The 115,343-nt window shown below is 49.1% G+C and carries 101 protein-coding genes, 6 tRNA genes, 3 rRNA genes, 5 pseudogenes and 1 riboswitch (1 of these 116 running past the window's edge); of the genes and pseudogenes, 82 read left to right on the top strand and 33 right to left on the bottom strand.

Going from position 1 to position 115,343, the window contains the following annotated elements; genetic code table 11:
- From C7W93_RS13595 to C7W93_RS13550, 10 genes are all read left to right on the top strand, one after another.
- A protein-coding gene (locus tag C7W93_RS13595) for an ABC transporter ATP-binding protein (protein ID WP_108440749.1) crosses the window boundary here: on the top strand, window positions 1–1,682 show its 3' portion. Its footprint begins 175 nt before the window's first position; only the last 1,682 of its 1,857 coding nucleotides appear in the window; its start codon lies beyond the left edge, outside the window; its stop codon occupies window positions 1,680–1,682.
- 485 nt (window positions 1,683–2,167) lie between these two features.
- Window positions 2,168–2,473: a YqjD family protein gene (locus tag C7W93_RS13590; RefSeq protein WP_108440748.1), complete on the top strand. Its 306-nt coding sequence runs from the start codon at window positions 2,168–2,170 to the stop codon at window positions 2,471–2,473.
- Between the two features lie 106 nt (window positions 2,474–2,579).
- Complete coding sequence (locus C7W93_RS13585) at window positions 2,580–3,140, top strand: ferritin-like domain-containing protein (RefSeq protein ID WP_108440747.1); 561 nt, start codon at window positions 2,580–2,582, stop codon at window positions 3,138–3,140.
- Window positions 3,141–3,195: 55 nt separating this feature from the next.
- Complete coding sequence (locus C7W93_RS13580) at window positions 3,196–3,408, top strand: CsbD family protein (protein ID WP_108440746.1); 213 nt, start codon at window positions 3,196–3,198, stop codon at window positions 3,406–3,408.
- A 109-nt stretch (window positions 3,409–3,517) separates the two neighbouring features.
- Window positions 3,518–4,069 (top strand): hypothetical protein, encoded by a 552-nt coding sequence (locus C7W93_RS13575; RefSeq protein ID WP_225869884.1) that lies wholly within the window; start codon window positions 3,518–3,520, stop codon window positions 4,067–4,069.
- 128 nt (window positions 4,070–4,197) lie between these two features.
- Window positions 4,198–4,512, top strand: a complete 315-nt coding sequence (locus C7W93_RS13570; protein ID WP_108440745.1) for a BON domain-containing protein — start codon at window positions 4,198–4,200, stop codon at window positions 4,510–4,512.
- Window positions 4,513–4,821: 309 nt separating this feature from the next.
- Complete coding sequence (locus C7W93_RS13565) at window positions 4,822–5,454, top strand: response regulator transcription factor (RefSeq protein WP_108440744.1); 633 nt, start codon at window positions 4,822–4,824, stop codon at window positions 5,452–5,454.
- A 232-nt stretch (window positions 5,455–5,686) separates the two neighbouring features.
- Window positions 5,687–6,130, top strand: coding sequence for a response regulator (locus C7W93_RS13560; protein WP_108440743.1), 444 nt, complete (start codon window positions 5,687–5,689; stop codon window positions 6,128–6,130).
- Window positions 6,131–6,351: 221 nt separating this feature from the next.
- A complete protein-coding gene (locus C7W93_RS13555) occupies window positions 6,352–8,457 on the top strand; it encodes a PAS domain-containing protein (RefSeq protein ID WP_108440742.1) in 2,106 nt (701 codons plus the stop codon).
- A 284-nt stretch (window positions 8,458–8,741) separates the two neighbouring features.
- Entirely contained in the window at window positions 8,742–8,927 is a 186-nt protein-coding gene (locus C7W93_RS13550) for a CsbD family protein (protein WP_108440741.1), read from the top strand.
- 186 nt (window positions 8,928–9,113) lie between these two features.
- On the opposite strand, the gene C7W93_RS13545 is transcribed toward C7W93_RS13550, so the two are convergent.
- The gene (locus C7W93_RS13545; protein ID WP_108440740.1) at window positions 9,114–9,545 is read right to left on the bottom strand and encodes a universal stress protein; all 432 of its coding nucleotides are present in this window, start codon (window positions 9,543–9,545) and stop codon (window positions 9,114–9,116) included.
- A gap of 256 nt (window positions 9,546–9,801) precedes the next feature.
- Between C7W93_RS13545 and C7W93_RS13540 the strand changes: the two genes are divergently transcribed.
- Window positions 9,802–11,157, top strand: a complete 1,356-nt coding sequence (locus C7W93_RS13540; RefSeq protein WP_370446457.1) for an NAD(P)/FAD-dependent oxidoreductase — start codon at window positions 9,802–9,804, stop codon at window positions 11,155–11,157.
- Between the two features lie 119 nt (window positions 11,158–11,276).
- Here the strand turns inward: C7W93_RS13540 and C7W93_RS13535 are convergent, their stop codons facing one another.
- Window positions 11,277–11,492: a glycine zipper 2TM domain-containing protein gene (locus C7W93_RS13535; RefSeq protein ID WP_108440739.1), complete on the bottom strand. Its 216-nt coding sequence runs from the start codon at window positions 11,490–11,492 to the stop codon at window positions 11,277–11,279.
- 340 nt (window positions 11,493–11,832) lie between these two features.
- Between C7W93_RS13535 and C7W93_RS13530 the strand changes: the two genes are divergently transcribed.
- From C7W93_RS13530 to C7W93_RS13505, 5 genes are all read left to right on the top strand, one after another.
- Window positions 11,833–12,426, top strand: a complete 594-nt coding sequence (locus C7W93_RS13530) for a DUF4142 domain-containing protein (protein WP_108440738.1) — start codon at window positions 11,833–11,835, stop codon at window positions 12,424–12,426.
- A gap of 260 nt (window positions 12,427–12,686) precedes the next feature.
- Entirely contained in the window at window positions 12,687–13,112 is a 426-nt protein-coding gene (locus C7W93_RS13525; protein WP_108440737.1) for a hypothetical protein, read from the top strand.
- Between the two features lie 236 nt (window positions 13,113–13,348).
- A complete protein-coding gene (locus C7W93_RS13520) occupies window positions 13,349–13,576 on the top strand; it encodes a hypothetical protein (RefSeq protein ID WP_108440736.1) in 228 nt (75 codons plus the stop codon).
- Between the two features lie 520 nt (window positions 13,577–14,096).
- Entirely contained in the window at window positions 14,097–14,768 is a 672-nt protein-coding gene (locus C7W93_RS13510; protein WP_225869958.1) for a c-type cytochrome, read from the top strand.
- Between the two features lie 12 nt (window positions 14,769–14,780).
- Window positions 14,781–16,097, top strand: coding sequence for a cytochrome c (locus tag C7W93_RS13505; RefSeq protein WP_108440734.1), 1,317 nt, complete (start codon window positions 14,781–14,783; stop codon window positions 16,095–16,097).
- A 70-nt stretch (window positions 16,098–16,167) separates the two neighbouring features.
- Here C7W93_RS13505 and C7W93_RS13500 read toward each other — a convergent pair whose 3' ends face one another.
- Window positions 16,168–17,166 carry an NAD(P)H-quinone oxidoreductase gene (locus tag C7W93_RS13500; RefSeq protein ID WP_108440733.1) on the bottom strand — a complete coding sequence of 333 codons (999 nt, stop codon included), beginning with the start codon at window positions 17,164–17,166 and terminating at the stop codon, window positions 16,168–16,170.
- Between the two features lie 207 nt (window positions 17,167–17,373).
- Between C7W93_RS13500 and C7W93_RS13495 the strand changes: the two genes are divergently transcribed.
- From C7W93_RS13495 to C7W93_RS13475, 5 genes are all read left to right on the top strand, one after another.
- Window positions 17,374–17,934, top strand: coding sequence for a cytochrome b (locus tag C7W93_RS13495; RefSeq protein ID WP_108440732.1), 561 nt, complete (start codon window positions 17,374–17,376; stop codon window positions 17,932–17,934).
- A 156-nt stretch (window positions 17,935–18,090) separates the two neighbouring features.
- Window positions 18,091–18,600: a YceI family protein gene (locus C7W93_RS13490; RefSeq protein WP_108442111.1), complete on the top strand. Its 510-nt coding sequence runs from the start codon at window positions 18,091–18,093 to the stop codon at window positions 18,598–18,600.
- A gap of 149 nt (window positions 18,601–18,749) precedes the next feature.
- Window positions 18,750–19,328: a YceI family protein gene (locus C7W93_RS13485; RefSeq protein ID WP_108440731.1), complete on the top strand. Its 579-nt coding sequence runs from the start codon at window positions 18,750–18,752 to the stop codon at window positions 19,326–19,328.
- A gap of 319 nt (window positions 19,329–19,647) precedes the next feature.
- The gene (locus C7W93_RS13480; protein ID WP_108440730.1) at window positions 19,648–20,223 is read left to right on the top strand and encodes a chromate transporter; all 576 of its coding nucleotides are present in this window, start codon (window positions 19,648–19,650) and stop codon (window positions 20,221–20,223) included.
- The gene (locus C7W93_RS13475) at window positions 20,220–20,747 is read left to right on the top strand and encodes a chromate transporter (RefSeq protein ID WP_108440729.1); all 528 of its coding nucleotides are present in this window, start codon (window positions 20,220–20,222) and stop codon (window positions 20,745–20,747) included. Before C7W93_RS13480 ends, C7W93_RS13475 begins: the two co-directional genes overlap by 4 nt.
- Window positions 20,748–20,976: 229 nt before the next feature.
- Here C7W93_RS13475 and C7W93_RS13470 read toward each other — a convergent pair.
- From C7W93_RS13470 to ybgC, 9 genes are all read right to left on the bottom strand, one after another.
- Window positions 20,977–21,052 (bottom strand) — tRNA-Lys (locus C7W93_RS13470).
- 119 nt (window positions 21,053–21,171) lie between these two features.
- Window positions 21,172–21,247 (bottom strand) — tRNA-Lys (locus C7W93_RS13465).
- An 85-nt stretch (window positions 21,248–21,332) separates the two neighbouring features.
- A complete protein-coding gene (ybgF, locus tag C7W93_RS13460; RefSeq protein WP_225869883.1) occupies window positions 21,333–22,079 on the bottom strand; it encodes a tol-pal system protein YbgF in 747 nt (248 codons plus the stop codon).
- A 14-nt stretch (window positions 22,080–22,093) separates the two neighbouring features.
- Complete coding sequence (gene pal / locus C7W93_RS13455) at window positions 22,094–22,615, bottom strand: peptidoglycan-associated lipoprotein Pal (RefSeq protein ID WP_108440727.1); 522 nt, start codon at window positions 22,613–22,615, stop codon at window positions 22,094–22,096.
- Between the two features lie 221 nt (window positions 22,616–22,836).
- Window positions 22,837–24,159: a Tol-Pal system beta propeller repeat protein TolB gene (gene tolB / locus C7W93_RS13450; protein WP_108440726.1), complete on the bottom strand. Its 1,323-nt coding sequence runs from the start codon at window positions 24,157–24,159 to the stop codon at window positions 22,837–22,839.
- 3 nt (window positions 24,160–24,162) lie between these two features.
- Complete coding sequence (tolA, locus tag C7W93_RS13445) at window positions 24,163–25,185, bottom strand: cell envelope integrity protein TolA (protein ID WP_108440725.1); 1,023 nt, start codon at window positions 25,183–25,185, stop codon at window positions 24,163–24,165.
- A 28-nt stretch (window positions 25,186–25,213) separates the two neighbouring features.
- Window positions 25,214–25,648 (bottom strand): ExbD/TolR family protein, encoded by a 435-nt coding sequence (locus tag C7W93_RS13440; protein WP_108440724.1) that lies wholly within the window; start codon window positions 25,646–25,648, stop codon window positions 25,214–25,216.
- On the bottom strand, window positions 25,648–26,349 hold the full coding sequence (gene tolQ / locus C7W93_RS13435; protein WP_108440723.1) for a protein TolQ: 702 nt from the start codon (window positions 26,347–26,349) through the stop codon (window positions 25,648–25,650). Before tolQ ends, C7W93_RS13440 begins: the two co-directional genes overlap by 1 nt.
- A 221-nt stretch (window positions 26,350–26,570) precedes the next feature.
- The gene (gene ybgC / locus C7W93_RS13430) at window positions 26,571–27,044 is read right to left on the bottom strand and encodes a tol-pal system-associated acyl-CoA thioesterase (RefSeq protein WP_108440722.1); all 474 of its coding nucleotides are present in this window, start codon (window positions 27,042–27,044) and stop codon (window positions 26,571–26,573) included.
- A 344-nt stretch (window positions 27,045–27,388) separates the two neighbouring features.
- Window positions 27,389–27,503, top strand: a riboswitch (ZMP/ZTP riboswitch).
- Between the two features lie 98 nt (window positions 27,504–27,601).
- Here ybgC and glyA point away from each other — a divergent pair.
- The 9 genes from glyA (at window position 27,602) to C7W93_RS13385 (ending at window position 34,604) form a co-directional block, all read left to right on the top strand.
- Window positions 27,602–28,846, top strand: coding sequence for a serine hydroxymethyltransferase (gene glyA, locus C7W93_RS13425; protein ID WP_108440721.1), 1,245 nt, complete (start codon window positions 27,602–27,604; stop codon window positions 28,844–28,846).
- Window positions 28,847–29,051: 205 nt separating this feature from the next.
- On the top strand, window positions 29,052–29,516 hold the full coding sequence (nrdR, locus tag C7W93_RS13420; protein ID WP_108440720.1) for a transcriptional regulator NrdR: 465 nt from the start codon (window positions 29,052–29,054) through the stop codon (window positions 29,514–29,516).
- Between the two features lie 111 nt (window positions 29,517–29,627).
- The gene (locus C7W93_RS13415) at window positions 29,628–30,215 is read left to right on the top strand and encodes a GspH/FimT family pseudopilin (RefSeq protein WP_108440719.1); all 588 of its coding nucleotides are present in this window, start codon (window positions 29,628–29,630) and stop codon (window positions 30,213–30,215) included.
- The gene (locus C7W93_RS13410; RefSeq protein WP_108440718.1) at window positions 30,209–31,138 is read left to right on the top strand and encodes a PilW family protein; all 930 of its coding nucleotides are present in this window, start codon (window positions 30,209–30,211) and stop codon (window positions 31,136–31,138) included. The genes C7W93_RS13415 and C7W93_RS13410 overlap by 7 nt, the downstream gene beginning before the upstream one ends.
- A 120-nt stretch (window positions 31,139–31,258) precedes the next feature.
- Window positions 31,259–32,344, top strand: a complete 1,086-nt coding sequence (ribD, locus tag C7W93_RS13405; protein WP_225869882.1) for a bifunctional diaminohydroxyphosphoribosylaminopyrimidine deaminase/5-amino-6-(5-phosphoribosylamino)uracil reductase RibD — start codon at window positions 31,259–31,261, stop codon at window positions 32,342–32,344.
- Window positions 32,345–32,362: 18 nt separating this feature from the next.
- The gene (locus C7W93_RS13400; protein WP_108440717.1) at window positions 32,363–32,977 is read left to right on the top strand and encodes a riboflavin synthase; all 615 of its coding nucleotides are present in this window, start codon (window positions 32,363–32,365) and stop codon (window positions 32,975–32,977) included.
- A gap of 451 nt (window positions 32,978–33,428) precedes the next feature.
- Window positions 33,429–33,773, top strand: a complete 345-nt coding sequence (locus C7W93_RS13395; protein WP_108440716.1) for a hypothetical protein — start codon at window positions 33,429–33,431, stop codon at window positions 33,771–33,773.
- Between the two features lie 152 nt (window positions 33,774–33,925).
- Window positions 33,926–34,150, top strand: coding sequence for a hypothetical protein (locus tag C7W93_RS25100; RefSeq protein ID WP_108440715.1), 225 nt, complete (start codon window positions 33,926–33,928; stop codon window positions 34,148–34,150).
- 223 nt (window positions 34,151–34,373) lie between these two features.
- Entirely contained in the window at window positions 34,374–34,604 is a 231-nt protein-coding gene (locus C7W93_RS13385) for a hypothetical protein (RefSeq protein WP_108440714.1), read from the top strand.
- A gap of 114 nt (window positions 34,605–34,718) precedes the next feature.
- On the opposite strand, the gene C7W93_RS13380 is transcribed toward C7W93_RS13385, so the two are convergent.
- From C7W93_RS13380 to C7W93_RS13365, 4 genes and pseudogenes are all read right to left on the bottom strand, one after another.
- A complete protein-coding gene (locus C7W93_RS13380; RefSeq protein ID WP_108440713.1) occupies window positions 34,719–35,504 on the bottom strand; it encodes an EAL domain-containing protein in 786 nt (261 codons plus the stop codon).
- A 242-nt stretch (window positions 35,505–35,746) separates the two neighbouring features.
- Window positions 35,747–36,442, bottom strand: a complete 696-nt coding sequence (locus tag C7W93_RS13375; RefSeq protein ID WP_108440712.1) for an SDR family NAD(P)-dependent oxidoreductase — start codon at window positions 36,440–36,442, stop codon at window positions 35,747–35,749.
- Window positions 36,443–36,635: 193 nt separating this feature from the next.
- A pseudogene (locus C7W93_RS25485) lies at window positions 36,636–36,850 on the bottom strand (DUF4142 domain-containing protein).
- 135 nt (window positions 36,851–36,985) lie between these two features.
- Window positions 36,986–37,228: a hypothetical protein gene (locus C7W93_RS13365; RefSeq protein ID WP_108440710.1), complete on the bottom strand. Its 243-nt coding sequence runs from the start codon at window positions 37,226–37,228 to the stop codon at window positions 36,986–36,988.
- A gap of 541 nt (window positions 37,229–37,769) precedes the next feature.
- Between C7W93_RS13365 and C7W93_RS13360 the strand changes: the two genes are divergently transcribed.
- On the top strand, window positions 37,770–38,390 hold the full coding sequence (locus C7W93_RS13360; RefSeq protein ID WP_108442109.1) for a type 1 glutamine amidotransferase domain-containing protein: 621 nt from the start codon (window positions 37,770–37,772) through the stop codon (window positions 38,388–38,390).
- A gap of 25 nt (window positions 38,391–38,415) precedes the next feature.
- Window positions 38,416–38,595, top strand: a complete 180-nt coding sequence (locus C7W93_RS13355) for a hypothetical protein (protein WP_108440709.1) — start codon at window positions 38,416–38,418, stop codon at window positions 38,593–38,595.
- A 197-nt stretch (window positions 38,596–38,792) separates the two neighbouring features.
- Here C7W93_RS13355 and C7W93_RS13350 read toward each other — a convergent pair.
- The 4 genes from C7W93_RS13350 to C7W93_RS13335 form a co-directional block, all read right to left on the bottom strand.
- Window positions 38,793–38,868 (bottom strand) — tRNA-His (locus C7W93_RS13350).
- A gap of 122 nt (window positions 38,869–38,990) precedes the next feature.
- Window positions 38,991–39,830, bottom strand: a complete 840-nt coding sequence (gene murI, locus C7W93_RS13345; protein WP_225869881.1) for a glutamate racemase — start codon at window positions 39,828–39,830, stop codon at window positions 38,991–38,993.
- Window positions 39,831–39,931: 101 nt separating this feature from the next.
- Window positions 39,932–41,470, bottom strand: coding sequence for a fumarate hydratase (locus tag C7W93_RS13340; protein ID WP_108442108.1), 1,539 nt, complete (start codon window positions 41,468–41,470; stop codon window positions 39,932–39,934).
- A gap of 103 nt (window positions 41,471–41,573) precedes the next feature.
- Window positions 41,574–42,134: a YqhA family protein gene (locus tag C7W93_RS13335; RefSeq protein WP_370446455.1), complete on the bottom strand. Its 561-nt coding sequence runs from the start codon at window positions 42,132–42,134 to the stop codon at window positions 41,574–41,576.
- A 411-nt stretch (window positions 42,135–42,545) separates the two neighbouring features.
- Here C7W93_RS13335 and acs point away from each other — a divergent pair, with 411 nt between their 5' ends.
- Together acs and C7W93_RS13325 are read left to right on the top strand one after the other, a co-directional pair.
- Window positions 42,546–44,528 (top strand): acetate--CoA ligase, encoded by a 1,983-nt coding sequence (gene acs / locus C7W93_RS13330; protein ID WP_108440706.1) that lies wholly within the window; start codon window positions 42,546–42,548, stop codon window positions 44,526–44,528.
- A 249-nt stretch (window positions 44,529–44,777) separates the two neighbouring features.
- Window positions 44,778–44,868 (top strand) — tRNA-Ser (locus C7W93_RS13325).
- Between the two features lie 671 nt (window positions 44,869–45,539).
- On the opposite strand, the gene C7W93_RS13315 is transcribed toward C7W93_RS13325, so the two are convergent.
- Entirely contained in the window at window positions 45,540–46,415 is an 876-nt protein-coding gene (locus C7W93_RS13315) for a LysR substrate-binding domain-containing protein (RefSeq protein ID WP_108440705.1), read from the bottom strand.
- 391 nt (window positions 46,416–46,806) lie between these two features.
- Between C7W93_RS13315 and C7W93_RS13310 the strand changes: the two genes are divergently transcribed.
- The 4 genes from C7W93_RS13310 to C7W93_RS13295 all read left to right on the top strand — a co-directional run bounded on the left by C7W93_RS13310 (window position 46,807) and on the right by C7W93_RS13295 (window position 50,658).
- Window positions 46,807–47,559, top strand: coding sequence for an Asp/Glu racemase (locus C7W93_RS13310; protein ID WP_108440704.1), 753 nt, complete (start codon window positions 46,807–46,809; stop codon window positions 47,557–47,559).
- A 45-nt stretch (window positions 47,560–47,604) separates the two neighbouring features.
- Window positions 47,605–48,636, top strand: a complete 1,032-nt coding sequence (gene dctP / locus C7W93_RS13305) for a TRAP transporter substrate-binding protein DctP (RefSeq protein WP_108440703.1) — start codon at window positions 47,605–47,607, stop codon at window positions 48,634–48,636.
- 130 nt (window positions 48,637–48,766) lie between these two features.
- Window positions 48,767–49,312, top strand: coding sequence for a TRAP transporter small permease (locus tag C7W93_RS13300; protein WP_108440702.1), 546 nt, complete (start codon window positions 48,767–48,769; stop codon window positions 49,310–49,312).
- Entirely contained in the window at window positions 49,309–50,658 is a 1,350-nt protein-coding gene (locus tag C7W93_RS13295; RefSeq protein ID WP_108440701.1) for a TRAP transporter large permease, read from the top strand. Before C7W93_RS13300 ends, C7W93_RS13295 begins: the two co-directional genes overlap by 4 nt.
- 871 nt (window positions 50,659–51,529) lie before the next feature.
- Here C7W93_RS13295 and C7W93_RS13290 read toward each other — a convergent pair.
- Window positions 51,530–52,450 carry a LysR family transcriptional regulator gene (locus tag C7W93_RS13290; RefSeq protein ID WP_108440700.1) on the bottom strand — a complete coding sequence of 307 codons (921 nt, stop codon included), beginning with the start codon at window positions 52,448–52,450 and terminating at the stop codon, window positions 51,530–51,532.
- Between the two features lie 100 nt (window positions 52,451–52,550).
- Here C7W93_RS13290 and C7W93_RS13285 point away from each other — a divergent pair, with 100 nt between their 5' ends.
- Both C7W93_RS13285 and C7W93_RS13280 read left to right on the top strand, forming a co-directional pair.
- Window positions 52,551–53,051: a cyclophilin-like fold protein gene (locus C7W93_RS13285; protein WP_225869880.1), complete on the top strand. Its 501-nt coding sequence runs from the start codon at window positions 52,551–52,553 to the stop codon at window positions 53,049–53,051.
- 116 nt (window positions 53,052–53,167) lie between these two features.
- Window positions 53,168–54,394 (top strand): MFS transporter, encoded by a 1,227-nt coding sequence (locus C7W93_RS13280; protein ID WP_108440699.1) that lies wholly within the window; start codon window positions 53,168–53,170, stop codon window positions 54,392–54,394.
- Between the two features lie 190 nt (window positions 54,395–54,584).
- Here C7W93_RS13280 and C7W93_RS25090 read toward each other — a convergent pair.
- Window positions 54,585–55,199 (bottom strand): annotated as a pseudogene (locus C7W93_RS25090) (tyrosine-type recombinase/integrase).
- A gap of 326 nt (window positions 55,200–55,525) precedes the next feature.
- On the opposite strand from C7W93_RS25090, the gene C7W93_RS13270 reads away from it, so the two are divergent.
- The gene (locus C7W93_RS13270) at window positions 55,526–56,158 is read left to right on the top strand and encodes a carbonic anhydrase (protein ID WP_108440698.1); all 633 of its coding nucleotides are present in this window, start codon (window positions 55,526–55,528) and stop codon (window positions 56,156–56,158) included.
- Between the two features lie 803 nt (window positions 56,159–56,961).
- Here the strand turns inward: C7W93_RS13270 and C7W93_RS13255 are convergent.
- Window positions 56,962–57,801 (bottom strand): IclR family transcriptional regulator, encoded by an 840-nt coding sequence (locus tag C7W93_RS13255; RefSeq protein ID WP_108440696.1) that lies wholly within the window; start codon window positions 57,799–57,801, stop codon window positions 56,962–56,964.
- Between the two features lie 306 nt (window positions 57,802–58,107).
- On the opposite strand from C7W93_RS13255, the gene C7W93_RS13250 reads away from it, so the two are divergent.
- The 6 genes from C7W93_RS13250 to C7W93_RS13225 all read left to right on the top strand — a co-directional run bounded on the left by C7W93_RS13250 (window position 58,108) and on the right by C7W93_RS13225 (window position 62,881).
- Window positions 58,108–59,376, top strand: a complete 1,269-nt coding sequence (locus tag C7W93_RS13250) for an FAD-binding oxidoreductase (RefSeq protein WP_108440695.1) — start codon at window positions 58,108–58,110, stop codon at window positions 59,374–59,376.
- A 9-nt stretch (window positions 59,377–59,385) separates the two neighbouring features.
- Window positions 59,386–59,742, top strand: a complete 357-nt coding sequence (locus C7W93_RS13245) for a RidA family protein (protein ID WP_108440694.1) — start codon at window positions 59,386–59,388, stop codon at window positions 59,740–59,742.
- 43 nt (window positions 59,743–59,785) lie between these two features.
- On the top strand, window positions 59,786–60,544 hold the full coding sequence (locus tag C7W93_RS13240; protein WP_108440693.1) for an ABC transporter substrate-binding protein: 759 nt from the start codon (window positions 59,786–59,788) through the stop codon (window positions 60,542–60,544).
- A 74-nt stretch (window positions 60,545–60,618) separates the two neighbouring features.
- The gene (locus tag C7W93_RS13235; protein WP_108440692.1) at window positions 60,619–61,281 is read left to right on the top strand and encodes an amino acid ABC transporter permease; all 663 of its coding nucleotides are present in this window, start codon (window positions 60,619–60,621) and stop codon (window positions 61,279–61,281) included.
- Window positions 61,278–62,006: an amino acid ABC transporter ATP-binding protein gene (locus C7W93_RS13230; protein ID WP_108440691.1), complete on the top strand. Its 729-nt coding sequence runs from the start codon at window positions 61,278–61,280 to the stop codon at window positions 62,004–62,006. The genes C7W93_RS13235 and C7W93_RS13230 overlap by 4 nt, the downstream gene beginning before the upstream one ends.
- A 140-nt stretch (window positions 62,007–62,146) precedes the next feature.
- Complete coding sequence (locus C7W93_RS13225; RefSeq protein WP_108440690.1) at window positions 62,147–62,881, top strand: aspartate/glutamate racemase family protein; 735 nt, start codon at window positions 62,147–62,149, stop codon at window positions 62,879–62,881.
- A 584-nt stretch (window positions 62,882–63,465) separates the two neighbouring features.
- Here C7W93_RS13225 and C7W93_RS25080 read toward each other — a convergent pair.
- Window positions 63,466–64,002 (bottom strand): porin, encoded by a 537-nt coding sequence (locus C7W93_RS25080; protein ID WP_108440689.1) that lies wholly within the window; start codon window positions 64,000–64,002, stop codon window positions 63,466–63,468.
- Window positions 64,003–64,011: 9 nt separating this feature from the next.
- Here C7W93_RS25080 and C7W93_RS13215 point away from each other — a divergent pair.
- Window positions 64,012–64,407: pseudogene (locus tag C7W93_RS13215) on the top strand (enoyl-CoA hydratase-related protein); the annotation flags it as partial.
- Between the two features lie 515 nt (window positions 64,408–64,922).
- Entirely contained in the window at window positions 64,923–65,252 is a 330-nt protein-coding gene (locus C7W93_RS13210; protein ID WP_108440688.1) for a CzcE family metal-binding protein, read from the top strand.
- Between the two features lie 412 nt (window positions 65,253–65,664).
- Here the strand turns inward: C7W93_RS13210 and C7W93_RS13205 are convergent, their stop codons facing one another.
- Together C7W93_RS13205 and C7W93_RS13200 are read right to left on the bottom strand one after the other, a co-directional pair.
- A complete protein-coding gene (locus C7W93_RS13205) occupies window positions 65,665–67,290 on the bottom strand; it encodes an acyl-CoA synthetase (protein WP_108440687.1) in 1,626 nt (541 codons plus the stop codon).
- A 26-nt stretch (window positions 67,291–67,316) separates the two neighbouring features.
- The gene (locus C7W93_RS13200; protein ID WP_108440686.1) at window positions 67,317–68,042 is read right to left on the bottom strand and encodes a TetR/AcrR family transcriptional regulator; all 726 of its coding nucleotides are present in this window, start codon (window positions 68,040–68,042) and stop codon (window positions 67,317–67,319) included.
- A gap of 194 nt (window positions 68,043–68,236) precedes the next feature.
- Here C7W93_RS13200 and C7W93_RS13195 point away from each other — a divergent pair, with 194 nt between their 5' ends.
- From C7W93_RS13195 to C7W93_RS13185, 3 genes are all read left to right on the top strand, one after another.
- Complete coding sequence (locus tag C7W93_RS13195) at window positions 68,237–69,454, top strand: ABC transporter substrate-binding protein (protein WP_370446453.1); 1,218 nt, start codon at window positions 68,237–68,239, stop codon at window positions 69,452–69,454.
- A 196-nt stretch (window positions 69,455–69,650) separates the two neighbouring features.
- The gene (locus tag C7W93_RS13190) at window positions 69,651–70,325 is read left to right on the top strand and encodes a glutathione S-transferase family protein (RefSeq protein ID WP_108440685.1); all 675 of its coding nucleotides are present in this window, start codon (window positions 69,651–69,653) and stop codon (window positions 70,323–70,325) included.
- 444 nt (window positions 70,326–70,769) lie between these two features.
- Complete coding sequence (locus tag C7W93_RS13185) at window positions 70,770–73,319, top strand: TonB-dependent receptor (protein WP_108440684.1); 2,550 nt, start codon at window positions 70,770–70,772, stop codon at window positions 73,317–73,319.
- A gap of 146 nt (window positions 73,320–73,465) precedes the next feature.
- Here C7W93_RS13185 and C7W93_RS13180 read toward each other — a convergent pair whose 3' ends face one another.
- Window positions 73,466–74,707: a glutamate carboxypeptidase gene (locus C7W93_RS13180; protein WP_108440683.1), complete on the bottom strand. Its 1,242-nt coding sequence runs from the start codon at window positions 74,705–74,707 to the stop codon at window positions 73,466–73,468.
- Between the two features lie 176 nt (window positions 74,708–74,883).
- Between C7W93_RS13180 and C7W93_RS24625 the strand changes: the two genes are divergently transcribed.
- Complete coding sequence (locus C7W93_RS24625; RefSeq protein ID WP_161539932.1) at window positions 74,884–75,048, top strand: hypothetical protein; 165 nt, start codon at window positions 74,884–74,886, stop codon at window positions 75,046–75,048.
- A 33-nt stretch (window positions 75,049–75,081) separates the two neighbouring features.
- Here the strand turns inward: C7W93_RS24625 and C7W93_RS13175 are convergent, their stop codons facing one another.
- Window positions 75,082–75,339 carry a hypothetical protein gene (locus C7W93_RS13175; protein ID WP_108440682.1) on the bottom strand — a complete coding sequence of 86 codons (258 nt, stop codon included), beginning with the start codon at window positions 75,337–75,339 and terminating at the stop codon, window positions 75,082–75,084.
- A 606-nt stretch (window positions 75,340–75,945) separates the two neighbouring features.
- Complete coding sequence (locus C7W93_RS13170; protein ID WP_108440681.1) at window positions 75,946–76,389, bottom strand: nuclear transport factor 2 family protein; 444 nt, start codon at window positions 76,387–76,389, stop codon at window positions 75,946–75,948.
- A gap of 276 nt (window positions 76,390–76,665) precedes the next feature.
- Here C7W93_RS13170 and C7W93_RS13165 point away from each other — a divergent pair.
- Window positions 76,666–78,351: pseudogene (locus C7W93_RS13165) on the top strand (AMP-binding protein).
- A 75-nt stretch (window positions 78,352–78,426) separates the two neighbouring features.
- On the opposite strand, the gene C7W93_RS13160 reads toward C7W93_RS13165, so the two are convergent.
- Window positions 78,427–79,323 carry a LysR family transcriptional regulator gene (locus C7W93_RS13160; protein ID WP_108440680.1) on the bottom strand — a complete coding sequence of 299 codons (897 nt, stop codon included), beginning with the start codon at window positions 79,321–79,323 and terminating at the stop codon, window positions 78,427–78,429.
- 268 nt (window positions 79,324–79,591) lie between these two features.
- Between C7W93_RS13160 and C7W93_RS13155 the strand changes: the two genes are divergently transcribed.
- From C7W93_RS13155 to C7W93_RS13140, 4 genes are all read left to right on the top strand, one after another.
- Window positions 79,592–80,569 (top strand): DUF1338 domain-containing protein, encoded by a 978-nt coding sequence (locus C7W93_RS13155; protein WP_108442104.1) that lies wholly within the window; start codon window positions 79,592–79,594, stop codon window positions 80,567–80,569.
- Between the two features lie 9 nt (window positions 80,570–80,578).
- Complete coding sequence (locus C7W93_RS13150; RefSeq protein WP_108440679.1) at window positions 80,579–81,988, top strand: FAD-binding oxidoreductase; 1,410 nt, start codon at window positions 80,579–80,581, stop codon at window positions 81,986–81,988.
- A 13-nt stretch (window positions 81,989–82,001) separates the two neighbouring features.
- Window positions 82,002–83,180, top strand: coding sequence for an aspartate aminotransferase family protein (locus tag C7W93_RS13145; protein ID WP_108440678.1), 1,179 nt, complete (start codon window positions 82,002–82,004; stop codon window positions 83,178–83,180).
- A 130-nt stretch (window positions 83,181–83,310) separates the two neighbouring features.
- On the top strand, window positions 83,311–83,661 hold the full coding sequence (locus C7W93_RS13140; protein ID WP_108440677.1) for a hypothetical protein: 351 nt from the start codon (window positions 83,311–83,313) through the stop codon (window positions 83,659–83,661).
- 896 nt (window positions 83,662–84,557) lie between these two features.
- Here the strand turns inward: C7W93_RS13140 and C7W93_RS25270 are convergent.
- Window positions 84,558–84,689, bottom strand: coding sequence for a hypothetical protein (locus C7W93_RS25270; RefSeq protein WP_255419164.1), 132 nt, complete (start codon window positions 84,687–84,689; stop codon window positions 84,558–84,560).
- Here C7W93_RS25270 and C7W93_RS13130 point away from each other — a divergent pair.
- The 15 genes from C7W93_RS13130 to C7W93_RS13055 all read left to right on the top strand — a co-directional run bounded on the left by C7W93_RS13130 (window position 84,675) and on the right by C7W93_RS13055 (window position 105,734).
- Entirely contained in the window at window positions 84,675–85,700 is a 1,026-nt protein-coding gene (locus C7W93_RS13130) for a glycosyltransferase (protein WP_161539931.1), read from the top strand. The two genes, C7W93_RS25270 and C7W93_RS13130, sit on opposite strands and share 15 nt — an antisense overlap.
- 557 nt (window positions 85,701–86,257) lie before the next feature.
- Window positions 86,258–87,307 carry a polysaccharide biosynthesis/export family protein gene (locus C7W93_RS13125; RefSeq protein WP_108442103.1) on the top strand — a complete coding sequence of 350 codons (1,050 nt, stop codon included), beginning with the start codon at window positions 86,258–86,260 and terminating at the stop codon, window positions 87,305–87,307.
- Complete coding sequence (locus C7W93_RS13120) at window positions 87,304–87,777, top strand: low molecular weight protein-tyrosine-phosphatase (protein WP_108440674.1); 474 nt, start codon at window positions 87,304–87,306, stop codon at window positions 87,775–87,777. The genes C7W93_RS13125 and C7W93_RS13120 overlap by 4 nt, the downstream gene beginning before the upstream one ends.
- Before the next feature lie 192 nt (window positions 87,778–87,969).
- A complete protein-coding gene (locus C7W93_RS13115; RefSeq protein WP_108440673.1) occupies window positions 87,970–90,186 on the top strand; it encodes a polysaccharide biosynthesis tyrosine autokinase in 2,217 nt (738 codons plus the stop codon).
- A gap of 243 nt (window positions 90,187–90,429) precedes the next feature.
- Complete coding sequence (gene tviB / locus C7W93_RS13110; RefSeq protein WP_108440672.1) at window positions 90,430–91,707, top strand: Vi polysaccharide biosynthesis UDP-N-acetylglucosamine C-6 dehydrogenase TviB; 1,278 nt, start codon at window positions 90,430–90,432, stop codon at window positions 91,705–91,707.
- A 143-nt stretch (window positions 91,708–91,850) separates the two neighbouring features.
- On the top strand, window positions 91,851–92,879 hold the full coding sequence (locus C7W93_RS13105; protein ID WP_108440671.1) for an NAD-dependent epimerase/dehydratase family protein: 1,029 nt from the start codon (window positions 91,851–91,853) through the stop codon (window positions 92,877–92,879).
- Window positions 92,880–93,055: 176 nt separating this feature from the next.
- Window positions 93,056–94,201: a dTDP-4-amino-4,6-dideoxy-D-glucose aminotransferase VioA gene (gene vioA, locus C7W93_RS13100; RefSeq protein WP_108440670.1), complete on the top strand. Its 1,146-nt coding sequence runs from the start codon at window positions 93,056–93,058 to the stop codon at window positions 94,199–94,201.
- Window positions 94,202–94,203: 2 nt separating this feature from the next.
- Window positions 94,204–94,773 (top strand): acyltransferase, encoded by a 570-nt coding sequence (locus C7W93_RS13095; RefSeq protein WP_201747260.1) that lies wholly within the window; start codon window positions 94,204–94,206, stop codon window positions 94,771–94,773.
- A gap of 326 nt (window positions 94,774–95,099) precedes the next feature.
- A complete protein-coding gene (locus tag C7W93_RS13085; RefSeq protein WP_108440668.1) occupies window positions 95,100–96,548 on the top strand; it encodes a lipopolysaccharide biosynthesis protein in 1,449 nt (482 codons plus the stop codon).
- On the top strand, window positions 96,545–97,678 hold the full coding sequence (locus C7W93_RS13080) for a glycosyltransferase (RefSeq protein WP_108440667.1): 1,134 nt from the start codon (window positions 96,545–96,547) through the stop codon (window positions 97,676–97,678). Before C7W93_RS13085 ends, C7W93_RS13080 begins: the two co-directional genes overlap by 4 nt.
- Window positions 97,679–97,861: 183 nt before the next feature.
- Window positions 97,862–100,192, top strand: a complete 2,331-nt coding sequence (locus C7W93_RS13075; RefSeq protein ID WP_108440666.1) for a glycosyltransferase — start codon at window positions 97,862–97,864, stop codon at window positions 100,190–100,192.
- Entirely contained in the window at window positions 100,189–101,259 is a 1,071-nt protein-coding gene (locus C7W93_RS13070) for a glycosyltransferase family 4 protein (RefSeq protein ID WP_108440665.1), read from the top strand. The genes C7W93_RS13075 and C7W93_RS13070 overlap by 4 nt, the downstream gene beginning before the upstream one ends.
- Window positions 101,260–101,354: 95 nt before the next feature.
- A complete protein-coding gene (gene asnB / locus C7W93_RS13065; RefSeq protein ID WP_108440664.1) occupies window positions 101,355–103,343 on the top strand; it encodes an asparagine synthase (glutamine-hydrolyzing) in 1,989 nt (662 codons plus the stop codon).
- A complete protein-coding gene (locus C7W93_RS13060) occupies window positions 103,298–104,386 on the top strand; it encodes an EpsG family protein (RefSeq protein ID WP_146177555.1) in 1,089 nt (362 codons plus the stop codon). Before asnB ends, C7W93_RS13060 begins: the two co-directional genes overlap by 46 nt.
- A gap of 175 nt (window positions 104,387–104,561) precedes the next feature.
- Entirely contained in the window at window positions 104,562–105,734 is a 1,173-nt protein-coding gene (locus C7W93_RS13055) for a glycosyltransferase family 4 protein (protein WP_108440662.1), read from the top strand.
- 162 nt (window positions 105,735–105,896) lie between these two features.
- On the opposite strand, the gene C7W93_RS13050 is transcribed toward C7W93_RS13055, so the two are convergent.
- Window positions 105,897–106,409, bottom strand: coding sequence for a YdcF family protein (locus C7W93_RS13050; RefSeq protein ID WP_161539930.1), 513 nt, complete (start codon window positions 106,407–106,409; stop codon window positions 105,897–105,899).
- A gap of 455 nt (window positions 106,410–106,864) precedes the next feature.
- On the opposite strand from C7W93_RS13050, the gene C7W93_RS13045 reads away from it, so the two are divergent.
- The 9 genes and pseudogenes from C7W93_RS13045 to C7W93_RS13005 all read left to right on the top strand — a co-directional run.
- Window positions 106,865–107,947, top strand: coding sequence for a putative zinc-binding metallopeptidase (locus tag C7W93_RS13045; protein WP_108440660.1), 1,083 nt, complete (start codon window positions 106,865–106,867; stop codon window positions 107,945–107,947).
- A 709-nt stretch (window positions 107,948–108,656) separates the two neighbouring features.
- Window positions 108,657–110,189: ribosomal RNA gene (locus C7W93_RS13040) — 16S ribosomal RNA — on the top strand.
- Between the two features lie 131 nt (window positions 110,190–110,320).
- Window positions 110,321–110,397 (top strand) — tRNA-Ile (locus C7W93_RS13035).
- Between the two features lie 9 nt (window positions 110,398–110,406).
- Window positions 110,407–110,482: transfer RNA gene (locus tag C7W93_RS13030), tRNA-Ala, on the top strand.
- A gap of 355 nt (window positions 110,483–110,837) precedes the next feature.
- Window positions 110,838–113,713 (top strand): 23S ribosomal RNA (locus tag C7W93_RS13025).
- Window positions 113,714–113,890: 177 nt separating this feature from the next.
- Window positions 113,891–114,003: ribosomal RNA gene (gene rrf, locus C7W93_RS13020) — 5S ribosomal RNA — on the top strand.
- Together the 16S, 23S and 5S rRNA genes with 2 tRNA genes alongside form the textbook arrangement of a ribosomal RNA operon.
- A 320-nt stretch (window positions 114,004–114,323) precedes the next feature.
- Window positions 114,324–114,719 carry a transposase gene (locus tag C7W93_RS13015; protein ID WP_161539841.1) on the top strand — a complete coding sequence of 132 codons (396 nt, stop codon included), beginning with the start codon at window positions 114,324–114,326 and terminating at the stop codon, window positions 114,717–114,719.
- Window positions 114,716–115,062 (top strand): annotated as a pseudogene (gene tnpB, locus C7W93_RS13010) (IS66 family insertion sequence element accessory protein TnpB). The gene C7W93_RS13015 and the pseudogene tnpB overlap by 4 nt, the downstream one beginning before the upstream one ends.
- A gap of 29 nt (window positions 115,063–115,091) precedes the next feature.
- Window positions 115,092–115,343 (top strand): transposase (locus C7W93_RS13005; protein ID WP_201747259.1); only part of this gene is annotated, 252 nt, incomplete at its 3' end.

Here is a 115,343-nt window from a genome sequence, read left to right as displayed (position 1 = left end):
TGATGGGAAAAATCGTCGACTGGTTAAGCCACGTTGAGCCCGCACTTTTATGGACGCAGGAGCGCGGAAATTTGCTGTTGCTTGCAGGCGTATTAATCGCCAGCCCCATCGTTGTTGCCCTACAAACCTTATTCAAGCAACAGGCGTTGGCGGGAAATTTTCCGATGATGCTGCGCTGGAATTTTCACCGTCTGATGCTGAATCAAAGCATGGGGTTTTATCAGGATGAGTTCGCCGGACGGGTTGCCGCCAAGGTCATGCAAACTGCGCTGGCGGTGCGCGATATCTGTATGATTTTGGGCGATATTCTGGTGTTTGTGATGATCTACTTTGTCACATTGGTCGCGGTGGTTGGCAGCTTCGATATCTGGATGTTGGCACCGTTTCTGGGCTGGGTCGCGTTGTACGCCTGTGCGCTGCGTTATTTTGTGCCGCGCCTGAGTCGCGTGGCGCAATCGCAAGCCGATGCGCGGTCGCTGATGACTGGCCGTATCACGGATGCGTACACCAATATTGCTACTGTGAAATTGTTTTCACATGCTGGTCGCGAAGCCGGTTATGCACGCTCAGCAATGCAGGAATTTTTGCATACCGTACATCGCCAAATGCGTTTGGTAAGCGGCTTTGAGATAGTCAACCATATCCTCAGCATGTTATTGATCATCAGCACTGCTGGTGTTGTGTTGTGGCTGTGGACGCAAGGACAGGTCGGTATTGGCGCTGTCGCCGCCGCCACCGCGATGGCGTTACGCCTGAGCGGTATTTCGCACTGGGTCATGTGGGAAATGGCATCGCTGTTCGAGCAAGTCGGGACGGTTCAGGACGGTATCAATACCTTATCCCGGGTCCATACCATCAACGATCTTCCGGATGCGACACCGCTCCACGTACATCACGGTGAAGTCCGTTTTGAGAATGTTACTTTTGCCTACGGTGGACCGCGACCTGTCATTCAAGAACTGTCGTTGCATATTGCTCCGGGTGAGAAAATCGGTCTGGTAGGGCGCTCAGGTTCGGGCAAGTCCACCATTGTCAATTTGCTGCTGCGGTTTTACGATGTCGAGCAGGGGCGCGTGCTGATCGATGGTGTTGATATACATCACGTTACCCAAGATAGCTTGCGCGCCCAAGTCGGGATGGTGACGCAAGATACGTCGCTGTTGCACCGTTCGGTGCGCGACAACATTCTTTACGGACGTCCTGATGCGAACGACGCAGACATGATCGCCGCCGCCAAGCGGGCCGAGGCGCATGAGTTCATTCTTAATTTGGTTGATGCCAAAGGACGCACCGGTTACGACGCGCATGTGGGTGAACGCGGCGTCAAGTTGTCCGGCGGCCAGCGCCAGCGGATCGCGATTGCCCGTGTAATGTTGAAGGATGCGCCTATTTTATTGCTGGATGAGGCGACCAGTGCGCTCGACTCCGAGGTCGAAGCAGCGATCCAGGCCAGCTTGTATCGGTTGATGGAGGGCAAGACCGTGGTCGCGATTGCGCATAGATTGTCGACCATCGCAGCGATGGATCGCCTGATTGTTCTGGATAAGGGGCGCATCGTTGAGCAAGGAAGTCATCAGGAGTTACTGGCAAGCGGCGGCCTCTACGCGCGGCTATGGGCGCATCAAAGTGGTGGATTTTTGGGTGAAGAAGCGGAAGAGGGGATCGAAGAAGAAATCGCGTGAAATTAGAAATTTGTGTAGATAAATGATTGACGTTGCTTGCACATCGTAAGGCGTGGAATTAATCTTCATTGCTAGCGCCGTCTTTATCACACTGCCAAAGCAGCCACTCAAAGCCCGGAAATCCCGCGATTTCCGGGCTTATTAACATCCTCGTTATACTCATAAAAAAGGTTACGCGACATGCATTCATCATCTTTTGCGTATCCTTATCCCTCTTGCATTAAAGCAATAGAAAAGTACATTTAATACTTTTCTCCCTCCTTTTAGTCATTGTTCACAGTAAATCTTGCCGCTTGTCCTACAAAGTAATAAGCGCATGTCCTATATTGAGCGTTTGCCTCGGTTGCTAAGATTCTTACATCGGATTGATGTTCTTCAGCGATCTACGATTTCTAGTGCGCAGTCACTGGATTCTGCCAAATGCGGTCGAGATTTACAGAATTTGTAGACCGCGCAATCTAACCTGCTCCTACGAAAGAGGTCTAATGATGCGAAATACTGCTTTGAAAAATGCACGGCGCGATATGCAAGCTTTAGTACGAGAGGCCCAACTCACGTTTCGGGAGGCTTCTAATGAGACGGGTGAAAAAGCGAATGCATTGATCAGCAAAGGCATAGGATTATTAGACGACACCCTTACTAAAGCTCAGCAGGTGCAAAGCGCTGCGATTGATAGTGGCCGAGAAATGGTCACCACAACCGACGAGTTCGTTCACGAAAATCCTTGGCGTGCCATTGCCGTTTCGCTCGGTATAGGTCTGCTGGCTGGCATTTGTATTTCACGTAAGTAGAAAGCATGCATTGATATTCAGCGACGTAATCCAGGCGATCGTGATCCACAGATTTGTTTGATACCGCGCGCCTTTTGATCAAGCTAATAACGTAAGGAAACACATAATGAGCGCCAAACAAACTACTAAACCTGATGCTACATCAGCCAATAAATATCCCCCCATTGATGTAGATGCAATTCGCGCCGCTGCGCAAAATTTGGATGATGGTGCAGTCACGTCTGGGTATCAGGGCAATCGTGAAGAAGTGATTGCATTATTGAACAGCGCACTGGCGACGGAATTAGTATGTGTGATGCGATACAAGCGTCATTATTTCACTGCTAGCGGATTGGAAAATTCAGCTATTAAAGCAGAGTTTCTAACCCATGCTCAAGAGGAAGAAGGTCACGCTGACATGATCGCTGAACGTATTGTTCAGTTAAATGGTAAGCCGGACTTTAATCCAAAAGGTATCACTGAACGGAGTCATGCAGAGTATGACGATTCCAGCGATATCAAAAGTATGATCAAAGCAAATTTGATTGCGGAGCGCATCGCGATCGAAACCTACCGTCAGATGATAGAACGCATTGGCGATAGCGATCCTACTACCCGCCACATGCTAGTCAACATCATGGCGGTTGAAGAGGAACACGCCGACGATATGCGCGACTTACTCGGTTGAAGGCGGCGTTAAATTAACTGTTGAATATCTGAATAATCACCACCAGGAGAAGGCAATGAATTGGGACATTATTGAAGGTAACTGGAAACAGCTTAAAGGCAAAGTTAAAGCCCAATGGGGCAAATTGACAGATGATCATATCGATGTAATCGCCGGTAAACGGGATGACCTCAGCGGAAAAATCCAAGAAGCCTACGGCGTAAATAAAGACGAAGCCGAAAAGCAAATTAAAGCGTTTGAAGAGAGCAATAAAGATTATCGGCCATAACGTTTTATAACGAACGCCATTGCATCTGCGTCGCGAAATAATGCTATTGAGCGACGCGGTGCTCAGATAACTTTGTTTCGATCCTGAAAAATTGTAAAGGAAAAACACGATGACTCTGAATAAACTATTTGCTACCGTTTTAATCAGCGTAGCCACATTAAGTAGCGCCTCTTTCGTAATGGCGGCGGAAGGTTCAAAAGCCACCTATAAAGCGGCGGAGGATTCAGCCGATGCCACCTATAAAGCTGACAAGGCAAAATGCGATTCACTGAGCGGTAACGATAAGGATGTTTGTTCCAAGCAGGCTAAGGCCACTCGTGAGCATACTAAACAAGACGCAAAAGCCATGTATAAAAATACGCCTAAGGCCGCTGCCGATGCCCGCAAATCAGAAGCTGATGCGGACTATGCCGTTGCCCGGGAAAAATGTAACTCTCTGGCAGGAAATGCCAAAGATGTATGCGTAAAGGAAGCTAAGGCTGCTAAGACTGATGCTGTTGCTAATGCCAAGGCACGCAAGAATGTGACCGAAGCGCGCACGGATGCTAATAAGGACAAAAATGATGCAGCTTATGCTGTAGCCGCCGAAAAATGTAATAGCAAAGCGGGCCCTTCCAAAGATGCATGTATTAACGCCGCAAAACTGCAATTCAATCAGTAAAAATAAAGGCAAAAAGCGCAATTTGGTATGAACGATTGAGCAGTACGAAACAGCCATACTTCATGACTTTATAGAAATATCAGGGATATAACTTTACGCATTTCATGTAGGACTTATAGGAGAAACATATGACCACAATCACCAAACGTTTTGCCGGATTCTTTTTTGCGCTGTTTATGCTGTCACTAGCTGGTTGCGCCTCGACAACAACGCACGAAGGGACTGGCGCTTATGTTGATGATGCCGTCATTACTACCAAAGTGAAGGCTGCGATTTTTAACGAGCCAACATTGAAATCTGCAGAAATTAACGTTGAAACCTATAAGGGCGTGGTTCAGTTAAGCGGTTTTGTGGCGCAACGTCAAGATGCTGCTACCGCATCGAATGTTGCAGGCACCGTTAAAGGTGTGCAATCTGTAAAGAATGACATCCGACTGAAGTAAGTCAATGGATGATGGGCCAGCATAGCTGGCTCGGGAACAACGGTCCCGGAAGTTTTCATTAGAGGACTTCCGGAATTGTCGTTAGTAAGTGCTGACAGCGATATAGCGATATAAATAGCGTTGCGGTATTTACATTATTTCGAATTGGTCTCACACTAAAAATGGTTTTAATTGAGCATAGGCGTGTTCGAATTTCAGAGGGAGTTGACACGATGTATTTAGTTACGTGTAGCCAGCGATCTTTGAAAGCAAACCGTAAAACGTTAGTTTTACCACCGCCTCATTGTTTAAATACCGATTGTTAAATTTATGATAAAAATTTTAGTGGTTGACGACCATGCTGTAGTACGCGCAGGCGTCCATTACTTTATCGCTGATGTACCGAATATGGAAATCGGTGGCGAGGCAGCCAGTGCTGAAGAGGCGATCCGCATGGTGCGCGCTCAGGACTGGGATATTGTGTTGCTCGATATTGCTATGCCGGACAAAAGTGGCGTCGAGGTGTTGAAACAAATAAAACGCGAAAAGCCTAAATTGCCCGTTTTGATCCTGAGTATGCACCCCGAAAATCGCTATGCCGTGCAAGTTCTGCGCAGTGGGGCAAATGGCTATGTGCAGAAAGAAGCATTGGCGACCGAATTAGTGAAGGCAATCAACACGATTTTGGATGGACATAAATATATCAGTTACGGCGTTGCAGAATTATTAACCGCCGATCCGGGTACCGACGATCAAAAGCCTTTGCATGAATTGTTGTCTGACCGCGAATATGAGATTTTTTATAAATTGAGCCAAGGCGAAGGAGTGACGAAGATTGCCGATGAATTATGTCTTAGTGTGAAAACGGTGAGCACTTATCGCACGCGCGTATTGCAAAAAATGAGTATGACCAATAATGCCGACATTATTTACTATGCAATCAAAAATAACTTGATTGATTGAGGGCTATAAATTGGAGTAAATTGTTGGGAATTTGTAGGGCGCTACAGTAGGTGTGACTGCAAATACATAAATAACGAACGAACGTAGGCGTTGCTGGATCGGGAGTTTATCCACAGATGCAGCACTATTATTGTTTTATCATTCGTAAGGATGCTTTCCTTTTCTATGATGGGGCGTCAGCGTAACCGCTATATGTGTACTTACGGATGTTGTCGAATGTATCAAAACTTTCATGAAAAAAACTAACGCCTCGCTACCCGCAAAATCTCGCTCAGCGCCGCTGCGTATTTTCTTGGTGGAAGACTCGATTGATGTACGGGATTGGATTATTGAAACCGTAAAAGGTATTCAAGGCGTCACGTTGGCTGGTTTTTCTGAAGAGGAAAACGATGCTTTACAAAAAATTGATGCTGAGCCTTACGATATACTGATTCTTGATATCGAGCTTAAGCAGGGCAATGGCATGAGCTTGTTAAAAACGCTCTCTAAGTCGAATAAATATTTAGATAACCTAAAAATTATCTTCAGTAATAACGTTAGTCAGGTATATCGACGCGCAGGAGAGCAATACGGCGTCCGCTTCTTTTTCGATAAAACTTCTGAGTTCACCAAATTGCGTACTTTGCTTGAAGAACTCGGTGCGAGTGATCATGAATCCCTGCCTGAGCATAGGTAATGCGCTGATATGCGATAAAAATATGTGCAATGGTGGTCTGAAAAATCCACAAGACATCCTGTAATACCGTTGCCAATAACGCTTCCTCTGATCGAAAGAGGCCGATAACGGCGTTGCCATCTGTTCTAGTGTGAACAACCTGTTCTTTCCACGACTTTAACAATTAACGGGAGTGTTTCTCCTTTAATTGTGGCCCTAAGACGTAAAGCCGCGAGGAAAATTTGAATAAAAAGAACACGCATATTGTTCGTGAAGTGAGCGACGATCACCCCCATTATCAGTACCTACTGAAGAGTCGTGCACTAGAACGTTTTGCCTCCACTGAAATTTACGTCTCACGCACCGTTGCTAGTGCCGTCGCGTTGACTCTCGTTGTCATGGTCGTCGTCAGTCTGGCCCTGGCGTGTGCCTGGTTTGGTGTCGATAGCCGCGGCGCTCTGCGTGCATTGGGCACCTTACATCCCAATATCATCCTTGGATTCCTGACTGGCGGCGCTAGTCTTTTGTTGCAATGTACCGCTGTCGCGCAGCGTCGTCCCGTTAAATTAATGGCGCAAGCGCTGGCGCTTGTTACATTGTTGCCTGCGGCCATTTTTCTAGCGCAGCAAGTATTTGGTACTGCCGGAAAATTCGATCAGTTATTTGTCTTGGCGCTCCCCGGCACCATTCCAAATAAAATCATAATGCATCCCTTTGCCGCAATTGGCTTTTTCTTTATAGGCCTGTCGTTGCTGGCGCTTGATTACTGTACGCGGCATCAACATTACCCGGCTGAATACGTGGCCAGTGTATTGGTGTTCTTTAGCGCTATTCCCTTATTCGGATATTTATATAACGTCGAGATCATGACGCAGATGATCAACGGGACTGCTGTTCCGTTGATTGCTGCGTTGTGTTTTTTGTTGTTTGGGATTGCGCTATTGATGTCGCGTCCGCGTCATTTATTAATGGCGATAATTACGCGTAATGCTCCCGGCGGGCAAATGCTGCGTCGATCACTGCCGCAGATGTTAACCCTTTTAATAGTGCTGAATTGGCTGGCCGATTGGGGTGCACGTCAGGGTTTTTATGAGCATGATATGGTGCCGCCGCTGCTGACGCTCATCGGTGGCGGTTTGCTGTTATTTATTTTTTGGCGCATCGCGGGTAAAGTCGATCGGGAATATAGTGCTCGGCTGCAAAGTGCTGCTGAATTAGCTGAGGCGAGTGCTTTACTGATTGCCGTCAGTGACAATACCAATGATCCGATTTTTGTCAAAAATCGTACGGGAAATTTGATCTTTGCAAATCCTGCGTGTCTGCGCCAATTCGGTATGAGCTGGAGTGAAGCAAAGTTGCGGCGTAGTCGCGAACTGTTTCCGCGACAAGAAGACGCTGATCGAATAGATCATAACGATGTCGGCATCATGGAAGCGGGGACATCTCAAACGTTAGAGCAAACGGTTCTGCTGAAATCAGGAGTCATCACGTTCCAGGTCACCAAAGCACCATGGTCTGATTCGCAGGGCAAGATCATGGGCATTGTTGGTATCGCAACCGATATTACCGAGCGCAAGCATGCCGAGGATTCGCTCCGGCAACGGGAGTTGGAATTAGAGCGCACAATTTTCCAGCGTACCGCGTTACTACGCGATTTGACGAACCACATAGAGGATGTACGCGAAGAAGAAAAGCGCGCCATCGCCCGCGAGTTGCATGACAACATGGGCGCTGCACTTACCGCGCTAAGTATGCATTTGGAGGGCGTCTATAAAGTGTTGCCCGACGATTCATTATGGGAAGAACGGCGCATGCGGATTCAGGAATTATTGCGTTCATTGGTGGCTACTACGCGCCGGATTCAAACAGAACTGCGACCGAATATGCTTGATCTTTTTGGCCTGAAAGCGGCCATTACAGAGCAACTGGATGACTTCGGTCAACGCACTGAAATTCTTTGTCGCGCCAGTTTTCCCGATGAGAGCGTCACTATTGACCATAAAATCGAAATCGCTGTGTATCGGATGTTGCAGGAGATATTAAATAACGTTGCCAAGCATGCGCAAGCCACCAAGGTCAACGTCATACTCGATCTCGATGAAGATAGACTGGCTTTATCTGTCTGTGATAACGGCAAGGGGATTTCGCCAGAGCGACTGGAAAATGTGCACACGCATGGATTGCGCGGGCTAAAAGAACGCGCCAGCTTTCTGGGAGGTAAGGTTGTGTTTAAAGCTGCTCAGTTTGATGGCAAATCTGTGGGAACGATGGTCGTGATTGAGGTGCCGCTGACTTCTCCGACGCAGGGTTCGGTTGGTGAAACGCCAGCTCCTGCTCAGGTGCCGTAATAGCCATCGTACTCGCATCGTGCTGGCGTCAAACTGCAAATTGCGCCAATTCCTACATTGTTATCAGAAGATGTCTGATAGATAGCGATAACTTTCCCAGCTAAAGTGTAAACACATCCAAAAGCGCGGGTTCGGCAAATAGTCTTAATGTGCCCAAATTCTTTGTTTGTAGCGTCGCTAGCTGCATTTGTCCACGGTATTGGGTGCGGCAATATTTTGCGGTCTGCGTTGTTCGGTGTATTTCTTATTCACGTATTTATTCATTTACTCAGGAGTTTGAAAAAATGAACAAAGACCAAGTCAAAGGCAGCGTTAAAGAAGCTGCTGGCAAAATTCAAGAGAAAACCGGGAAATTGGTTGGCAGCAACAGTCAACAAGCCAAAGGGATGGAAAAGCAAATTTCGGGAAAAGTGCAAAAAGGTGTTGGAGATGTGAAAGAGTCCATCAAAGACGCGCAAAAAGGTCGCTGATTCAGACGCGATCGCAGTGCGCAATTTGGTGCGCACTGACCAGACGTTGGTACTAAATTGGTGCGTTTAATTCGCCATTTAGTATCGACGTTTTTTTGCCACAAGGATTGCGCTATATTGATACAAGGATTGCGCTATATTGATAAAAGTATGGAAAAGAGCCCTGTAATGGGCTCTTTTTTTGTTTTAGCAATCAGACGCCACCAGAATACTGCAAGAGATCTTTTCTACTAGCAAGCTGTCGGTGGAACCGCGCCACCAGCGTAATGCCATAGGCTTCTTGCGAGAATGCGCGATGATCACTAAATCGATCCCTAGCTGGGTCACCAGGTCGCCTATGACGTTGATCGGTTCGCCGCTCTCAAAGTGGGTAATGACCTTCAGCCCGACATCGCTTAGGAGCTTATGACCCTTAGTCAATTCCTGCTCTAACAGGGCTTTTTCCGAAGTAATCGCTGATTCAGCAACGAATTCACCGGCCATTAAATAAGTGGCGAGGTTTATAACGCCCAAAAGATGTACTTCGACTTCCGGGCCGGGCGCGAGGCGGATACAGGCATGCAGCGCGCAACGGCTTTCAGGTGTGCCATTGTAGGCGACAAGAATTTTTCGATACATATGCCCTCCGGAGGTGATGACTTCTTTTATCATAACGCAGACTGACTGTGCTCACCAGTTGTGTAAATGAGGTGAAAACGGCGTACTAGCCATGCTGCTATTGCATAGACCGCTTATCTCAACGTAGACTATTGGCTATATTTAAATAGTAGGGATAGTTTCTATTTGCGGTAGCCTTTTTTAAGCCAATCCGCATTAATAAAGGTCGTCGGTCCTACCTTGAGGCATCAAATAATAACGCATAAAGGGTCGCAGAATGTCGGACGAAAATGTGAATCAGATCATGATGCAGACTATTGCCAATCAGGGAATAGATGCCAATGAAATCGTCATCGTGGGCGGTGGTGCTGGCGGTCTCGAATTAGCCTGCAAGCTGGGTCGTAAACTTGGCCACGGTCATGTCACTCTGGTGGACCGCACTTTGTACCACATTTGGAAACCTTCCTTGCACGAAGTCGCAGCGGGAACCCGTGATATACATCAAGAGGGTTTATCGTACCAAATGCTGGCGCATGATAATAAATTTCGTTTCGTCTATGGCGCGATGAGCGCGCTGGATAGTGCGCACAATACCATTACAGTCGATGCGCTCAATGATGAGGTCGGAACTGAGATACTTCCACCGCGTCAGATTGCTTTCCGTAAGTTGGTCATTGCGGTTGGCAGCGTGTCCAATTACTTTGGACTGACTGGCGCAGAAGAAAATACCATTTCACTCAATTCCACAGAGGATGCAGAGTATTTTCGTCGACGCTTACTAAAATTGCTCGCCTTGGCCGACGTCAAAAAAGAATTTTCTCCAGATGCCGGTATCGATATCGTGATAGTTGGCGGCGGTGCAACCGGCGTTGAATTGGCAGCGGAATTACGCGAAGCCAGCGGTGTGTATACCGACTACGACTTTCCGCGGCTGCATCCTGATAAAGATGTACGTATTACTATTCTGGAAGGTGCGCCGCGCTTGCTGGCACCGTTGCCAGAGCGCGTGTCTAAAGCCGCCACCAAGCTGCTGCGCGAGCGGGATGTACGAGTGGTGACCGATTGTCGTGTAGCCAGTATTGCGGATAGGTTTGTCACGGATGCGAATGGCAACGATTACCCATCCGATTTGTGTGTTTGGTCGGCAGGGATCAAAGCGCCGGATTTGTTAAAGTCGCTCGGATTGCCTGTCACCAGATTAGGCCAGCTCGAAGTAGATGGGGCGTTGCAGGTAAAGGGGACTCAGAATATTTTTGCGCTGGGCGATTGCGCCGCTAGCATCGGTGCGGATGGCAGGCTGGTGCCGCCACGTGCACAGGCCGCGCATCAGCAGGCTGACTATTTACTGGGGAGGTTTGTCCGCGAACACAAAAAACAGGTCGTATCTGATGCGCCGTATGTGTACAAAGATTATGGTTCGCTAGTCTCATTTGGCAAAAGTACCTCGGTCGGTACTTTGATGGGATCGCTGACAAAGCTGGGATGGTTTGTCGACGGCTTCTTCGCCCGTATGATGTACACCAGTTTGCATTTGCTGCATTTGAATGCACTATTGGGGCCGATACGCACAGGCGTTACTGCGACGGCCAGTAGTTTGATGAAACATGCCAAACCTTCCGTAAAGTTACATTAACAAGAAGATGGGCGTTGAAAATGCGCGAGGTGTGCATTCAAGTTCTGATCTAAAAATGCTGCTGGCGGTTATTGGACAATTGTCCAATAACCGCCAGCAGCATTTTATATTGACCGGAATTATTTACCGATCTGGTTTCCGACTACGCCACCAACAGCTGCACCGCCGACAGTACCTAGTGCACTACCGCCAGTTAACACGGCGCCAGCTACTCCGCCTACGCCTGCACCGACTGCCGTATCTGCACCGCGGTGGGACATGCCGCCGCAACCAGCTAGCGAAACAAGCAGGGTTAAGGTGACGGCGCTGACAAGAATATTGTGTACGGTTTTCATAATGCTTTCCTTTTTGGAAGAGATATCGGGATATTTCCCCGATGGAGAAAAACTATTGCAGCCAATATCGTGATAACGGCTTGTAGTAGTATTCTTTGCCTCTACCGTAACTGTTGCTATCAGCCATACACTCATTACCCTGTAGGACTTTTCCTGCAAGCGGTGGTTTTGCGATGTTAGCGATAGCGACTATTTTCGTAATTTTTTTGATATGGATGATGTATGTAGCCGATTGGGGTGAATTTATGCCTCTCGTGTCAGCCCGGGATCAGGGAGCGACGTTATCTCTCTGGTGAAATTTCGTACCGAATCACTCTCTATATAGAAAGAGAAAGACCTTATGTCCCTATCCGTGGCACGCTCATCAAACATTCCGCTGGCCCGCGCCCAATTTATCGGTCGCCTTCTCTCCCTGATGCAGCTATGTTTTTTTATCGCTCTGGCTTCAGGATTCGGCAGTGCGCGCGCCGCGGATTTGTCGCGACATGAAACCCTGTTTTTGCAACACGTGGCGGAAGATGGCCTTGCAGAATTGGAGGCAAGTAAGTTGGCAGCAGTGCGTTCATCCAGCCCTGAGGTGCAAAAATTTGCCCAGGCGATGGCTGCGGATCAGCAAACCATCCTGGCTGAATTAAGGCTTTTAGCATTGGCTAAGGGAGTGTCACTGCCAGAGGTGTCCAGCAAGATGCAACAAGCGTCTATTTTCAGGTTGTCGAAGTTAGTTGGTGCAAGGTTTGACAGGGAGTACAGCCGCGAGATAGCAATATTGGCGCATAAGGATATGGTTGCTTTGTTTGACCAAGCGCAAAAGCGTGCCAAAGATGCCGACGTAAAAGCATTTGCCAAGAAATTTTTACCAATGCTGACCCAAAACCTGGAAACTGGACAGCGGCTGAAGGTGTTGGTGGATAAAAAGAAAAATGTCCGGAGTTAATCTCTGAATAGACGTCGGTTTTACAGTTTTTGTTATAAATAAAGCATTTTTGGCGTAACGCATCGGTGCAAAGTTATGTCAGACGTAACTACCGCATTGCAAGTGTAATAGTCTGTGTCGCGTCCTTTTTCTGCATGGTAACGCTGTTATATTCACTTCAACGCATCGCCAACCCAGCATTTATACATCGTGCTGGAATAGTTGGGAAGATGTGGGAATGACAATAATTGCACTGTATTCGACCCTTAAAGGAGTCCACCATGTTAGCTAAAAAAACCATCATCGCTACACTGCTCGTTGCTACAGCAGCCAGTTTTTCTGCTTCTGCGTTCGCTTATGACCAAGGCGCGAATGTCGTCATCGGTGGTCTGGCGGGTGCTGCTATCGGTGGCGCCGTTGGCGGTCGGAATGGCGCGATAGTTGGCAGTGTGCTCGGCCTTGCTGTGGGCGCAACAGCCCGCGGTGATGATCGGGGTTACAACGATCGCGGCTATGATCGTGGCGGTTACTACCGTCGCCCGACGGCTTATTACGGTCCGCCAGCAGCAGTTTATGTGCGCCCTGCGCCGGTCTATTACCAACCAGCGCCGCAAGTATATTACCCACCAGCACGCGCCTATCCACGCGGTGGCTATTATCAAGAAGGTTATTCACAGCGTTATGATGGCGGCTATTACGGTCGGTAAGCCAGAAGCAAACGCTATCGTCGTTTCTTCAAATGCCTGATGGAGTTAATTTTGATGCCTATGCGGGAAATTCCTGCATAGGCATTTTACATTTTGCTCGTATATGACCGGCGACATTCAACTGCTCTCATCATTCTTCTTTTCATCATTGGTAGAAGTCCTGCATTGCGAGTATTGTAGTGTTGTTCTTCTCACTAATCGTTGCATCAACCTCGTGATGACAGAAGGGAATTTTCATGCCTGATATCAAGCAAACGCCAGATAAAACCGACGCGCACACTGACAACAGTAAAGCGCCGACTAAGTCAAATAGTCCGCCGACTTCTCCTCCTCGGCAATCAGCATTCGGCCATGCGCTGGACGGAAGTCAGCAATTGGATATTTTGGAAGAGCAGGTGTATGCGAACACCGACGGGCCAGCCAAAGATCAGCCCATCGTTCCGCCAAAACATAGCACAAAGTAAGTCGGGAAACTGGTCGCAAGCCTAATAGCTGTCACTTATCGATTGGATTGGTGACAGTATTTTTTTGTCCGATGGTCCCATATTTGTCCATCCACACCTTTTTGTCGCTGCCCTCTATAAACCCTCGCAGAAGTTCTTGGCAGTGCATGGACATGGCGATGCAATTTATCCCTGCATGCATTTCATCATGCCGCGCACTGTCTTGGTGCTGAACATTGATATACTCCGGGACTGTTGCTGTTTCGCTGCACATAAAATTTACCCGTGTTTTGGCGAAAGCTTTACCGTTCGATAGTCGGCATGCTGTCATCTATTTAAAAGCGAAATTGTTTTCTTATCGCACAGCAGATGGTCATCGTCCCGCTTCACTGTGAGTGCTGAATGTCGCGCCCACTCATGCAAGGTCATAGCAAAAAAGATGATTAAATCCGTGTCAATTTCTTACGCCAAACGTGCCCCGCGTCGGTTATGGCCGATGGCCGCAAACTTCAATATAACTGCGGTTTTAATTGGCATTTTTATGCTTTGCAGCGGCCCAGCCTCGGCGGAAGATGTCGATAATCAGCCTGTCCCAGATACCATCGCGCAACGCCTTACCGCCTGCACCGCCTGTCACGGTAAACAAGGTCGTGCTGCCAGCGATGGTTATTATCCGCGGATCGCTGGCAAACCGGCTGGCTATCTGTACAACCAGCTTGTCAATTTTCGTAGCGGAAGACGGCAGTATCCGATGATGACCTATATGGTTGATCACATGTCTGACGCTTATCTTCATGAGATTGCAGAATATTTTGCGGATCAACATCCACCATATCCTGCACCGCAACCATTTAGCGTATCGAAAGCTAGTTTTGAGCGCGGGCAGACATTGGTGCAGCACGGCGACGCCAGCAAAAAAATCCCTGCCTGTATCGCTTGTCATGGCAACACAATGACCGGTGTTTTACCTGCAACGCCGGGTTTGCTGGGTTTGCCGCGTGACTATTTGGTGGCGCAGATCGGTGCCTGGCAGACGGGGGTACGTCACGCTGCCGCGCCGGATTGTATGGCGCAAGTAGCGAAGCGGCTGAGCGCTGAAGATATCGGCGCGGTCTCCGCCTGGCTGGCCGCCCAGCCGATTCCTGCGGGCGCGACTGCAGTCGCCGCCAGCCCAGTAAAACTTCCGCTTGCCTGTGGCAGCGTACCGAATTAAGCGGAGTCGAGAATGACAAGAAGTAGACGTATTTTGTTATGGAGCTTTGGCAGTTTGTTTGCGCTGATTCTGGTCATCGTTGGTGCGCTGGCTTACCTGAATGTGGATGATCCAGATCCGCGCGCGAAGCAGATCGCAGCACCGCTTGCGACGCATCAACTTGCTGATCAAATTGCGCGTGGTGCTTATCTGACCCGAGCTGGCGATTGCATGGCTTGTCATACCGTGCGGGGAGGCCAAAAATATGCCGGTGGGCGCGCAGTGCTGACGCCATTCGGCGCGATTTATGCGCCAAATTTAACGTCGGATCAGGAAACCGGTATCGGTAGTTGGAACCCCAACGATTTCTGGCGTGCCTTGCATAACGGTAAATCTAAAGATGGCACGCTGTTGTATCCGGCTTTCCCCTATACAAATTACACCAAGGTATCGCGCGCGGATTCAGACGCGATGTTTGCTTATTTGCGCAGCATCCCGGCGGTGAAGCAAAAGAATATTGCGCCGCAATTGCGTTTTCCGTACAACAATCGGGTTCTGTTATATGGCTGGCGTGCGTTGTATTTCCGACCGGGTGTATATCAACCTGAGAGCACGCAATCAGCCGAGTGGAATCGCGGCGCTTATCTAGTACAGGGCTTGGGCCATTGCAGTGCTTGTCATTCGACCCGTAATGCGCTGGGCGGATTGGACCTAAAAAGCGAATTGGGCGGTGGTTTTATTCCAGTAGTGAATTGGTACGCGCCTTCATTAACATCGGATGTTGAAATTGGCCTTGGGGATTGGGAGATCAAGCACATCGCAGAACTGTTGAAGACGGGTGTCTCCCCGCGCAGTGCGGTGTTTGGTCCGATGGCTGAGGTGGTTGCTGCCAGTTTGCAGCATTTGCACGACGACGATGTCACCGCGATGGCGGTTTATTTAAAGACTTTGCCACGTCCCGATCTGCGGCCGGTGGCTGAAAAAGAGTATGCGCGTCCGCAAGAGATCGATCAGGTCTTAGCCCTGGGCGCTGAGCTGTATAAGGATAATTGCGTTGCATGCCATCTCAGCACTGGTAAAGGTGTGCCCGTGGCCTATCCGCCGCTGGCCGGCAATCGTGCGATTACCATGCCTTCGCCCGTGAACGCTATACGGATAGTATTAAATGGCGGTTTTGCACCAACCACTGCTGGCAATCCGCGTCCTTATGGCATGCCGCCGTTTGCGCAGGATATGACGGATGCTGAGGTAGCGGCTGTCGTATCGTACATTCGTAACGCATGGGGAAACAGCGCCACGTTGGTATCGCCGTCGGAAGTGAATCGATATCGCAGCGTGCCTTTGGATTGATTTCTTCAGCGTAAAACCACAAAAAGCAGCCAATTGGCTGCTTTTTTTGTCTTTTACGCTGACCTGATAATTAAATATCCGTTTGGATTGCATCCATCGTCAGCATGATTTTCCCAATATGACTACTGCTTTCCATGAGTGCGTGGGCTTCTGCGGCCTGCTCGAAAGGGAAAGTCTTGAAGATGACGGGTTTGATCTTGCCAGCTTCAAGCAAAGGCCAGACACGGGCAAGCAACTGCTCGGCAATCGCTGCCTTGAACGCGATAGGGCGTGGCCGTAATGTCGAGCCGGTAATGGTCAAACGACGCATCATGATGGTCTGACAATCCAGGTTCGCGCTTTTGCCACCCAGCGTCGCAATGAAGACCAGACGGCCATCGTTGGCCAGACAATTGATTTCACGCGGCACATAATCGCCCGCGACCATATCCAGAATGACATCGACGCCTTTGCCGCCGGTCAGCGATTTCACGCGCTCGACAAAGTCTTCTGTGCGGTAATTGATCGCATGCGCCGCGCCTAACTCCAGACACGCACGGCACTTTTCATCCGATCCGGCTGTGACAAACACTTCATGACCGAGGGCCGTCGCAATTTGTATTGCTGCGGCGCCAATGCCGGAACTGCCACCTTGGATGAGCAAGGTTTCATTGCCAGTTAGTTGCGCGCGTCCAAAAACATTGCTCCATACGGTGAAAAAAGTCTCGGGGAGGGACGCGGCCTCAAGCGTGGACATACCCTTTGGGATCGGCAAGCATTGGACGCTAGGTGTGGTGCAATATTCAGCATAGCCACCGCCCGGCACCAATGCGCATACCAGGTCGCCTTTTTTAAAATGCGTATTGGCGAAATCGCCATCGACAATTTCTCCCGCTACTTCCAGACCGGGTAAATCCGAGGCTCCAGGTGGCGGCGCATAATTGCCCATACGCTGAAAGACATCCGGGCGATTGACACCTGCAGCATGGATTTTAATCAGTACTTCACCCGCTTTAAAAGCGGGGATTGGCCGCTCACGGACTTGTAAAACATCGGGTGCGCCGGGTTGGGTAATGTCGATTACGCGCATGGAGAATTCTCTTTTCTTTATAAATAAGATGATTGATATTGCATCAACGTATTGTAAGACGACTTATCTATTTGCGGTTTTTGCTAGCCGTAACGGATATTGGCGAAATCTCATTCAAGAAATTTGAATAAGTCTGCTTTGGACGATGCGGAACTTTGCGACTTACGGTACAGTCAATGGCTTGCTTCTGAAGCAACTTGTATAAATATGAAAAGTATGAAAAATTTAAATCCCCCGACACGTTACACCGCCACCGCTATTGGTATGCATTGGTTGGTTGCATTATTGATTTTTGCGGCATTTGGTATTGGTTGGTACATGACAGGAATTCATGGATTTACCCCGCAGAAATTAAAGTTATTTTCATGGCATAAATGGCTGGGCGTCACCATTTTTGGATTAGCCGTGATCCGCGTTGCATGGCGCTTATTAAATCCCGTGCCACCGTTACCGCAGGGTATGTCACGTTGGCAGCGTCAAGCGGCGCATCTGGTGCATCAGCTATTATATGCACTGATTATTGTGATACCGCTAACGGGTTATTTTTATAGCGCTGCATCCGGTATCGCCGTGCGGTATTTGGGACTGTTCGATATGCCGATGATCATTGAAAAAAATGATCAATTAAAAGCCATTTTAGGTCCGACGCATGTCTGGTTGAATTATTTGATGGCCGCGATTGTTATAGTCCATGTGCTGGCAGCATTAAAGCATCAGTTAATTGATCGCGACGGTACCTTGGGCCGGATGTTGCCATTTTTGAAGTAAGACCGACCATATTTCTCGACTATCTCTGCGTTGTTTTTATAAATATCGACAGCGTAAATTTGAGACGATCCAAAACATAATGCAGGAGTGTTCTAAGTGAAAAATTTGCGTGCAAAATCAGCGATAGTATTGGCTTTGATCGGTGCCGGTGCATGGATGGCGAATAGCGCTTGGGCGCAGTTGGATACAGGTAAAAGCACTATCACTATCGTCGCAAAGCAACTGGGCGTGGCGATGAATGGTAAGTTTAAAAAGTTCGATGCGACTATCAATTTTAATCCTGCGCAATTACCGCAATCCTCCGCCAAATTGGAGATCGATATGGCGACGTTTGATATCGGCGCAGAAGAATACAACAGCGAAGTGCGCGGTAAAGATTGGTTTGATACGACAAAATATCCAAAAGCGACGTTTGTTTCCAGCAGTATCAAGCAGGGCGCGGCGGGCAAATATGATGTCGCAGGCAAACTGACGATCAAAGGCAAGACACAAGATGTCGTCGTTGCTGCAACTTATAAGCAAGACGGTGCCAGCAACGTGTTTGATGGTGTTTTGCCGATCAAGCGCAACGCATTTAATGTCGGCGAGGGCGATTGGAAAGACACTTCAGTGGTTGCTGATGAGGTTGTGATTAAATTTCATATCGTCACCGTAGCAAAAAAATAAATCAGTCAGTGAGTGTGAGCCCGGTAATCGCGTTCCACGTACAGGTTTAGAAGTCGGCTAAGAAAACGGTTTTAAAACAGGTTAAGAATTTTTTGCGCACCACTAGGCTAGTGCTTTGCATAGCTTTTACTTTACGAAAAAGGAAAACAATGAAATTACGTATTTTGGTTGCCGCGCTCGCGGTGTTGTCGGCTGGTGCTGCGTTGGCTGTTCCTGCAACTTACAATCTGGATCCTACGCATACTTACCCAAGCTTTGCCGTTGACCACATGGGCGGCTTGTCCACTTGGCGCGGTAAGTTTACGAAGAATAGCGGTACTGTCGTACTGGATCGTGCAGCCAAAACCGGCACGATTGACATCAAAATTGATCCTGCTTCGATTGACTTCGGTTTCGCCAAGTTAAATGAGCATGTCAAGGGCCCAGACATGTTTGATGTGGTCAAATATCCTGAAGTTACTTATAAAGGCAAATTCACCAAGTTCGAAGGTGATGTACCGAAAGAAGTTACCGGTGAATTGACAATGCACGGCGTCACTAAACCAGTCAAACTCAAAATTGACGATTTCCTTTGCAAGATGCATCCGATGTTAAAACGCGAGGTATGTGGCGCTGAAGTTGACGGCAAATTTAGTCGTGACGATTTCGGTATTGATTACGGCAAGCAAATGGGTTTCAAGCAGGAAGTAAAGCTAGAGATTCAGGTCGAAGGTATCAAACTGGATTAATGTAGTCACGCAAAAAAAAAAACCGCTGCCAGTCTTCGCAGCGGTTTTTTTACGCCCTCTGTCTTGGCAGCCATTGTTCTGCTCTGTTATTTTGCAGATATGCGGTCGCGTTTATATCGATATAAAATACGTTTGCGTAAGCATTCTCATGAACTGATCGGGCGCGCAGCTTGGTGGTCAAGTCGGGCACAATTTTTTCATAGTACAAAATTAGAATTAATCATGCTTTACGTTGCGCAAACCATAGCTTGTTGCCGGTAGTCAGAAAACTATCTGGCAATAGAGACGATAAAAAAATTCGATAAAAAATGGTGTAAAGATGCAGCAAGAATCCTCACAACAGTTAGTGCAGGACAGTCCGCAGGAAGCCCCAACGGTGCGGGCTTTATTTTTGGGTTTTCTTGGTTTGGGATTGATTGGTTTCGGCGGCGTATTGCCGCTGGCGCGGCGAATGTTGGTGGAGCAGCGGCGATGGCTGAGTGATGCCGAATTCACAGACCTTCTCGGCCTTTGCCAGTTTCTGCCAGGGGGAAATATTATCAACCTGTCGGTTGCGATCGGCTTGCAGTTTCGCGGCCTGCGCGGCGCTTGTGCGGCATTGCTGGGCCTAATTGCTGCGCCAACGGCCATCGTCATCGGTCTTGGTGTCATTTACGAGCGTTACCAAAGCGATGTCCACATTGCGCATATGTTCGCAGGTCTTGCGGCAGCGGCAGCGGGGCTGCTTATCACGACAGCGATCAAGATGGCGACCCCGTTGCGACGTAGGCGACTGGCTATCCTGATTGCGTTAACATTCTTCGTAGCGATTGCGCTGTTGCGGCTGCCATTGTTGCCGACGATGCTGGTGCTGGTTCCGGTCAGTATATTGGTGACCTGGAGATGGGCATCATGACAGCAGTCCTTCTTTCTCTCGCCGCGATTTTCGCAGAACTATCATTGCTGGCGTTTGGCGGCGGTAATACCATCTTGCCCGAGATGCAGCGGCAGGTAGTCCATGTGCATCATTGGATGACCGCACAGGACTTCAGTGCCATGTTTGCGTTGGCGCAGGCAGCACCGGGACCCAATATGATGGTCGTGACGCTGGTGGGGTGGCACGTTGCCGGGTGGCCCGGTGTGCTGGTTACCTCACTGGCAAAATTTGGACCGTCATCTATTTTGACGGGCATTACGCTACATTTTTGGCGACGCTTTAAAGATGCGCCATGGCGAAAGACGATTCAAGCCGGACTTGTGCCTGTGACCGTCGGGCTGGTTGCCGCAAGCGCTGCGTTGATTACAGAGGCATCGGTGCACTCTTGGATATTAGGGGCGATTGCGTTGATGTGTGTGATTGGTACGACTACGACGCGCGTCCATCCGCTGTGGTTTCTGGCTGCTGGGGCGCTGATTGGATTGACTGGGATCGGTCAGTGAGTTGTGGCGAGTTGCAATGAGGTGGTCGATCTGATGGGTTTATTTGATGTTGATATTTGCTATGCAGTCGGATTGCCGGATTTTAGGTTTTGCTATTGCTCGATTTGATTGCGCAGACATTTGAGAGCGTTGCCTGAGTAATGCGTAATGCAAAAAATACCGCAGCAGAAAAATGCCGCAAAAAACACAAAAGGGTTCTAGATATAAAATCTAGAACCCTTCTTTATCCTGGTAGGCCGTGCGGGATTCGAACCTGCGACCAACGGATTAAAAGTCCGCTGCTCTACCAGCTGAGCTAACGACCCAAAATAGTGCTACTACAAAAACGTTACATCTAATTTCTACTAAAAGTAACCACAACATTTCTGGAAATACTAGAAACGATAAAGGGTTTTAGATTTTGTCTAAAACCCTTTTTTATTCGTGGTAGGCCGTGCGGGATTCGAACCTGCGACCAACGGATTAAAAGTCCGCTGCTCTACCAGCTGAGCTAACGACCCGAAAGATCGCTATTATAGAGAAGGTGTAGCCACTATGTCAAACGTCTGTTGGCTTTTATTTCAGTTACATGAAAAGTAGTGGTATTTACTTTGCACCGCCGAGGCGTTCTTTGGCTGTGACTGCTGCTGGCGTGTTCGGATATTGCGCCACGACTTGCTCCAGCGTTTTCCGCGCAGCGACTTTATCCTTCAGCTCGGTATAACTACTCGACATGTTCAACAGCGCGTCAGCAGCTTTCGGATTGTCAGGATATTTCTTGACGACCGCTTGTTGCGCTGTGATGGCGTTTTTATAGTCACGTTGCGCAAAATAAGAATTGCCCAACCAGTATTGTGCAGAAGGTGCGAAGCCCGATGACGGATAGCGTCTCAGATAATCAGAGAAGGCGGCGGTGGCGCCCTTGTAGTCGCCACCCTTAAAACTCGCCAGCGCTGCATCGTACGATTTCTGCTCGTTGGGATCGATGCTGACTTCTTGACCGTCAACGTTGACTTTTTGCGGCTCCAGTTTGCGCAGACGATTATCCAGATCGACGTAAAAATCTTTCTGACGTTGCTGCGTGTTGGCAACCTCGTTGGTCAATACTTCGATTTGTCCGCGCAGCTTTGCGATTTCCTGGTTTAATTGATCGTTTTGATCCGCCAGGCTCAGCGAGCTACTCTTATCCGCTTTGCTATCGACACGGGCATTGACCGCATCAATTCGGCTGCGAATATCGAGAATCGCCCGACGCGCTTCAGCATCGTCAAACAGACCGGCATGCGCCAGCGGGGCAAGGGAACCTGCGGCCAATATGGCCGCAGTCAGCGTTGATTTAGAAAAAATCCGCATGATCATCGCTGTGCTTATTGGTAAATGATATCTGCGCGACGGTTTTCAGCGTAGGACGCTTCATCAGTACCCAACGCTTTAGGCTTTTCTTTACCCAGCGAAACAGCTTCTACCTGCGTATCGGATACACCTAACAGTGCTAATGCTTTACGGACTGCTTCAGCACGTTTTTGGCCTAGTGCCAGATTGTATTCACGACCGCCGCGATCATCGGTATTACCTTGAATGATGATTTTGCGTACTTTGTGTGATGTCAGGTACTTAGCGTGTGCTTCAACGACTGAGCGGAATTCTTCTTTAACTGAATAGCTGTCGTAATCAAAATAAATGCTGCGCTTGGCCAGGATGCCTTGCGGGTCATTCAGCGGATCGCTAGAGCCAGTATCGACTGCATTGACTGAGCGACTATCGGCAGCGCCATTCATGCCGCTACGGTCTTCAATCTTAGCTTTGTCGTCTAATTTGACAGGTGATGAGCAGGCGGCCAGCAAAACGGCGCTTGAAATGATAAGGGCAAAACTACTGAGATTGCGCATTGTTATTCTCCAGAGAGTGAGTTGGCTACTTTAACTTTAAATCATAGTAAGTCCGCATAACTGCTTATACGTCGTTGCCGCTCCTTGCCGTACCTTCGTACTGCCTGCATCGGGGCGTCTAGTCTAAACAATTATGCGGCCTTACTTATTGCTACGGAATTACTACCAGTGTCTCGGATTGTTAATTCGTTAAAGAATTAACAATCCGAGACACGCGGTGACTACTTCATGAATGGGCCCCAAGTCGGTTCCCGGATATCGCCTGCCTGTACCGTCAAACGTTGCTTGACGCGCCCGTCGACCGAAACCACTGCCAGTGAACCGCGGCGTCCGCCGGACTCCGTGGCGTACATAATGTACTGGCCGTTCGGTGAAAAACTAGGCGATTCGTCTTTGACGGTATCGGACAAACGTTGCTCCTGGTTGTTACTCAGGTCCATTGCATAAAGTTGGAAGCCACCATTCCGACGAGCAATATACGCCAATGTTTTGCCATCTGGCGAAACCCGAGGACTGATATTGTAACTGCCGCTGAAAGTGACGCGCTGTGCATCGCCGCCATTGGCACTCATCTTATAAATTTGCGGGCCGCCGCTGCGGTCGCTGGTGAAGTAAATACTTTGTCCATTTGCTGAAAACTGCGGTTCAGTGTCGATGCCATTCGTATTTGTCAGACGGCGCAAACCGGAGCCATCGGCATTGACTACATATACCTGAGTCAGGCTATCGCGCGCCAGAGCAATCGCGATCTTAGTGCCATCGGGCGACCATGAAGGTGCCGAGTTACTGCCTTTGTAATTAGCAACGACGGTGCGTTGTTTTGTGATCAGATTTTGTACGTAGACCACGGGCTTTTTTTGCTCAAACGAGACATACGCAACCTTTGATCCATCCGGTGACCAGGCTGGCGAAATAATCGGCTCGTTAGAACGCAGTGCAACTTGTGTACCTTCGCCGTCGGCATCTGCAATTTCCAGTCGATATTCTTTGCCGGATTTGGTGACGTAAGCAATACGCGTTGCAAAGGCACCGCGGACACCGATCAACTTTTCATAAATATCATCGGCGATTTTATGTGCAGAAACGCGGGTGTATTGTGGCGATGAAGAGAGCGCCAATGCAGACAACTGAGATGACTTACCCGTATCGAGCAATTTATAGCGCACGTCATAGCGGCCATCCGCCAGCTTGGCGACGCTACCGACTACCAGCGCGTCAGCTCCCCGTGATTTCCAGTCGCCATAATTGATTTGCGCGGCATCGGAAAGCACATCGCCGGTTTCGATAATTTTGAACATGCCGCTGCGTGCCAAATCGGCTTTAATGATCGCCGTAATTTGTTGCGGTGCCAGGTTTTCATTGCTGAAACCTGCGATGGCGATTGGGATTTGGCTGGCTCCTACACCGGCGGTTTCAATGCGTAACTGTGCGTGCACGATAGGCGCTGAGATAAGCGCGCCAACAGTAATACCGATCACTGCGATGGATCTTGCCAATTTGCGTATCGACGTCGGTATTAACGCGTTGAGTGGATTCTTTTTCATAAGTTATTGATCTTTCGGTTTATGGATTCCGATAAAGCTAGAAGGAACAGAACCCGATTTATCTTTTGGATATGGTGCAGATTTTTCAATTGCACGCTTCACCGCTTCGTCAAAACCGGAAACTCCGGAGGATTTTCTTAATTGAATGCCAGCCACCGATCCATCCGGTAACAATTGGACTTCAAATTCTACCGCTGGATTTCCCGTCATGCCATCTGGGACACCAAAGTTAATGTTTCCTTTGATTCTGTTCCCGACCTTTTGCGCATAGCCAGGGTCGCCACGTGGACCTTGTGATTGCGCTGCGGTGCCAGTGCTGTTGGCTGCGCCAGTCCCGCTAGCTTGTCCCTGCAGGCGTTTCATGTCGTCATTATGCCGTTTGTCAGCGGCAGCAGCATCTGCCTGATGGGCTTTGTCAGCGGCAATCTTGTCTTTCTCTTTCTTTACGGCATCCTGTTTTGCTTTCAGTTTATCCGCAGCTTCGGCAGCTTTTTTCTCTTCAGCGTCTGCCTTTTTCTTCGCGTCTGCCAGCGCTTTTTGCTTTTCAGCGGTTTTTTCGGCTAACTTTTCAGCATCTTTTTTCTGCTGATCTTTACGCTCTTGTTCGTCGGCTTTGCGCTGACGTTCTTTATCTTCGCGGGCCTGCTCAGCGCGGTCTTGATCCTTCTGCTCCTGCGCCTTGCGTTTGCGCTCTTTTTCCAGGGCAATTTCTGGATCGGGCAGGATCGGCTCCACCACTTTAGGTGGTGGTGGGGCTTCTCGCACAACAGGTTTAGGTTCGGGTTGCGGGGTGGGCTTTTCTATCGGTTCCGGCGTTGGTGTCGGTTCGGGTGGCGGCGGTTTCGGCGCGGCCTCCCGCACATTCGGATTCCAGATTTCAGCCTCGACGGCAACCGGGACCTGGCTTTGCCAATGCACGCCGATCCACAGAAATGCTACTAATGCTGCATGCACGGCAGCCGCCAGTGTGATGGCGCGCCATCTACCTGGTTCTTTTGGTATTGAATAAGGGGTTCGATCTGTCATGAGCAGACTGTCACTTTGCGGCAGTTCGTCACTTGGTCGCCAATCCGACGCGGTTAATCCCCAGCGTCTTTGCTTCAGAAATCATTTTTATCACTTCGTCATACTTGATATCTTTATCTGCTGAAATCATGACCGGCATATCTGGGCTGTCCTCATGCAGGGATTGCAATCTGGCTTTGATATCGGATTTTTGTAAGGTTTCCGTTTTGCCGCTACCGCTTTTTTGACCATTGATACGCAAGCTGGCGTCGCCATTGGCTTTCAGCGCGATTTCAATGTATTCGGTCGGAGGTGCGACAGATTTTGCAGCGGTCGGCAAGTTGATGACGCTTGGATTGACCATCGGTGCAGACACCATAAAGATCACCAGCAGCACCATCATGACGTCAATGTAGGGCACCACATTGATTTCTGCCTTGAATTTGCGCGGACGGCCGCCGCGCATGGATGAGAAGCCCGTCATTAGCGTGCCTGCCGTTGCAAAATGTTAGAGAATTCTTCGATGAAGCTTTCGAACCGAATTGCCAGCCGATCGACGTCATGCGAGAAACGGTTATAGGCAACGACTGCCGGAATCGCGGCAAATAAACCAATCGCGGTCGCAATCAGCGCCTCAGCAATACCCGGCGCGACCGCTGCTAGTGTTGCTTGCTGCACATTTGCCAAACCGCGGAACGCATTCATGATGCCCCATACCGTACCGAACAAACCAACGTAAGGTGATACAGAACCAACCGACGCCAGAAATGCTAAGTGTGATTCAAGCGCATCCATTTCACGCTGATAGGCAGCGCGCATCGCACGGCGGGAGCCGTCCAATAACGCGGCAGAATCTGTGCTGGCTTTATGACCGACCGATGCTTTGATTTTGCTAAATTCATCCATGCCAGCGGCAAAAATACGCTCCATCGCGCCGGTTTGACCTGCGCCGCGCCGGCGATTCGAGGTCGTTCCTTGATATAACTCTGTCAGATTTCCGCCAGACCAGAAGGCGCGTTCGAATTCTTCGGTTTGCGCCCGAGCGCCCTTGATGGCGAACATCTTGCGGAAAATATACGTCCAGCTCATCACGGAGACTGCTAGCAATAGCAGCATAACCAGTTGGACGAGCACGGAGGCGTTGGTGATGAGGGTAAGAAACGAAAGATCTTGAGTGACGGTCATGGAGGCAGTCTGGATAAAATGGTCTGGGGTAACAGTCTTAACTAACGTGCTCTAGTAGTCAGTACAGCGTAGCTGACATTTTTTAGGGGCGCAGCTAAATGAATTTATAAGGCAGGAGGCGGGCGAAAAGGAACGATTGTAATCGCATCTAGTATTTTTCAGCTTCCCATCTACATGATGTTGAAAAGATAATGAAGACATTTTTGTTGGTTAGATTGCAATCAAATAGTGGCATTTGCCGAGGTAGCAATCGGTGCTGTCGCGGGTTGAATACGATCTAGCACCATTTGCGGAATAGCATGCGGCCGAAAAGTATGCGTATTCACGCAAACCACCTTAATTCGACCGGTTGCTAACAGCTTCATTTCCTCACCATCGCGGCGCCAAGCTTGTTGCACAAAGTCAACTGCCACGCGGCCAACGTTTTCGACAGTGACTGTCAATTTAAGTTCATCGTCTAAACGAGACGGCGCATGGTAATCAAGCGCAGTGCTTTTGACGACGAACATGACTTCGTGAGTTTCAACCAGTCGACTCTGTTCAATCCCTGCCGCCCGTAACCATTCGGTACGTGCGCGCTCAAAAAATTTTAGATAGTTTGCATAAAAAACAACGCCACCAGCATCGGTATCTTCGTAATACACACGGATGTTCCAGCTAAAATCTTCTTTTGGGACGGGTATTGCTGCGTTCATGAGGGAGTGTGCCGATGGGCTTTTCAGGTAATTAACTGTGACGCAGTGGTGTCTGGGAGCTGAGGAGGCTTTGTTTGCGTTGTCTTTGCGTAATATTTGCGGTGAAAATGTAAGACAACGCCCTATCTTTTAAAAAATGAAGCGGGCGAATCCGTACTAATCAGTACTATTAAAGCAATTTTTTTGGCGATTCTTGTTGCAATGCAAAATAATGAGAAATTGTAGCCCATACCGATGTCATTAAGCACTAGAAATCGACAAGATCAGAAGCGTATCTTGTTAGCAGGAAGCTGTTTGCGCAATCTTGCTCTATCCAAGCCCTTCACTTACAATACGTGCACCATTTCGTCTCACGTAACTGGCGCAAAACCGGATCAAAGCAGACTGCCTTGATTTCGGCAAAGGTGGGCATCCACCGGGAAGCGTGAGAGTTTTTCGCCGTGCGCCTGGGCAGCCCGAATGGAACGTACGACTGAGGCTGCCGCATTCCACACTCATTTTGGCCCTCATTCGATGTAGATCCTGAAAAGGTTAACCTCTATCGATTGGAATATCTCATGTTTGAAAAAAACCACACTATTGCCAGCGCGGATCCAGAATTATGGAGCGCGATTCAGAAAGAAAATCATCGTCAGCAAGAGCATATCGAGCTGATCGCGTCTGAAAACTATTGCTCGCCTGCCGTGATGGAAGCGCAAGGCACACAACTCACGAATAAATATGCCGAAGGTTATCCAGGCAAGCGTTATTACGGCGGTTGTGAGTTTGTCGATATCGTTGAGCAACTGGCAATTGACCGGGTTAAAGAGTTGTTTGGCGCTGAAGCTGCCAACGTGCAGCCTAACTCCGGTTCCCAAGCGAATCAGGGCGTTTTCTTCGCTGTATTGAAGCCCGGTGACACGATTATGGGTATGTCGCTGGCAGAAGGCGGTCACTTGACCCACGGTATGGCATTGAATATGTCAGGAAAGTGGTTCAATGTCGTTTCCTACGGTCTTAACGACAAAGAAGAAATCGATTACGATGAGTTGGAACGCCTGGCCCACGAAAAGAAGCCTAAGTTGATTATCGCTGGTGCTTCAGCCTACGCATTGCGCATCGATTTTGAGCGTATATCCAAAGTAGCTAAGGCGATCGGTGCCTACTTTATGGTCGACATGGCGCACTATGCCGGTTTGATCGCGGCTGGTGAGTATCCTAATCCTGTGCCTTACGCTGACTTCGTGACGTCGACCACGCACAAATCTTTGCGCGGTCCTCGCGGCGGTATTATTCTGATGAAAGCTGAGCACGAAAAAATCATCAACTCGGCAATTTTCCCAGGCATTCAAGGCGGTCCGCTGATGCACGTGATCGCTGGTAAAGCAGTGGCTTTCAAAGAAGCGCTGACACCGGAATTCAAGACGTATCAACAGCAAGTCGTGAAGAATGCCGATGCGTTGGCGAAAGCACTGATTGCACGCGGTTTGCGCATTGTTTCCGGTCGCACTGAGTCGCACGTGATGTTGGTTGATTTGCGCGCTAAGAACATTACCGGTAAAGAAGCGGAAGCGATTCTCGGTACAGCGCACATGACTTGCAACAAGAACGCTATTCCTAACGATCCTGAAAAGCCATTCGTCACTTCAGGTATTCGTGTCGGTAGCCCGGCATTGACTACGCGTGGTTTCAAGGAAGCGGAAGCGACTAAGATCGGTAATTTAATCGCCGATGTTCTGGATAATCCGCATGATGCTGCGACGATCGAGCGCGTCAAAGTTGAAGTCAAGAAATTAACCGATGCTTTCCCGGTGTATGGCTGATAGCCATTGCTAATGCCGCTTTATTCTGAATAGCCTGTTTTGCGATAGATATTTAGTTGCGCGGTATGGCTAAAGTAATAAACCACGGGCCCGTTCTGGTGTTTCACTAGAACGGGCCTATGTAATATGGTGATAGAAAAAAGTAGCTATGTAGTGTCAATAGCGCTTAGCGCGTCGATCCACCGGTATAAAGATTGCTGCCATCATGAAATGTCCGTTTTGCCACCATGAAGAAACCCAGGTTCTGGATACCCGCGTGTCGGAAGAGGGCGATGCGATTCGTCGTCGTCGTCGTTGCATAAAATGCGACAAGCGCTTTACAACGCACGAACGGATTGAATTGGTGATGCCTGTCATCGTCAAAAAAAATGGCAGTCGTACCGAATTCGATGGTGAAAAGTTACGCGCCAGTTTGATGCTGGCACTGCGTAAACGGCCGGTTTCCGCGGAATCGCTCGACGAAGCATTGCAAAAAATAAAAGAAAAATTACTCGCCAGCGGTGAACGCGAAGTCCTCTCTGGCCATGTCGGTGAATTGGTCATGCATGAACTAAAACGTCTGGACAAGATTGCTTATATTCGCTTTGCGTCGGTATATAAAAGTTTTGAAGATGTCGCCGAATTCCAAAATATGATCGAAGAATTTTCCAGCCCAGCGCGGAAAAAATAGCATTTATAAGCCTAGGCTTAACTTGCACCCGTTTTCTTTCTGAAAACGGGTCTGCTGCAATAAACAGCGCTAGTATTCAGCCCTCCTTCATTCGATGCGAGGCTGGCCTTCATGCTGCACTCTACCTTTTACATCAAGCGGCTTCCTGTTTTTACCGCGATTGTTCCGCGCACGGGTTTTACCCTGATCGAAATATTGATCACCATGTCGATCATGAGCATTCTGCTCGCAATTGGTTTGCCTTCCATGCGCGATTTCATCGTAAAAACACGCTTGAACGGTAACGTAAATCAATTTATTACCGCTGCAATGCTGGCACGTACTGAAGCGATTAAGCGCGGGCGTTCAGTAGTGCTGTGTCCTAGTGTCAATGCCGAGTTTGATCAAACTGCCGGATGCATCGCTACCGCTATGTCCACCGTGACAGGGGGTGGCCCATCGCGTGATGGCTATGAGTGGAGCAAAGGCTGGATCGTCGTCGTGCCTAAGGCCAAAGACGACAAACCCGTTTTATTGCGGCAAGCAGCACTGGGTCATAACACAATCGTGAATGGAGGAAGGCGAGAGATTAAATATGACGGTATGGGACGACCTGGCGCAAGTTTTACCAGTTTGCTGTTTCGTGATGGTGAATTTGATCGCACGGTGTGCATTAGCGCCAGCGGTCGCATGCGGATAACGAAAGGCACAGCATGCTAATGCAATCGCGCTGCTCGGATAAATTAACCGTACATGGGCATCTGCGGCAATCTGGTATCACGCTGATTGAATTGCTGGTGTCGCTGTTAATTAGCTTTGTATTAATAGCCGCAGTCGCAAGCTTGTATTTGAGTAGCAACGCGAGTTACCAATTAAACGAGGATCATTTACGCTTGCAGCAAGATGGACGTTATGCGATGGCGTTAATGGAGGGTGATTTACGGCAGGCGGGTTTCGGACATTTAACCGCTGCCGGTGTAAGTGCTGCCGAGATTGATAGAACAGACTTCGTTAGCGCAGGTGGTCAGGCGGGGCAGGGTTTGCGTAGTTGCGATTTCGGTTTTGTAAATCCCCTAAACAATAAGTTTAATTGCAAAACTGGCGATGGAATGGCAGGATTCGATGTTGCCTATCGCGTTGATAACCTCGCTGGCACCGATTGTGTGGGCGGCAAGGCCGGGATGATCGCATTGCCGCGTAGTCATCCAAGTTATGCTCTCAGTCGACAAGTCGCCGTTGTGAGCAATAGGTTTTTTGTAGCCACTCCCTCAGGCGCTAATACGACATCGCTGTATTGCAAAGGTAACAGTGGCAATGACCTCAGCGTTGGCCAGCCAATTCTGAGTAACATTGAAGATCTGCGTCTCACTTTTGGCGTTGCCGGAAATAACAGCTTTTCTGCGCAACGATTTCTCTCGGCAGCACAGGTAGATGCATTAACATCGGATCAGTACCAAAACTGGAAAAACGTCATCCGCGTCAAATTATGTTTGCAATTGCGCGGTAGTCATCGAGGGACCGCCGGACAACAACGTTACACAGACTGCAAGGGTCAGGAACAGGTCGCAGCCGATGGTTATTTGCACGCTGTAATGACCAGCGTTGTGACTTTGCGCAATAATGCTGGTGGTGGCACGTTCTAAATCCATAAGACGCACAAATTGTGGACCATGCCGACGTTGTGCCATTTTTTGCAATGATAAGTATGATTTATTTGGCAATCTCTTTGTTGTGCTTATTACCCTCTTTCCTCAGGTTTTTATATGATGCACGCTGACGTATTTATGGCCCACGCTTTGCGTTTGGCCGAACACGGACTTTTCAAAAGCGCCCCAAACCCCGCCATCGGCTGTGTGATTGTCAAGGAAGGTTTGATTATCGGCGAAGGATTTACACAACCGCCCGGTGATAATCATGCTGAAATTCAAGCGCTTCATGATGCGCGTGAAAAAGGTCATGACGTGCGCGGAGCTACTGCCTACGTCACGCTAGAGCCATGCAGTCATTTTGGTAGAACGCCGCCTTGTGTGGATGCGCTGATATTAGCGGGTCTGGCAAAAGTGGTGGCCGCGATGGAGGATCCCAACCCACAAGTTGCTGGCAAGGGATTTGAAAGGTTGCGGGCAGCAGGAATTATCGTGGAGTCAGGCGTGCTGGCCGAGCAGGCTAGAGAGCTTAACATCGGTTTTTTCTCCCGCATGCATTACGGAAAACCTTGGGTTCGCCTGAAAGTGGCAGCGAGTTTAGATGGGAAAACCGCGCTTTATAACGGACAAAGCCAATGGATTACCTCTGCAGAAGCGCGTGATGACGGCCACCTCTGGCGGGCGCGTGCCGGTGTGATTTTGACGGGAATCGGCACCGTCAAAGAAGACGATCCGCAGCTAACCGTGCGTGCCATCCCCGTTGCGCATCAGCCTTTGCGCGTCATTATCGACAGCAAACTAGGTATTGACCCGAAAGCGCGAATATTAAGCGGCGATCCAGTATTGATTTTTGCTGCGGTAGAAAATGCTGAAAAACAGGCGCTATTGCAAGAGCGTGGCGCCGAAGTTATCGTTGTCCCCAATGCACAGGGTAAAGTCGATTTGCCGCAAGTGATATTGGCGCTGGGAAAACGCCAGATCAACGAAGTGCATGTCGAAGCTGGCGCGAAGTTAAACGCGTCCTTGATACGCGAAGGATGCGTAGATGAGCTGCTAATCTATCTTGCACCAAGTATTTTGGGCGATGCGCGCGGCATGTTTGATCTACCTGGATTAGAAAACTTGCAAGACAAGTTTTCGCTGAAATTTCATCAGGTCAAGCAAATCGGTGAAGATTTGCGTATCCTTGCACGATTCAATTAACTTCGTATCTATACAAACATGTTCACAGGAATCGTCGCCGCAGTCGGCAAAATTACTGCAGTACAAACTCAAGGTGCAAACGCTGAAGACGGCGTTTTGCTGCAAATAGATGCAGGCGGTTTGCCGATGGCAGATGTGGCTCTTGGTGATTCGATTTCGCTCAACGGCGCATGTATGACCGTCACCAGTAAGACCGACCTGACTTTCACCGTTGATGTTTCTCGTGAAAGTTTGAATTGCACCGTTGGCCTGGATGCGGTCGGCGAGGTCAATTTAGAAAAAGCATTAACGCTGGCAGATCGGTTAGGCGGACATTTGGTATCGGGTCACGTTGATGGCTTAGGTGTGGTGAAGAAATTTGAGCCAGTCGGTGAGTCATGGGAACTGGTGATTCAGGCTTCGCGTGGGTTGGCAAAATACTTCGCCTACAAGGGTTCGATTGTAGTGAATGGCGTGTCTCTCACGGTCAATCGGGTTGAAGATACTGCGGATGCTTGTTTACTTTCAATCAACCTGATTCCTCACACGATACAAGTCACCACTTTGCGGCATCTTGCGGTTGGCAAGCAGGTAAATCTGGAAGTGGACTTAATTGCCCGGTATGTCGAACGTATGCTGTTCATCGACAAATAATACATTCCCAGATTGGTTTTTCGATATGCGGCGCTGCCGGTACCGCATATCGTCTACGAGCAAGTCAGTTTGCTAACGCCAGACCGGCAACATATTTTCAGGCGTTCAGGCAACAGGCATAACCGGATTGACTTCCGCATACAAGGTTATGTCGTCTTGCGCAATCACATAAACAAGCAGGCATTGGCTTGGCCCACTCTCATCCCCATTGAATTTCGGCAGATTATTCTTTCGCGTTTTGCGCGTCGCTAACCTGTGCTCTTTTTGAGTGACCGCTGTTAGCCGCCGTCATAGTGCTTGGTCGACGGTGTTTTCACGCCGTCTTATGAAAATTATGTTGCTACAATACGATACATATTGTTACAAGCCTTACGACTTGAGCATGGAACGTGGGGTAAATTTTGGGTTAAATGTGGACATGCACCACTCATTAAATTCATCAGGAACTTCCATGAAAAAAATCATGCGTATCGCACTAGTTGGTTTGCTGGCGACGGCAAGCATGCTCTGGTCGGCAACGTCCGCAAATGCTCGTACTCAGGTTGATTGGTCAGTCAACATCGGTGTTCCTGGGCCCGCATATTACCCACCTCCACCAGTTTATTACGCACCACCGCCACCGGTCTATTACGCACCTCCACCACCACCTCGCCCTGTATATGTGCAACCGCCTCCAGTTTATGTAGAGGCCTATCCGCAGCCTTACTATCGCTACCCTGATTACCATCGCAGAGGTCACGGCTGGCGCGAGCGGGAATGGCGGGAGAGAGATTGGCGTATGCGCCATGACCGTTAATCATGAGAAATCCGGGATGGATGGAGAACTCTGATGAGTTTAAATTTGTCCCGTAAATGTCACAGTCATGTCAGTTCGAGATGATTTAACTGTATTTATATACAGTACTTCTGTTACAGTATTAATTCCTTAAACGCGATGGGATTAATATAATGGCAAGCGAACACAGCAATGCGGGTTCCCGCTTCGGCTTGGAATCGACCCCTTCTTCGATGCTGTTGCGATTTGGCAAGCGCGAGTTGTTTCTATGTCGGGATTACTACAAGCGTTCTTATAGAAGTAATCCCCTCATTGAATGTTGCGCCGGAGTGCAACCCGGCCATCTCCAGATATTGTTATTTCGCCGCTGGTTAGTGGTCATGTCGAAATCACACTGAAAAATAGCGGGGATGTGCCGGATACTGATTGTGAGCGGATGAGCTGTGGCGTTCGCGACTTTTATTGCTCTGGCGTCTTAAAATATCGCTGCAAATTGGCTGGAATCGACTGCCTAAATGTCATGTGTGCGATGAACGCCATCTTCCTAAATATTTGAACTGCTTGTGCATGGCCGAGTCGCGTTATGATTCGTGATAAATCATTAAACGAGGCGGAACTGGCATGGCAAGAATTGACGATATTGTAAAAAGGCAAAAAGACGGTGCGAAATTTATTATCTCCGCACCAATGCTGGGTTTGGAGCCGGAAGAATTTGATACGGTAGCAAAGCTTTGGGCTGAAGAGTGTAATCACGGGTTTGTTGTGACTGGCGTGCCGCACAGAAAGTGCATCGACGGCGAGTTTTTTATTGACCGGATTACTGCCATAAAAGTTGAGTCGATAGCAGAGTAAGGGTAGTGAGAAGATTGATATTTTCCGGCAATCTGTTCTTGATTGCCCATTCCAAAAAAGGCTTGCATTACATAGTTCGTGCTATGACGAAGTATACAAATGCCTGATGTAGTTTTAAGCCCAGGATGTCGGATCAATGATGCCGAGTCCTTGGAATGTCGGTTTGCAAAAAAGATAGCCTTGCATCAAATTAATACCAGCGTTTCGCAAGAAATCGCGCTCAGCCGCAGTTTCAATTCCCTCCGCCAAAACACGTACATTCAACGCAGTACAGATTGATACGATGCCGTGAACGATGGCTTGCTTCGCCTTGTTGGTATCCACATCGCGAACCAGTGCCATGTCGATTTTGATGATATCTGGTTGATATTCCGCCAACAAACCTAAGCCAGCGTAGCCTGCGCCAAAGTCATCTATCGCGGTGTGAAAGCCAAAGCGTCGGTATTCCTGAAAGATATTTACCAGATGGGTGCGATCATGGATCTGTTCGCCTTCGGTCACTTCAAAGATAATTTGTTCGATCGGGAAGTTATAAAGTTTCGCTGCTGCGAAAGTGCTGCGGATGCAGGCTTCCGGGCGATATACCGCGTTAGGCAAAAAATTGATCGACAACATTTCAGTCATTCCGAGTTCGGATGCGCCACGAATTGCCCCCACCCGGCAGGCTTGATCGAATGAATAGCGGTTGGTATCCGTCACCTGAGAAAGGACTGAATAAGCAGACTCGCCGTTCGGTCCGCGCACCAGCGCTTCATGCGCATAAATCGATTGCGTGCTCATATCAACAATCGGCTGGTAGGCAAAAACGAAGCCGAAATCTAGGGCATTTTCGTTTTTGCATTGGACACATTTTTCAGGCAGAGGCGCTTTGCCAGCCTGAACTTCCTGAATTGATGTCATTTATTTTTTCTTATCGAAAGAGAGCCGACGGCTGCTATGTATCACTTGTAGCATGATTTTAGCGGAGCAGGTCTGTCTCAATTTGATTTGGGCGAATCATGCATAAAACCATGAAATGTTTGTCAACATTAGTTGTATTTAGCATGAATATTCCATAGTTTATGAAAATTTTACATGTAAATTGGCTGCAAATAACCAATCGAATTAGTCTTAATTGAAGTATTTCATCGGTAGCAAAGTCGTTACCAGGGAAGTTTCTCTCCGTTGTAGGAAAAAAACTGCCCGGTGTCGGCCGCAGTCAATTTGTCGATGACCCCAAGCATGTCCTTAACAGCTACCTCCGGCGCGCGACCGATTTGAGCACCCTTGAACGGTTCAGATAATTTGGAATTGACGGTGCCAGGATGCAGGGCAATCAATACCGCCTCGGGGTTACTTCTTTTGATTTCTATTGAGGCCGTTTTTATAAACATATTCAACGCGGCTTTTGATGCGCGGTAGCTGTACCAGCCACCCAGTCGGTTATCTTCTATGCTCCCCACTTTGGCGGAAAGGATCGCCATCACGCTTCTTTCGTTATCCAATATGCTTGAAAAATGTCTGATGATCATTGCAGGGCCAAATGCGTTAGCCTGGAATGTTTCTATCATCTGATCATAGTGCAAGTCGGCCATTTTTTTCTCCGGCATAAATCGTGGCGTATAAAGCAAACCAGCTGCATTAATAATTAAGTTGAAGGGACCTTTGTGGCTAATTTTCTGAGCAGCTTCGGCAATGCTGCTTTCATAATCAAAGTCGACCGATGGCTCGGAGTGACGATGAAGCGACTCGACCAGACCGCATCGCGGATGCAGTTTCAATACATCAACGAACGCTGAACCAATTGCGCCCGATGCCCCTATGACCAACACCTTAAAGTTCGGCGGAAAAGAAAGCATTTTTTACCTAGCGTTTGTGTGAGAAGGAAATTGCTATTACAGTCGTGACAGGAAAAAAATTGGGATGTCGATATGCCGGTATTGAATCGTAATCGTTAAATCGATTATCACGAAACAGACCGTAAAATGAAAAGGTCGCTAGCCGAAGCTGGCGACCTTCCATTTTCAATTGAGGGTGTAACGTATTTAAAAATTATTTCGTTACATCAATTGTAGATTTCAAGCTTTGCGCCATTTCTAAATGATGTCGTAGAGCAGGCAAATTAGTAGCAGAAAATTGCTTAATATCAGCATCCTTTGCGTTAGCGGCATTTTTTTGAATAGCGCAACGGTGTTTTTATGTGCTGAAACGCCAATCATGCTGACGTATTGCTTATCGAAAGTATGTCCTTCAAGCTTGGTCAACACCAATACTTTGCTTTATGCGACGCTTGGACCTTCTGGCACTGTCACACTTTTGCTGGCAGCCAGATTTTTCAAATCATCCCCGACATTGTGTGGTCATCAATCATCTTTTACGCAAAAGTTTTAATGTCCGGATCGCTACTTTTTTTGTAACGCTAACTGACTGGCATTAACTTCTGCGTTTCTGGATTCGGCGACGTTCGTCAGAAAGCTTTTATCGCTGTAGAGCAGGTTATCCGCAGCGTGCGCCTGCGCTGCGGTCAGTGCGATCGCAGCTAACGCACACACTGTCAGGCTTATTAGGATACGAAGTTTATTCGCGGTCTTTGCGTAAACTACGCGTTCGTCAGGGTGAGGACGGGGCATTAGCGGCTTGATCATGATTTCTCCTCGAAGATGGGAAACTGAATCTACTTTAACCATTTTCCATATTAAAACAATCAGGTAATGCCGCATTTCTTTCTAAGATCACCTTAAAAGCCTTTGTTTCTCGTTAAACGTAGATTTGAAATGACGTACGTATTTCATGAATTCCTACATCGTAAGTAGGTGCGCGCTTATAGAAAGCGTAGGTGATCGAATATAAGCTCGTCTTTAAGCTACTGGTGCTAATCAGCGAATAAGATTTAGCGAGAAGATTAACGAGAGTTACACACCGGATTTTTCAGGCTCTCATTTTAATTGCCGGTTCGGCTGCAGCTCTATTTGATTCCCCGACGCAGCGCTGTTTTGTGGTTTCCATCATGGTTCAATACAAGGAGTTAACATGACCGCCAAATCAAAAACTGAAACAAAAACGGATGCAATACCGCAGACCGATAGCCCATCAGAACAAGCGCTGGATAATGCAAATGAGATGTCTTTTCCGGCTAGCGATCCGGTGTCGTCTTCGAACATTACCCGCATAGAAAAAGCGCCCGAGATGGCGCCAGCTGCAGCAGATCATCAAAATAGTAATGGATTGAATGCAGGCGCGGAAGATATTCCGTTGCCGCAAAGCGCCGTTCTTGCTCACATCAAAATCGCCATTTTAGTCACCGATGGTTTTGAGCAGGCAGAATTACTTAAGCCTAAAGAAGCATTAGAGGCTGCTGGTGCCACAGTCCACGTCATTTCAGACAAAAAAGACAGCGTGCAAGGTTTTAAGCATACAGAAAAAGGCGTACGTATTGATGTTGATTGCGCGTTGGAAGAAGCGCCGCCTGATGATTACGAGGCGGTTCTTTTGCCCGGTGGCGTGGTTAATGGTGATGCTTTACGTATGTCGTCCAAAGCCCAGGCCTTTATTCAGGACATTAATCAAGCAAACAAACCAATCGCTTCCATTTGCCACGGCGGCTGGTTATTAATATCGACCGGCATTGTAAAAGGCAGGACATTGACCAGTTGGCCTAGCTTGCAAGATGATTTCAGAAACGCCAATGCAAAATGGCTGGACCAGGAAGTTGTCTGCGATAAGAATTTTGTATCGTCGCGCAAGCCTGATGATATTCCTGCTTTTAATGCAGCTTTTATTTCGCTCCTCCAAGAGCAAAATCGATAACCTATCCTTGCTACGAAAGTTGGCCATGAAAAACAAACCTGAAACAGATCAAATCAATACGGCAGCACCGGTTAAAAACGATGGGGTTTTACGTCAACCGAATGAGCGAGATGAAGCGCCAGATCAGAACCCCTCACAACCGCCCAATCCACGTTTGCAGCCGGAGCGAAATGCCAAAGAAAGTGGTAGCGATGATGCGAAGTAGAAGAAAAGTTGATTATTTTTTGATGGAATAGTGAATGCATTCGGATTCAATATAAATCCACCAAATCCACCATAACGCGGTTCAAGCGTGAAGCTTACCGTTTTGGTATTAAATTTCCAGCGCGATGCTAGTGCGCTAGAAAACAAAAAAGAGCTACAAGCCGAAGCGTGTAACTCTTTGATTTATTGCATATTCTGTGGGGTGGCTGATGGGGCTCGAACCCACGACAACAGGAATCACAATCCTGGACTCTACCAACTGAGCTACAGCCACCACTGAACTACTTTACGTTCCGTCTTGTGGACTAGAACAGCTGGCTATTATACAAACTAAAATTCGCACTGGCAATTCAAAAATACGGAAATGGCGTGATTAATCGCGTCATTTTTATGTTTTTACGTAGTTCCGGCTTTTAACACTGGCGGTTGTAAGCCAAGAAGGTTAAAAAAGGTCGTTTTTAGGGCCGGGAGATCGCCGGTAGTGAAGGCGGTTAATGTCCCTGGCGGCGTGTTTGTTTCTCGCAATTGATGTTCAATGAGTACCCGGACCAACTGTTTGGTGACCGCGTCGCCGGTATCGATAATCGTTATCGGATTGCTGGTGAGGCGTCTCACGATGTCTTCAATCAGCGGTCGAACAAACGGATAGTGCGTGCAGCCCAGCACCAGGGTATCCACATTTTGTTCTAGCAATGGCGTGAGATAGCGCTGAATCAATGCCTCTGTTGCCGGAGTGTTTAACTCACCTTTTTCAATTTGGTCAGCTAGTCCGACGCAGGCTTGCAGCACGAAATGCACTTCTGTTGTGGTAGTAATTTGTTGGGATAGTTGCTTGAAGCGGAGGCTGGATAACGTGCCCGATGTAGCTAAAACGCCGATCATTTTTGTACGCGTATGTTGCGCTGCTGGTTTGAGGCCGGGTTCAATGCCGACTACCACCAAAGCAGGATAGGCGTTCCGCACGGCTTTGATTGCTGCTGCCGTAGCAGTGTTGCAGGCCACGACCAGTGCTTTTGCATTTTTTTGCAGCAAAAAATCCGCAATTGCCAGTGTGCGATCAAGGATCGCTTGTTCGGTTTTATCGCCATAGGGAGCATGGGCCGAGTCAGCAAAATACAGCAGATTTTCGTTCGGCATCGCTTCACGGATATGTCGCAATACCGATAGGCCACCGACGCCAGAGTCAAAAATGCCGATGGGTGCATGTTTTTCCATCGGCATTAGTGAGAGGGCCATATTGGTGATGTCTAGATAAAATGTCGCAACGAATACAAGCGGTCGACCAGTTAATGACGTGCTGTCAGGTCAACCGCAAGTAATGTTGCAGATAATGTCGATTAGATAGTCGTAACAGGAATGTTCAACAGCGAAGCTGATTGAATTCGCGCTTGCCATTCTTGTGGACCAGTATTGTGGACCGAGATGCCATTTGAATCGACTGCGACAGTCACTGGCATATCTTTCACATCAAACTCGTAAATCGCTTCCATTCCCATATCTTCAAAAGCCAGCACGCGTGCTGATTTAATCGCCTTTGATACCAGATAAGCCGCACCACCCACCGCCATTAAATAGGCTGATTTGTGTTTTTTGATCGATTCAATCGTCGCCGGGCCGCGCTCAGCTTTACCGATCATCGAGATTAGACCAGTCTGCTCCAGCATCATGTCGGTGAATTTATCCATCCGCGTTGCAGTAGTCGGACCGGCCGGGCCGACGGCTTCATCACGCACCGGATCAACTGGGCCGACGTAATAGATAACGCGATTGGTGAAATCGACCGGCAATTTTTCGCCTCTGCCCAGCATTTCCTGAATTCGTTTGTGCGCAGCGTCGCGACCGGTCAGCATTTTGCCATTCAGCAACAGGGTTTGGCCTGGTTTCCAAGAGGCCACTTCTGCTTTGGTCAGCGTATCGAGATTGACTGAAGTAGATTTTTCAGTATCCGGCGTCCAATGCACTTCTGGCCAGTCTGACAGCGATGGTGGCTCCATAAATGCCGGTCCTGAACCGTTCAGCACAAAATGGCCGTGACGGGTAGCGGCGCAATTTGGAATCATCGCCACTGGTTTCGATGCGGCATGAGTTGGATGCATCATGATTTTGACATCGAGTACGGTTGTCAGGCCGCCCAAACCTTGCGCGCCGATTCCGAGAGCATTCACTTTTTGGAATAGTTCGATGCGTAACTCTTCAGTTTTGTTTTCTGGGCCGCGTTTGAGAAGGTCATACATGTTGATATCTTCCATCAACACTTGTTTTGCCATCAGCATTGCGCGCTCTGCTGTGCCGCCGATACCGATTCCCAGCATGCCTGGCGGACACCAGCCAGCGCCCATAGTTGGCACAGTTTTCATGACCCAGTCGACCAGCGAGTCGGATGGATTTAGCATGACAAACTTGGTCTTGTTTTCGGAACCGCCGCCTTTAGCCGCGATCTGGACATCAATGGTATTGCCCTGAACCAGTTCCATATGGACGACTGCAGGGGTATTGTCCTTGGTGTTCTTGCGCTCAAAATGTGGGTCCGCCACGATCGATGCGCGTAAGACGTTGTCTGGATGGAGATAGCCACGGCGTACGCCTTCGTTGACGGCGTCGGTGATTGTGCCTTTGAAGCCTTCAAAGCGCACATCCATCCCAATTTTTAGAAATACATTGACGATGCCAGTATCCTGGCAGATCGGACGCTTACCCTCAGCGCACATGCGGGAGTTCGTCAGAATCTGTGCAATTGCATCTTTAGCCGCAGGGCTTTGCTCTGCCTCGTAAGCGCGTGCCAAATGTTGGATGTAATCAGCAGGGTGGTAATAGCTGATGTATTGAAGGGCAGCAGCTACGGATTCAATGAGGTCTTCTTGCTTGATTGTCGTGATGGTAGTCATGGCGGATGGCTGTAAGATTTTCTGTAAAGAATAACAATAAAAATGCGTGAAAATTGTGAATAATTGCGCTACATTAAATACTACTGGCGTTACATTAATGTCCTTCGCTATGCTCGCGCTGGCTTTGCTGCGTGGCGGTCATTATGCGATCGCACCACGCGATAGCCAGAGCAGACAAGAGGAACGTAATATGAATTCCGGTCTGTGCAAGTAAAGTTTTCATATCATAGGCATGCGCGTTAATAAAAGTTTTCAGCAAATGAATCGACGATATACCAATAATCGCCATGGCTAACTTAACTTTCAATACCGATGCATTAACGTGCGATAGCCATTCCGGCTGATCCGGATGTGACTCCAGATTCATGCGGGAGACGAATGTTTCATAACCGCCAACAATCACCATAATGAGCAGATTCGAAATCATCACCACGTCAATCAAGCCGAGTGTGACGAGCATGATCGTTGACTCGCTTAATTTAGTGGGACGCAATGCACCATCAATTGCGACAGCATCTAGAATATGTTCCAGAGACGAAGCGTTACCAAAAATGGCACCGATAAGATCGCTTAACTCGACCCAAAAGTGAAATACATACACACATTGCGCCAAAATGAGGCCTAAATACAGCGGCAATTGGAGCCAGCGGCTCATAAAAATCAAATTCGGAAGGGTACCAATAGACTTTTTTGCTGCAGGATTTTTGACAATGCTCATAGATGCTTTGAAGTGGAGAAAGTGCGACCCGGCTATTTTACACTTCCTGCCCGTTCTAATTAAGACTACCGGGCCGCTTACTGGCATCATTCCAGATTAACGCACGTCACATCGTTGCATTTCAATCGCGAAGGTTTCTTAATGCGCTCTACCTTTTAAACCACCGGATATTCCCAAGATTGAGCAAGGCGCACATTTTTAACAGAAAATCATGTAATGAGAATTACTATCGCAAATGTCACGCAGCATTTTTATGCAAATTCCGCCAAAAAAATTAATGTAAGGCTTGAGTAAGTGTAAACGCCTACTTTCTGGCATCAATATTTTCTAATAGCAGGAGACACCACGATGGCTAATATCGAAACTTTTTCCCAGGAAAACCGCGTTTTTCCTCCGCCCGCAGAATTTGCCAGAACCGCTGCAATTTCTAGTATGGATGCGTATAACGCTCTATGCAATGAGGCGTCCATCGATTACGAAGGTTTTTGGGGCAGACTTGCACGTGAAAATTTGGCTTGGCATAAGCCATTCACCAAAGTCTTGGATGAATCGGATGCGCCGTTCTATAAATGGTTCGAAGATGGGCAATTGAATGTTTCTTACAATTGCCTGGACGTACATTTGCAAAATGGTAACGCTGATAAGGTCGCTATCATTTTTGAGGCGGACGGCGGCGATGTCGTTAAAGTAACTTATCAAGATTTATACGAAAAAGTTTGCAAATTTGCCAACGGCCTTAAATCGCTCGGCATCAAGAAAGGCGACCGCGTCGTCATTTACATGCCAATGTCGGTCGAAGGCGTGGTCGCGATGCAAGCTTGTGCGCGCATCGGCGCAACGCATTCGGTCGTGTTTGGTGGCTTTTCCGCCAAGTCGCTGCAAGAACGGATTATCGATGCTGGCGCAGTAGCAGTGTTGACGGCCGATGAGCAAGTACGTGGCGGTAAACGCTTGCCACTAAAGGCTATCGTAGACGAAGCGCTGGCCCTTGGCGGTTGCGAATGCATTAAAAATGTCATTGTGTACAAACGCACTGGCGGCAACGTTAAATTTAGCGCCGGGATTGATCTCTGGATGCATGAGTTGGTCGCCGATCAGGCTGCCCACTGCGAGCCTGAATGGGTCGATGCAGAACATCCGTTATTTATCTTGTACACATCCGGTTCGACCGGCACACCAAAAGGCGTCCAACATTCTTCTGGCGGCTATTTGTTGTGGGCCGCCCTGACCATGAAATGGACCTTCGATATCAAGCCGGATGACGTGTACTGGTGTACCGCCGACATCGGTTGGATTACTGGTCACACCTACATCGCTTACGGTCCAACCGTGGTCGGCGCGACGCAAATTATATTTGAGGGCATCCCGACATTCCCGAACGCTGGCCGTTTCTGGGACATGATTCAACGCCACAAAGCGACCATTTTTTACACCGCACCAACAGCAATTCGGTCACTCATTAAAGCGGCCGACGCTGACGCGAATATCCATCCTTCAAAATATGATTTAACCTCTCTGCGCTTGTTGGGTTCAGTTGGCGAGCCAATCAATCCTGAAGCCTGGATGTGGTATCACAAACATATCGGCGCAGAACGTTGCCCGATTGTCGACACGTTCTGGCAAACCGAAACCGGCGGTCATATGATCACGCCATTGCCAGGCGCAACGCCTTTAGTGCCGGGTTCATGCACGTTGCCATTGCCGGGTATTCAAGCGGCGATTGTTGATGAGGCTGGACAAGATTTGCCGAATGGGCAGGGCGGTATTCTGGTGGTGAAACGTCCGTGGCCTGCAATGGTGCGCACCATCTGGAATAATCCAGAGCGTTTTAAAAGCACCTATTTCCCGCCAGAGTTCGGTGGCAATTTATATCTGGCTGGCGACGGCGCAATCCGTAACAAAGAAACCGGCTATTTCACCATCACCGGCCGTATCGATGACGTATTAAACGTTTCAGGTCATCGCATGGGAACCATGGAAATCGAATCCGCATTGGTTGCGCATCCGATGGTGGCAGAAGCCGCAGTCGTAGGGCGGCCAGATGAGACCACTGGCGAAGCAATTTGCGCCTTCGTGGTACTCAAACGCAGCCGTCCAACGGGCGACGAAGCGAAGCAAATCGCCAAGGAATTGCGTGACTGGGTCGCGAAAGAAATCGGCCCGATCGCAAAGCCGAAAGAAATTCGCTTCGGTGACAATTTGCCAAAAACCCGCTCCGGCAAGATCATGCGCCGCTTATTGAGAATACTGGCCAAAGGCGAAGAGATCACGCAAGACGTTTCTACCTTGGAAAATCCGGCGATTTTGGACCAGTTGAAAGAAGCGCAATAGCAATGTAATAGCAGGCTAGGGCAGAGAGTGCGGTACTTTTTGCCCCGTTTGATTTATTGTTTTGGATGTGATGAGCGGAGTAAGTATTATCACTAGGGCCGAAATAATTGTCTTCTATGAAATAAATCTTAGAAAATAGGTTCGGCCACGATGGAAATTAGCCTAGCCGTTCAAAATATTGTTATAATCTGCGGCTTCGTGAAACTAGGCTCCTGAAAATCGGACTTGGCAAATGAAACGCAGTAAATAGGAGAGATGGATGAGTGGTTTAAGTCGCACGCCTGGAAAGCGTGTGTAGGTTCATAGCCTACCGGGGGTTCGAATCCCCCTTTCTCCGCCACAGATAAGTCGTTGATTTTAAACAGAAAAAGCTGACTTTCGAGTCAGCTTTTTTGTTATGTTGTACTATAAAATCCACTTGTACTATTCAAATCTAATATGTCACCGTAACGGCGCAACCAATTCAGGCTTCCTTCTGTATACCCTGTCCGTTAGTCGACTGTCTGCGTGGGCTAATAGTGACCGTGCGTGTTCTAATGTTTTTGCATCACTGGCGCACTTTGCTCTTAAGTCATGTTCCGTGAATTTTTCTACAACTTTAGTTTCAGCCAGCACCCGTCTGCTAAATCCGCGCCACATCGAGTCCCATCCGCCCGCCCGCCCAGTTGTTTCATCAAAATAACATTTGCCCATACGATTGCAAAAAAGATATGGTGACCGGCTCGCGGATCGCGCTGCCTTTGCCATGGCCACTGCGTGACGGACTTCTTCCGACCAGCTTATGATTAATCGTTTGCCGGTAGTAGTGGCTGTTTTGTTGGGCGTTATATGTATAGGCGATCCGCAATGACAGGCTCGAAATGGTTGATCTTCAGTTGCCCGCATTGGCTTGCCTGCGCGATGCAAACATCATTACCAACGACTGCGAAGCCTATCTAAATATTTTAATCATATTGGCGCAGTGATTCGCTGTGGCCAGAATCGGCAATGCCCTACGATGCGGTTTTTTCTTCAATGATGTGACGTGATGAAGCGAACGAAGGCGTTCGTTACATTGGCATTCTCTTCCGAATGCTGCACAACATACACCTCCGAATGCGGCTCGTCCGTTGCCAAAGGGATGACGGTAACCTTGTCAGCATAGATGTGCGACAGCGACTCCGGAATCAGCGCCACGCCCATACCTGCTGCGACAAGGCCGAGCACCGCGGCCACCTCTGAGACATGGTGGACGACGCGGGGCGCAAAGCCTGCCTGTACGCAGCAATCGCGAATATGTTGGGCATAGGCTGAAGTATCCAGTTTCAGCATGACGAAGGGCTCGTCGCGCAGGTCGCGCAGCGTGAGCCGTTTGCGTCGCCGAAGTCGGTGTCCCGGCGGCACTGCCGCCATCAGTGGATCAGCCCATAGCCGAATGCTTTTCAGCATCATGTCATTGACGGGCGTGCGGGAAATACTCAGATCGATACGTCTTTCGCGCAGCGCTTCGAGCTGGATGGCTGGCTTTAGCTCTTGAAGAGAAATGGTCACATCAGAATAGGCCTGTGAGTATCCGGCTATCAGCTTTGGCAAGCGACCAAAAAAATGCGAACCGGACAAGCCGAGCTCAATCCGTCCGGCTAAACCACTTTCAATTGCAGCCGCCCGGCTGATCGACGCATCGACACGTTCCAGTATTGCCCGGGTATCGATGAGAAACGCTTGCCCAGCCGGGGTCAGCTGGACCCGCCGACTGGTACGCCCGAACAGGCGAGCGCCGACTTCCTCCTCTAGTTGACGGATTTGCAGGCTGAACGGCGGCTGCGATACATGCAGTCGCTCGGCAGCCCGCGTGAAGTTTAGCTCTTCGGCCAGCGCTAGAAAATAACGTAGATGTCGTAGTTCCATGATGTTCTTTAACCGTCCATGCCTGTTTGATCGTGAATGCGTTTAGTAAATAAATAGAGCATCCGGCGTTGCTATTCCTCAAGCGCCTGCATGGGTGATTTGCGGACTTGCTGATGGATGTACGTTGCGCGTGTTGTCTAAAGTCTGATTGAATTGTTTTGAGGACATTTTTTTCGAGTGGGTACGCCAGAAATCAACTTGGTCAGTATTAGCATCTGGCGGAAATAAAAGCCTCCGACACCTAGCGAAATGGCCGTGCGAAACTAAATACTTAGTTCCTATTTATACTTTAAAAGTCTCAATTTGGACTAATAATATATTGGAAATCATATTTCGATCAACGTAATCTCTGTCTGGTCAACCATTACAAGCTGAGCCGAAAGAGATTGCTATGAATCGTATTTACCGCATCGGGCAAATCGTGCCTAGTTCCAATACAACGATGGAAACCGAGATTCCCGCGATTTTGCGTGCACGCGAAGGCATCGCGCCGGAGCGTTTCACTTTTCATTCAAGTCGCATGCGTATGCAGAAAGTGACTAAAGAAGAACTGGCTGCAATGGACAGTGATTCTGACCGTTGTGCCATCGAACTTGCCGATGCCCGCGTGGACGTTTTGGGGTACGCCTGCCTGGTTGCAATTATGAGCATGGGGAATGGCTATCATCGCGTCTCTGAAGAACGGCTTCAGCGGCGAACGGCTGAGGCTGGCGGCAAGGCTCCCGTGGTGACCAGCGCCGGTGCATTGGTCGATGGACTGAAGGTTCTTGGAGCAAAGAAAGTATCGATCCTGACTCCTTACATGAAGCCGCTGACCCAACTTGTCATTGATTATCTTGGGCACGAGGGCATCGAGGTGGTTGACAGTATTTCGCTTGAAATTGCCGACAACCTGGAAGTGGGTCTTCAAGATCCGATGGCACCGCTAGAAATCACAAAGCGCCTCAATACCGTAGGCGTCGATGCGGTGGTCGCGTCGGCTTGCGTCCAGATGCCTTCGCTGGCATCAATTCAGGGTATCGAGGACCGCGTCGGATTGCCGGTTGTTTCTTCGGCTGTCTGCACTACCTACTGGATGCTCAAGCGCTTAGGTCTTACGACCCACGCGCCGGGATATGGCGCGTTGTTGTCTGGGAAATATTAGTCGTAACTGCAGGCCCAATATCTTATTCTAAAAACGGAGACAAGCATGAATAGCAATCGACGCATTGTATTGGCGGGACTGGCTGCCGCACCGTTGTTGGCACTGCCAACGCGCTTCGCGTTCGGCGCGACGCCGACCATTCTAAAGATCGCGCATCAGTTCCCGGCAGGTTCGGGCAATGAAGGCGATTTCCGTGATCGCCTCTGTCGACACTTTGCCCAAGAACTGGACAAGCGCAGCAACGGCGCGCTAAAGGCAAATGTTTATCCGGGGGCTTCCTTGATGAAGGTAAATGCCCAATTTTCTTCCGTGCGTAAAGGCGCACTGGACATGACGCTAATACCGCTCTCGTACGTCGGTGGCGAAGTGGCGGAACTGAATATTTCCCTGATGCCCGGTTTGGTGACGTCGTATGAACAAGGTTACAACTGGAAGACCGCGCCCATCGGAAAGGCATTGGTCGACTTGCTAGCCGATAAGGGCGTTATTCTGGTGTCGTGGATCTGGCAGGCGGGTGGCGCGGCCAGCCGCAATACACCTATCGTTTTTCCGGAAGATGTCAAAGGATTGAAATTCCGCGGCGGCAGTCGCGAAATGGATCTTGTCGCTAAAGCGGCCGGCGCTGCAACTGTGTCTATGCCGTCGAACGAAACGTATGCGGCGATGCAGACCGGCGCTATCGACGTGGTGACGACCTCGGCGACTAGCCTGCTGTCGTTCCGTCTTCAAGAAGTATCAAAGCACCTGACAATCAACAAGCAGGGCAAATCCTATTGGTTCATGCTGGAACCCCTGTTGATGTCAAAAGCCGTGTTCGACAAACTGCCGAAGGATCAGCAAAGTCTGATCATGACGGTCGGCACGGAGATGGAAAAGGTCGCGCTGGCTGGCGCACGGGCTGACGATGTTCATGTCACCGAAGCGTACATCAAGAAGGGCGCGATAGTGCACGATCTGACCGAGGCCGCGCTCGCAAAATGGGTGGCGTTGGCACGTATTTCGGCATGGAAGGACTACGCTGAAAAGAGTCCTAACAATGCTCGCTTGCTGAAACTCGCGGAAGCTGTTTCAGCTTAATGCGGTAGATATCGGACTCTACGCGGCGTTTCTTCATCTTCTCGATATCCCGTTTATTTCCATAAAAAATCGCGTGCAGCGACGGCACGCGAAAGCACAATTTAGTCGTTACTATTTCTTAGGAGACAGCATGCACCCCAACCAGCAACTGAAGGGGCCGCTGATGCCGCCCCATCCTGGCGTGGCCGAAGTGGCCAGATGGTTCGATAGGGCCAATAGCATCTTGGTGGCAATATCGATGAGCGCGATGATACTGACGGCAATCGTCCTGACGTACTCAGTCGTGTCGCGCTATTTTTTCCATGTCGCAACCGACTGGCAGGATGAGGCGTCGGTATTTATGCTGGTTGGCGCCACTTTCTTTTGCGCTGCATATGTGCAGTCTTATCGCGGCCATATCGGCATCGAAACGCTTGAGTCGATACTGCCGCCATCGATCAATGCAGTGCGGCGGTTGTTGGTCGATGTGCTGTCTTTTCTGTTTTGCGCATTTTTTTCCTGGAAATCATGGACGCTGGTACATGAGGCCTTCGTCGAAGGACAGACTACTACCTCCACTTATGCGCCGCCGCTGTGGATTCCTTACGCGATGATGGCGTTCGGGATGACGTTGTTAGCTTGCCAAATATTCGTGCAGCTGATCGCCCGTATAAGCACGCCGCAGGTGGCGCGATGAGCGACCTGACCATGGGCGTCATGTACGGCGTTGCCACACTGTTGATTATGTTCTCGGGGATGCCGATTGCCTTTGCTTTGGGCACAGTCGCCGTTACCTTCATGTATTTTTTCATGCCAGCTTCATCGCTCGATACGGTGACACAGAACGTCTACGAAGAAATGGCATCGATTACACTGTTGTCGATCCCGTTATTCATCTTGAAGGGTGCAGCGATTGGAAAATCTCCCGCCGGTAAGGATTTGTATTCCGCGATCCACGCATGGCTGCACAAGGTTCCGGGGGGACTCGGCATAGCTAACGTATTTGCGAGTGCGCTGTTTGCTGCGATGGCCGGTTCTTCCCCGGCCACGTGTTCGGCTATCGGTGCGGCAGGTATTCCGGAAATGCGCCGGCGCGGTTACTCTCCTGGCTTTGCTGCTGGCATTATTGCTGCGGGCGGCACGTTGGGCATTTTGCTGCCGCCATCGATCACCATGATTTTGTATGCGGTCGCATCGGAGCAGTCTCTCGGCCGTCTGTTTCTGGCAGGCATTGGACCAGGCCTTCTCTTAGTTGGATTGTTTTCTGGCTATGCCGTGTACCGTGCTCGTAAGGAGTATCGGATGGCGCTCGCGCTCCATCAGGACGGTGGCGTTAAGTCGGCCTATCTGGATGATGAAAATTTCACCTTCGCGCAAAAGGTCGAAATGTTGCCCCGCGTGTTGCCGTTCCTTGTGCTCTTGACCGGCGTCATGATCGCACTGTACGGCGGCTTTGCAACACCGTCCGAAACAGCCGGTCTCGGCGCGCTGTTGGCGCTGGTGCTGATTGCTGTGGTGTACAAAGTATGGCGGCCGAAAGACCTGTCGCCGCTGCTGATGTCGACGATCCGGGAATCGACCATGCTGCTGATGATTATCGGCATGTCCCTGCTGTACTCCTACGTGATGAGCTATTTGCAGATTAGCCAGAACGCCGCAGCGTGGGTGGTTGGGCTGCATCTATCGAAATGGCTGTTGCTGCTTGTGATTTTGTTGATGGTGGTCGTGTTTGGATTCTTCTTGCCGCCGGTATCGATCATTCTGATGACTGCCCCAATTATCTTGCCGCCACTAAAGGCTGCTGGCTTCGATCTGATCTGGTTTGGCGTTGTGATGACTATCGTGATGGAAATGGGCTTGATTCATCCGCCAGTCGGGCTGAATATCTTTGTGATTAAAAACATCGCGCCTGATATTCCGCTAAAAGATGTCGTATGGGGTGTGATGCCTTTCCTTGGACTAATGTTCATCGCAGTACTGCTGCTATGCATTTTCCCCGGCATTGCCACCGGCTTACCTGACTTTAGTATGGGGAATAGGTAGGCGGCAATGACTTCCATGGAATATGTTTAACTTAAGTATTTGAAATATATAGCTATTTTTACTTCTGAGGACCATGGTGGAACATATGTTGTATGCCCCTTTCCCGCCAAAGAGTCAGTTGCTCAGATAGTTATCTGAGATAGCAAGAAAAAGCGCTTAATAATCAGATGGTTAGTTTGATTATTAAGCGCTTTTTTCTTTTGGTTGTTCGGATCTATGGGTGTTACTCATATAAATTTGATCTATTTTCTCTGGTTCACGATTTGGACGTCCGGTTCAAAATTTAATGTTTGATTCTTGATCAGTAGGTCACCGGTCGCAGGCGCCGCTGCGGATTGGTCGCCGCGCTAGCACAATCAGTGTTGACGGCGGTTATTTCCCTATTTAAGTCATCGCGATAGCGGTCATTGGTCACCGACTGCAGTTGGTCGATCTTAGCCTATTACCCACGATAGTTATGTATTCGACAATGGTCTGAAGTGGCTGGTCAAGCCTGATTCATTGAAGTCAGCAATGCAGCGGATGTAGTCGTTGGCTATCAATGAGGCGGTCATTGTCGCCTACTGTATTCGGCTTCCTTTGATAGGGTTTTGGGAGGCCGCTCAACGGCGCATTACAGCCATTCGCCAATTAAGAAGACGACTACCCACAAATGCTTTTTGAACGGCTGGTTTGCGCCCCCTGTAAGACCGCAGCCGACCCTGAGCCATCATCGACGAAAAACGAAAGCGGCCATTCACCACAAGGTGAAAAAATGGAAGCGGCCGTTCGTGATGCGGAGTAGATATTCCGAGCTGAACGACTGCTGCTGAAGTTTATTAGTCATCAGCTTTGATGACAATTTCTTGAATGCTTGCGAACTTGACTAAAGTTACCCACGTCCCAACTTTATGTTTTTCGCGCTGGTCATACGCAGCGCATCGACAACCAATGAGAAGGCCGGTGATGGTTGTCGCCGACTTGGATAATACAGTTGATATCCACCAAATGGCGCGCACCAGTCCGCTAATACTCGAATTAGCCGACCTGACTCTATGTGTGGCTCCAGCTCATCTTCAGGTAGCAGCGCAATGCCCAGCGCAGCTAATGCGGCATCCACCTGTGGTTGGGTGGTGTTGAAAATCAGTTGGCCGTCTACGCGTACGTTTACCTTACGTCCGCGGCGCTCAAAGTCCCACACATAAAGTCCGCCCGAGCTTTGCATACGTTGATTGATGCATTGGTGCGCCATGAGGTCCTGCGGCACCTTAGGAATGGGATTCGTCTCGAAGTAAAGGGGGGATGCCACCACTGCCAAGCGCATAGGTGGACCGATAGGCACTGCAATCATGTCTTTGTCGATTGTGTTGCCAAGACGCACCCCGGCGTCAAAGCGGTCTGCCACAATGTCACGAAAGCCGTAGTTCACATCGAATTCCAGCTTTATCTCTGGGTATTCACGCAGCAATGGAGTGAGCTTAGGCAGCAGGACACTATGCAACACGTAATCGCCACAAGTGATACGAACGGTGCCTGCGGGCTTGTCCCGTAGCTCCGTCAACTCATCAAGTTCCGACTCAATCTCATCGAAGCGGCGACCAATAGCATTCAAGAGGCGCTCTCCGGCAGCAGTTGGAGAGACGCTACGCGTCGTGCGTGTGAGCAGTCGAATTTGAAGTTTTGACTCCAGACCGCTTATGGCTTGGCTAAGCGCTGATTGAGTCACGCCCAGCTCTGCCGCAGCGCGCGTGAAGCTCCCTTCGCGTGCCACAGTGACGAAGTACACGAGGTCATTGAAGTTGCGTTTAGCCATTTGTCATCATTTTCAAAAGAACATTAATTAGTATATCTAATAAGCTCATTAAGTATTTATTAGGTAGTCAAAGAGCGCTATCTTCGTCAAGATACAGGCTATGAAAAAGCCTATCGACTTTTCGTGGATTTCGTTTCCCCGCAATGCGCTGATGCTGTTGATGCTAGTGATGATTGCTTGCACAGCCGGTTTTTCGGAGGCTCAGCCATCGACCAATGCCTCGTCCGCGTTCTCCAAGGAGCTCCGCATGAAGATACGCCTTACTGTAGATGGCCAAAGCGCTATCGCTACTTTGTATGACAATTCCACCGCGCGTGACTTCGCATCGTTGTTACCGCTGACGCTTACGATGGAGGATTACGCCAGCATTGAGCGAGTTTCGAATCTGCCGCGCAAGCTATCCAAGGACGGAGCACCTGATGGCATGACCCCTCTGGCTGGTGAACTCACGCACTACGCTCCGTGGGGCAACCTAGCCATATTTATCAAAGGCCGTTCTTATTCGAAGGACCTTTTTCCTCTAGGCAGAGTGGACGAAGGCTTACCCATCTTGGCTCAATCCGGACCGTATAAGGTACGGATTGAACTATTAAAAAATTGATGCCGCAGACCTCGGTATTTTAAGTCCCCAGGCACCACGTATCTGAAAGGCAAAGCTATCGCTGGCGTTTCCTTAAACGTTCCTTGGTGTGCGTATCAAATTTAATGAAGTACTTCATGACTACACCAATCCCATCCATTTCTCTAAACAACACTAATAACGGGAGTAAGTCCGAAACTGCCTCCTGGAGCAGTATCTTCGCGATGTCGATTGGTGCGTTTGCACTGGTCGCATCGGAATTTATGCCCGTAAGTCTGCTGACTCCGATGGCAAACGACCTTCATGTAACGGAAGGCATGGCCGGACAAGGGATTGCGATTTCAGGCGCATTTGCCGTGGTGACGAGCTTGTTCATCTCAGCTCTGGCGGGTAGCCTGAATCGCAAGACACTTTTGATGCTGCTGACGGCGGCAATGGGCCTATCCGGCGTCATCATTGGACTGGCACCTAACTACTTCACGTATATGCTGGGTCGCGCGTTAATCGGTGTCGTCATCGGAGGTTTTTGGTCAATGTCAGCGGCCACCGCTATCCGGCTGGTACCGCCGTTCCAAGTTCCACGCGCCTTGGCCATCCTCAATGGTGGCAATGCGCTAGCCATGGTCGTAGCTGCACCGTTAGGTGCTTATCTCGGTACCATCATCGGATGGCGAGGCGCATTTTTTTGCCTAGTTCCGGTGGCGCTGATTACACTGGTTTGGCAATGGTTCGCACTTCCTTCCATGCGGGTAGAAGCACGTGCTTCAGGTGCCGGCAATGTCTTCAAAGTATTCGCGCTGTTCAAGCGACCTGGTGTAGCAGTAGGAATGGCTGCCAGCAGCCTTTTCTTCATGGGCCAGTTCGCGCTGTTCACCTATGTGCGCCCGTTTCTTGAAACAATAACGAAGGTTCAGGTGCCCACGCTCTCGCTCATCCTGCTGGTAATGGGTATCGCAGGTTTTATCGGCACTTTGTTCATCGGCAAAGCGCTACAACGCCGCTTCTACCAAACTCTCATTGCAATTCCAATTTTGATGGCAGTGATTAGCTTGGCACTAATTGCGTTCGGAAGCATGACGGCGATTGTTTTCGTGCTTCTTGGGTTGTGGGGAATGACAGGTACCGCGGCCCCTGTAGGTTGGTGGGCTTGGGTGGCCAAGACTTTCCCAAACGATGCTGAAGCGGGCGGCGGTCTGCTTGTGGCCGTCATCCAAATGGCTATCGCTCTTGGCTCAACTATGGGTGGCCTGTTATTCGACACAAACGGCTACCAAAGCACTTTTGTCGCAAGCGCAGCGCTGCTGATGTTTTCTGCTGTTCTGACTGCTATCAGCTCACGTATTGAAGCGACCCGAACTACTTGAAAGCAAACGGGAAGCGGATACCCTCGGTGCAATGGCCGCTTCGGAGCAGTGCACGGAATCAGTTACCGCAATGGAGAGGAAAAGCCAGTGCTGGTTATGGTCGACTGTACGCGTTCACCAGAATCGAAAAAAGCAGTCATATGACTATCCGTAATAAAACGGCCGTATGACCGCTATTATGCAACGCGACTTAAATTTCGGCCTGCTCTGAAATTTCCAACGCGTCATCCACTTCAATGCCCAGGTAACGGACTGTACTTTCCAGTCTCATGTGGCCCAGCAGGAGCTGGACCGCACGCAGGTTTTTTGTCCGCCTATAGATCAAAGTCACTTTGGTTCGCCGCATGGTGTGCGTACCAAATACTGATGAATCGAGGCCAATGGCTGAAATCTAACGGTGCACGATACGGGAATATTGTCGTGTTGAAACATGGGGTGACTTTGTAAGACGGCTCGGAAATATGTGCTGCTCTGGCTTCAGATGCGCTTTATCAATCCAGGTTAAGACTGCTTGCCTGGTTGGTTCGGTCAATTCAAATTGGACGGGCCGTTTGGTCTTGCGCTGCACGACCATCGTTCTGGTTAAAATTTGGTTGCCATGCGTGACATCGTGAACACATAAATTGACGAGATCACAGCCACGCAACTTGCTATCGATGGCAAGGTTGAACATCGCCAAGTCTCGAATCTGCTGGTTATTTTGAAGGTGGATTCGAATTGCCCAGATGTCCTTTGGCTAAAGTGGCGGCTTTTGCCCAATCAGTTTGCCTTTATTCCATGGCTCGCGATTATGAGTGGATTTCATGTCAGGCTTCTTCGTGGTTGATCGAAGTCTGATTGTGCTGCCTAGCGCAAAGCCATACATCATTTAATCTACGAACAGCCCGATGGACGCTTTCAGGACTCGTACCGTATGTGCACAATCGGCTAATTGCGGGCAATCGGTGGAAGCACCAAATCGATACTTTGTAGACAATTAAATTGTAACAAGATGCTCACTCAGTCCGATTTTCCAAGTAAAGGAAATAGTTATGTCAGAGAATATAGCGGCACGGAATCCGGCCGGTGTAGCGGGAAAATTCAAGGAATTCAAGCGATAATGACGTTCCAGAATCAACTTCTAATTTAAATATGCGCGACATTATTAATGGCTTTCTCCGCTTTCAGCAGGACGTCTTTCCAGCACGCAAAGCGCTATTCAAGACTCTAGCGACTGGTCAAACGCCTAAAGCGTTATTCATTTCTTGCTCTGACAGCCGAATGGTGCCAGAGCTTGTCACACAGAGGGAGCCTGGAGAGCTGTTTGTCATTCGCAATGCTGGCAACATCGTGCCATCGTTCGGCCCTGAACCAGGCGGTGTCAGCGCAACGGTTGAATATGCGGTGGCCCAATTGAAAGTAACGGATATTGTCATCTGCGGTCACTCCGATTGCGGCGCCATGACGGCAATCGCCACATGCGCATGCCTGGACCACATGCCAGCGGTCAAACACTGGCTGCATTATGCCGATGCTGCTCGGATGATTAATGATTCTAAGAACCATGCAAACGAGAATGACCGCATAGACGACATGGTTCGTGAGAACGTTATTGCACAGTTGAACAATATCCGCACACATCCGTCGGTAGCCTTGGCACTCGCCCAAGGTGGATTGACACTTCACGGGTGGGTCTACGATATCGAGAGTGGCTCGATAGACGCATTTGACGCCACCACGAACAAATTCGTATCCCTCGCTCAGCATCCCACAACTAAACTCTGAACATAGGCCGTTAACGTCCCTGAGCTGACTGTCACGGCTCTCGGGTCCAACGGCAGAAATGCTACGGGTGCGGTCGTTGGCTTTCTATTGCGCGGTTATTGATGTCGACGGATTGACCTTTCTCAGATGTGATTCTGAGCGGCGGCTTTACTTCACATTGCTGCCGTTCACATCTATCCAGCAAGCTCAAACTTGATAGCGAAGGGCATTAACAACTAACGAGAATGTTGGGGCAGCTTGTCGGCGGCTCGGGTAGTAGAGGTGATAACCAGGGATTGGTTGGCACCAGTCTTCGAGTACCTGCTCCAATCGCCTATCAGCAATGTGTTGTTCCCCCGATGACCATCCGCGCCGGTAGTCTTTGACCGGTTCAACTACCTTTCTCTAGTATTGACAATGCCAGCCGATGGGCTGAGATGACCATTTACTGTTAGTTGCGGCGGCGCGTAAAGCATGCATGCATGCCTGTGTACCAGAGGAGCGCATTGACGCCAGAACCGAGTCGAAGCAGAAATATTTGACCGATCTTCATTTCCATGTTTTGCGTCATGACGCGACAAGTCGATTATTTGAGCGTGGCATCTTCGGCACGATGGAAGTGACATCCATCACAGGTCCCAAAACGCTGCAAATGCTTTCGCGCCACACACATGAATGTTGCGCTTCTGGCGGACAAAATGGCGCTGTCTTCTAGCTGATGAATGTCGATGCGGCCGGAATATGCAGTTTCATCTTTCGCAGTCTGAATCGCCATCAGTTTTAAGGGTTAGCGAAATCGGATGTCAAAAATTTATTTGGGTCACTTAATGCGACTGACCCGAATTTTTACCTGCGGTCCCATAGCCAATTTTAAATGGCGACAAGGCACTAGGGCTAGGCGGTTTTGTCGAAATCAGATTGGCCGTCGCCAGCAATTGTGGAACAAGTTCTGCCTGGGCTTTTTCCAGTGTCCAGTAAGCCATCGATACAGAAATATTGATAGCAGCAACCGGGGCGCCCGATCCGTCGAACAGCGGCACCGCAAGCGCGAGATCGCTTCGATAGTATTCCTCAATGCTATAGGCATAGCCGGTTTCCCGAACGGTCGCAATCATCTCCATCAAGCGATCGATGTCGGTGACAGTATGCTGGGTAAACTGAGGCCGTTCCGTTGCATTCAGGATTGCCCTCACTTCCTCATCCGGCAGACCTGATAAAAATGCCCTTCCCGCAGAAGTGCAAAACATAGGCAATTGCCGGCCGATCGGCATATGTGCGATGGCTCTGACCGGGCTTGGGAAGCGCGCAATGTACACCATGTTGTCGCCATCGCGCTCAGCCAGATTGACCGTTTCTTCTGAATTCCTATTTAACTCCAGCAGATACGGATTAGCGCGCTCAAGTAAAAGATTCGACTGCAGATAGTGGTAGCCAAGGCTCAGCGCTCTGGTTGTCAGCGAAAATCGCTTGGTCGCCGGATCCTTCTTCAGCAACCCCACGGCCTGCAGAGTATGCGTAAAACGCTGTGCTGCACTTTTTGAAATCGATGCAGCAGCTGCAATTTCCGGCAAATTCATCGACTGCCGTTCAGCATTGAAGGCGTCAAGAACGGTCAGGCCCGTCGCCAAAGACTGTACAAAAAGGGGAGATTCTTCCATACCCATCAGATATTCCTCGTTTGATATTTAGTAAATCGATACAGAAAATATGTACGCCTTCGCAACGCGTGCCAAGGATGTTGCTTCCTGCACACGCCATTTTGCACACGTTACCAAGCATCTTCCACAGTGGTCGCAACAAATCATTGTATGAGGGCATTTGTATTTGCTTGACAAGCCAAATGATAGTCCATTATATTGTTAATAGATATTAATCTATCGTATAGAGATATATAAAAATCGTATTTACCCTATCTGCCATGATTATAATGTGTGGCAGCAATAAACAGTTTGAGCTCCTAAATTTTTTCGATGAACGAAATCAATCGTATAAAGCCGGATACAGTGGTTGTGGTCGGCGCGGGTATCGTAGGCCTGTGTGTTGCCTATTACGTTCGTAAAGCAGGCTTCGAGGTCAAAGTAATCGATCCGGAGGAGCCGGGTTCGCAATGTACTTTTGGCAACGCTGGCTCAATATCTTCGGGTGCTGTGGCGCCGCTGTCTATGCCCGGTTCCCTCAAGTCGGCGTTAGGCATGCTGCTGGAGCCGACAGGCCCGCTTTATCTTCCACTTGGTTACTTGGTTAAAGCTGCGCCATGGTTGCAGAAATTTGTTGCCGCATCCAAGCCGGAACGCGTAGTCGAAATCGCCGCGGCCTTGCATGGTTTGTTGAAAAACGCCATGCAAATGCACCAGGAACTGGCACAGGAAATAGGATGCTCTGGATTACTTAAAGATAACGGCCAGTTGCAGTTGTACCCAAATCGGCTGGCACTGCAAAAAGATGGCGCGAGCTGGGATCTCAAGCGCGCATACGGTTTGGAGACATGTGAGATTGGCGGCGCTGAAATACGCAAGATGGAGCCTGCCGTCAGCAATCAATATGACTGCGGTTACTTCCTGCCGGATCAGGGCTGGGTCGCTGAGCCGTTTTTATATGCCAGCGCCATCGCTGCTGCACTGCGCCAGCAAGGCGTCGAGTTTGTGCGAGACAAGGTGGTTAACATGGCGCCTGCGGGCAATGGGGAGTGGACTGTCGATACGGGCAGCGGCTCGCACTCTGCGCGCCATGTTGTCGTCGCTGCCGGCGCTTGGTCGGCACAGTTGCTGCGCCTGCTAGGGATCAAGATACCGTTGGAGAGCCAGCGTGGATACCATGTCCAGTTCGCCAACCCGAACATCGATATTTCAAGGACGGTGGTTCTTGCGGACCGCAAGGTGTTCATCACGCCGATGGATTGCGGCTTGCGTGCCGCCGGGACGGTCGAGTTTGGCGGGCTGGAGCGGCCGCCAAGTGCCAGTCGCGCCAATCTGCTTGCGGAGCACGTAAAAGCCGGCCTGCCCGGTCTTGATGTCAGTGCCGCCACCACATGGATGGGACACCGTCCATGCCTGCCAGATTCCATGCCCGTCATTGGGGCAATGCCCGGCCATGCCGGCTTGTGGAGTGCATTTGGCCATGGGCATCTCGGAATAACCGGTTCAGTGCATACAGGACGACTTATTGCAGATGCTATAGGTGGACAGCCCAATACCGGTTTGCTCGATGCGTTCTCGGCATCACGATTTATCTCCCTCTAAGGCAACAATATGATCGATACAATAGTTCGGCACGAAACTTTGGCACGCATGAGCAGAATCGTCGTCCATCAAGGAACGGCATACCTGGCTGGCGTAGTCGCCGCTAATCGAGATGCTGATGCACTGGCACAGACGCAGGATGTCCTGGCACGCATAGATCAGTATCTCGCTTCAGTCGGCAGCGACAAGTCACGCCTTCTGACTGCGCAGATATGGCTCAAAGATATCGATCGCGATTTCCAGGCGATGAATCAGGCATGGGATGCATGGGTGCCGCGTGACAGTGCGCCGACACGTGCTACCTGTGAAGCGCGACTAGCTTCACCCGATTTACTGGTTGAAATCATCGTTTCAGCGGCTATCTGACAAACACTTTTTCACTCAAAATTTAAACAAATAAGGAGACAACATGAAAACCTCACTTTTGAAAGTCCTCATCTGCACGGGACTTGCAGTGTCTGCGCTGTCTGGCCTCGCCCAGCCAAACAAGGTAATGATGGTCGGTGCAACGCCGACTGCCGTGCCGTTTAATTTTCTGGACACTAAAACCAATTCGTTGCAAGGGGCCATGGTTGACATCACCAGTGCGCTGGGAAAGGAACTGGGCTTCACCGCCGAAGTACTGCCGACTCCTTTCAATGCGTTAATTCCGTCGCTGCAGACTAAGAAAATCGACATGATTAGCTCTGCCTTTGCCATCACTCCGCAACGCGCCGAGGTGGTCGACTTTTCGGACGTGCTATTTACCTACGGTGAAGAATTAGTCGTTAACGCCAAAGACAACACCGAGTACAAAAACACCAGCGACTTGAAGGGCAAAGTGGTCGGCGTACAAACCGGCACCGTCACGGTAGAGCCGATGAAGAGTGTCGCTGGCATCAAAGAACTCAAGATGTACGACACCATGCCCGACATGATCAGGGACGTTGCCATCGGGCGCATCGATGTTGCGGTCGGCGACGGTCCGGTGATGCTCTATAACATAGAAAATTCCGGTGCCAAAGGCGTACGCGTTCCAAAAACCTACCAGAAGCAGATACAAATCCGCATTGCCATCGCTGTGCGCAAAGGCGACAAGGAGCTGCTGGCTAACGTCAACCGCGGCATCGCTAAAATCAAGGCGAATGGCACACTGGATGCGATTCTGAAAAAATGGAAGATCATTTGATCCGTAACGCTTTGACCGCTTCCGCCAATTTATTGCATGCGGCGGGATCGGGAACTCTATAAAGGAAAGAATTTATGTTTACAGGTTTTTTCTCGGATTCGGTGACCTTCGTACCGATTCTGCTGGAAGGGGTCTGGATGACCATCGCGATTACCATCAGTGCATTGGTGATCGCGTCCTTGCTCGGTCTTTTCTGGGCCATGTTGCGGGTCTCCGGAATTTCCTGGCTGGCTAATGGGGCCAGGATTGTCACCAATTTGATTCGCGGCATTCCTATCATCGTACTGCTGTTTTACGTGTATTTCGTTTTACCCGAAATGGGCATCCAGATGAGTGCATTCCAGGCCGGCGCGTTTGGTCTAGGCATCGCTTATTCCGCCTATATGGCAGAAGTGTTCCGGTCAGGTATCGAGGCAATTGACGTCGGACAGATTGAAGCCGCCAATTCGCTCGGCATGAGCCGGATATTGATGATGCGGAGGGTGATCTTGCCGCAAGCGTTCAAAATCGCGCTGCCTCCTTATAGCAATAACATGGTCATGTTATTAAAAGATTCGTCGCAGGCTTCTGTTATTACGGTGGTCGAACTGTCGATGCAGGCCAAGCTCGTGGCCTCGTCTTCGTTCAAGAATGCAACTGTATTTACGCTTGTCGCGTTGTTGTATCTATGCCTTAGCCTGCCTTTGATGGCGTTGGCTGGATGGCTTGAGCGTAAATATAACAAGGCAAAAAAATGATCAAAATAGATAACATCACCAAGTCTTTCGGCAAAAATCTGGTATTGCCTGGTGTTACCACCGAAATCAAAAAGGGCGAAATAGTTTGTCTGATCGGACCTTCCGGGTCGGGTAAATCCACCGTGCTGCGCTGCATCAATGGACTTGAAGCCTATGACGGCGGATTAATTACCGTTGATGGCATCAAGGTTGATAGCAAGTCGCCCAGCATCCACGACATCCGGCGCCAAGTCAGCATGGTATTCCAGCGATTTAATTTATTCCCGCATAGAACCGTGCTGGAGAACGTTGTCGAAGGCCCCATCTTCGTCAAGCACATCGCGCCTGATCGCGCCCGCGCTTTTGGCCGTGAGTTACTCGACCGCGTTGGCTTGGCTGATAAGTACAACGCTTATCCAGCCCAGTTGTCGGGCGGCCAACAGCAGCGCGTGGCAATCGCCCGCGCACTGGCCATGGAGCCGGAAGCGATTTTGTTTGACGAGCCTACCTCGGCGCTTGATCCGGAGCTGGTGGGAGAAGTCCTGGATGTCATCAAGTCTCTGGCCCAGGACGGCATGACCATGGTTATCGTGACGCACGAAATGGCCTTTGCAAAAGCAGTATCCGACCGCACCCTTTTCCTGGAAAAAGGCCGTATCTTGGAACAGGGACCTTCGCGGGAAATCTTGAGCAACCCAAGCAACGAGCGTATGCAGGATTTCCTGCGCCGGGTTGGGCATCACTAGATTTAGGTGCGTAAGCTTCAACGGCACCATCGGGCAAAAAGCATGACACAAAAGCGCTGCGGCTTTAGCTGCAGCGGTTACATACAGGCGGGGCCGATGCGGCCACGCCTTCATTTAGTCATTTAATAAGGAACACAAACATGTTGCACCAAGGCGGATTCAACACGTATGGCATCCCGATCGGAGTATTGGGTCTCGAGGCATATTATGCAAAGCCTCCTGGACATATCAAGAACGCCAGCGGCTTCGGTTTCCCGATCTTATACAAGTCAATCAAGGGTGTCACCGTCAAGAAGCTGTTACGCGAACCCAGCGCCGCGCAGCTCCAACTTTTCATCGACGCAGCGCGCGAACTGGAAGCGGAAGGCGTGCGCGCAATCACCGGTAGCTGTGGTTTTCTTGCGCTGTATCAGCGGGAATTGGCCGACGCGGTGAACATACCGGTTTTCATGTCCAGCCTGCTCCAGGTGCCGCTGGTGCATCAGATGCTGCGGCCACAGCAAAAAGTGGGAGTGATCACTGCCCACAAGGAAAGTCTGACACTTGCGCATCTGCAGGCGGTGCGGGCCGACCAGACTCCCGTCTGCATTGTAGGGATGGATGCACAACCGGAATTCGTCGAAGTCATCATTGAAGGACGGCGCAACACACTCGATTTGCAAAAGCTGGAGGATGAGGTGGTGGCAGTCGCAGTGGCACTTGCGCGCGACAACCCAGACGTCGGCGCCATCGTACTGGAGTGCACAGACATGCCGCCGTTCGCACATCGCATTCAGGAGGAGACCGGATTAGCGGTGTTTGATCTTGCCACTCTTACCAACATGGTGGCCGCCACGGTCAACCGCCAGCCGTATCGCGGAATCATGCCTCGTTAGATTGCTGCGGATGTAAATTTCCCCCAAACGGCATTGTCAAATCGCGAAGGGGAAATGTGAAGCCGATACCCCAGACTATGACGTCGTAACCAGTACCGCGTCTATCATCCCCAAGATCATGGGCAAGAGTTCAGTCACCCCGCCCGCCTGCGGCAAAGCAATAACCTCATCAGGTCAATACGTTCGAATCAATCCTTTCTGGTTTTGCACGTTCATCATCTAAAAATATACGCATATTTTCTTATTTCTGAACTTGCTAGCTATACTCAACAGATTGATAAAATTGTTCGACCAGTATTTTGGCTATTTTCAGAGTGACAAGAAGCAAGTTATGTCGATCATTCCGGCAGTGCGTAACATTGGATGCGATTCGGCACGATCACATCCGGTTAAAAGCCATTTTAGGCTTTCATTTCGAGAAGTTGACACTACCCGGGCGCACCATAAAAAATTCCCATTCAACTACGAATGGGAAAAATCTGGGATTCTCCCAGGCACGTCTCGCTATTGCTACTACACGGAAAAATCGCAAATTGTCGCACCGGATTCAAGTGGTGCGGCAACCTGCACTATCCGGTTGTTGCTTAGAACTTGTGGCGCATCGCTAGGCGGATAACAACTTGCTTGTCATTGTCCGAACTCCCGGCAGAACCAGGAATGTAGGCTTGATCAAGTGACGATCCGATCAGATCGCCGCCGACTTTTTGGTAAAGAGTTTGCAGATAAACGTCCGTCCGTTTGGAGAAGTTGTAATCGGCCATCAAACCAAGGCTCGACCATTTTGGTTTGGCATTGCCGACCGTCGTATCGTACTTGCCTTGGGTGTAGGTGTACATCGCGCCGATGTAAAACATTGGTGTGAAATTATACTTGGCATTGATTTCGTAATTGCTGAACTTGAGCGAAGTCAATGTGCCAACTGATGGTGCAAACGAGCCGATGTACGCGTTGCCACCCGTTGGATTGGTCAGATTGGTGTTGCTATATACGAACCCAAGCGTCGCCGCACCAATCGCGTAATTGATGCCCGCACCGAAGGTCTTTTGTTGTCGAGCCAGGAAATTAGCATCAGTTGGCGTGATGGAGCCGCTGGCAGTAGTACCGGCATTACTCAGATTCATGTGCGCCAGGCGGTGGCCTACGTGAAGGTAGGGCTGACACCAGACGGCGGTGCCACAGCTTTCCTGGCGGAGTTCGTCTCACGGCAGATTCTGACCGAACTGTGCCTCACCGGTGACCGCATCACAGGCGAGCGCTTACATGCAATGGGCGCGGTCAATCGGCTCACAGATCATGGCGGCGCTGTGGCCGAGGCGGTCGTCTTGGCGGCGCGTTTGGGTGCAGGACCGGCGCGCGCAAGTGCACGCATCAAGTCTTTATGTCGGCATGCCTACGGGACTAATCTGGAAGTGCAGTACATGGTTGAGTCGCAGGGCGACCCAGAAGCAGCCGAAGGCATAACTACCTTCATTTCCAAGCGCTCACCGGATTTTGTCACGTTGCGCGGCAAACAGGATCGGGATTGATAACGATCGCCAGCATTTTGGCGTGCAGAGAATAATCCAACTTAATAAAATGGGCTTCGAAGCGCAGAACGAAGATTGATCACATTGCATGCTCACTGAGCTGTGCAATATCAGGGAAGCTGAGTTCAGTTCGCCGCATAAAGGTTGTTTTATCGCAAGGGACGTGATTGGTGGACTGGCTGACCCGGAGTCAGTGCCCTGAGTAGCGGTATGCCAAGGGAGGCCCGGCTCGGCGCTAGCGGCCAGTTTGGTACGGGGTTGCGCGAGCGCTTATCCCATTTTGGCCACCCAATTGTGATTGATTGTTATCGCGCCGAAGCTACAATTACGGTTATTACCCTAAGGTTATATTATTTCTATTTAAGAAATAGTGTGTTGCATACATTGCTCTTTATAACTTTGAGCGCAACAATTAAACTTCAACTTGTCAAATAGCATTTATAAATTGCTACTTTATAGGTCGGACTAGCGCAGTGAAGTCCGGAGACTTCTACCACTCTAATTAGGGAATCAAAATGAACGCCAAACAATTGATAGCTGTTATTGCTCTGTTAAGCGGTAGCATTTCGGCTTTTGCCGGTTCTTTACCGAGGATTGATCTGCTGGGGGACGCGATGCCGGCATCAGCAGCCACCAGGACAATCGTTATTACTCCAAGTACCAAATTCGTGAACGTAACCGGTGGCGAACGCGTCAGATTTGTTGCAGGGGATAAAACTTTTGGGTGGAATTTTGATGGCGCGCTCCAAGTGACCTCATTCGACTTGAATCGCATCGTACCAGCAAATGTACTTGATCACGAAGTAGTCGCCTATGTCACGCCCAATCCCACATACGTGCCTTGATTGAATACTGGCGGTAGTAACTTCTTAGTCCTTGATTTGGTAATTTTTTCGTTCGTCGATATCCTTCGACGAAATTCTAAACAGTGTGCCCTTGATGCGTTCGCATTGAGGGCACATTGCTGTTAAGCGAATGAATGCGCGGTTCTCTAAGCTCATTCGAAGAATTTTAAGTGCCACTCGCACAAGGAACGACATAAATTAATTACGAAGTTGGGTGCAAGCATAGCGGAGTTCTATCTCCGCTAACCAGACAAGCCTCCGCTTACCTGATCCTGATGTACCGTTTTTCTTCGCGAAAGCTAGCGCAGAATCCTGCTTAACTTCCTCATCGTTCAATGCAGGCACACAACGAGCCGATCAATAAGGCTTCGTACTGGCCGATGGAAAGAAATCAGCGCAGCCGTATGGCTCTTTAAGGATTTTCCAGGTCGCGCAAGCTGCGTCGCATGATTTTCCCCGTCACCGTGGCTGGCAATGCGTCGATAAAACTGATTTCGCGTGGATATTCATGTGCAGCCAGGCGGGTGCGTACGAAGTGCTGAATTTCCGCAACAAGCTGGTCGGAAGGCGTAAAGCCATCGGTCAGCACGATGAACGCTTTGACGATCTCAGTACGATGGGCGTCTTTTTTGCCGATGACTGCCGCCATTTTGACCGAAGGGTGAGATAGCAGGCATTCCTCAATCGGCCCCGGACCGATCCGATAACCGGAGCTGGTGATGACATCGTCGTCCCGACCGACATACCGTATGTAGCCGTCGAGATCCATTTCACCAAGGTCTCCGGTGAGCAGATAGTCACCGGCAAATTTTTCCGCTGTGGCAGTTGGATTGTTCCAATATCCCAGAAACATCACAGGGTCGGGTGACTTGATGGCGATATTTCCGGTAACGCCTGCGCTGACCGGTATACCGGCATCGTCAACAATTGCGACGTCGTGACCGGGCACGGCGTATCCTATGGCGCCGGACCTTCTGGCAAACAGACTCGCACACCCGGAGACCACTATGTTGCACTCGGTTTGTCCGTAAAATTCATTAATCGTGACGCCTAATGTTTTTTGCCCCCAGGTAATGAGTTCGTCGCCGAGCGATTCGCCACCACTGGCCACCGATCGTAATGAAAATGGCCATTGCTTGCCGGGATTGGTTGCTGATCGCAACATTTTGAGCGCCGTCGGTGGGAAAAAAATATTCCGGACCTTGTGCTTTGCGATCAGGGCGAAGACAGCAGAAGGATCGAATTTCTCAAAGCGTCGCGCCAGGACCGGCACGCCATGGTAAAGCGACGGCATCAATACATCGAGCAAGCCGCCTATCCACGCCCAATCGGCGGGCGTCCACATCAGGTCTCCCTCTTGTGGGAAAAAATCATGCGACATTTCTACGCCAGGAAGATGCCCGAGTAACACGCGATGAGCATGCAACGCTCCCTTGGGTTTGCCGGTGGTCCCTGAGGTGTAAATGATGACTGCAGGGTCTTCTGCTAACGTATCCAGTGGCGTGAATATGTCCGGTTCGCCATCAAAACTTTCCCAGAACGGCAGGCAGCCATCCTCCGCAGTGTGACGATCTATGCAATACACGTTGCGTAGGGAGTTCAGATCCGGACGAATCTCTCTGATTTTTTTGGCACCGTCGCTATCGGTCACCAGGATGGTGGCGCCACTGTCGCCCAGCCGAAAGTGCAGGGCTTCGGGACCAAACAGATAAAATAAAGGAAGGGCAATGGCCCCCAACTTATAAGCCGCCATATGTGCGATAACGATTTCCACGCATTGCGGCGCAAAGATGCCGATGCGATCACCTTTGATGACGCCTTGCGAATGCCAATGTCGGGCAAGCTGGTTCGATAGGGTTTTCAGCTGATCGTAGCTGTACGTGGTGACATTGCCGTCGCGATCCTCGACGATAATCGCGCGCCGTCCGGAGCCATCGGCCCACCGGTCGCACGCTGCGACTGCAATGTTAAAGCGTTCTGGCACTTCCCATTTGAAACGGGTTTGTACTTCGGCATAAGTCTGCTGTTGTGTGAGCATGCTGGTCTCCTGATTCGGGCGCTGAGTTAGCCATCTTTTTTGTGATTTTCTGATGCAATGTTAAAACGATTTACGGCTGCAAAGAGTTCTATTTTCAGCTGAAGCAGCGCCTCGACGTCCGGCCGAGGCGGGGCAAAGGCGCTCCACAATAACGCGGTCAGTTCGTGCGCATTCGCCTCAAGCTCCGGCGTCTCGCCGCTGATGATGTATTTCCACATCATGTGCTCCATCGATCCATACACCATGTTGCGCAACATGCGCAGGGAGATATCAGCGCGGATTTCCCCTGCCTGCTGGCCCGCCGACAGTACGGTCATCAGCGGTGCCGTGTAGCGGCGCTGCAATCGGGTCAATAGATCGGAAAATTCGGTATTCGGAATGCGCCCCTCTGTCAGCACAAGGGCGCAGAGACCCTGCCCATCTCGCATCAGTGCATTCAGATGCTTGTGCACAATGTATCGCAGCTGCACGCGCGTGCCTTGAATATGGGGCAACTCCTCTTCTAGCTCCTTACTGATTTCGTCGTACCAGTCACTGATGACCTGCATGCAAAGATCGCGCTTGCTATCAAAATACGTGAAGACTGTGGCTTCCGAAATTCCCAGGCGCTGCGCAATTTCCAGTGTGGTCGTCTTCTCGTAGCCCTGCTCAGAAAATACTTCTCTTGCCGTGCCTAAAATTTCTTCAGCGCGCCGTTGTGACTTTGGTGAAAGTGCTTCCCTTCGGGCATTGATCGACAATAATTTGGTCATGGAATTTGTTGTGTAATATTTGTTGAGTAATACTTAAATATTATTTTTAGCAAGTAGGTGCGAATGATAATATCATGGGATTTATTAGATAACAATTGCAGAGATTGACCCAATAATTACTTTGAGTAATACTTAAAATAAGCACGAATAGAAAACTATATCGGCATAATTTGATACCAAAGAGGAGACAAAACATGGGAACAGTAACGATGACGCAGGTGGTCCGTTTCATCGCCGCCGCGGTGACAGCATGCGTGATGAGCCCGGTGATGGCGCAAATTTCCGATAACGTTATCCGGATTGGCCTGATCACGGATATGTCGGGGGTGTTTTCAGACATTTCGGGCAAGGGCCACGTGGAAGCCATCAAAATGGCCATCGCTGACTTTGGTGGACAGCTCGATGGCAAGAAAATTGAATTGATCGTTAGCGATCATCAGAATAAGGCCGATATTGCTGCGGTCAAGGCGCGCGAGTGGCTTGACCGGGGAGGTGTCGACATATTGATGTCGGGTGCCAGCTCGGCAGCTGATCTTGCCATTGCAAAAGTCGCTAACGAAAAGAAGAAACCGTTCATCGTCATCGCTACCGGCACGGCACGATTGACCAACGAAGACTGTAATCCCTATACTATTCATTACGGCTACGACACCGTCGCCATGGCCCGGGCTACGGGTTCAGCAGTGGTCAAGCAGGGCGGCAAAACCTGGTATTTTCTGACGGCAGACTATGCGTTCGGCCAGTCGCTGGAGGCGGATACCACCAAGGTCATCAAGCAGGCAGGTGGCACAGTGGTGGGGAGTATTCGGCATCCGCTGAACACGTCGGATTTCTCGTCTTTCATCATGCAGGCGCAGGCGTCTAAAGCACAGATTCTTGGTCTGGCGAATGCCACGACCGACACGATTAACGCGATCAAGGCGGCCAATGATTTTGGACTGAATAAAACCATGAAGCTTGCTGGCATGGTCATGTTCGTCACCGATATTCATTCCCTCGGTCTGGGGCTGACTCAAGGCATGTATCTGAGTGACAACTGGTACTGGGATCAGGATGAAGCTTCACGCAAGTGGTCACGACGTTATTTTGAAGTGATGAAGAAAATGCCGACGGGTAATCAGGCCGCGGGCTATTCTGCCACCATGCATTACCTCGCAGCGGTCAAGCAGGCGGGTACCGACGACGGTGACAGGGTTATCGCGCAAATGAAGAAAAATCCTATCAATGACATGTACCTGAAACATGCGACCATCCGGCCTGATGGTCGCGTGATGTATGACATGTTCCTCATGCAGGTCAAGACACCGGGCGAATCCAAATATCCCTGGGATTACCTCAGAGTCGTCGAGCGTGTGCCAGCGGAGCAAGCTTTTACCAGCAAGTCGGAATCGAAGTGCGCGATCTGGAAATAGGGGTAACCGGCTACCTGGCATCGCCCCCATGCGCTGCTTGCCGACACACCCTGTTTCTATCTAAATCGGGCTGAAGTTGAGGGTACGCATGACCGAAGCACCCGTCGTATGGATGGAAGAGGGGGCAACCTGCCCATCAGGCATCATGCGTACTTCCGCCATACCAGCAGTACGTAATCACTATAGGATGTCCGACATGATGATTCTTTACCATTGCATGAGTGCTCGTTCCTTCCGTCCTTTATGGATGCTCGAAGAACTGGGTCTGCCATACGAGTTGAAAATGCTGCCGTTTCCACCACGCGTTACGCTCAGGAGCTATCTTGAGGTCAACCCACTGGGTACGGTGCCAACACTACTGGACGGGGATGCGCGAATGACTGAGTCAGCCGCGATCTGTCAATATCTGGCGTCACGGGTACCAGGCACCTTACTCGATGTGGCGCCTCATGAAGTCGGCTACGCGGCTTATCTGAATTATCTGCATTTTGGCGAAGCGACGCTAACGTTTCCCCAGACGCTGATCCTGCGCTATACCCATTTTGAAACAGGTGATCGTCAGGCGCTCCATGTCGCTGAAGATTATACAAAGTGGTTTTTGTCACGGCTGCGCAGCCTCGAGAGTGTACTTGCGCGCAGCGATTACCTGACCGCAGGCCGATTTACTGCGGCCGATGTCTCGGTGGGATACGCGCTCCTTCTGGCACAGCATCTTGGCCTGACAGACCGCTTTACGCCCGCCGTATTAGCCTATTGGCATCGCCTGCGCGAACGCGAAGGCTTCCGGCGCGCGATAGATTCCCAGGAACGGGCGGCTTTGGCGCAGGGGATTTCTACCGTGCCGGCACCGGACGTCCGTGCTTCCGTTTGATTTCCAGGCGTTGAATAAAATGGAGATGGGCAAGAAGTGAATCAAACCGGAGGTTGCCGTTCTACGAATCGCCATGCGACAAAGAATGGGCGTTGGCTCGGATCTTAATGGCGCGGCCGGAGACAGTCTTGCGCGCATATCACGCGCACGAATGTCCGTTCACTGCTTAATGCGGGACTCCGAAAACACTAAAAATACTTAGCTGCTAACCGGTCGACGTCTATCTGCCAGCGCAGCCACTCTCGTTGATTCGATTGTTCCATTTAGGGATATTGTTAAAAAACGGAACAGTCGTGGTCGTAAATGGAACAGTCGCAGCCGTATTATTTAAGTTGATTCAGACTCGCGTATTTCGCTGTAACGGCGTGCGACCTTATGTTTCTTGCTGTTGGCAAACATATTGCTTCAAGCTGAATGCATTTCTAAAAAATATAGGGAGACACAATGTATCAATCCACTATCCTGCCGGGGACGCAGCGACGGCCGCTGGCTGCTGCTGCTTTGCAACTGACGTTGAGTCTTGGCGCTGCAGTATCGTTGTCGGCCGAGGCGCAAAACCAAGCCACAACCACTGAATTGCCAACGGTCCAGGTGGTCGGCGCTACGCCATTGCCCGGCATTGGCCAGCCGCTCAATGAAATTGCAGCACCGGTGCAAACCGCCACCAGCAAGGATATCGAGCGTAGTGGGGTGCTGGATCTTGCCGATTTCATGAATCGCCGCCTCGGCAGTGTGTATGTCAATGAAATGCAGGGCAATCCATTTCAGATGGATGTCAGCTATCGCGGTTATACCGCTTCGCCTTTGCTGGGGACGCAGCAAGGACTATCGGTGTATGTCGATGGCGTGCGCATGAATCAGCCGTTCGGCGACGTGGTCAGTTGGGATTTGATTCCGCGTACGGCGATTTCTTCGATGAGCCTGATGCCCGGTTCCAATCCATTGTTTGGCCTGAATACGCTCGGGGGGGCGTTATCGGTACAAACCAAGGATGGACGCGCTAATCCCGGTACTTCACTGCAAACCACGCTGGGCAGCAATTCCCGCCGCGCGGTCGAATTTGAACATGGCGGTTCTAACGATGCGCTGGATTGGTATGTCACTGGCAACCTGTTTAAGGAGGATGGCTGGCGTAATGATTCGCCGTCCGATGCACGCCAGATTTTTGGCAAGCTGGGCTGGCATAATGCCAACACCACACTGAAACTGAGCATGGCCCATGCCGACAATGATATGACAGGCAACGGCTTGCAGGAACAGACGTTTCTGGCACGCGACCGCGCCAGTGTCTATACCAAACCGGATCAAACGCAAAACCGTTCGACCATGTTTAATCTGGCGGCTACCCATAGCGTCAATGACAATCTGATGTTGTCGGGTAATGTGTATTACCGCGACATCCATACCTCAACGCTGAACGGCGATATCAATGAAGGCGCGCTGGATCAGTCGCTCTACCAACTCAGCGCGGCTGAACGTACGGCGCTGACGAAAGCTGGCTATACCGGCTTTCCGACCGGGACCATGAATGCCGCCAATACACCGTTTCCTTACTGGCGTTGTATTGCGCAGGGCGTGCTCAACGATGAGCCCGGCGAGAAATGTACAGGCCTGATCAATCGTACTGAAACTACGCAACAGAACTACGGTATTTCGGCGCAGGCGAACTGGCTTGGCGATGTGTTGGGCCAACGCAATCAACTGGTCGTCGGTGGCGCGTATGACGGCAGTCGCGTCAACTTCAAACAATCCTCGCAACTGGGTTACATCAATCCCGACCGCAGTGTCACCGGCATCAATTCGTATGGCGATGGCATCACCGGCGGTAATGTCGATGGCGTGCCTTTCGACACCCGGGTCAATTTGTCGGGGCGGATCGCAACCTGGAGCGCATTCGCCAGCGACACCATGACTTTTGCCGAGAAATGGCATCTGACCTTGTCTGGCCGCTACAACACCACGTCGATCAAAAACAGCGATCAGATTCATTCCGATGGCGATCCGGCTTCACTCAGCGGCAATCATCGGTACGCGCGTTTTAATCCGGCCATTGGCCTGACTTACAGCCCGATTCCCAATCTCAATCTGTATGGCGGTTACAGCGAAAGCAGCCGGGCACCGACGGCGATTGAACTCGGTTGTGCCAACCCGGATCAACCGTGTAAATTGCCGAATGCCATGGCTAGCGATCCGCCGCTCAATCAGGTGGTGACGCGCACCATCGAAGCCGGTGTTCGGGGTTCTATCGGCAAAACGCTGCAATGGAATGCCGGAGTGTTTAGTGCGCGCAATAAGGATGACATTTTGTTTGTGGCCGACAATCAATCCGGTTACGGTTATTTCAAGAATTTCGGCCAGACCAAACGCCAGGGTATTGAACTGGGTTTGAACAAAAAGCTCGGAAATCTGGATATCGGCGGCCAATATACCTTCCTCGATGCGACGTACCAAAGTGCCGAAACTGTCAACGGCACTGGCAACAGCAGCAACACGCTGGCGCAGGCTGGCAGTCCGGGGCAGGAAGGCAATATCAATATCAAGCCCGGCGACAAGATCCCGCTGATCCCGCGTCAGATGCTCAAACTGTTTGCTGATTATGCATTTTCGCCAGCACTGACAATGAGCGCCGGTATGGTAGCAGTGGCCGGTTCGTTGGCACGTGGTAATGAAAACGGCCAGCACCAGCCGGATGGCAAGTATTATCTCGGTCCGGGACGCAGCGCCGGTTATGCGATCTTCAATCTGGGTGGCGCTTACCGTGTGACGCCGCAATTGCAGATCATGGCGCAGGTCAATAATGTGTTCGACTCGCGCTACGATACGGCGGCTCAGTTGGGACCGACGGGTTTCGATGCTAACGGTAATGTTAGTGCGCGGCCGTTCGGCGGTTCCAATGCGGCTGGTTATGCGGTGCGTCAATCCACTTTCTTCGCACCGGGTGCGCCCCGGCTGTTTTGGATTGCCCTGCGTTACGACTTCGACAAGCTGAACTAAAGCGGGAGAAAATGGCGGCGACTGTTCTAAATTGCAGTCGTCGCCTGTAAAGTCTTTGCACCGACACCACGCGAAGCAGGTTGTACCGCTAACAAAAAAAACGGGCCAGCATGGCCCGTTTTTTTCGATGTTTTACGCGAAGACGTCTATTTTCCTTTAGCCATCGCTTCCATCATGCGCACCGTCAGGTATAAGCGCGGCACCACGCTGTCCAGATCGGCCCATTCATCCGATGAGTGAATGCGGTCGCCAACGATGCCCATGCCATCCAGCACTATCGGCTTGCCGGTCTTGGGGTTATAGGCGAAACCAGCGTCGGTGCCGTAGCGCATGGAGACTGGCGTGATCGACTTGCCGAGTTCCTTATAAATACTATCAGCAGTGGCTGCCAGATGATCGCTGTCGGCGTTCTTGCTAAACGGTGGACGGCGATTTTCTACCTTAACGCGGACTTCAGTTTCGGGGATCAGCTTCTTCAAGACGATCTTGTCGGCATCGGCCTGCACGCGCTGGATTTCGCTAACGTCGGACATACGCATGTCAGCGGTGGCGCTGGCTTTTTCAGGAATGATATTGACGCGGTCACCGGCCTGAATCACGGTCCAGTTGACGGTCGTTCCCTTGGCCGTGCTGCCCAAATCTTTTAGCTGGATAATCTGATTGGACAATTCGACGGCGGCGTTGCGACCGGCTTCCGGTGCCGAGCCAGCGTGCGATGCGCGACCCTTGACGTCAAGATGGACGTAAGCGATGCCGTTGGTGGCAACCGTTACTACGTCAGCTTCAGGAGGTTCAAACACTAATACATAGTCTTGTTCGGACGACAGTTTGGTGATCATGTCACGTGAGCCGAGCGAGCTTTTTTCTTCGTCGGGATTGAATAGCACGGTCAGCGTTTTGTAGTTCTTGAAGCCGCGTTCGCGTGCAATATCCAGTGCATAGACGATCAGCAGCGCACCGCCCTTGGCATCGGCCACACCCGGACCGTAGGCCTTATTACCAGTGATCTTGAAGGGGCGTTTGGCCGCTTCGCCGATACCAAATACGGTATCGTAATGGATCATCAGCATGATGTTCTTGGTGCCAGTGCCTTGCAGTTTACCGATCACCATCTTGCCCGCAGCCGGTGGTGCGGAGACGATCTCGACACTGGCACCAACGTCCTTCAGGCGCTGAGCCAGCACGGCTTCAACTTGCATCAACCCCTTGGCATCGTCGGTGCCAGAATCGATGTTGACCAGCGTCGCCAGGTCCTTGACCAAGACCTCCTTGCGCTTTTGCGCGGCCTCTAGCAAGGCACGGTCAGGCTGGACAGTCTGTGCAAAGGAAATGGCGGAAGTGGTGCAGCACAAGGCGACAACCAGCGATATCAGGTTTTTTTTCTTCATGAGTCTCTCGTGGAATTATTGATTAAAGAGGGCAGGTCGATGACCGTGCCACGGACTATAGCAGCAAATGACGGCCGAAAATACTGTGCTGAGAGCCATCGTCGGAGCGCTGCTTAATGACTAAGCAGAATCTGTCGCCCCGGCTCGGTTAAGGAAATCTAGTGCGCGCGAAATGAATGCAGCACCAGAATGAAAAAATCACTGAAGGACTTTGTCATTTGGCTTTTCAAATATTTGCGTTTGGTGAGGTGACGCAAATCGATTTAGCAGCTGAATGCCTAGGTCTTAATGATGCAATAACTCAGATGCATGATGGTGGCGGCGTGCTGACCTCTATATAAACGTCACATCAAATTAAACCAATTTCAGGTCACTTAATGCAGCAAAGGTTTTGGCGGAAACCTTGCAAGGATTTCTTCGAAGTTTGACAGTTGACTGAACACCTTACTGATGACTGGGACCTCTTCTTCTGATGCCACTGAGATAGCGTGCTCTTTGTATTGCTGGATACGTTCGAGAATCATGGCCGACTGTTTTTGCGAAAGATTAGTGCACATAACTTGAAGTAGCACCTCCATAGCAATGACCTTTTCACAGAAAATAGGAAGGTCTAAGTCGGAAGTTTTGGTCATGGAATCCCTTTGTAGATTGTTGTGTGAGAACTGCAATCGTAACGCACTGGCAACTCGGGCCGCGTTTCATGCCTGCTCGGAGAGAATCGACGGCTTTATTTTGCCTAAATTAACGGATTAATATGCGTCAAATTATGAGGGGCCAATTTGAAGAGAAATTGAGCTGATCGATGACGCGCTGCACAACGAGCGAGTATTTCGGACCCCCACCAATTTCATTGGCTTGCTTGTACGGTAATACGTTAAAGTAAAGGCAATAAATAGTAGAAATATTTTTCAATATGTTAATACTGCTTGATCGTCTAACGCCGGAGGTATGGCTTTAGAAGATAAATTGGATTTGTAGAATAAATTGGACATTTTTGCGAACTTTTCTAGTTTGCAAAAAAAAATAAAACGGCAGTTGGGCGTCTTTACACCGGCGGCGCTTACTCCTGCTGGGAGCGCGCCGGGGTGCTCGGACAAACCGTAGCAACCGGCTTGCCCTTTTTTGCATTCAGGCTTCTAAACCAGATCCCTCTTTTTCAGGGACGCCAAGCTATAAACGCTATTGATCGCGCAGGCAATTCGCTTGCTACGCGTGGGTTGCACAAAACGCTAATTGTGTTAATGATGCACCGACGGCTTTTGCTGCCGCGAGGAAGTCTGTGAAGGCTTGTACGCAGCCTCTGCTGCTGCCGTATTGTTATATTGCTGGAATCGCGCTATTTTTTTATCTCTAATCGTAAACACATGCACCCAAGGGTTTTCATACCGCTGACCGGTAGCCTTCACTAACCATATCGCTTGCCCAGTCACAACCACCTTGTCATCTTCAGCAATAAACACTTGCGGCTCGAACTGAATAGCTTCTTGCGCTTGCTCCATTGTCATGAAAAACTGTTCTACCTGCTTCTTACCTTTGTATGTGCCTAAGAACGGTATATATTCAGATTCGGTTCCGATCCATTCGATATCATCTGTATATAACGTCAGTAATCCTTTGATATCCTTGTTTTTGAACATTTGGTATCCCTGCATGACCAATTGCTTGTTTTCTTGGCTGCTCATCGCACTCTCCTTTACAGTGAGCAACGAACTGCTGCCGGACAAAAGTCCTGCGCGTTTCAGGACGTTGCATAATAGGTTTTAGTGCGCGTGGCGATCCAAGTCAATCTCAATTCAAGGCTGTGAGCAAAGCCATCAGTACGTCGATTTTGTGGTGTAAGTTGTTCGATAATTTAGTTAAATGCAACAGAGGCAGCGCTGGCCGTTTGAAGAGTGAAGTTTCTCGGCAAAGACGGTTTGCGATTAATAAAAAACAATACAAATTATCAGGAGCAGAACATGTCAGAGTTGGAAAAATTTATGACTGCACGCGATTTCCTTTTTCAGCATCGAGAAGACTATGCAACGGCGGTACGTGATTTTGTCTGGCCGGAGCTGACGCGCTTTAACTGGGCTGTCGACTACTTCGATCATATGGCGATAAACAATTCAGCGACTGCGTTATGGATAGTCGACGAAGACGAGCACGAAGAGAAACTTTCGTTTCAGGAAATGTCACAGCGGTCAAATCAGATTGCTAACTTCTTTTTACAGCAGGGATTCCGGGCTGGGGACTGTGCGTTGATGGTGCTGGGCAACGTGGTGCCGCTATGGGAAATCATGCTGGCCTGCATGAAAATTGGCGTTACTTTAATTCCGGCAACGCCGCTGCTGACCGCGCGCGATTTGCAGGAGCGGATTGTGCGTGGCGGGATTCGCCATGTAATTATCAGTCAGGCAGAAAGCACAAAATTCGATAGTGTGACTGGCGATTTCAGTCGGATTGCGGTGGGATTTTCTCAGGCGGGTTGGACGCAGTATGAGGACGGTTATCAATGTTCCGCCAGTTTGTCTGAGACGTTTCATCAATCCGATGCCCCGCTGCTGCGATACTTTACTTCCGGCACCGCTAGTCTGCCGAAATTGGTCGAACATTCCCATGCCAGCTATCCGGTCGGCCATTTGTCGACGATGTATTGGATTGGTTTGCGTCCCGGCGATATTCACCTAAATATCAGTTCGCCGGGTTGGGCAAAACATGCCTGGAGTTGTGTGTTTGCACCGTGGAATGCTGGCGCTGCGGTGTTTATTCGCAATCAAGTGCGCTTTGATGCGGCTGATATTCTGGCGACCTTGGTCAAATATAAAGTCACTACGCTGTGTGCACCGCCGACTGTGTGGCGCATGTTGATCCAGCACGATTTGGCGAGTTATCCGGTGAGTTTGCGCGAGATTGTCGGCGCAGGCGAGCCGCTGAATCCAGAGGTTATCTCGAAAGTGCAAACAGCGTGGAACATCACGATTCGCGATGGGTATGGTCAGACCGAAACCACCGCGCAGATAGGCAATACGCCGGGGCAAATGGTCAAGACTGGATCGGTCGGCCGACCTTTGCCGGGCTATCAGATCGCATTGCTGGATACTGATGGACGTCTGGCCGAGCAGGGTGAAATTGCGATCGTGCTAAATCCGCGTCCACTGGGTTTGATGACCGGTTATACGGATGATCCCGCGCGCACGGCAGAGGCAATGACCGATGGGCATTAGCGCACCGGGGATATTGCTAGCCTTGATAGCGATGGTTATTTGACTTTTGTGGGGCGTGCCGATGACGTGTTTAAGGCGTCGGACTATCGCATCAGTCCGTTTGAGCTGGAAAGTATTTTGCTAGAGCATCCCGACGTATTGGAGGCGGCAGTGGTGCCCAGCCCCGATCAGGAGCGGCTGGCCGTGCCGAAGGCTTTTGTGACCTTGCGCGATGGCGTGGCACCGAGTGCGGCGTTGGCGCAGGCGATTCTCGGTTATGCCCGTGACAATTTGGCCCCTTATAAGCGCGTGCGGCGGATTGAGTTTAAGGCGCTGCCTAAAACACTATCGGGAAAAATTCGTCGCGCTGAACTGAAGCATCTTGAGGAGGGGCGCGATTTGACGCAACGGCATGCGGATGAGTATTGGGAGGATGATTTTAAAAAGAGTACTTCCTGATCGCAAGCGGTATGCATCGATGTCAGCAGCATTGCTTGCGGTGTTGCTGACAACTAAATAGATACAAATCCGCGCCTAGGCGATGTTCGCTTCAGCAAGTAACCAATGCTGGAAGGAGATAAGACCGGGGATCGTCGCCTTGCGATGTGGATAAACAAAGTAATAAGCGCCATCAACCTGTTTTTCTGACGGGAAAAGTTTGATTAACGAGCGGCGCTTCAATTCGTCGCTGACGAACATCTCTGGCAGCAAGGCGACGCCGATGCCTGCCTTTGCTGCTTCAGCTGCCATAGAAAACAATTCAAAACGTGGTCCGGGAATATCGGTAGTTATCGCGATGTCATGGTTTTCAAACCAGTGAGGCCATGCGTAGGGTCGGGATGTTGAATGAATCAACGTGAAATTGGCAATGTCTTGCGGGCGTTTTGGACGTTTATTGCGCTTGATGAAATCGGGACTGCATACAACGACCTGGCGTTCTTCAGCGATTAAATGATGTTCGCAGTGCGGCCATAAGTCAGGCTGTCCGAACACAATGCCTGCGTCTTGTCCGCTGCCGGTGAATTCGAATCGATCAATTTGGATTGAGAGATTGATGGTGAGATCGGGATAAGCATCCTTTAATCTCGGTAATCGTGGCATCAGCCATTTGGTTGCAAAGGTGGGAATGACGGACAAATTCAGCACGCCGCCGCCGTGCCGCGATGCCAATACCTCTAGCATGACGCCTTCTAGCTCGTCCAGACAGCGGGGAAGGCGCGCCCATAATAGTTCTGCCGCAATGGTGCGGTTTAAGCCGAAAGAATGGCGTTCGAACAGGGGTTGCTGGAAGAAATCTTCCAATGCCAGCATTTTTTTACTTACCGCACTTTGCGTCAGCGATAACTCGATGGCTGCAGCGCTGATGCTTTGCAGCCGATAAACTACTTCGAACGCAATCAGAGCCGACAAAGAGGGGAAGTTACGTCTCATAAAGTGGGTGGTGAGTCTAGAAATAATGATCTTACTGCTTTCTCTATCGATATGGCATTCCAAAATGGAATATCGTTTGAAAAAAATGTCGCTTGTCGCGATTTTTGACGCTATTGATAATCGTTGTTATCTCCTTCTTAACAGCTCCTTGGCGAGTCAATACTTCAATCAAATGAAAACACATAGCGTGCATCATATCGATCCTCACACCAGCATTCTTGAGCGGCTGCTGACTGCTTGCGTAGGGCATAGCGAGAGCGTGCGTCTCATGCGTTTAATGGTTATACCGGCCCAAATAAGCGGTATTGCCGATGGCGCGAGCGTGCCGGGTGAGGTTTCTCGCTCTCACATTGCTTTTGCGATGAACATGTTGTTGTTCCTGGATTTGATTAAACGGGTTCCGGAGGGCAATGCTTATGTAGAAGATGTTGCGCGCAACGATGGGAAGGTTTTTTTTGATCATGGAGCGGTGCGTACTGTCCTTATTTCAGCCTTGGGAGCGCTGCCTGCTGGTGAGATCGCTCTAACACGGGTGTTAAAACCGCTGGGTTATTGTCTTAATGATATCTATCCACTTCCACGGATAAAGATGACCGGACGCGCTTATTTTCATGAGGATATGCGCGAAGAAATGCCGCAGTTCTTTGTCAGCGAATTGCATGTGGATCAGTTTTCGACAGAATTTCAGGCGGCCGCCGCGCGCGTGTTAGAAAGTTCGATTGATCCACTCGGCTCCGATGATCTGGCGCTGTTGAAAAAACTTGAACAAGCACATTCTTTGTCGTTTGATGAGGCTGTCGCTCTATTGCCAGCCCTGTTGCGGTGTTTTTCACGGCAGCACGGGGTGCCTTCGCTTCCGGACTATGAAATTCTGCTGAAAGAATCGCAAGAAATGGCCTGGATTGCGACCGAAGGCAATGCATTCAATCATGTGACTGATCGGGTGCCGGATGTATTTGCGCTGGCGGAGGAGCAACGCGCTCTGGGGCGCTCAATCAAAGCCAAAGTCGAGGTCAGCGCCCGTGGCACCGTGCGTCAAACGGCATTTCGCGCCGCTGAAGTCGAGCGTGTATTCGCGACAGAAAAAGGCTGCATCGTGCGACGCGTACCGGGTTCATTCTATGAGTTTATTTCGCGTGACCGGATTGATCGGGATGGCGAGTCTAACGTGCTGGAATTAGGGTTTGATAGTGGTAACGCGACGGCAATTTTTCAAATGACTGCGGCTGATCAGGCCGCCTGCTAGGGAAATTGGATGAATCACGATTTATTGCGCACTTTGCAGTCGGTACTAGGACCAATCGGCATATTGGAGGATTCGCAAGACTGTGCACCGTTTGTGGAAGGCGCTCGTTATGGCATCGGGCAGGCGCAAGCGGTGCTGCAACCGCGCAGCGTGGAACAAGCGATAGCGACACTCGCTGCGCTTCATCAATATGGCGCATCTTTTGTTTTGCAAGGTGCGAACACAGGGCTGGTCGCTGGCTCGACGCCGGATGAGGGTGGTAAACAGTTCGTACTGAGTCTGAATCGGCTAAAAGAGCCAGTTTTAATCGATCCGATTGAGCGTACAGCCACCGTTACAGCGGGTGTGCGTCTGTCAGAACTCAATGAGGCGGCCGAAAAACATGGCCTGTTTTTTCCTATCGATTTGGGTGCTGATCCAAGTATCGGCGGCATGATTGCGACCAATACTGGCGGTGCCCGCCTGATTAAGTATGGCGATGTGCGTGCTAACTTATGTTCGGTGGATGCCTGGTTGCCGATTGGTGGGGCCATGCCACTTACTTTTGGGACGCCACTAAGAAAAAATAATACCGGCGTCGAGTTGAAGCATTTGTTATGCGGAACCGGCGGCGCATTGGGCGTGGTGTTGCGTGCGACCGTGCGCTTGCATCCACTTCCGGCACAACGGGCAACAGCCCTTGTCGTGCCAACTTCCGCCGCATCATTGATGTCTTTGCTTGCTGCGCTGGAACGTGATTTCCCAGAGTTTACGGCATCGGTTGAAGGGATGTCTCAGGCAGCGATGGAAGCGGTATTCCGCCATATCCCCTCAGTACGGAATCCATTTTCTGACGGCATCGTTCCGTCATACGTTGTATTGGTGGAGCTGGTGTCCAGCCTATCGCATGCCACGCTGTCTTTAACGACTTTGCTGGAAGAATGGCTAGGCGAAATGCTGGAAAACGAAGTAATTGAGGATGCAATTTTTGGTGATGAAGAGGCGTTGTGGCGCATACGGCATGGCATTAGCGATGCACTGCGGCACGAAGGCAAAGTCATTGCGTTTGACGTCAGTCTGCCACGTCGATATTTTGCAGATTTTCGCGCATGGGGCCATGCCTGGCTGGCGCAACATTATCCAAGTGTTCGCGTGTGTGATTTTGGGCATGTCGCGGATGGCGGATTGCACTATAACCTGGTAGCACCTAAAACCGGACCCGGTGCGCTTACAGCCGAAGCCATTGCTATTTTGCGGTCGGCGATTCTTGATAAGGTCGTTCAAGAATTTTCTGGAAGCTATAGCGCGGAGCATGGCATCGGTCCCTATAACCGCCTTTTCTATGAAAAATATACGCCACACGGAGTTCGGCAAATCACGGGCGCAATCGAACGCATATTGATGCCGGGCATTCATTGCGGCAATGTGCACTTCGATTAATGAAAGGATTTGAATGTCAAAAGATTACTTAATGCCGTCGTATAACCGGGCACCGCTTTCTTTCACGCATGGAGACGGCATCTATCTCTACGGCGATGATGGTAGACAATACTTTGACTTTACAACGGGTATTGGCGTGAATAGCCTCGGCCATGGTCATCCGCACGTGAGCGCGGCTTTGACCGAGCAAGCAAAAAAACTATGGCACGTCTCCAACCAATATCGCATTCCTCAGCAGGAACGTTTGGCTGAGCGGTTATGCGAAGCTACTTTTGCCGATCGGGTATTTTTTTCTAATACCGGTGCAGAAGCTGTTGAATGTGCATTAAAACTGACGCGCCGCTATTTCGACGTGACAGTTAAGCCGGAGCGCTGGCGCACAATTGTCTTTGATGGAGCGTTTCATGGACGCACGTTGGCGACCATCGCGGCCGGTGGTGGAGAGAAATATATGGATGGGTTCGCCCCGCACATTGATGGGTTTGACCGTGCCATTTTTGGTGATCTTGCGTCGGTGCGGAAACTTATTCGAGACGACACGGCAGCCATTTTATTGGAGCCAGTGCAAGGTGAGGGCGGGGTACGCGCGGCAAGCGACGACTTTCTTCAAGGCTTAAGAAAATTAGCCGACGAGTTCGGTTTGTTGCTGATTTTAGACGAGGTGCAATCGGGAAATGGTCGCACTGGTCAACTATATTGCTATCAATGGGCCAATATACAGCCTGATATTCTGGCGACCGCGAAAGGTCTTGGCGCAGGGTTTCCGGTTGCTGCTTGCCTGGCGACTGAGCGGGTCTCGCTCGGGTTTGTGGCTGGCAGCCATGGCACAACATTTGGTGGCAATCCTTTGGCAATGGCAGTTGGGAACGCGGTACTGGATGTATTGCTTGCGCCTGATTTTTTGCCTTCTGTTCAAAGCGTCTCGGAGTATTTGCGTAAGTGTCTGGTTGGGTTAGCGCATAAATATCCAACGGTACTCGGTCCCGCGCTGCGCGGGCGCGGAATGATGATCGGCGTCCCTGCGATTGTTCCAAATACGCTTGTTGCAGAGGCATTGCGACATCACAATGTTCTGGTCGTGACGGCACGTGACAATATGGTGCGGTTACTGCCCCCGTTGATCCTGAGCATGGCGCAAGTCGATGAAGCAACCATCGCGATGGATGCGGGGTGCGCTAGTTTATTGTCATAAAAACTCGGCGTCAGCGTTTGTAAAATAGCTAAAATTCCCATGCATTTTAGTGAAAATAATGAACATCTCTCGTTGGCGCATCTCTAATCAATTCCACAATAAAAGCTGATCTTCAGCAAGGATGGCAGTGATGAAAAAGTCGCTCGTCTTGTTGTTTTTTAGGGTGATGGCTTTGGGATTGTTGCCGGGTTTGGTTCAAGCCCAATGGGGTGGGGATTATTTGGGCACGACAACGATAGATAGCGGAAATAACGATATCGTTGTTCAATCGTTTCGGACTTCAGTGCCTGCGGTATCCATTCAAAATCGATCTGACAAGCCGCTACGCTGTTCAGCCAATTTTAGCAACGGCGCGCAGTTTTCTGAAACGCGTAGCACTACTATTGCGCCTGGGAAAAGGGCTGCGCTTGCTTATGGTGTTCGCTATATTACTAGCCGGGTGGACATTCAGGTGGCATGCTCGGAACGGTTACATGGGTAGAGAAATTTTGCTGTCTAGCAATTTTTTCTTAACTATCAAAAGTCTGCTAAATCCATCTGAGCTACTTTGCATTGGACTTGTCTCATCCATAAGAAAATTGTTATCCCCTTGTGACGCATCTTATCAACGGCGGCTTGCTTTTGAGCCGCTGGCTGCGCTCTCTCTCCCATGAGTAAGTAAAACCCACGCTGCATATCCCCTTATCGGTAACTGTGTAAAAGTTGTCAATCAGACTGCTGTTGTCCGAAAGCAGCATTTTGTATCCTTAAATTAATAATTTTCTGGACAACAATATTTCTTCAAAGAAGGAATGATAGAATTCGCAAGATATAAAAGTTAATTTAAGAGATTTCTCTAAGTTAGCTTGCTTTGTTTCGCTTCGCAAGAAGGTCCCAGGAGACGGCTTCTCTCATAAATTTGCATTAATACGTTTAATTTGATGCAACTATCTCGCTAGAATCCACCCGCCTTATAGAGTACGTTGCTACAAGGAAATATTTAAAATACATAGTCCGATAATTTCGTTTATGAAAGGCTTTGCGTTGACTGTTAATAAGTGGTGATGGTTTACATAGCATTGCCCGTAGCGTTGACGCCGTAATAGCCGGTATATATTTGAAAATTGCGCTTTACTTAATTTTGTCAAAGAGTAAAGCAAAATACAATGCAAGAAGTATGTAATAAATAACAAACAGGACTGTAATGCAATATCTATCAACAGCACATTGCAAGCAATGTGCGGCTTCTGGGGTGAATGATCTTTTTGATCAATTCCTATCGCATTTGCTGGACGGCGGATCCATTCAGAAAAAAATCGATTCGATTTTGCTAATGTCATTGGACAATGATGCTCGAGGTCGCGCTATTCGAGAAGTGAGAAACAAATGATGCCGATATTAAGTATGGTCGGCGTCGGCGTCGCGGCAGCGCTGGCTAGTTTTGTAAGCAGCATAGTGATCGTGATGTCGCAAGACTGGCACGGCAAGCACTCTCTGGATCACGATTTTTCCGGCGTGCAAAAATTTCATACAACTGCGGTTCCTCGAGTCGGCGGTCTGGCCATCGCTATCGGAATCGTTTTTGCGCTTCTCTTCCTCGCCTTCGCTGATCCTGTTCTAGGTAAAACGGCGCAATTAAAAGATACGTTTAAACTTTTGCTAGCGGGTTGCCCGATTTTTATTGCGGGCACGGTTGAAGACTTGACAAAGCGCGTCTCGGTCAAGGTGCGCCTCAGCGCAAGTATTATTTCTGCATTATTGGCGAGTTGGCTATTGGGTGTCACGATTGATGGACTCGACATTTGGGGAGTGGATGCGTTATTGACGATTGCCCCCATCGCAATTGCCGTTACAGCCTTTGTAGTGGCGGGCGGAATAAATGCGATTAATATCATCGACGGTTTTCACGGCCTTGCTTCTAGCGCGGTGATTATTATGTCGGCTGCCCTTGGATTTATTGCGTGGCAATGCGGCGACACCTTCGTAACGCAGTTAGCAATATTAGTTGTTGGAGCGGCATTCGGCTTTTTATTAGTGAATTATCCAACCGGTCGTTTGTTTGTTGGAGATGGCGGTGCTTATCTTTTAGGTTTTTTGGTCTCGGAGATTGCTGTTTTGTTGCTTATACGCAACCCTTCCGTTAATGCTTGGCAGGTATTAGCCATATGCAGCTATCCGGTTACAGAAGTCTTATATAGTATTTATCGTAGAAAGATTATCCGTAAGGCAAGTGCCGGTCATCCTGACTGTCTGCATCTTCACACATTGATTTATCGTCGTCTAGTTTGCCAATTGCTTACCCATAATCATGATAAGCCATGGATCCGCAATGCATCCGTCGCTTGCTTTGTCAGTACTTGGATAGCGACAGTGTCGCTAGCTGCCGTGTGGTTCGGGAAAACGATTCCCGGTGCGGGGATGGTGGTTGCAGTGCAGGTTTTGTTCTATATGGCTGTTTATTCTCGCTTGGTGCGAGGACGCTGGGGACCGGTGCGATCATCGTCAAATCTGTCGATCGGTCCAAACGTTGAGTTGCCATGAGTCATCGGCGTCGGCATAGGAACTAAGAAGATGATGGTGTAAAATGCGTCCCCTTGAGGGGTCGATGCTTAGATGTAGCGTTTTTGGAATTGAACCTGCAATCTAAAGTCGGTCGCATAGTTGATGATGGGTGGTAGGAATTGCGTGAAGCGCTTATGCAAGTACGAATGGTACGGTGTTTGTTGTTTGTGTTGACCACCCTTTAAATTGATTTAATTAATCCGATGTAATGGCTATTATCGGTTCTCGTCTAAAGCTGTAAATAGACATCCATTTAGCCGAGATTCACAATAGGAGTTATTTAAGTAGGTGACGCTTATCTTCATTTAAATAGTTCAAATGAAGCAAGCTCTCCAGTAGCTTTAACGCGCCAAGGCCCATTGTTGTTGCGACATGGGCCATTATTATGCAGTCTTTTATGTTCTATCAGATAAAGACAAGCCGCAAACACAACGCTGGATAATTACATGCATTTTCAAATAAATGCCAAGCTCAAAAATTGGAGTTTGGTTGTTTTAATACCTTGTTTTACTGCGTGTGCTTATATGGCCCCTGGGATGCATGTAGATTCCAAGGACAAGCCGCAGTTTGAAGCATCCGGAATCACCCCCCAGATAAAAGTCATCACCCCGCAGTTATTGGAAGCGGAAAAGGAAGCACGGGCGCAGGAACCTGCGCCCGATGTCGTCCCGCTGCTCGCGCCGTTAACTCCCTATCAAATTGGTAGCGGCGATGTCGTTACGTTCGCTGTCCGGGGACAGCCGATTTTTTCCTCTGTTGCGTTGCTAGCACCAGTTGACACTGCGGGTGGTGCAGCGGCAGCCGCTAACGCTACCAACGCGGGTGCCAGTTTCACCGTTGACTACGATGGACTACTGCATATACCAGTTTTGGGCAGCATTAAAGTCAGTGGTTTGACTGAAATGCAGGCACGCAAGTTAATTAAATCGAAATTGACGCGATACGTTAAAGACCCGGATGTCTCTTTTCAGGTGCAGGGTTATCGCAGTCAGCGAGTGTATGTTGATGGCGAAGTAAAAACTCCTGGGATTCAGCCGATCAATGATATTCCGATGACGTTGGTTGAAGCCATAAGTCGGGCCGGTGGCATCACGCCAACCGGCGATCAAAGCAATATCATCGTCACCCGTAACAAAACGCCTTATGCAGTTGACCTTCCTCAACTAGTCGAAAAAGGAATCAATCCTGCCAGCATTATGCTTAGCAGCGGTGATGTCGTACAAGTTAAGTCGCGCGACGAAAGCAAAGTATTTGTTTTGGGTGAGGTGGTGCGTCCTTTGACACTTCCGATGCGCAACGGCCGTCTTACTTTGAAAGATGCTTTGGGTGAAGCTGGAGGTATTAATCCGCTCTCCTCCGATGGCAAGCAGGTCTACGTTGTACGTAATGCTACTGACGTTAGTCCAATTCTGTATCAGCTAGATGCGCGCTCGCCACTATCCTTTGCGATGGCTGAAGATTTTCAGCTTAAACCGCAGGATGTCGTCTATGTCGATGTTGGTGGCCTAGGTGCATGGAACCGTGTGATTAATCTCATCGTTCCATCTTCTGGTACCGCCCTTGGGATATACGCAGCGACAAAATGATCAATACTATTCTTGTACTCTGTCTGGGTAATATCTGTCGCAGCCCGATGGCTGAGGGCCTGTTTAAGCAGGCCCTCCCAGAGAAAAAAATCTTCTCGGCTGGCATCACTGCGATGGTCGGGCATCCTGCTGATCCGTTCACAATAGAAATTTTGCAGCAGCGCGGAATCGATATTAGCGAGCATCGTGGGCAAGGCCTCGTGAGCTGGATGGTAAGCCAAGCTGACTTGATTATGACGATGGATATCGCGCAGAAACAGTATGTCGAGCAAAAATATCCTTCTGCAAAAGGTAAAGTATTTCGCCTTGGCGAGTACGCCAATAGCGACATTGCTGACCCCTATCGCAAAGACAAGGCTGCTTTCGAGCAGTCATACACATTGATTAATGCTGGAGTGGAAGAGTGGGTCAAGCGTTTGCATAAGATCGAGCAACCAGTGAGGCCTGTAAAAAAGGCAGCGCATGAATAGGTACTTGGTAAAGACCTTTTGCAACGTGACTTACTCAGTAGTATGGATAGATAAGTTTTAGGGGCCGTTTTAGTTAGCGATTGCAAAGCGTCAAACGCACTTAAATAGCGGTGTCCGAACTAGCAGCGTCTTAATAAATGCTATTCGCCATACATTTCCATACTGGTTTTTGAATATTTTCGATTAAATCTAATGAACAAACCGATTCCGCAGCCAGTCCCGTCTGACCAAGATGATGATCAAATTGATCTTGCCACCTATCTGGACGTTCTCTACGACCATCGCTGGTTAATTATTGGCATTACGTTAGTAATCACCCTGATTGGCGTAGTAATGGCATTTACTAAAACGCCGATTTATCAGGCGAATATGGTGCTTCAGGTGGAAGATACCACTCCAAAAAGCGGTAGTGGTGATATGTCTGCGATGTTCCAGTTGAAAGCCGCTGCGCCTACGGAGATAGAGATTCTTCGCACTCGCATGGTGGTATCTCATGCAGTTGATAATCTGCAACTGAACCTTAGCGTGCAACCAAAATATTTTCCGTACATTGGCACGTGGATTGCCAGTCGTAATTCACATTTGTCACAGCCCGGTTTATTTGGGTACGGTGGTTATGCCTGGGGTACAGAAAATATTAAGGTATCGACTTTCACTGTCCCTGCAAACCTTCAGGGAGCGCAGTTCACCTTAATCGCACAAGACAATGGTCAATTTCGCCTGACGCAAGGCGAGCATAAGATTGACGTAGCAGGTCGTGTAGGAGTACCTGTCAGAATCAATACTGCCGTAGGTCCCATCGACTTAAAAGTGGAAAGTTTAGCAGCCAATGCTGGTGCAGAGTTCCTGATAATGCAACGTTCGAGACTTGCAGAGATCAAGAGTTTGCAGATGGCATTGGGATTGATAGAGGTTGGGCGCGACACCGGCATTATAAATGCCACTTTGGAAGGGGCTAATCCAGGGCGGACCGCTATTATTCTCAATGAAATCGGGCGTCAGTATCTTTTTCAAAACGTTGAGCGAAAATCGGAAGAAGCTGAAAAATCTCTTGTATTTCTGAATCAGCAACTGCCAGAGGTGAAGCGGAAGCTGGAGCTATCACAATCTAAATACACCAAGTTTCGTAATAGCAACGGTTCCATTAGTTTAAGTGACGAAGCGTCAAGTGCTTTGGAGCAGTCGGCTACAGCGCAAGCCAAGTTAATCGAAGCAACCCAGAAAAGAGCTGCTTTGTTAGTGGACAGCACGCCGGAGCATCCTTCAGTCAAGGCACTGGATAATGAAATTAGAGGTATTAAGGAGGAGATCAGCGATAGTATTGCGAAGGTGAAGACTCTTCCTTTGCTGGAACAGGATTTGCTGCGCTTAGAACTGGACGTTAAGGTTAATACAGATCTCTATACTAATTTGTTGAGCACTTCGCAACAGCTACGGTTGGTCAAGGCCGGTAAGGTTGGTAACGCCCGATTGTTGGATCCCGCCGTAACGCCGGAACTACCTATCGGCCCGAATCGTCTTTTGATTGTGGGTGCTGCATTAATCGCGGGACTATTTCTTGGCGTTGTTATCGCCTTTCTCAGAAAGACGCTATATGGCGGTGTTGATGACGCTGAAGAGATCGAACGCACTCTCGGATTAACGGTGTATGCCACTATTCCACATAGCAAAACTCAACAATCGCTGTATCAGCAGGTTCTTTCGAAATCGAAACAAATATCTGTACTTGCGCATGTTGAGCCGACAGACACCGCAGTCGAAAGCTTGCGTAGCCTGCGGACTGCCTTACAGTTCTCAATGTTGGGTTCTTCGAATAACGTCATTATGATTACCGGTGCGACACCGGGAATCGGTAAGTCTTTTATCAGTACCAATTTCGCAGCTATTTTGGCGGCGAATGGCAAGAGGGTAGTGCTAGTCGATGCCGATCTTCGCAAAGGATATCTCCATCAATATTTCGGCCTTGGAAAACAAAACGGCCTGTCCGAATTAATTGCCGGTAGCAACAGCCTGGAGAAGACACTTCATCGTGATGTCGTCCCTGACGTTGACTTTATTTCCACCGGTAATTTGCCGCCGAATGCGTCAGACCTATTGTTGCACCCTAATTTCAGCGATTTGCTGAAATCACTTGAGGCACACTACGATTACGTATTAATCGATACCCCGCCGATATTGGCAGTGTCTGACCCCCTAATCATTGCTTCGCTTGTCGGTTCAGTTTTTCTGGTGGTTCGCGCTGGCGACAGTACGACAGGAGAGATCAAGGAATCGATAAAACGCTTGAGCACGGCAACTAATGCGGTCAAGGGGGTGATTTTCAACGATGTAAAGGTAAGGCCAGGTGGATATGGCTACAACTATAAATACGGAAAATATCGTCAAGCAGAATACGCTTATGGCAAATAGAGCAAAGAGTTATAGCTACTATTGCTGTAATCAAATTTAATACGCGTTACAAAGTGAGAGATGCCGCTCTGAGTTGGACGGAGCGGCAGCGATATGTGCTTACGAGCGCATTCTCACGTTCCAATAATTTAATTTCATGCTCCGACATTGCAATGCGGCGCTATATTTCAGAATAATTTGTAAGGCCTCTTATTCAAGTAACAGTTACTTGACCACTATTCTATCGGCATCAATCAACTAACCATGACACCATCAAAAGATACCCGCATTGCAATCATCGGCCTTGGCTATGTCGGCCTGCCGCTCGCAGTAGAGTTTGGGAAAAAATATTCCACGTTAGGATTCGATATCAACCAACGCCGGGTGAACGAATTAAAAGAAGGTATTGAGACCACATTGGAAGTGGATCAAGAAGAATTGAAGTCAGCAACTCACCTGACTTATTCTACGAATCTTGAAGATTTACGCCAAGCGACTGTTTACATCATCACTGTACCGACCCCGATTGATGAACATAAACAACCCGACCTGACACCTCTGCAAAAAGCGTCGGAGACGCTAGGCAAAGTCATCAAGAAAGGTGACATTGCGGTATATGAGTCCACTGTCTATCCGGGCGCGACTGAAGAGTATTGCGTACCAGTGATCGAACGTGTTTCGGGACTTAAATTTAACGAAGATTTCTTTGTTGGCTACAGCCCAGAGCGGATTAATCCAGGTGATAAAGAACACAGATTGACCACCATCACTAAGGTCACGTCCGGCTCTACGCCAGAGACGGCTGATTTTGTAGATGCGCTGTATGGCAGCATTATTGTGGCTGGTACGCACAAAGCTTCTTCGATCAAGGTCGCAGAGGCAGCCAAGGTGATCGAAAATACCCAGCGTGATCTCAACATTGCGTTAATGAATGAGCTGGCGATCATCTTCAAAAAGATGGATATCGATACCGAAGACGTGCTGAAAGCAGCTGGAACCAAGTGGAACTTTTTACCGTTTCGCCCCGGTCTGGTCGGTGGTCATTGTATCGGCGTAGATCCCTACTACCTGACGCATAAGGCAGAGTCACTCGGTTATCACCCGCAAGTTATCTTGGCGGGACGGCGCATCAATGACAATATGGGTAGCTACGTTGTCGGCCAACTGGTCAAACAAATGCTTAAGCGCCGTATCCAGGTTGAAAACGCCAATGTTTTGGTAATGGGCCTGGCCTTTAAAGAAAATTGTCCTGATCTGCGCAACACCAAGGTTATCGACATCATCAATGAGTTGAAAGACTACAACGTAAATGTCGACGTCTACGATCCATGGGTAAGTGCAGAAGGTGCGCAGCATGAGTACGGCATCACGCCAGTTCAAACTCCAGAGCAAGGCAAGTACGACGCGGTCATCCTTGCCGTCGCACATCGCGAGTTTAAGGAAATGGGTGCCGCTGGTATGCGAACCTTCGGGAAAAAAGAACACGTGCTGTTCGACCTGAAATATGTGCTGCCAAAAGGCGACGCGGATGTCCGTTTGTAATGTAAAAATCTATTGCGAATGAGATACGGCACAGGGTTAAGCACAGCACTTATTGCTAAGGGCCTTTTAATGCTGTCTCCATTTTCAATTCGGATTTGATAATAATGCGTCTTCTAAATTAACGTGAAAAGAAAATCCATAGCATGAACCGTTTCGAACAAATCCAACACGAATTACGCGAACAACCAAAAAAATGGCTCATCACCGGATGTGCAGGTTTTATCGGGTCTAATTTATTGGAAACCTTGCTCAAGTTGGACCAGGATGTCGTCGGCCTGGATAACTTTGCGACCGGTCATCAGCATAATTTAGATGAAGTAAAAGAGCTGGTGGGTGCCAAACGGTGGTCACGATTCAACTTCATCAATGGTGATATACGTGATATCAACGCATGCCAGCAAGCAGTGCAAGGCGTTGATTACGTACTGCATCAGGCCGCGCTGGGATCTGTCCCGCGTTCGCTTAAAGACCCGATCACCACTAACGACGTCAATATCAACGGCTTTCTGAATATGCTGACGGCATCCAGAGATGCATCGGTGACGTCCTTCGTCTATGCCGCATCCAGTTCTACTTACGGCGATCATCCGGGCTTGCCCAAGGTCGAAGACACGATAGGCAAGCCGTTATCACCTTACGCGGTTACTAAATATGTGAATGAATTGTATGCAGAAGTCTTTGCACGCTGCTACGGTTTCAAAACTATTGGACTGCGCTATTTCAACGTCTTCGGCAAACGTCAGGATCCGAATGGCGCCTACGCTGCGGTGATTCCGAAATGGATCGCATCGATGATTAATAATAAAGAAATTTTTATCAATGGCGACGGCGAAACCAGTCGTGATTTCTGCTTTATCGAGAACACAGTGCAGGCTAATTTGCTTGCAGCAACCACTTCAGCCGACAACAAAAACGAAGTTTATAACGTCGCAGTAAGTGATATCACGACATTAAACGAGCTTGTCGGCAGCCTTAAATCGACACTCAAGGCGAATGGCCGTCTGTATGAGAAGGACGTTATCTATCGCGACTTTCGGGATGGTGATGTACGGCATTCTCAAGCGGATATTAGCAAGGTTGCGCAGCGACTTGGTTATGTACCTGCGTATCGCATTCAACAGGGTCTTGAGGCGGCGATGCCTTGGTATGTCGAGAAAAATAATAAAGATTGAACTTAGGAAAAATGATGACGACTCGCGACAAAAGCATTTTTCTATAACCAATCGGTTGTGCTTCCGAGGCCATTGAGTAGTGGATTTATGTTTTTTAACGCCAGTAACCAGGTAACTGGAAAGCGACATGATGTCGCGATGTGCTGGTATGTACAGACCTCTGAGCAAGGAAAAATATGAGTAACAGCAAACCCCTTTACGCTATCAATACCCAAGTTAGCAAACCCATTTACGTTACTCAACCCTATTTGCCACCGCTTGAAGAGTTCATACCATATTTAGAGAAAATTTGGGAAAGTAAAGTTTTGACTAACGGTGGGCCTTTCCATCAGCAGTTAGAGAAAGCATTGTGCGAATACCTTGGTGTGGAACATCTTGCTCTGTTTTCCAACGGGACTCTCGCACTCATTACAGCGTTGCAGGCGCTCCGGATTACTGGCGAAGTTATTACTACTCCGTACTCCTTCGTAGCGACTTCTCATTCACTATTATGGAACGGTATCAAACCTGTTTTCGTGGACATCGATCCCAATACGCTCAATCTTGACCCTGCCAAGATTGAGGCTGCGATTACACCACAGACCACCGCTATTATGCCGGTACATTGTTACGGGCATCCGTGTGATGTTGAGGCCATTCAAAAGATAGCTGATAACTACAATCTCAAGGTGATCTACGACGCAGCTCACGCATTTGGAGTGGAAAATAAAAAAGGTAGTGTACTTAAATATGGAGATTTGTCGGTCCTGAGTTTCCATGCCACCAAAGTATTTAATACTTTTGAAGGCGGCGCTATCATTTGCCCAGATGCTAAAACGAAGCTACGTATTGATCAGTTGAAGAACTTTGGTTTTGTCGATGAGCTGACAGTTGTTGCGCCCGGCATTAACGGAAAAATGAGTGAAGTCAACGCTGCTTTCGGGATGTTGCAATTGCAGCATTTGGATCAAGCGCTTGCTCGGCGTAAGGAAATCGATATTACTTATCGCGAATTGCTTAGGGATGTCAAGGGTATCCGTTGTGTGGGGGACTCAGGTGAAACAGCTGCCAATTATTCTTATTTCCCTATTCTAGTGGATGCTGATTATTCAATTAGTCGGGACGGTCTGTATCAAAAGCTCAAGGATCAAGGCATTTTTGCACGCCGCTATTTTTACCCATTGATTACGGATTTCCCCATGTATCGGGGACTGCCGTCGGCACATAGGGATAATTTGCCGGTAGCGACGGACATTGCATTTAAAGTATTGTGCTTACCGATTTATCCTGCACTTAGGCAGGATGAGCAGGAACGAATCATTGAATTGATTCGGGAGAGCTGATTTTGGCTACATTGGATCGCATCGTAATAGAACGTATGGGTTTTGCCTCCGTGGGTGAAAATGTATTTATTTCTGATCGAGCATCGTTCTATAACTGCGCAAATATCAGACTTGGTGATAACGTCCGAATTGACGATTTTTGCATACTTTCTGCTGGGGCTAACGGCATCACGATTGGTAACCATGTTCATGTTGCAGCGTATTCCTCGCTGATTGGTGCGGCAAAAATTACGCTCTGCGATTTTTGTAATATTTCCTCACGCGTTTCAATATATTCCAGTAGCGACGACTATTCCGGTGCCACTATGACTAATCCGATGGTTCCCATCCAATTTACGGGTGTGATCCACGCTGAAGTATTTGTTGGCAGGCACGCTATTGTCGGATGTGGAAGTGTCATTCTTCCAGGTGTAACCTTAGAAGATGGCGTTGCAATCGGCGCCCTCAGCCTAGTCCAACGGAATTGTAGGGCATTTGGTATTTATGCTGGGACGCCCGCTAAGCTAATCAAAGAACGCAGGCGTGACCTTCTTACTTTGGAAAAAGTATTTCTGTCCGATAGCCATCAATAACGTGGCGTATAGGGGCTGACCATCATTGATTGTTTTTTATGTTGCAAGCGCGGTATCGATGGCGTAGCACTGCTTATCTATGCACGATGCCTTGGATATTCTTTTTATAAGACATTTAATGCAGAGTAAAAAAAATATTTTGGGTCTTGACCAAGATCAATTCCAGGTCTTAACCCTAACTTTAAGGCCTTGGATGAAATTTGTACTCGGTGCGTCCAAGGTTTCCATTTTTAATGCGTCTGAGTTGATCGCAAAACAATATCTATTGAGTAGAGTGGTAATTCAAATTTTACGTGCCGCTCTCAGCAAGACTGTTCGGGTTTCCTATGCTTAAACAAAAGGCAAAGACTGCTGTTCTTTGGAGCGGTGCGGACATTTTGTTGCGCCAAGGCCTACAGTTTGGCGTTTCCATCGCTTTGGCTCGGATGCTATCCCCTGATGAATTCGGGACTATTGCGTTACTTTACCTATTCACAGGTATTGCAAGTGCATTTGTCGATAGCGGATTTTCTGCTGCACTCGTTCAGCGGCAGAATGTGACGCACACCGATGAGTCGACTGTATTCTGGTTCAATTTGGTGATGGCTTTAATGGTGGCATTGGCATTGGCTGCTTCGGCACCTTTCATTGCAGCATTTTTTGATAGGAAGATTCTGATACCACTGACTTGGCTTCTATCACTGAATATTATTATTAGTGCGCTGGGCTCTGTGCATGGCACCTTGTTGAACAAACGCCTCGACTTCAAGACGCAAATGAAAATTGGCGCGATTACTACTATTTTATCCGGCAGTGTGGCAATGGTGATGGCTTGGCAAGGCTACGGTGTGTGGGCGCTTGCCGTTCAGACACTGGCTGCCACATTGGTTACAACGGCTTTGCTTTGGTTTTTTAGTACATGGCGACCAAAATGGGTATTTAGCTTTGATTCGGCTAGACGCTTGTTTGGATTTGGTGGTTATCTACTTGCAGCTGGAATGCTAGATATAATTTACAACCGCATTTATTCAATATTGATTGGCAAGTTTTATGGTGTCCGCGAATTGGGTTTTTATAATCGTGCAGATAGCACCAAGCAACTTCCTGTTGGAGTACTTACGGGAGTTCTTGGTCGTGTGGCATTTCCCATTTTTTCTGCTGCCGCGCATGACGTAGTTCAATTGCGACGCGGTGTTCGACTTGCTCTACGCGGAATGATGTTGGTTAACGCACCGATGATGCTAGGTTTGGCTGCGGTGGCAGAGCCTTTAATACATGTTCTATTTGGAGCGAAGTGGCTACCCGCGGTACCCATAATGCAAGTACTTTGTATTGGGGGTGTCTTCTGGCCACTACATGTTATTAATTTAAATGTGCTAATGGCGCAAGGCTATTCCCACCTATTTTTCAAACTTGAGGTGGCAAAAAAAATAGTTGGTAGTCTTTTTCTAATTGTGGGTGCATTTTACGGCGTATTGGGAATAGCTTGGAGTCAAGTAATTTTTGGAGCTGTGGCGTTCCTTATCAACGCCTATTACAGTAAACGTTTTCTTGATTATGGGATTATTTCTCAGATTCAAGATTTTGCACCAGTATTATTGATTTCGACCGTTATGGCATCGGCTGTATATTTGATAGATATTAATTTGTATTTGATACCTATCCTGCAATTGCTTACGCTAGTTATATCGGGGACAGTTATTTTTTTAGTACTTGGACATATTGTTGGCTTGTCTGCTATGCGCGATGTTATAAATTTATTCCGTAAGGATTTTTTACTTGATAAGAAAGCATGATGGATAAAACATTGCGTGAGTATAACTACCTGGATGAAGCTAAAGTAATTAAGTCGGTAGTTTTGCCTAAAAAAATATTGGTTAGTGTTTCTATGATTACATATAATCATGAAAAGTATATTGAAGAAGCGATTAACGGTGTGTTAATGCAGGAAACTGATTTTGAAATTGAGCTAATAATATCTAATGATAATTCGCCAGATCAAACAGATGCGGTAATCCAACGAATTATGTCAGAGCACCCTAGAGGTTGTTGGATAAAATATATAAGAAATGAAATAAATATTGGCATGATGGCTAATGTAATTGAAAATTTTCAACATGCTAGGGGGGAATATATTGCGATTTGTGAAGGTGACGATTATTGGATCAATCCATTGAAGTTGCAACTCCAAATCGATGAGATGAGAAGGCATCCTGAATGTGATCTGTCTTTTCATCCAGCAATAATTGTTTCGGATTCCTTACGGACAAAGAAAGTAACCGCATTCCATTCAATTAAAAATAAGATATTTACTACTACCCAAATTATTAAAGGCGGTGGATCATTTTGTCCAACAGCATCACTTTTATTTAAAAAGAAAGTTATAGAGTCACTGCCAAAGTTTTATTGTAACGCGCCGGTAGGTGACTATTATTTGCAAATTTTCGGTAGTGCAAGGGGAGGGGCAGTCTATTTAAACAAGGTGATGGCTGCGTATAGAGTGAATAATGCTGCCTCTTGGAGTGTAGGAATGAATGATGTAGAGAAAAGAAAAATTTTTTTTGAGAAATTTATTTATTCCTTAAATGAACTTAATATATTTCTCAATGGAAAATATAAAAAAGAAATAGATTCCATGGTGGAGAAGCAATATTATGAGATGTCTTTGTTTTATTTGACCGGTGGCTATCGAGAAAATTATAAATTGTTGTTTAATGATTATTTTAAAATATATTTAAGTAAATTTAGTAAAATGAGGTTTTTTTATTATGTTGGATTGAGTACGTCATCTCCAGAAATTATTAAATATTTTAATAAATTTTTTTTCGATCGTCCGATTTTTTTTATTAGAATTTTTAATAAGATATTAAAAATTGTGTGTTTAAAAAAAATACTTTTGGATATCGAGCGCAATCAAGTTGTTTGAGGTAATTCTAGTCGTTAGCGGGATGTTTTTAAATAATTGGGTTGGGTAAATATATTCTGACTTTATTTAAAGTAATTAAAAATACCTCTCTTCAATTTCGCGGAATTATATAACTCAATTTGGTTAGTTATTTTTGAGTTTAAGAAAATTGAATTAAAATTTTATTTATTTTGCAAGATTATTATGTCGCCTTTAGCAGAAAATACCCTCGTTTCTTTCTTTCTTCCTGATCTTCGTGGAGGGGGTGCAGAACGCGTTACTGTAAATCTAGCTAACAGCTTCGCCCAACGTGGCTATAAAGTTGACATGGTGCTGTTATCCGCAACCGGCGAGTTTCTTGCTGATCTCCGGCCTGAAATCCATGTGGTTGATTTACAGGTTGTGCGCTTACGTAGTGCTATCTTCCCACTGGTACGTTATCTGCGCCAAGCGCGACCGACAGCTATTCTGGCTTGTATGTGGCCGCTGACTGTAATTACCTTGTGGGCGCGCTTCTTGTCCCGCGTGCCTGTGCGCGTAGTGGTGGCCGAACATACCACCTGGTCGCGTTCAGAATTGCTCAGACGTCGGTCTGTTGGTTGGCAGGTGCGTACGTCCATGCACCGTGTATTTCCAGGCGCGGATGGCATCGTCGCTGTCTCGCAAGGCGCAGCCGAGGACTTGGCGCGTTTTGCTAATCTGAATCGCAATGCCATCACTGTTATTTACAACCCTGTCGTCGGTGATGAAAAACCTCCTGCTAGTGATGCGCTTGGTCCGACTGGCTGGTGGACCGGCGCGCATCATCGTGTTCTTGCAGTTGGGACTCTCAAGGTCATCAAGGATTACGTCACTCTTTTGAACGCCTTTGCCATTTTGCGCCAGGGCTGCGATGCTCGATTATTAATTTTAGGCGAGGGAGAATGCCGTCCTGCTCTGGAAGCTGAGGTTCGAAGATTAGGGATTGAGGGCAGTGTCTTTATGCCAGGCTTTGTGAAAGACGCGTCACCGTATTATCAGCAAGCGGATTTGCACGTTTTGTCTTCCACTGGCGAGGGATTGCCGACGGTGATCATCGAGGCGCTAGCGACAGGCACGCCAGTAGTCAGTACCGACTGTCCATCCGGCCCTAGAGAAATTTTGAGCGATGGGAAATTCGGACGGCTTGTGCCCGTGGGTGATGCTGCCGCATTGGCTGCGGCGATGGCAGAGTCGTTAGCCGCCACGCATGACCATGCTGCACTCAAGGCGCGGGCGCAAGATTTTTCTATTGATAAAGCGGTTGATCAATACGAGGAGCTTCTGTTTCCGCCCGCAGCGGATGTGGCCGAATCCTTAAAACCGGGCGTCCTATATATTTCCTACGATGGCATGCTTGAGCCATTGGGCCAGTCTCAAGTATTGGCATACCTCAAACGTCTGGTGGATGGTCGACGTATTCATCTGATCAGTTTTGAGAAGGCTGAAGATTGGGCCAACACAACAGAGCGAGAACGCATTGCGCATGACATTGCGAGTGCGGGCATCGTCTGGCACCCGTTACGCTATCACAAACGCCCCTCGGCTCTGGCTACCTTATGGGATATTGCCTGTGGCATATTTGTAGGCCTGTGGTTAGTAGTCCGCCATCGTCTGCGTATCGTGCATGCGCGCAGCTATGTAGCATCGGTCATGGCGTTGGCGCTTAAACGTCTGACAGGTGTGAAATTTGGATTTGATATGCGTGGTTTTTGGGCTGACGAGCGGGTGGATGGCGGTTTGTGGCCACGTAGTGGGCGCATGTTCCGTGTGGCGAAGGGCTTTGAACGTCGCTTTCTTCTGGCAGCTGATCATGTAGTGTCACTTACTCATGCAGCAGTCCGCGAGATGCAGCGCTTTGCGTATCTGAAAGGATGCATGCCGCCTGTCACTGTTATTCCTACCTGTGCGGATTTGGCGCGCTTCGTGCCTATGCCTTCTCTGCATTCGGGTGGCGGTTTTGTGCTGGGCTATGTAGGTTCAGCTGGAACTTGGTATTTATTCGATGAAGTGGTTGCCTGTTTTGCGCAGTTGTTGCGCATACAACCGGATGCACGCTTTTTGATTGTTAACCGTGGCGAGCATGCCTACATTCTTGAGCGTCTGGCTGCTGCTGGTGTGCCGGATACCGCGGTAGAGTTGACCACCGCTACCCACGCCGAAGTGCCGCGTCAGATGGCCCGTATGGATGCGGGAATTTTCTTTATCAAGCCTGTATTTTCCAAGCAAGCATCTGCACCTACCAAGCTGGCAGAATTTCTGGGCTGTGGCATTCCTTGCCTTGGTAACGCGGGTGTAGGGGATATGGCGGAAGTTCTTGAAGGCGAACAGGTTGGCGTTGCGCTTGCCTCTTTTGACGAAGCGTCAATGGCAGCTGCTTTGCAGCAGCTTCTGCTGTTGGCGGCCGATCCAGCCACCCGTGGTCGCTGTGTCGCCGCAGCGGAACGGCATTTCTCGTTGGACGAGGGTGTGGCGCGTTATGCAGCAGTATATGAACAAATGATTGCCGCATCATGAGGGTGTTGGTATTGCCACGTTATAGTCGTCTCGGCGCCAGTAGTCGTCTGCGTTTAATGCAGTACCTCCCTTGGCTTGAGGCTGCGGGCGTTGATGTGACTCTCGCCCCGCTATTTTCCGATGCTTACGTCACTGGTTTGCAGCGCAACAGGCGCAAATTTAGCGACTTGGCGCAGGCTTATGTCGGCCGCGTCAAGGCATTGCTGAATAGTCGTTCATTCGATCTGGTCTGGATCGAAAAAGAGGTTTTGCCGTGGCTGCCGGCTTGGGTGGAGCAGACTTTATTGTCTAGTAATGTGCCTTATGTTCTAGATTATGATGACGCCGTTTTTCATTATTATGATCAGCATCGGAATCCGTTGGTGAGGACTTTGCTGGGCACTAAACACCCGGCGTTGATGCGCGGCGCGGCGCTGGTGTTTGCGGGTAACGCATATCTGGCCGATTTCGCACGGAAAAGTGGAGCACCACGGGTCGAGATCGTGCCGACTGTGATTGATCTGGATCGCTATCCCATAGCATCGTATTCATCAGCAAAAACGAATGTCGCTGCGCCTTGCGTTGGCTGGATTGGTCAACGCGCTACCGCATCTTTTCTTAATCCGTACAAACCGCTTTTTACACGCCTTGCGTCAGCCGGTGAGGCGCGTTTCGCTGCGATTGGTATTGATGCTCCGGCTCTTGGTCTGCCTATGACGTCGATTCCATGGACGGAGCAAAGCGAAGTGACTTCTATCGCCAGTTTCGATATCGGTATCATGCCGTTGGTGGATGAGCCTTTCGAGCGGGGTAAATGTGGCTATAAACTGATTCAATACATGGCTTGTGGTTTGCCTGTTGTGGCTTCCCCTGTGGGCGTGAACCGCCAGATTGTAGAGCACGGTATTAATGGATTTTTAGCCGAGACACCGCAGGAGTGGGAGCAAGCTTTGCTGAAATTGTTGACAGATCCCGCTTTGCGGCAGCGCATGGGGCAGGCTGGAAGAGAAAAAGTAGAGCATCAGTATTGCATTCAGCAGACAGGCCCAAGACTGGCGCGGTCGTTGGTTGCAGCTGCTACTGCCTGACAGCCGATGCGTTCAGTATTTGTGGCGTAACTTATCGGTCTTTCTGATTAATACGCGCATTACCATTTTTAAAATATTCTTGGGCTAGGTAAGTTATGTGTGGGTTCACAGGTTTTTGGTCGGAACAACTCGGTAATATTGACGGCTTGGAGGCAATAGCCACTCGCATGGCCAAAGCAATTCAGCATCGTGGCCCTGACGATTCTGGAGCATGGGCCGATGCGGATGTTGGTATCGCACTAGGCCATCGTCGCTTATCGATAGTGGATTTGTCACCAGCCGGGCACCAGCCCATGGCATCGGTCGACGGGCGATTTGTGATGGCTTTTAACGGCGAGATATATAACCATCTAGCTATTCGGGCTGAGTTGCAGACCGCTAACGTTGCGCCAGCCTGGCGGGGACATTCGGACACTGAGACGCTGCTCGCTGCCTTCCAGCATTATGGCGTGGAGGCAACGCTAACGAAAACTGTGGGTATGTTCGCTATTGCGCTGTGGGATCGCGAAGAAAAGCAACTGTACCTGGCGCGCGACCGGATGGGAGAGAAGCCACTTTACTACGGTTGGTCTAAGGGAGGCTTCGTTTTCGGTTCCGAGCTAAAGGCAATACGTCAGTATCCGGGATTCGATAATGAAATTGATCGGGATGCTTTAACTCTCTATTTCAGACACAGCTATATTCCGGCCCCCTACAGTATCTATAAAAATGTTTTCAAGCTCGAACCCGGCTGCTTGCTTGTACTCAAGGCGCAGGATCTTGCTTCTCCGCCCTCAATAACATTTCGTGCGCCTGCGTCAATTGGCACTTTGCAGTTAAGCCGGTGGTGGTCGTTGCATGCAGCTGTCGAGGCTGGTCAGGCATCGCAAATTGCAGACGAAAAGGAAGCCTTGAAGTTGTTAGAAGTGCAATTGCGGGAGTCAATCAGATTGCAATCCGTTGCTGACGTTCCGTTGGGTGCTTTTCTTTCGGGGGGCGTAGATTCGTCGCTAATAGTCGCGCTTATGCAAGCCGAGTCGACTAAACCTGTGCATACCTACACGATAGGGTTTAAGGAGGCCGCCTATGATGAGGCGGTTTATGCGCGTGCAGTTGCGCAACATCTTCAGACTAAACATACGGAGTTGTATGTTTCTGCCGCAGATGGACTTGGCGTTATATCAAAACTTTCCAGTCTTTATGACGAACCCTTTGCAGATTCTTCTCAAATACCCACTTTTTTGGTCGCGCAGCAGGCAAGGGCGCATGTTACGGTCGCGCTTTCCGGAGATGCGGGAGATGAATTGTTTGCCGGGTATAACCGTCATTTAAGAGCACCACATGTCTGGAGTGCGATCTCCAAAGTGCCTGCCGGTGGTCGTCGGCTAATTTCAAAAGCGATTAACGGGATTCCACCACAGACTCTTAATGCTGTGGGACAGAATGTATTGCCCAAACGCTGGCAGACGCCTTTTCTGGCGGATAAGCTGACCAAGCTGGCTGATCGGTTGGGATCGGTGAAGGACCGTGATGATCTTTACTACAGTCTTGTCTCTGAATGGAGCAATCCAAGCGAGATCGTCGTTGAAGGAGTGGAGCCATCCACTTTACTTAGTCGTCGTTCCGATTGGCCTGGTTTAGCGGCTTTCGAGGAAAGAATGATGTACTTGGATTCGATGACCTATTTACCTGATGATATTCTCGCAAAAGTGGACCGCGCGGCAATGGGTGTATCTCTCGAAACCAGAGTTCCTTTTCTGGACCATCGCGTCGTCGAGCTAGCGTGGCGGATACCACTTAAGATGAAGATTAATAATGGTCAAGGAAAACAAGTATTGAGGGATATTCTTTATAAATATGTGCCGCGTGAACTAATTGAGCGGCCGAAGCAAGGCTTTGGAATACCTTTAGGAGCGTGGTTACGTGGTCCGCTAAGAGAGTGGGCTGAGGCATTACTTGATCGCTCGCGGCTGAAGCACGAAGGTTATTTAAATCCCGATCAAATTCGTATTCGGTGGGAAGAGCATATTGCTAACAAGCGTAATTGGGAACATAGCTTGTGGAGCGTACTGATGTTCCAATCGTGGTTGGAGGATCAGCGGTGACATTTTATTGGCTTATGTATTTGCTCCCGGTCAGCTTTCCGGGAATTTTGCGGTCTATGCGAATTGATACATACAAATTGGGGGTGTGGATAGCCGTAGGATGCCTGTTTACTGTAATCATTGGCTTCCGGCATATTGTGGGATGTGACTGGTGGGCGTATCTTGATCACTACGATACCATTTCAAAACTTCCCTTTTCACAGGCCTTAACCAATACCGATCCCGCATATGCAACTATAAATTGGATATGTGCGCAATTTGGTTTGGGAATTTACGGTGTTAATACAATTTGCGGTGTTTTAGCAATGTCCGGGCTTATCAGATTCGTTCGTAAGCAGCCATTGCCATGGTTGGCTTTAGCTGTTGCGGTTCCCTATTTGATTATTGTCATTGTTATGGGTTACTCGCGTCAAGGTGTCGCGATTGGATTAGTTTTATGGGGATTAGCAGTACTTCGGCCAGGCCATATTTTTGAATATATTGCGGCGGTGATTTTAGCCTCACTTTTTCATAAGACCGCCATAGTAATGTTACCTCTTGCGTTGCTTCACTCCTCCCTGAGTTTTAGATTGAGATTGTTGATTTTGGTGCCATTGACGGGGCTGGCTGGATATTCGTTGTTGTCAAATTCATATGATGATTTGGTTAAAAATTACGTTGTCAGTCAAATGAATTCCGATGGTGGATTCATACGTATTTTAATGAATGCCGTGCCTGCAATTCTATTTTTTGCTCTTAGAAAAAGATGGCGTAGACGTTGGGATGACAATAAAACTTGGATTTGTTTCTCATTTGTTTCGCTGATCTCGGTACCACTGGTGGTATTGTCTTCCACTGCGACCGACCGATTAGCGTTGTTCCTGATTCCATTACAACTCGTATTTTATGCAAGATTGCCACTTATGTTCCACGGAACATACGTCAGGAAACTTGTTATTCTCTTTATTGTCGCTGTATATGCGATGGTTTTATATATTTGGCTTTCTCGCTCTTATCATGCACAACTTTGCTGGGAACCTTACAGAAGCGTATTGTTCAATTAAATCTGAGTTGGAAAAATAATATTTCATGAATTTTGAGGAGCGGAGGATTTAAGTTTGGAGAATTAGTATTTTTATTCATATTATTTTTATCTGAATTTGCATATACCACCTTATTTTTTCATTATTTTTATAAAATAATTCGTAAGTTTTTATAAATCTGTTTGCTCATAAATTGATGAAACCAAAAATCGTAATTTCAATAAATACGGCATGGAATATTTTTAATTTCCGTTCTGGATTGATTAAATCCTTAATTAGCCAAGGTTATGATGTAATTGCTGTTGCGCCAAACGATGAATATTCCGACCGGATTAAGGAACTGGGGTGCAAATTTATCAATTTACATATGGATAAAAATGGCTCGCATCCTGGTCGTGATTTGATTTTGCTGTTGCGTTATTTTTTAATTCTAAAAAACGAGAAGCCGCACGCGTTTCTTGGCTATACGGTTAAGCCGAATGTTTATGGCTCCATGGCAGCACAATTACTGCGGATTCCTGTAATTAATAATATCGCTGGCCTAGGGGCTACATTTATTCACACTAGTTTTTTGACACGTATTGTTCGTAGCCTTTATAAGTTTGCGCTGTATAGATCTCATCGTGTTTTCTTTCAGAATACGGATGACCAGGAAATGTTTATCCAGGCAGGGTTGGTTAGGTCAGAAATTACTGATCGGGTGCCAGGGTCGGGCATTAACATGGTGCATTATCAGTCAGCACTGCCGATATCTCTGTTTTCGCGATCTTTTCGGTTTTTGTTAGTGGCTAGAATGCTTAAGGATAAAGGGGTGAATGAGTTTGTTGATGCGGCTAGAACCGTTCGCCAACGATTCCCGGAAACGGAATTTCAACTTCTCGGCTTTGTGGACGCAGAAAATGCAAATGCGATTTCTGCGCGTCAAATTAAAGAGTGGGAAGACGAAGGTTTGATTCGTTATATGGGTAAGACTGATGATGTTCGTCCCTACCTCTCTGCTGCAGATTGTGTAGTATTGCCGTCTTACCGTGAAGGTGTCCCACGATCTTTGTTGGAAGCTGCAGCGATGGCGCGACCTATTATTACGACTGATACGGTTGGGTGTAGAGATGTTGTTGATGATCAGGTCAATGGCTTTCTGTGTCGAGTCAAAGATGCGAATGATCTTGCGGAAAAAATGATTGCGATGGTTGAACTTTGTCCTGAAGACCGTTTAAAAATGGGCGAGGCTGGAAAACAAAAGGTGAAGACCGAGTTCGATGAGAAAGTCGTCATTCAGAAATATCTTGAAGTAATAGGCGAGGTTTTAAACTCTGAAATCGCGATGAAAAAAAATAAAAAAATGGCGCTGACACCTGACGGTAAGTAAGCCCCTATCCTTACTTTTCCGATGAATACTTCTCTTTCGATTGCTGATCAATAGTGATGGATTAAGCTAGCTGAAGTGCTTCCTGGTGCGTTTCGCCACGGTATGGTTAATCTCCATCGTATTTCGGGGGGAATAGTCCTTGGCAGCTATATTGTTAATCGGCTACGTCCAATTGAATATTTTTTCCACATAGAACCACATAATCCCCATCAATTCATGTCTTGCTGGGCGAGAACGCTTCAGACCTTCGCTGCTTGGCATGAAATCTGACCCGGATAGTCGTTCAGGCCGTGTGAAGGTTACTGGCACAGGAATGACTTCAAAACCGTTATACGTGAAGATCGATTTAGCGCGAAACATATGACTCGCGTTAGTTACTAATAGGATACGGCGGATACCTACTGGCTTCAGTATCTTTGCGGAGAACTTCGCGTTTTCTTCTGTTGTATGTGATTTTGTTTCCATCCATTGGATTGGCGTTGCAAAGTCGTTGGTAATTTTGCGTGCCATGGCAATCGCTTCCTCCCCGGAAATGAGAAGTGGCAAGCGCGTTTCACGCTGAAGCTTCGCCGCATACCAGTCCCGTTCGGTCCCACCACCTAATACTACGATGGCTTGTGCTTTGCTTCTATCTATAGAAGAGAGTGGTAAAGCCTGGGATTCGAGAGCAGTCATGAGTAGTGCTGCGCCTCCCTTGCTGCTAAAAATCACGAATAGAAATAGTGCGGCTAGTGTGGTTACAATCAATCCATACCAAGGGTTAAGTAATCTTTTCATTCTGGAATAGGGGCGCGCGAGACATTGCTAATGTAGGGAGGGCGTCGGATGTTCTCAGGATTTCCCTATAAAGGTTACCCGGAAAGGGCTATCTATAGAAGTACGGGTGGTGGTTTTGTGGCACTTTTCGTGAGAAAAATATTTGTTTTTCGAGCGGTAGATCAATCTACTATCAACTATTTTATTGATTCAGGTACGCCGTTGTCATAAGTATACGGCTCTCGTTATCGTATATATATTAGTTGGACGAGATATTAATTCCATGGGTGACTGTCAAACATTCTGTCACTATCGCAACTTATATTGACGATTCGCATTTGGTGGCCAATAAACGAACCTTTTTTAGGATTTCTATGAAGACCTTTCATTGCGATAAATGCGGGCAACAGGTATTTTTCGAAAACACTCTGTGTTTCAACTGCGATAGTACGTTGGGATATCAACCTGACCAACGTGTCGTCAGCAGTTTCGAAATGCTGGCCGATGGAAATTGGCGCAGTCTCAATCCTACCGATGCGGGCACGTTATATAAGCAATGCAAAAACTATGCTTCGCAGCAAGTTTGTAATTGGATGTTGGACGCCGATGATCCGCATGAGTTATGCGCTTCATGTCAATTAACGGTGGTCATTCCATCGTTGTGGAGCGAAAAAAATCATCTATTCTGGCATCGTCTGGAATCTGCTAAGCGCCGTCTTTTATATTCTTTGTGGTCGCTTGGCCTTAAGCCGGTATCCAAGGAAGAGGATGAGGAGTGTGGTTTGGCTTTTCAGTTTCTGGAGGATGGGCTTACCGACGAGGCAGTGATGACCGGTCATGATAATGGCTTGATTACACTCAACATCGCCGAGGCAGATCCTGCTATACGCGAGCGAACTCGTGAGCAGATGCATGAAGGGTATCGGACATTGCTAGGCCATTTTCGCCATGAAAGTGGTCATTACTATTTCGATCGCCTGATTGCAGATAGTGATTGGATAGACGGTTATCGCAAACTATTTGGAGACGAGCGGCAGGACTATGGTGAGAGTTTGAAGCGCCACTATGAAAATGGCACGCCGCCGGATTGGGAGCAAAGTTTCATTAGTATTTATGCGAGCTCTCATCCTTGGGAGGACTGGGCCGAGACATGGGCGCATTATCTACATATGGTTGACACGCTAGAGACGGCACATGCTTGCGGTTTGTCGCTTAATCCTCCTAAGGCATCTGAGCCGGAGATGGTGATTACCGCCCCGCCTCTTAAGATTGATTCATTCGATGAGATTATCGCGGACTGGTTTGCGTTGACTTATGTATTGAATAGTTTGAATCGTAGCGTTGGCACGCCGGATTCGTATCCTTTTAAGTTGTCGTCGCCGGTGCAGGAAAAGCTGCATTTCGTTCATCGCGTGGTGTTGGCCCAGGTTGGTCAAGCGGTCGAGGTTGCTGATTAAGTGTTTATTCGAGTGCCTGGCTTGTGTACGGGTTGACGATGTCTTTATATCGCTTAGTTAGCCGTTGCATCTTCAATGTGAATCGATGGGCAATCTCAGTGTTAGAAATTACCGGAATGCGCTGCATGGACAAGGTTCGTTGTGATGAAATGTGACGTTGGAAAAGAGGCTAATGATAGATTTTTAAAGTTCTTTTAAAAACTGCTTGCCAGCATAAGAATGTGTTGCTATAGTTCGGCCTCTGTTGAAAACGACGCGCAATAAACGACACGGTGCAAGCGGTGTTGGGGGCGAAGTTGGGGATGGAGCGAGGTTGTAAAGGTGGGTGATTTGAGTAGTCCTAAAGTAGTTGGATCGGATTTAAATTGTTGTTAAAACGGTTTAAAAAAGAGTTGACGAAAAGCTTGAAGCGCCCCATAATCTCATCTCTCTGCTGCTGACAAACAAAACGATTTGTTGGTGCTGCGAACACTGCGGTGTGACGCAAAACAGAGGACAGTTCTTTAACAATTAACAGCCGATAAGTGTGGGCGTTTAATGAAAGTGCAGCGTAAATTACTTCGGTAGTTTGCGTATAACTTAAAACATTAAATGTTCACAAAAGAAGAAAATAGGATATTTCGCAAGGTCAAACTTGGGGAGTAGCCTGTCAGTATTTTGAGTGAGCGATAGCAGCGATGCTAGGCAGCAATGCCACAAAACAGAGATTAAACTGAAGAGTTTGATCCTGGCTCAGATTGAACGCTGGCGGCATGCCTTACACATGCAAGTCGAACGGTAACAGGGAGCTTGCTCCGCTGACGAGTGGCGAACGGGTGAGTAATATATCGGAACGTGCCTTTGAGTGGGGGATAACTAGTCGAAAGATTAGCTAATACCGCATACGATCTACGGATGAAAGTGGGGGATTCGTAAGAACCTCATGCTCAAAGAGCGGCCGATATCTGATTAGCTAGTTGGTGAGGTAAAGGCTCACCAAGGCTTCGATCAGTAGCTGGTCTGAGAGGACGACCAGCCACACTGGGACTGAGACACGGCCCAGACTCCTACGGGAGGCAGCAGTGGGGAATTTTGGACAATGGGCGCAAGCCTGATCCAGCAATGCCGCGTGAGTGAAGAAGGCCTTCGGGTTGTAAAGCTCTTTTGTCAGGGAAGAAACGGTCTTGGATAATACCTGGGGCTAATGACGGTACCTGAAGAATAAGCACCGGCTAACTACGTGCCAGCAGCCGCGGTAATACGTAGGGTGCAAGCGTTAATCGGAATTACTGGGCGTAAAGCGTGCGCAGGCGGTTGTGTAAGACAGGTGTGAAATCCCCGGGCTTAACCTGGGAATGGCATTTGTGACTGCACGGCTAGAGTGTGTCAGAGGGGGGTAGAATTCCACGTGTAGCAGTGAAATGCGTAGAGATGTGGAGGAATACCGATGGCGAAGGCAGCCCCCTGGGATAACACTGACGCTCATGCACGAAAGCGTGGGGAGCAAACAGGATTAGATACCCTGGTAGTCCACGCCCTAAACGATGTCTACTAGTTGTCGGGTCTTAATTGACTTGGTAACGCAGCTAACGCGTGAAGTAGACCGCCTGGGGAGTACGGTCGCAAGATTAAAACTCAAAGGAATTGACGGGGACCCGCACAAGCGGTGGATGATGTGGATTAATTCGATGCAACGCGAAAAACCTTACCTACCCTTGACATGTACGGAACGCCTGAGAGATTAGGTGGTGCTCGAAAGAGAACCGTAACACAGGTGCTGCATGGCTGTCGTCAGCTCGTGTCGTGAGATGTTGGGTTAAGTCCCGCAACGAGCGCAACCCTTGTCATTAGTTGCTACGAAAGGGCACTCTAATGAGACTGCCGGTGACAAACCGGAGGAAGGTGGGGATGACGTCAAGTCCTCATGGCCCTTATGGGTAGGGCTTCACACGTCATACAATGGTACATACAGAGGGCCGCCAACCCGCGAGGGGGAGCTAATCCCAGAAAGTGTATCGTAGTCCGGATTGTAGTCTGCAACTCGACTACATGAAGTTGGAATCGCTAGTAATCGCGGATCAGCATGTCGCGGTGAATACGTTCCCGGGTCTTGTACACACCGCCCGTCACACCATGGGAGCGGGTTTCACCAGAAGTAGGTAGCCTAACCGTAAGGAGGGCGCTTACCACGGTGGGATTCGTGACTGGGGTGAAGTCGTAACAAGGTAGCCGTATCGGAAGGTGCGGCTGGATCACCTCCTTTCTAGAGTTTGTACGGACATTAAGCGTCCACACTTATCGGTGTGTTAGTTAAAAGAAGAACAGTTATAGGTAGAGCGCGGTGCGCGTGCGATAGAGGGTTTATCGTTGACTACTGAAGTACTGATCCAAAGCGGGTCTGTAGCTCAGTTGGTTAGAGCACCGTGTTGATAACGCGGGGGTCGTTGGTTCGAGCCCAACCAGACCCACCACAAGTTTATGGGGGCTTAGCTCAGCTGGGAGAGCACCTGCTTTGCAAGCAGGGGGTCATCGGTTCGATCCCGTTAGCCTCCACCATATTGTTTGATTCCCAGAGCGGGGGTTGAGCGTGGTGAAATATCAAACCTAAGTCAGGTATTACGCAGGGTAAGACAGCGTGATGCGGCGCGATTTAGGTTTGATCTTTTTAAGATCATTGGCTGTTTGTTCTTTAACAATTTAGAAGAAGTAAAGATTCGTCCGCAGTGCGACAGCATTGTGGATGGGTATGATTGTATCAAATCAAAAAGTATTAAAAGAGTTCTCAAAAGAGCATACGAGAGTATGCAACTGCGAAAACACTTTGGATACGGCAAACGCTAAAGTAATACTCATAAGTAATATCCTATAACCGGTTTTTAGACGTGAACGCGTCTAGAGGCTAACGTTATAGGGACAAGTGAATAAGTGCACATGGTGGATGCCTTGGCGATTACAGGCGATGAAGGACGTAGTAGCTTGCGATAAGCTGCGGGGAGCGAGCAAACACGCTTTGATCCGCAGATTTCCGAATGGGGAAACCCACCCTTTTAGGGTATTGCATACTGAATACATAGGTATGCAAGGCGAACGTGGCGAACTGAAACATCTAAGTAGCTACAGGAAAAGAAATCAACCGAGATTCCCAAAGTAGTGGCGAGCGAAATGGGAACAGCCTGCACGATTTAGCATCAGCGATAATGGAACACTCTGGAAATAGTGGCCATAGAGGGTGATAGCCCCTTACATGAAATCGGTGGTGTGGAACTAAGTGTGCGACAAGTAGGGCGGGACACGTGTAATCCTGTCTGAACATGGGGGGACCATCCTCCAAGGCTAAATACTCGTAATCGACCGATAGTGAACCAGTACCGTGAGGGAAAGGCGAAAAGAACCCCGGAAGGGGAGTGAAATAGATCCTGAAACCGTGTGCATACAAACAGTAGGAGCGGACTTGTTCCGTGACTGCGTACCTTTTGTATAATGGGTCAGCGACTTACATTCAGTGGCAAGCTTAACCGTATAGGGAAGGCGTAGAGAAATCGAGTCCGAATAGGGCGTTCAGTCGCTGGGTGTAGACCCGAAACCAAGTGATCTACTCATGGCCAGGATGAAGGTGCGGTAACACGCACTGGAGGTCCGAACCCACTAATGTTGAAAAATTAGGGGATGAGCTGTGGGTAGGGGTGAAAGGCTAAACAAACTTGGAAATAGCTGGTTCTCTCCGAAAACTATTTAGGTAGTGCCTCAAGTATCACCATCGGGGGTAGAGCACTGTTATGGCTAGGGGGTCATTGCGACTTACCAACCCATTGCAAACTCCGAATACCGATGAGTGCGAGCTTGGGAGACAGACGCCGGGTGCTAACGTCCGACGTCAAGAGGGAAACAACCCAGACCGCCAGCTAAGGTCCCAAAGATTGGCTAAGTGGCAAACGAAGTGGGAAGGCTAAAACAGTCAGGAGGTTGGCTTAGAAGCAGCCATCCTTTAAAGAAAGCGTAATAGCTCACTGATCGAGTCGTCCTGCGCGGAAGATGTAACGGGGCTAAGCCAGTCACCGAAGCTGCGGATATCAATTTATTGATATGGTAGGAGAGCGTTCTGTAAGCCTGCGAAGGTGTCTTGTAAAGGATGCTGGAGGTATCAGAAGTGCGAATGCTGACATGAGTAGCGATAATGGGGGTGAAAAGCCTCCACGCCGTAAGCCCAAGGTTTCCTGTTCAACGTTCATCGGAGCAGGGTGAGTCGGCCCCTAAGGCGAGGCAGAGATGCGTAGCTGATGGGAAGCAGGTTAATATTCCTGCACCGTCGTGTGATGCGATGGGGGGACGGATCGCGGAAGGTTGTCCGACTGTTGGAATAGTCGGTTTTTGGCTCAGAGAAGGCTGTTAGGCAAATCCGGCAGCGTAATTCAAGGGGTTGAGACGAGTGAATTTATTCACGAAGCAATCGGAAGTGGTTCCAAGAAAAGCCTCTAAGCTTCAGTCACACGAGACCGTACCGCAAACCGACACAGGTGGGCGAGATGAGTATTCTAAGGCGCTTGAGAGAACTCGGGAGAAGGAACTCGGCAAATTTGTACCGTAACTTCGGGATAAGGTACGCCCCGGTAGCTTGACTGGCTTGCGCCAGAAGGGTGAAAGGGCTGCAATAAAAAGGTGGCTGCGACTGTTTAATAAAAACACAGCACTATGCAAACACGAAAGTGGACGTATATGGTGTGACTCCTGCCCGGTGCTGGAAGATTAAATGATGGGGTGCAAGCTCTTGATTGAAGTCCCAGTAAACGGCGGCCGTAACTATAACGGTCCTAAGGTAGCGAAATTCCTTGTCGGGTAAGTTCCGACCTGCACGAATGGAGTAACGATGGCCACACTGTCTCCTCCCGAGACTCAGCGAAGTTGAAATGTTTGTGATGATGCAATCTACCCGCGGCTAGACGGAAAGACCCCATGAACCTTTACTGTAGCTTTGCATTGAATTTTGAACCAATCTGTGTAGGATAGGTGGGAGGCTTTGAAGCGTGAACGCTAGTTTGCGTGGAGCCAACCTTGAAATACCACCCTGGTTTGTTTGAGATTCTAACCTTGGTCCGTTATCCGGATCGGGGACAGTGCATGGTAGGCAGTTTGACTGGGGCGGTCTCCTCCCAAAGTGTAACGGAGGAGTTCGAAGGTACGCTAGGTACGGTCGGACATCGTGCTGGTAGTGCAATGGCATAAGCGTGCTTAACTGCGAGACTGACAAGTCGAGCAGGTACGAAAGTAGGACATAGTGATCCGGTGGTTCTGTATGGAAGGGCCATCGCTCAACGGATAAAAGGTACTCTGGGGATAACAGGCTGATTCCTCCCAAGAGTTCATATCGACGGGGGAGTTTGGCACCTCGATGTCGGCTCATCACATCCTGGGGCTGTAGCCGGTCCCAAGGGTATGGCTGTTCGCCATTTAAAGTGGTACGTGAGCTGGGTTTAAAACGTCGTGAGACAGTTTGGTCCCTATCTGCCGTGGGCGTTGGAAATTTGAAGGGGGCTGCTCCTAGTACGAGAGGACCGGAGTGGACGAACCTCTGGTGTACCGGTTGTCACGCCAGTGGCATTGCCGGGTAGCTAAGTTCGGAAGAGATAACCGCTGAAAGCATCTAAGCGGGAAACTTGCCTTGAGATGATATTTCCCGGGAACTAGATTCCCCTAAAGGGTCGTTCGAGACCAGGACGTTGATAGGCTGGGTGTGGAAGCGTAGTAATACGTTAAGCTAACCAGTACTAATTGCCCGTGCGGCTTGTCCCTATAACCTTAGCAGGTTATATATAAGCTAATGAGATATGTGTTTGCCTGAAAAGTGCAATCATACCCAGTGTTGGGGTAACGAAACCCTCGTTACCCCAACACATGAAACAAAACTTTACTTCTTCTAGATTGCGTTGTGTGTTGCCCGATTGGGAACATATGACACTACAGTTTATGCCTGATGACCATAGCGAGTTGGTACCACCCCTTCCCATCCCGAACAGGACCGTGAAACGACTTTGCGCCGATGATAGTGCTGCAACCAGTGTGAAAGTAGGTCATCGTCAGGCTTTTATTAGAAAACCCTCCCAGAGAAATCTGGGAGGGTTTTTGCTTTGGGCAATCGAAATCGAATCGAAATCGGATCGGAGAAAAACACACACCTACTGCATGTATTGAGCCATTTATTTAGCCAATCGATATTTCCGGTACAACCATTCCTCATATAATCCGCCGTCACACATCAGCCAATCAGCATCCAACAAAATATCAAGCATCAAAATGACTATCCCAAAGTAAGCGTGCGCTCAAAACCGTCTATACCTAATCCTCAAATGTCCGCATGATTGCGTTGGAGGGTACAAATCGATTGTGCCCACAACTTCAAATTATGGACACAAATATTGAGTCGGTTACTCCCTCTAAGCGCAGTGGTTATCGGCAACATTCGATTGATTTCAAACGCATGGTGGTCGAACAATCCTTGATGGCTGGGGCCTCGGTGTCGCGGGTGGCGCGGGCCCACGATGTGAATGCGAACCAGGTATTTACCTGGCGTAAATTGTTTCGTGCAGGAGCCTATGAGATTGCCTCAGGCAAGTCCGTCAAATTGCTGCCAGTAGTTCTTGGCGACCCTCGGCAACCATCCCCTGCCAAGCCAGTCTTCACCACGGCCGTTACACCGACCGGCGTGATGGTCCTGGAAATAGGTAAGGCGCGACTTCGAGTCGAGGGCGTGGTGGATCCGTCTATGCTTTCCATGGTGCTGGCCCGGTTGCTGGCATGATCGGTTTGCCAGCAGGAACGCGGATCTGGATCGCAGCAGGCGTGACCGATATGCGTTGCGGTTTTAATGGGTTGGCAGCCAAGGTGCAAACGGCATTGGCCGATGACCCGTTTAGCGGTCACGTCTTCGTGTTTCGTGGCCGACGTGGCGATATTTTGAAGATCTTGTGGTGGACCGGCGACGGCTGTGTCTGCTGGCCAAACGGCTGGAACGCGGCCGCTTCATCTGGCCGCAGGCAAGCGAAGGCGCGGTTTGTCTGTCGCAAGCGCAACTGTCAATGTTGCTGGAAGGGATCGATTGGCGACGTCCCGAGCGCACGCAACGGCCCCTGTCAGGCTTGTAAACATCGACGTCATTCGGTAAACTACGGGCATGTCAACGCCGCCCCACCTTCCCGACGATATCAGCGCTTTAAAAGCGATGATTACCGATCGTGATGCGGTCATTGCGTTGCACGGGGAAACGGTGGCGCAGCTACAGGACGCACTGTCCTCACATCGCATCGAAATCGAACACCTCAAGCTCTTCATCGCCAAACTCAAACGGCTGCAGTTCGGCCGCAAATCCGAGAAGCTGGACCGGCAAATTGAACAACTCGAATTACGGTTAGAAGATTTGCAGACA

The sequence above is a fragment of the Glaciimonas sp. PCH181 genome (genome assembly GCF_003056055.1).
In the GTDB taxonomy this organism is placed as follows: domain Bacteria; phylum Pseudomonadota; class Gammaproteobacteria; order Burkholderiales; family Burkholderiaceae_D; genus Glaciimonas.
The sequence above is the reverse complement of the archived record's forward strand: the minus strand, read 5'-3'. Positions and strand labels throughout refer to the sequence as shown.

Bases quoted from the DNA above. Each gene is read 5' to 3' on its own strand.
- C7W93_RS13590 (WP_108440748.1), top strand. From the start codon at position 2,168: ATGATGCGAAATACTGCTTTGAAAAATGCACGGCGCGATATGCAAGCT.
- C7W93_RS13585 (WP_108440747.1), top strand. From the start codon at position 2,580: ATGAGCGCCAAACAAACTACTAAACCTGATGCTACATCAGCCAATAAA.
- C7W93_RS13580 (WP_108440746.1), top strand. From the start codon at position 3,196: ATGAATTGGGACATTATTGAAGGTAACTGGAAACAGCTTAAAGGCAAA.
- C7W93_RS13575 (WP_225869884.1), top strand. From the start codon at position 3,518: ATGACTCTGAATAAACTATTTGCTACCGTTTTAATCAGCGTAGCCACA.
- C7W93_RS13570 (WP_108440745.1), top strand. From the start codon at position 4,198: ATGACCACAATCACCAAACGTTTTGCCGGATTCTTTTTTGCGCTGTTT.
- C7W93_RS13565 (WP_108440744.1), top strand. From the start codon at position 4,822: ATGATAAAAATTTTAGTGGTTGACGACCATGCTGTAGTACGCGCAGGC.
- C7W93_RS13560 (WP_108440743.1), top strand. From the start codon at position 5,687: ATGAAAAAAACTAACGCCTCGCTACCCGCAAAATCTCGCTCAGCGCCG.
- C7W93_RS13550 (WP_108440741.1), top strand. From the start codon at position 8,742: ATGAACAAAGACCAAGTCAAAGGCAGCGTTAAAGAAGCTGCTGGCAAA.
- C7W93_RS13545 (WP_108440740.1), bottom strand. From the start codon at position 9,545: ATGTATCGAAAAATTCTTGTCGCCTACAATGGCACACCTGAAAGCCGT.
- C7W93_RS13540 (WP_370446457.1), top strand. From the start codon at position 9,802: ATGTCGGACGAAAATGTGAATCAGATCATGATGCAGACTATTGCCAAT.
- C7W93_RS13535 (WP_108440739.1), bottom strand. From the start codon at position 11,492: ATGAAAACCGTACACAATATTCTTGTCAGCGCCGTCACCTTAACCCTG.
- C7W93_RS13530 (WP_108440738.1), top strand. From the start codon at position 11,833: ATGTCCCTATCCGTGGCACGCTCATCAAACATTCCGCTGGCCCGCGCC.
- C7W93_RS13525 (WP_108440737.1), top strand. From the start codon at position 12,687: ATGTTAGCTAAAAAAACCATCATCGCTACACTGCTCGTTGCTACAGCA.
- C7W93_RS13520 (WP_108440736.1), top strand. From the start codon at position 13,349: ATGCCTGATATCAAGCAAACGCCAGATAAAACCGACGCGCACACTGAC.
- C7W93_RS13510 (WP_225869958.1), top strand. From the start codon at position 14,097: ATGCTTTGCAGCGGCCCAGCCTCGGCGGAAGATGTCGATAATCAGCCT.
- C7W93_RS13505 (WP_108440734.1), top strand. From the start codon at position 14,781: ATGACAAGAAGTAGACGTATTTTGTTATGGAGCTTTGGCAGTTTGTTT.
- C7W93_RS13500 (WP_108440733.1), bottom strand. From the start codon at position 17,166: ATGCGCGTAATCGACATTACCCAACCCGGCGCACCCGATGTTTTACAA.
- C7W93_RS13495 (WP_108440732.1), top strand. From the start codon at position 17,374: ATGAAAAGTATGAAAAATTTAAATCCCCCGACACGTTACACCGCCACC.
- C7W93_RS13490 (WP_108442111.1), top strand. From the start codon at position 18,091: ATGGCGAATAGCGCTTGGGCGCAGTTGGATACAGGTAAAAGCACTATC.
- C7W93_RS13485 (WP_108440731.1), top strand. From the start codon at position 18,750: ATGAAATTACGTATTTTGGTTGCCGCGCTCGCGGTGTTGTCGGCTGGT.
- C7W93_RS13480 (WP_108440730.1), top strand. From the start codon at position 19,648: ATGCAGCAAGAATCCTCACAACAGTTAGTGCAGGACAGTCCGCAGGAA.
- C7W93_RS13475 (WP_108440729.1), top strand. From the start codon at position 20,220: ATGACAGCAGTCCTTCTTTCTCTCGCCGCGATTTTCGCAGAACTATCA.
- ybgF (WP_225869883.1), bottom strand. From the start codon at position 22,079: ATGCGGATTTTTTCTAAATCAACGCTGACTGCGGCCATATTGGCCGCA.
- pal (WP_108440727.1), bottom strand. From the start codon at position 22,615: ATGCGCAATCTCAGTAGTTTTGCCCTTATCATTTCAAGCGCCGTTTTG.
- tolB (WP_108440726.1), bottom strand. From the start codon at position 24,159: ATGAAAAAGAATCCACTCAACGCGTTAATACCGACGTCGATACGCAAA.
- tolA (WP_108440725.1), bottom strand. From the start codon at position 25,185: ATGACAGATCGAACCCCTTATTCAATACCAAAAGAACCAGGTAGATGG.
- C7W93_RS13440 (WP_108440724.1), bottom strand. From the start codon at position 25,648: ATGACGGGCTTCTCATCCATGCGCGGCGGCCGTCCGCGCAAATTCAAG.
- tolQ (WP_108440723.1), bottom strand. From the start codon at position 26,349: ATGACCGTCACTCAAGATCTTTCGTTTCTTACCCTCATCACCAACGCC.
- ybgC (WP_108440722.1), bottom strand. From the start codon at position 27,044: ATGAACGCAGCAATACCCGTCCCAAAAGAAGATTTTAGCTGGAACATC.
- glyA (WP_108440721.1), top strand. From the start codon at position 27,602: ATGTTTGAAAAAAACCACACTATTGCCAGCGCGGATCCAGAATTATGG.
- nrdR (WP_108440720.1), top strand. From the start codon at position 29,052: ATGAAATGTCCGTTTTGCCACCATGAAGAAACCCAGGTTCTGGATACC.
- C7W93_RS13415 (WP_108440719.1), top strand. From the start codon at position 29,628: ATGCTGCACTCTACCTTTTACATCAAGCGGCTTCCTGTTTTTACCGCG.
- C7W93_RS13410 (WP_108440718.1), top strand. From the start codon at position 30,209: ATGCTAATGCAATCGCGCTGCTCGGATAAATTAACCGTACATGGGCAT.
- ribD (WP_225869882.1), top strand. From the start codon at position 31,259: ATGATGCACGCTGACGTATTTATGGCCCACGCTTTGCGTTTGGCCGAA.
- C7W93_RS13400 (WP_108440717.1), top strand. From the start codon at position 32,363: ATGTTCACAGGAATCGTCGCCGCAGTCGGCAAAATTACTGCAGTACAA.
- C7W93_RS13395 (WP_108440716.1), top strand. From the start codon at position 33,429: ATGAAAAAAATCATGCGTATCGCACTAGTTGGTTTGCTGGCGACGGCA.
- C7W93_RS25100 (WP_108440715.1), top strand. From the start codon at position 33,926: ATGGCAAGCGAACACAGCAATGCGGGTTCCCGCTTCGGCTTGGAATCG.
- C7W93_RS13385 (WP_108440714.1), top strand. From the start codon at position 34,374: ATGGCAAGAATTGACGATATTGTAAAAAGGCAAAAAGACGGTGCGAAA.
- C7W93_RS13380 (WP_108440713.1), bottom strand. From the start codon at position 35,504: ATGACATCAATTCAGGAAGTTCAGGCTGGCAAAGCGCCTCTGCCTGAA.
- C7W93_RS13375 (WP_108440712.1), bottom strand. From the start codon at position 36,442: ATGCTTTCTTTTCCGCCGAACTTTAAGGTGTTGGTCATAGGGGCATCG.
- C7W93_RS13365 (WP_108440710.1), bottom strand. From the start codon at position 37,228: ATGATCAAGCCGCTAATGCCCCGTCCTCACCCTGACGAACGCGTAGTT.
- C7W93_RS13360 (WP_108442109.1), top strand. From the start codon at position 37,770: ATGGCGCCAGCTGCAGCAGATCATCAAAATAGTAATGGATTGAATGCA.
- C7W93_RS13355 (WP_108440709.1), top strand. From the start codon at position 38,416: ATGAAAAACAAACCTGAAACAGATCAAATCAATACGGCAGCACCGGTT.
- murI (WP_225869881.1), bottom strand. From the start codon at position 39,830: ATGGCCCTCTCACTAATGCCGATGGAAAAACATGCACCCATCGGCATT.
- C7W93_RS13335 (WP_370446455.1), bottom strand. From the start codon at position 42,134: ATGAGCCGCTGGCTCCAATTGCCGCTGTATTTAGGCCTCATTTTGGCG.
- acs (WP_108440706.1), top strand. From the start codon at position 42,546: ATGGCTAATATCGAAACTTTTTCCCAGGAAAACCGCGTTTTTCCTCCG.
- C7W93_RS13315 (WP_108440705.1), bottom strand. From the start codon at position 46,415: ATGGAACTACGACATCTACGTTATTTTCTAGCGCTGGCCGAAGAGCTA.
- C7W93_RS13310 (WP_108440704.1), top strand. From the start codon at position 46,807: ATGAATCGTATTTACCGCATCGGGCAAATCGTGCCTAGTTCCAATACA.
- dctP (WP_108440703.1), top strand. From the start codon at position 47,605: ATGAATAGCAATCGACGCATTGTATTGGCGGGACTGGCTGCCGCACCG.
- C7W93_RS13300 (WP_108440702.1), top strand. From the start codon at position 48,767: ATGCACCCCAACCAGCAACTGAAGGGGCCGCTGATGCCGCCCCATCCT.
- C7W93_RS13295 (WP_108440701.1), top strand. From the start codon at position 49,309: ATGAGCGACCTGACCATGGGCGTCATGTACGGCGTTGCCACACTGTTG.
- C7W93_RS13290 (WP_108440700.1), bottom strand. From the start codon at position 52,450: ATGGCTAAACGCAACTTCAATGACCTCGTGTACTTCGTCACTGTGGCA.
- C7W93_RS13285 (WP_225869880.1), top strand. From the start codon at position 52,551: ATGAAAAAGCCTATCGACTTTTCGTGGATTTCGTTTCCCCGCAATGCG.
- C7W93_RS13280 (WP_108440699.1), top strand. From the start codon at position 53,168: ATGACTACACCAATCCCATCCATTTCTCTAAACAACACTAATAACGGG.
- C7W93_RS13270 (WP_108440698.1), top strand. From the start codon at position 55,526: ATGCGCGACATTATTAATGGCTTTCTCCGCTTTCAGCAGGACGTCTTT.
- C7W93_RS13255 (WP_108440696.1), bottom strand. From the start codon at position 57,801: ATGGGTATGGAAGAATCTCCCCTTTTTGTACAGTCTTTGGCGACGGGC.
- C7W93_RS13250 (WP_108440695.1), top strand. From the start codon at position 58,108: ATGAACGAAATCAATCGTATAAAGCCGGATACAGTGGTTGTGGTCGGC.
- C7W93_RS13245 (WP_108440694.1), top strand. From the start codon at position 59,386: ATGATCGATACAATAGTTCGGCACGAAACTTTGGCACGCATGAGCAGA.
- C7W93_RS13240 (WP_108440693.1), top strand. From the start codon at position 59,786: ATGAAAACCTCACTTTTGAAAGTCCTCATCTGCACGGGACTTGCAGTG.
- C7W93_RS13235 (WP_108440692.1), top strand. From the start codon at position 60,619: ATGTTTACAGGTTTTTTCTCGGATTCGGTGACCTTCGTACCGATTCTG.
- C7W93_RS13230 (WP_108440691.1), top strand. From the start codon at position 61,278: ATGATCAAAATAGATAACATCACCAAGTCTTTCGGCAAAAATCTGGTA.
- C7W93_RS13225 (WP_108440690.1), top strand. From the start codon at position 62,147: ATGTTGCACCAAGGCGGATTCAACACGTATGGCATCCCGATCGGAGTA.
- C7W93_RS25080 (WP_108440689.1), bottom strand. From the start codon at position 64,002: ATGAATCTGAGTAATGCCGGTACTACTGCCAGCGGCTCCATCACGCCA.
- C7W93_RS13210 (WP_108440688.1), top strand. From the start codon at position 64,923: ATGAACGCCAAACAATTGATAGCTGTTATTGCTCTGTTAAGCGGTAGC.
- C7W93_RS13205 (WP_108440687.1), bottom strand. From the start codon at position 67,290: ATGCTCACACAACAGCAGACTTATGCCGAAGTACAAACCCGTTTCAAA.
- C7W93_RS13200 (WP_108440686.1), bottom strand. From the start codon at position 68,042: ATGACCAAATTATTGTCGATCAATGCCCGAAGGGAAGCACTTTCACCA.
- C7W93_RS13195 (WP_370446453.1), top strand. From the start codon at position 68,237: ATGGGAACAGTAACGATGACGCAGGTGGTCCGTTTCATCGCCGCCGCG.
- C7W93_RS13190 (WP_108440685.1), top strand. From the start codon at position 69,651: ATGATGATTCTTTACCATTGCATGAGTGCTCGTTCCTTCCGTCCTTTA.
- C7W93_RS13185 (WP_108440684.1), top strand. From the start codon at position 70,770: ATGTATCAATCCACTATCCTGCCGGGGACGCAGCGACGGCCGCTGGCT.
- C7W93_RS13180 (WP_108440683.1), bottom strand. From the start codon at position 74,707: ATGAAGAAAAAAAACCTGATATCGCTGGTTGTCGCCTTGTGCTGCACC.
- C7W93_RS24625 (WP_161539932.1), top strand. From the start codon at position 74,884: ATGCAGCACCAGAATGAAAAAATCACTGAAGGACTTTGTCATTTGGCT.
- C7W93_RS13175 (WP_108440682.1), bottom strand. From the start codon at position 75,339: ATGACCAAAACTTCCGACTTAGACCTTCCTATTTTCTGTGAAAAGGTC.
- C7W93_RS13170 (WP_108440681.1), bottom strand. From the start codon at position 76,389: ATGAGCAGCCAAGAAAACAAGCAATTGGTCATGCAGGGATACCAAATG.
- C7W93_RS13160 (WP_108440680.1), bottom strand. From the start codon at position 79,323: ATGAGACGTAACTTCCCCTCTTTGTCGGCTCTGATTGCGTTCGAAGTA.
- C7W93_RS13155 (WP_108442104.1), top strand. From the start codon at position 79,592: ATGCGTTTAATGGTTATACCGGCCCAAATAAGCGGTATTGCCGATGGC.
- C7W93_RS13150 (WP_108440679.1), top strand. From the start codon at position 80,579: ATGAATCACGATTTATTGCGCACTTTGCAGTCGGTACTAGGACCAATC.
- C7W93_RS13145 (WP_108440678.1), top strand. From the start codon at position 82,002: ATGTCAAAAGATTACTTAATGCCGTCGTATAACCGGGCACCGCTTTCT.
- C7W93_RS13140 (WP_108440677.1), top strand. From the start codon at position 83,311: ATGAAAAAGTCGCTCGTCTTGTTGTTTTTTAGGGTGATGGCTTTGGGA.
- C7W93_RS25270 (WP_255419164.1), bottom strand. From the start codon at position 84,689: ATGAAATTTTTGCACGCCGGAAAAATCGTGATCCAGAGAGTGCTTGCC.
- C7W93_RS13125 (WP_108442103.1), top strand. From the start codon at position 86,258: ATGCATGTAGATTCCAAGGACAAGCCGCAGTTTGAAGCATCCGGAATC.
- C7W93_RS13120 (WP_108440674.1), top strand. From the start codon at position 87,304: ATGATCAATACTATTCTTGTACTCTGTCTGGGTAATATCTGTCGCAGC.
- C7W93_RS13115 (WP_108440673.1), top strand. From the start codon at position 87,970: ATGAACAAACCGATTCCGCAGCCAGTCCCGTCTGACCAAGATGATGAT.
- tviB (WP_108440672.1), top strand. From the start codon at position 90,430: ATGACACCATCAAAAGATACCCGCATTGCAATCATCGGCCTTGGCTAT.
- C7W93_RS13105 (WP_108440671.1), top strand. From the start codon at position 91,851: ATGAACCGTTTCGAACAAATCCAACACGAATTACGCGAACAACCAAAA.
- vioA (WP_108440670.1), top strand. From the start codon at position 93,056: ATGAGTAACAGCAAACCCCTTTACGCTATCAATACCCAAGTTAGCAAA.
- C7W93_RS13085 (WP_108440668.1), top strand. From the start codon at position 95,100: ATGCTTAAACAAAAGGCAAAGACTGCTGTTCTTTGGAGCGGTGCGGAC.
- C7W93_RS13080 (WP_108440667.1), top strand. From the start codon at position 96,545: ATGATGGATAAAACATTGCGTGAGTATAACTACCTGGATGAAGCTAAA.
- C7W93_RS13075 (WP_108440666.1), top strand. From the start codon at position 97,862: ATGTCGCCTTTAGCAGAAAATACCCTCGTTTCTTTCTTTCTTCCTGAT.
- C7W93_RS13070 (WP_108440665.1), top strand. From the start codon at position 100,189: ATGAGGGTGTTGGTATTGCCACGTTATAGTCGTCTCGGCGCCAGTAGT.
- asnB (WP_108440664.1), top strand. From the start codon at position 101,355: ATGTGTGGGTTCACAGGTTTTTGGTCGGAACAACTCGGTAATATTGAC.
- C7W93_RS13055 (WP_108440662.1), top strand. From the start codon at position 104,562: ATGAAACCAAAAATCGTAATTTCAATAAATACGGCATGGAATATTTTT.
- C7W93_RS13050 (WP_161539930.1), bottom strand. From the start codon at position 106,409: ATGACTGCTCTCGAATCCCAGGCTTTACCACTCTCTTCTATAGATAGA.
- C7W93_RS13045 (WP_108440660.1), top strand. From the start codon at position 106,865: ATGAAGACCTTTCATTGCGATAAATGCGGGCAACAGGTATTTTTCGAA.
- C7W93_RS13015 (WP_161539841.1), top strand. From the start codon at position 114,324: ATGGACACAAATATTGAGTCGGTTACTCCCTCTAAGCGCAGTGGTTAT.